This window comes from Novosphingobium resinovorum, assembly GCF_001742225.1.
GTDB classification, from domain to species: domain Bacteria; phylum Pseudomonadota; class Alphaproteobacteria; order Sphingomonadales; family Sphingomonadaceae; genus Novosphingobium; species Novosphingobium resinovorum_A.
The window spans coordinates 1,358,700-1,465,000 of the sequence record NZ_CP017076.1 but is presented as its reverse complement, the minus strand read 5'-3'; the positions used below and the strand labels follow the sequence as shown (position 1 = coordinate 1,465,000).

General features: G+C 67.7%; 84 protein-coding genes (2 of these 84 cut by a window edge). 43 read left to right on the top strand and 41 right to left on the bottom strand.

Annotation, left to right across the window (positions count from 1 at the left end):
* From BES08_RS23760 to BES08_RS23745, 4 genes are all read left to right on the top strand, one after another.
* Positions 1-970, top strand: partial view of an oligosaccharide flippase family protein gene (locus BES08_RS23760; RefSeq protein ID WP_051587179.1) — the 3' portion only. It extends 563 nt beyond the left edge of the window; 970 of the gene's 1,533 nt are visible here — the last part of the coding sequence; its start codon lies off the left edge, out of view; its stop codon occupies positions 968-970.
* Between the two features lie 97 nt (positions 971-1,067).
* On the top strand, positions 1,068-1,991 hold the full coding sequence (locus tag BES08_RS23755; RefSeq protein ID WP_036529838.1) for a retroviral-like aspartic protease family protein: 924 nt from the start codon (positions 1,068-1,070) through the stop codon (positions 1,989-1,991).
* A 76-nt stretch (positions 1,992-2,067) separates the two neighbouring features.
* Positions 2,068-3,888, top strand: coding sequence for an ABCB family ABC transporter ATP-binding protein/permease (locus BES08_RS23750; protein ID WP_036529836.1), 1,821 nt, complete (start codon positions 2,068-2,070; stop codon positions 3,886-3,888).
* 117 nt (positions 3,889-4,005) lie between these two features.
* Positions 4,006-4,191, top strand: coding sequence for a hypothetical protein (locus tag BES08_RS23745; protein ID WP_036529834.1), 186 nt, complete (start codon positions 4,006-4,008; stop codon positions 4,189-4,191).
* 3 nt (positions 4,192-4,194) lie between these two features.
* On the opposite strand, the gene BES08_RS23740 is transcribed toward BES08_RS23745, so the two are convergent.
* The 7 genes from BES08_RS23740 to BES08_RS23715 form a co-directional block, all read right to left on the bottom strand.
* On the bottom strand, positions 4,195-4,395 hold the full coding sequence (locus tag BES08_RS23740; RefSeq protein WP_008832059.1) for a DUF1737 domain-containing protein: 201 nt from the start codon (positions 4,393-4,395) through the stop codon (positions 4,195-4,197).
* Positions 4,396-4,419: 24 nt separating this feature from the next.
* Complete coding sequence (locus BES08_RS34165) at positions 4,420-4,740, bottom strand: phytanoyl-CoA dioxygenase family protein (protein ID WP_231958350.1); 321 nt, start codon at positions 4,738-4,740, stop codon at positions 4,420-4,422.
* Positions 4,709-5,095: a phytanoyl-CoA dioxygenase family protein gene (locus tag BES08_RS34160; protein WP_231958349.1), complete on the bottom strand. Its 387-nt coding sequence runs from the start codon at positions 5,093-5,095 to the stop codon at positions 4,709-4,711. Before BES08_RS34160 ends, BES08_RS34165 begins: the two co-directional genes overlap by 32 nt.
* The gene (locus BES08_RS23730; RefSeq protein WP_036529833.1) at positions 5,092-5,490 is read right to left on the bottom strand and encodes a GFA family protein; all 399 of its coding nucleotides are present in this window, start codon (positions 5,488-5,490) and stop codon (positions 5,092-5,094) included. The genes BES08_RS34160 and BES08_RS23730 overlap by 4 nt, the downstream gene beginning before the upstream one ends.
* A gap of 109 nt (positions 5,491-5,599) precedes the next feature.
* Complete coding sequence (gene hslU / locus BES08_RS23725) at positions 5,600-6,898, bottom strand: ATP-dependent protease ATPase subunit HslU (protein ID WP_036529831.1); 1,299 nt, start codon at positions 6,896-6,898, stop codon at positions 5,600-5,602.
* 107 nt (positions 6,899-7,005) lie between these two features.
* A complete protein-coding gene (hslV, locus tag BES08_RS23720) occupies positions 7,006-7,584 on the bottom strand; it encodes an ATP-dependent protease subunit HslV (protein ID WP_036529830.1) in 579 nt (192 codons plus the stop codon).
* A 44-nt stretch (positions 7,585-7,628) separates the two neighbouring features.
* The gene (locus BES08_RS23715; protein WP_008832064.1) at positions 7,629-8,117 is read right to left on the bottom strand and encodes an outer membrane protein assembly factor BamE; all 489 of its coding nucleotides are present in this window, start codon (positions 8,115-8,117) and stop codon (positions 7,629-7,631) included.
* 171 nt (positions 8,118-8,288) lie between these two features.
* Between BES08_RS23715 and BES08_RS23710 the strand changes: the two genes are divergently transcribed.
* The 3 genes from BES08_RS23710 to BES08_RS23700 all read left to right on the top strand — a co-directional run bounded on the left by BES08_RS23710 (position 8,289) and on the right by BES08_RS23700 (position 10,496).
* Positions 8,289-8,816, top strand: a complete 528-nt coding sequence (locus BES08_RS23710) for a ubiquinol-cytochrome C chaperone family protein (protein ID WP_008832065.1) — start codon at positions 8,289-8,291, stop codon at positions 8,814-8,816.
* Positions 8,813-9,340 (top strand): YceD family protein, encoded by a 528-nt coding sequence (locus BES08_RS23705; RefSeq protein ID WP_008832066.1) that lies wholly within the window; start codon positions 8,813-8,815, stop codon positions 9,338-9,340. The genes BES08_RS23710 and BES08_RS23705 overlap by 4 nt, the downstream gene beginning before the upstream one ends.
* Positions 9,341-9,512: 172 nt before the next feature.
* Complete coding sequence (locus BES08_RS23700) at positions 9,513-10,496, top strand: endonuclease/exonuclease/phosphatase family protein (protein WP_036529828.1); 984 nt, start codon at positions 9,513-9,515, stop codon at positions 10,494-10,496.
* Between the two features lie 34 nt (positions 10,497-10,530).
* On the opposite strand, the gene BES08_RS23695 is transcribed toward BES08_RS23700, so the two are convergent.
* The 13 genes from BES08_RS23695 to BES08_RS23635 all read right to left on the bottom strand — a co-directional run bounded on the left by BES08_RS23695 (position 10,531) and on the right by BES08_RS23635 (position 28,576).
* Positions 10,531-13,950 carry a glycosyl hydrolase gene (locus tag BES08_RS23695; RefSeq protein ID WP_036529826.1) on the bottom strand — a complete coding sequence of 1,140 codons (3,420 nt, stop codon included), beginning with the start codon at positions 13,948-13,950 and terminating at the stop codon, positions 10,531-10,533.
* 88 nt (positions 13,951-14,038) lie between these two features.
* Positions 14,039-15,355, bottom strand: a complete 1,317-nt coding sequence (locus BES08_RS23690; RefSeq protein ID WP_036529825.1) for a family 1 glycosylhydrolase — start codon at positions 15,353-15,355, stop codon at positions 14,039-14,041.
* A gap of 10 nt (positions 15,356-15,365) precedes the next feature.
* Positions 15,366-16,223 (bottom strand): alpha/beta hydrolase, encoded by an 858-nt coding sequence (locus tag BES08_RS23685; RefSeq protein WP_036529824.1) that lies wholly within the window; start codon positions 16,221-16,223, stop codon positions 15,366-15,368.
* Entirely contained in the window at positions 16,220-16,702 is a 483-nt protein-coding gene (locus BES08_RS23680) for a hypothetical protein (protein ID WP_051587178.1), read from the bottom strand. The genes BES08_RS23685 and BES08_RS23680 overlap by 4 nt, the downstream gene beginning before the upstream one ends.
* A 2-nt stretch (positions 16,703-16,704) precedes the next feature.
* Positions 16,705-18,978 (bottom strand): TonB-dependent receptor, encoded by a 2,274-nt coding sequence (locus tag BES08_RS23675; protein ID WP_036529823.1) that lies wholly within the window; start codon positions 18,976-18,978, stop codon positions 16,705-16,707.
* A 44-nt stretch (positions 18,979-19,022) separates the two neighbouring features.
* A complete protein-coding gene (locus tag BES08_RS23670; RefSeq protein WP_036529847.1) occupies positions 19,023-19,856 on the bottom strand; it encodes a fumarylacetoacetate hydrolase family protein in 834 nt (277 codons plus the stop codon).
* A 41-nt stretch (positions 19,857-19,897) separates the two neighbouring features.
* Positions 19,898-20,788, bottom strand: a complete 891-nt coding sequence (locus tag BES08_RS23665) for a VOC family protein (RefSeq protein WP_036529820.1) — start codon at positions 20,786-20,788, stop codon at positions 19,898-19,900.
* On the bottom strand, positions 20,785-21,216 hold the full coding sequence (locus BES08_RS23660; RefSeq protein WP_036529819.1) for a GlcG/HbpS family heme-binding protein: 432 nt from the start codon (positions 21,214-21,216) through the stop codon (positions 20,785-20,787). Before BES08_RS23660 ends, BES08_RS23665 begins: the two co-directional genes overlap by 4 nt.
* Positions 21,213-22,736, bottom strand: coding sequence for a bifunctional 3-(3-hydroxy-phenyl)propionate/3-hydroxycinnamic acid hydroxylase (locus tag BES08_RS23655; RefSeq protein WP_036529818.1), 1,524 nt, complete (start codon positions 22,734-22,736; stop codon positions 21,213-21,215). Before BES08_RS23655 ends, BES08_RS23660 begins: the two co-directional genes overlap by 4 nt.
* A gap of 21 nt (positions 22,737-22,757) precedes the next feature.
* Entirely contained in the window at positions 22,758-24,017 is a 1,260-nt protein-coding gene (locus BES08_RS23650) for an amidohydrolase family protein (protein WP_036529816.1), read from the bottom strand.
* Between the two features lie 94 nt (positions 24,018-24,111).
* Positions 24,112-25,032 (bottom strand): LysR family transcriptional regulator, encoded by a 921-nt coding sequence (locus BES08_RS23645; RefSeq protein WP_008832078.1) that lies wholly within the window; start codon positions 25,030-25,032, stop codon positions 24,112-24,114.
* Positions 25,033-25,130: 98 nt separating this feature from the next.
* Positions 25,131-26,423, bottom strand: a complete 1,293-nt coding sequence (locus BES08_RS23640) for a sugar isomerase (RefSeq protein WP_069709502.1) — start codon at positions 26,421-26,423, stop codon at positions 25,131-25,133.
* A 26-nt stretch (positions 26,424-26,449) separates the two neighbouring features.
* Positions 26,450-28,576, bottom strand: coding sequence for a bifunctional rhamnulose-1-phosphate aldolase/short-chain dehydrogenase (locus BES08_RS23635; RefSeq protein ID WP_036529815.1), 2,127 nt, complete (start codon positions 28,574-28,576; stop codon positions 26,450-26,452).
* A 122-nt stretch (positions 28,577-28,698) separates the two neighbouring features.
* Here BES08_RS23635 and BES08_RS23630 point away from each other — a divergent pair, with 122 nt between their 5' ends.
* From BES08_RS23630 to BES08_RS23615, 4 genes are all read left to right on the top strand, one after another.
* Positions 28,699-30,129 carry an FGGY-family carbohydrate kinase gene (locus BES08_RS23630; protein WP_036529813.1) on the top strand — a complete coding sequence of 477 codons (1,431 nt, stop codon included), beginning with the start codon at positions 28,699-28,701 and terminating at the stop codon, positions 30,127-30,129.
* Positions 30,126-31,274: an FMN-dependent L-lactate dehydrogenase LldD gene (gene lldD / locus BES08_RS23625; protein WP_069709501.1), complete on the top strand. Its 1,149-nt coding sequence runs from the start codon at positions 30,126-30,128 to the stop codon at positions 31,272-31,274. The genes BES08_RS23630 and lldD overlap by 4 nt, the downstream gene beginning before the upstream one ends.
* A gap of 28 nt (positions 31,275-31,302) precedes the next feature.
* Positions 31,303-32,370 (top strand): L-rhamnose/proton symporter RhaT, encoded by a 1,068-nt coding sequence (gene rhaT / locus BES08_RS23620; protein WP_036529809.1) that lies wholly within the window; start codon positions 31,303-31,305, stop codon positions 32,368-32,370.
* A 78-nt stretch (positions 32,371-32,448) separates the two neighbouring features.
* Positions 32,449-33,225 (top strand): DeoR/GlpR family DNA-binding transcription regulator, encoded by a 777-nt coding sequence (locus BES08_RS23615; protein WP_036529808.1) that lies wholly within the window; start codon positions 32,449-32,451, stop codon positions 33,223-33,225.
* Positions 33,226-33,337: 112 nt separating this feature from the next.
* Here the strand turns inward: BES08_RS23615 and BES08_RS23610 are convergent, their stop codons facing one another.
* The 3 genes from BES08_RS23610 to BES08_RS23600 all read right to left on the bottom strand — a co-directional run bounded on the left by BES08_RS23610 (position 33,338) and on the right by BES08_RS23600 (position 36,866).
* Entirely contained in the window at positions 33,338-33,967 is a 630-nt protein-coding gene (locus tag BES08_RS23610; RefSeq protein ID WP_036529807.1) for a hypothetical protein, read from the bottom strand.
* A gap of 86 nt (positions 33,968-34,053) precedes the next feature.
* A complete protein-coding gene (locus BES08_RS23605) occupies positions 34,054-35,040 on the bottom strand; it encodes a sterol desaturase family protein (RefSeq protein WP_036529806.1) in 987 nt (328 codons plus the stop codon).
* Positions 35,041-35,519: 479 nt separating this feature from the next.
* A complete protein-coding gene (locus BES08_RS23600) occupies positions 35,520-36,866 on the bottom strand; it encodes an LLM class flavin-dependent oxidoreductase (protein ID WP_008831686.1) in 1,347 nt (448 codons plus the stop codon).
* A gap of 498 nt (positions 36,867-37,364) precedes the next feature.
* Between BES08_RS23600 and BES08_RS23595 the strand changes: the two genes are divergently transcribed.
* Genes BES08_RS23595 through BES08_RS23510 form a run of 19 tightly spaced genes read left to right on the top strand, consistent with a single transcriptional unit; the run spans position 37,365 to position 67,731 of the window.
* A complete protein-coding gene (locus tag BES08_RS23595) occupies positions 37,365-39,353 on the top strand; it encodes a phage tail sheath family protein (protein ID WP_069709500.1) in 1,989 nt (662 codons plus the stop codon).
* A 22-nt stretch (positions 39,354-39,375) separates the two neighbouring features.
* Positions 39,376-39,900: a phage tail protein gene (locus BES08_RS23590; RefSeq protein ID WP_008831688.1), complete on the top strand. Its 525-nt coding sequence runs from the start codon at positions 39,376-39,378 to the stop codon at positions 39,898-39,900.
* A 4-nt stretch (positions 39,901-39,904) separates the two neighbouring features.
* Positions 39,905-40,612 (top strand): hypothetical protein, encoded by a 708-nt coding sequence (locus BES08_RS23585; protein WP_051587177.1) that lies wholly within the window; start codon positions 39,905-39,907, stop codon positions 40,610-40,612.
* A complete protein-coding gene (locus BES08_RS33090; protein WP_155986460.1) occupies positions 40,609-41,445 on the top strand; it encodes a hypothetical protein in 837 nt (278 codons plus the stop codon). The genes BES08_RS23585 and BES08_RS33090 overlap by 4 nt, the downstream gene beginning before the upstream one ends.
* Complete coding sequence (locus tag BES08_RS23580; RefSeq protein ID WP_008831690.1) at positions 41,442-42,746, top strand: Pvc16 family protein; 1,305 nt, start codon at positions 41,442-41,444, stop codon at positions 42,744-42,746. Before BES08_RS33090 ends, BES08_RS23580 begins: the two co-directional genes overlap by 4 nt.
* Complete coding sequence (locus BES08_RS23575) at positions 42,743-44,665, top strand: ATP-binding protein (protein WP_051587176.1); 1,923 nt, start codon at positions 42,743-42,745, stop codon at positions 44,663-44,665. The genes BES08_RS23580 and BES08_RS23575 overlap by 4 nt, the downstream gene beginning before the upstream one ends.
* On the top strand, positions 44,662-44,898 hold the full coding sequence (locus BES08_RS23570; protein ID WP_069709499.1) for a hypothetical protein: 237 nt from the start codon (positions 44,662-44,664) through the stop codon (positions 44,896-44,898). The genes BES08_RS23575 and BES08_RS23570 overlap by 4 nt, the downstream gene beginning before the upstream one ends.
* A complete protein-coding gene (locus BES08_RS23565) occupies positions 44,895-52,148 on the top strand; it encodes an eCIS core domain-containing protein (RefSeq protein ID WP_036529068.1) in 7,254 nt (2,417 codons plus the stop codon). The genes BES08_RS23570 and BES08_RS23565 overlap by 4 nt, the downstream gene beginning before the upstream one ends.
* The gene (locus BES08_RS23560) at positions 52,145-53,506 is read left to right on the top strand and encodes an eCIS core domain-containing protein (protein WP_051587118.1); all 1,362 of its coding nucleotides are present in this window, start codon (positions 52,145-52,147) and stop codon (positions 53,504-53,506) included. The genes BES08_RS23565 and BES08_RS23560 overlap by 4 nt, the downstream gene beginning before the upstream one ends.
* A gap of 16 nt (positions 53,507-53,522) precedes the next feature.
* Positions 53,523-54,179: a hypothetical protein gene (locus BES08_RS23555; RefSeq protein WP_036529070.1), complete on the top strand. Its 657-nt coding sequence runs from the start codon at positions 53,523-53,525 to the stop codon at positions 54,177-54,179.
* Entirely contained in the window at positions 54,176-54,544 is a 369-nt protein-coding gene (locus BES08_RS23550; protein WP_008831696.1) for a hypothetical protein, read from the top strand. Before BES08_RS23555 ends, BES08_RS23550 begins: the two co-directional genes overlap by 4 nt.
* A complete protein-coding gene (locus tag BES08_RS23545; protein WP_036529072.1) occupies positions 54,537-55,718 on the top strand; it encodes a hypothetical protein in 1,182 nt (393 codons plus the stop codon). The genes BES08_RS23550 and BES08_RS23545 overlap by 8 nt, the downstream gene beginning before the upstream one ends.
* Positions 55,715-56,230 carry a phage baseplate assembly protein V gene (locus BES08_RS23540; protein WP_008831698.1) on the top strand — a complete coding sequence of 172 codons (516 nt, stop codon included), beginning with the start codon at positions 55,715-55,717 and terminating at the stop codon, positions 56,228-56,230. Before BES08_RS23545 ends, BES08_RS23540 begins: the two co-directional genes overlap by 4 nt.
* The gene (locus tag BES08_RS23535) at positions 56,230-56,574 is read left to right on the top strand and encodes a PAAR domain-containing protein (RefSeq protein WP_008831699.1); all 345 of its coding nucleotides are present in this window, start codon (positions 56,230-56,232) and stop codon (positions 56,572-56,574) included. Before BES08_RS23540 ends, BES08_RS23535 begins: the two co-directional genes overlap by 1 nt.
* A complete protein-coding gene (locus tag BES08_RS23530) occupies positions 56,571-56,957 on the top strand; it encodes a GPW/gp25 family protein (RefSeq protein ID WP_008831700.1) in 387 nt (128 codons plus the stop codon). Before BES08_RS23535 ends, BES08_RS23530 begins: the two co-directional genes overlap by 4 nt.
* Positions 56,954-59,374: a baseplate J/gp47 family protein gene (locus BES08_RS23525; protein WP_069709498.1), complete on the top strand. Its 2,421-nt coding sequence runs from the start codon at positions 56,954-56,956 to the stop codon at positions 59,372-59,374. The genes BES08_RS23530 and BES08_RS23525 overlap by 4 nt, the downstream gene beginning before the upstream one ends.
* A complete protein-coding gene (locus BES08_RS23520) occupies positions 59,371-62,046 on the top strand; it encodes a baseplate J/gp47 family protein (RefSeq protein WP_069709497.1) in 2,676 nt (891 codons plus the stop codon). Before BES08_RS23525 ends, BES08_RS23520 begins: the two co-directional genes overlap by 4 nt.
* A gap of 5 nt (positions 62,047-62,051) precedes the next feature.
* Positions 62,052-64,232 (top strand): phage tail protein, encoded by a 2,181-nt coding sequence (locus BES08_RS23515; RefSeq protein ID WP_162177423.1) that lies wholly within the window; start codon positions 62,052-62,054, stop codon positions 64,230-64,232.
* Positions 64,233-64,251: 19 nt separating this feature from the next.
* Positions 64,252-67,731: a DUF6519 domain-containing protein gene (locus tag BES08_RS23510; protein ID WP_069709496.1), complete on the top strand. Its 3,480-nt coding sequence runs from the start codon at positions 64,252-64,254 to the stop codon at positions 67,729-67,731.
* A gap of 41 nt (positions 67,732-67,772) precedes the next feature.
* Here the strand turns inward: BES08_RS23510 and BES08_RS23505 are convergent, their stop codons facing one another.
* The 16 genes from BES08_RS23505 to BES08_RS23430 form a co-directional block, all read right to left on the bottom strand.
* Positions 67,773-68,177: a RidA family protein gene (locus BES08_RS23505; RefSeq protein ID WP_008831705.1), complete on the bottom strand. Its 405-nt coding sequence runs from the start codon at positions 68,175-68,177 to the stop codon at positions 67,773-67,775.
* 22 nt (positions 68,178-68,199) lie between these two features.
* A complete protein-coding gene (locus BES08_RS23500) occupies positions 68,200-68,691 on the bottom strand; it encodes a VOC family protein (protein WP_036529083.1) in 492 nt (163 codons plus the stop codon).
* A gap of 353 nt (positions 68,692-69,044) precedes the next feature.
* Positions 69,045-70,445, bottom strand: a complete 1,401-nt coding sequence (locus BES08_RS23495) for an FAD/NAD(P)-dependent oxidoreductase (RefSeq protein ID WP_051587120.1) — start codon at positions 70,443-70,445, stop codon at positions 69,045-69,047.
* Complete coding sequence (locus tag BES08_RS23490) at positions 70,442-70,735, bottom strand: (2Fe-2S)-binding protein (RefSeq protein WP_036529086.1); 294 nt, start codon at positions 70,733-70,735, stop codon at positions 70,442-70,444. Before BES08_RS23490 ends, BES08_RS23495 begins: the two co-directional genes overlap by 4 nt.
* Entirely contained in the window at positions 70,732-71,946 is a 1,215-nt protein-coding gene (locus BES08_RS23485) for an NAD(P)/FAD-dependent oxidoreductase (protein WP_231958347.1), read from the bottom strand. The genes BES08_RS23490 and BES08_RS23485 overlap by 4 nt, the downstream gene beginning before the upstream one ends.
* Before the next feature lie 2 nt (positions 71,947-71,948).
* Positions 71,949-72,875 (bottom strand): dihydrodipicolinate synthase family protein, encoded by a 927-nt coding sequence (locus BES08_RS23480; protein ID WP_036529128.1) that lies wholly within the window; start codon positions 72,873-72,875, stop codon positions 71,949-71,951.
* Between the two features lie 227 nt (positions 72,876-73,102).
* A complete protein-coding gene (locus BES08_RS23475) occupies positions 73,103-74,557 on the bottom strand; it encodes a sodium:solute symporter family protein (RefSeq protein ID WP_069709495.1) in 1,455 nt (484 codons plus the stop codon).
* On the bottom strand, positions 74,554-74,787 hold the full coding sequence (locus BES08_RS23470; protein ID WP_051587121.1) for a DUF3311 domain-containing protein: 234 nt from the start codon (positions 74,785-74,787) through the stop codon (positions 74,554-74,556). The genes BES08_RS23475 and BES08_RS23470 overlap by 4 nt, the downstream gene beginning before the upstream one ends.
* Before the next feature lie 220 nt (positions 74,788-75,007).
* Positions 75,008-75,925 carry a LysR family transcriptional regulator gene (locus tag BES08_RS23465; RefSeq protein WP_155986432.1) on the bottom strand — a complete coding sequence of 306 codons (918 nt, stop codon included), beginning with the start codon at positions 75,923-75,925 and terminating at the stop codon, positions 75,008-75,010.
* Positions 75,926-76,067: 142 nt separating this feature from the next.
* Positions 76,068-78,596: a glycoside hydrolase family 3 protein gene (locus tag BES08_RS23460; protein WP_051587122.1), complete on the bottom strand. Its 2,529-nt coding sequence runs from the start codon at positions 78,594-78,596 to the stop codon at positions 76,068-76,070.
* Positions 78,597-78,688: 92 nt separating this feature from the next.
* The gene (locus BES08_RS23455) at positions 78,689-80,917 is read right to left on the bottom strand and encodes a TonB-dependent receptor (protein WP_036529091.1); all 2,229 of its coding nucleotides are present in this window, start codon (positions 80,915-80,917) and stop codon (positions 78,689-78,691) included.
* A 291-nt stretch (positions 80,918-81,208) separates the two neighbouring features.
* The gene (locus BES08_RS23450) at positions 81,209-81,541 is read right to left on the bottom strand and encodes a DUF2322 family protein (protein WP_008831716.1); all 333 of its coding nucleotides are present in this window, start codon (positions 81,539-81,541) and stop codon (positions 81,209-81,211) included.
* Between the two features lie 175 nt (positions 81,542-81,716).
* Entirely contained in the window at positions 81,717-84,221 is a 2,505-nt protein-coding gene (locus tag BES08_RS23445; protein ID WP_069709494.1) for a TonB-dependent receptor, read from the bottom strand.
* Positions 84,222-84,316: 95 nt separating this feature from the next.
* Positions 84,317-85,906: a carboxylesterase/lipase family protein gene (locus BES08_RS23440; protein WP_051587123.1), complete on the bottom strand. Its 1,590-nt coding sequence runs from the start codon at positions 85,904-85,906 to the stop codon at positions 84,317-84,319.
* A gap of 370 nt (positions 85,907-86,276) precedes the next feature.
* On the bottom strand, positions 86,277-86,936 hold the full coding sequence (locus BES08_RS23435) for a TetR/AcrR family transcriptional regulator (RefSeq protein WP_051587124.1): 660 nt from the start codon (positions 86,934-86,936) through the stop codon (positions 86,277-86,279).
* 217 nt (positions 86,937-87,153) lie between these two features.
* A complete protein-coding gene (locus tag BES08_RS23430) occupies positions 87,154-89,283 on the bottom strand; it encodes a TonB-dependent receptor domain-containing protein (protein WP_036529099.1) in 2,130 nt (709 codons plus the stop codon).
* A gap of 178 nt (positions 89,284-89,461) precedes the next feature.
* Between BES08_RS23430 and BES08_RS33085 the strand changes: the two genes are divergently transcribed.
* From BES08_RS33085 to BES08_RS23385, 10 genes are all read left to right on the top strand, one after another.
* A complete protein-coding gene (locus BES08_RS33085; protein ID WP_155986433.1) occupies positions 89,462-89,635 on the top strand; it encodes a hypothetical protein in 174 nt (57 codons plus the stop codon).
* 101 nt (positions 89,636-89,736) lie between these two features.
* Entirely contained in the window at positions 89,737-90,435 is a 699-nt protein-coding gene (locus BES08_RS23425) for a GntR family transcriptional regulator (RefSeq protein ID WP_008831721.1), read from the top strand.
* 137 nt (positions 90,436-90,572) lie between these two features.
* Positions 90,573-92,198 (top strand): AMP-binding protein, encoded by a 1,626-nt coding sequence (locus BES08_RS23420; RefSeq protein ID WP_202902883.1) that lies wholly within the window; start codon positions 90,573-90,575, stop codon positions 92,196-92,198.
* Between the two features lie 5 nt (positions 92,199-92,203).
* Entirely contained in the window at positions 92,204-93,376 is a 1,173-nt protein-coding gene (locus BES08_RS23415; RefSeq protein ID WP_036529102.1) for a thiolase family protein, read from the top strand.
* Positions 93,373-93,708 (top strand): zinc ribbon domain-containing protein, encoded by a 336-nt coding sequence (locus BES08_RS23410; RefSeq protein WP_051587125.1) that lies wholly within the window; start codon positions 93,373-93,375, stop codon positions 93,706-93,708. The genes BES08_RS23415 and BES08_RS23410 overlap by 4 nt, the downstream gene beginning before the upstream one ends.
* Entirely contained in the window at positions 93,705-94,985 is a 1,281-nt protein-coding gene (locus BES08_RS23405) for an MFS transporter (protein WP_008831725.1), read from the top strand. Before BES08_RS23410 ends, BES08_RS23405 begins: the two co-directional genes overlap by 4 nt.
* 32 nt (positions 94,986-95,017) lie before the next feature.
* Entirely contained in the window at positions 95,018-95,989 is a 972-nt protein-coding gene (locus tag BES08_RS23400; RefSeq protein WP_008831726.1) for a sugar phosphate isomerase/epimerase family protein, read from the top strand.
* 267 nt (positions 95,990-96,256) lie between these two features.
* Positions 96,257-97,531, top strand: a complete 1,275-nt coding sequence (locus BES08_RS23395) for a M20/M25/M40 family metallo-hydrolase (protein ID WP_008831727.1) — start codon at positions 96,257-96,259, stop codon at positions 97,529-97,531.
* Positions 97,532-97,773: 242 nt separating this feature from the next.
* A complete protein-coding gene (locus tag BES08_RS23390; protein WP_008831728.1) occupies positions 97,774-100,071 on the top strand; it encodes a TonB-dependent receptor in 2,298 nt (765 codons plus the stop codon).
* Between the two features lie 145 nt (positions 100,072-100,216).
* Positions 100,217-101,509, top strand: a complete 1,293-nt coding sequence (locus BES08_RS23385) for a glutamate carboxypeptidase (RefSeq protein ID WP_051587126.1) — start codon at positions 100,217-100,219, stop codon at positions 101,507-101,509.
* A gap of 5 nt (positions 101,510-101,514) precedes the next feature.
* Here the strand turns inward: BES08_RS23385 and egtD are convergent, their stop codons facing one another.
* Complete coding sequence (gene egtD, locus BES08_RS23380; RefSeq protein WP_051587127.1) at positions 101,515-102,501, bottom strand: L-histidine N(alpha)-methyltransferase; 987 nt, start codon at positions 102,499-102,501, stop codon at positions 101,515-101,517.
* Between the two features lie 3 nt (positions 102,502-102,504).
* Complete coding sequence (gene egtB, locus BES08_RS23375) at positions 102,505-103,755, bottom strand: ergothioneine biosynthesis protein EgtB (protein ID WP_036529104.1); 1,251 nt, start codon at positions 103,753-103,755, stop codon at positions 102,505-102,507.
* A 247-nt stretch (positions 103,756-104,002) separates the two neighbouring features.
* Between egtB and BES08_RS23370 the strand changes: the two genes are divergently transcribed.
* From BES08_RS23370 to BES08_RS23360, 3 genes are all read left to right on the top strand, one after another.
* Entirely contained in the window at positions 104,003-104,560 is a 558-nt protein-coding gene (locus BES08_RS23370; protein WP_008831732.1) for a peroxiredoxin, read from the top strand.
* A gap of 46 nt (positions 104,561-104,606) precedes the next feature.
* A complete protein-coding gene (locus tag BES08_RS23365) occupies positions 104,607-105,857 on the top strand; it encodes a protein-disulfide reductase DsbD family protein (RefSeq protein ID WP_036529107.1) in 1,251 nt (416 codons plus the stop codon).
* A gap of 111 nt (positions 105,858-105,968) precedes the next feature.
* Positions 105,969-106,301: the 5' portion of an RNA polymerase sigma factor gene (locus BES08_RS23360; RefSeq protein WP_051587129.1), read on the top strand. It continues 192 nt past the right edge of the window; the window shows 333 of its 525 coding nt (coding positions 1-333); it begins with the start codon at positions 105,969-105,971; its stop codon lies beyond the right edge, outside the window.

The window sequence follows — 106,301 nt, the reverse complement described above, 5'->3', positions numbered from 1 at the left end:
CTCGCTGGCCTGGGCGATGATCGCACAGGCCGGCGCGCGAGCCGTCGCCGCTCAGCTCCAGCGCCCGACCCCGCCGAGCCTTCGCGTGCGGCGCGAGCGGGCGCGCGAGATCATCGGCTTCGGCTCCGGCAGCGCGCTGCTCTACCTCTCCGGAGGGATCGGCATGCGCACGCCCGACCTCATCGTCGGGCGGATGCAGGGGATGACGGCGGCGGGCCTGTTCAGCCGCGGTGTCGCGCTGGCCACGCAGCTCCATTACCTCGTCGCGGGAGCGGTAAGTTCGATCTATTATCCCACGTTCGCGCGGCTGCGGGACGAGGGCAAGGACCTTGGCCCCTACTACGAGCGCGTAGTCGCGGCACATGGCGCGATCGTCTGGCCCGCGATGGCGCTGCTCGCGGTCTTAAGCGAGCCGGTTATCCTTTTGCTCTATGGCCCGGGCTGGGCCGAGGCGGCGCCACTGCTCGCCCTGGTCGCGCTGGCCGAGTGCTGTTTCGTTGCCCTGCCGCTGCATATGGACCTGCCGATCCTGCTGGGACGCTTGAGGAGCCTGCTCTGGTTCAATCTGGCCGATACGGCGCTTTCGGTCGCCACCCTGGCGGCCGGTGCGGCGATCGGCGTGGAGGCCGCCGCCGCCTCGCGGCTCGTCTACGGGCTCGGGTGGTTCTTCCTCTACGCGTTCTGGCTGCAGAGGCTGATCGGCTTCCGGTGGCGTGCCACCCTGCGGGTCTATGTATCGAGCGCCCTCGTCGCGGTAGTGACGATGGCTCCAGCTATTTATGCCGTCACCGTATGGAGATCGCCGGCAACGCTCGGCTTCGTCGGCCTGGTGATCGCGGGCACGGCGTCGGTGCTCGCGTGGGCTGCCGCCATCGCGCTGGTGCGGCACCCCGCACGCGACGATATCGCGGGCATGGTCGGCCACGTGCTCGGACCAATCCGCGTGCGACTGCGACCGAGCCAAGGCTGAAACACATTGCTGTTTCACATAGAGTTCCACGCAACATCATGATAGGCTGATCGGCAAGCAAGGAAACGCGGAGCATGTACTCCGCGGGGAGGATGCGATGTCGGGAATGAGCATGGCGCTGGCGATGCTGATCGCCAATCCCGTTATCCTCGGGGCGACCCCTGCCCCGATCTCGCAGGCGGCGCAGCCCGGCGAGGCGCCGCAGGGCGACGTGGTGCAAGGCGATGCAGACGCCCACTTGCGCATGACGGTGGCGGTCGCCGTCCACGGGGTCGGCCCCTATCGCTTCCTCATCGACACCGGGTCTCAGCGCACGGTCGTTTCCACCACGTTGGCGGGAGCGCTTGGGCTGGTGCAGGGACCGCAAGTGCGCGTGGTCGGAATAGCCGGGGCGCACGACGTCGCCACAGCCCGGGTCGAGTCGATCACGGTCGGCCCCCGGGCCTTCTACGACCTGACCGTACCTCTGCTCGAGCGTGCAAACATGGGCGCCGACGGCATTCTCGGCACTGACAGCCTGCAGCACCAGCGTGTCCTGCTCGATTTCGCGCGCAACACCATCGCCATCGGCGACATGGCGGAGACCGGCGGCGCGCGCGGCTTCGAGATTGTCGTGCGCGCCAAGCAACGGTCCGGCCGCCTTATCCTCACCGATGCACTGGTCGATGGCGTCCGCACCGACGTCATCATCGACACCGGTGCCAGCGGAACGATCGGCAACCGCGCCTTGCAGGACGCGCTGACGAAAAAGCGGCGACAGGCGATGCTCAAGGGATCGGTATCGAGTGTTACCGGCCAGGACCTTGCCGTCGATCTCGGCGTGGCTGACAAGCTGGAACTGGGCGGGATCGGCGTCACCAACGTCGTGATCGCCTATGCCGACGCCCCCGCTTTCGGCGAACTGAAGCTCGGGCGCAAGCCGGCGATGTTCCTCGGAATGCGCGAGTTGCGGGCCTTCAAGCGGGTCGCCATCGACTTCACGAAGCGCAAGGTGTCGTTCGATCTGGTCGGGACGCCCTGATCCGCTCCCGCACTTTCAGCCAAGCCGCAGCGCATTGCCGGATTGTTTCATGCCATCGAACCCCTAAATAGCGCCCATGCCTCCCGATACCGCCGTCCGCGATTCCAATGCCCGCCACGATGGCTGGCGCACCCTCCTGCGCTTCATGCCGTACCTGTGGCCACGCGACAATCCGGCACTGCGCTGGCGGATCGTCTGGGCCTGTGTATTCATCGTGCTGTCCACGGCGACGCAGCTGGTGCTGCCTTACATGATGAAGTGGGCGGTCGACCTGATGGGCACGACCGGGCCAAAGCTGGTCCAACTGACCATGCTTATGGTGCTTGGCTATTCGGCCGGACGGCTGGCGCAGACCGGCTTCGACAACTTGCGCAACATCGTGTTCGAGAAGGTCGGGCAGGACGCGACGCGCGAACTGGCGGAGAACGTGTTCGGCCAGTTGCACCGCCTTTCGCTGCGCTTTCACCTCGCCCGTCGCACCGGCGAGGTGACCAAGACCATTGAGCGCGGGACCAAGAGCATCGACACGATGCTCTATTTCATGCTGTTCAACATTGCCCCCACGATCCTGCAATTGCTGGTGGTGGGCGTGATCTTCTGGGTCAATTTCGGCCCCGGCCTGGTCGCTGCGACGGCGCTCGCCATCGCCGCCTACATCTGGGTCACGCGCGTCATCACCGAGTGGCGGACAGCGCTGCGCGAGCAGATGAACCGGCTCGACGGACAGGCCCTCGCCCGCGCCGTCGATTCGCTGCTGAACTACGAGACGGTGAAGTACTTTTCCGCCGAGAAGCGCGAGGAGGAGCGCTACGCGCGGGCGACCCGGGCTTATGCCGTTGCTGCCGTGAAGAGCGAAAACTCGCTCGGCATGCTCAACATCGCGCAAGGCGTGGTGGTGAACCTGCTCATGGCGGGCGCTCTTGCGTGGACGGTCTACGGCTGGTGGCGCGGCAATTATACGGCGGGCCAGTTGGTCTTCGTGCAGACCTACCTTACGCAGCTGTTCCGGCCACTCGACATGCTCGGCATGGTCTATCGCACGATACGGCAGGGCCTGATCGACATGGCGGAGATGTTTCGCCTGCTCGACACCCCGGTCGAAGTGCCCGACGCTCCCGGAGCGCCCGCGCTGGTCATTCGCCGGCCTTCCATCGTTTTCGACGACGTCGTCTTCGGCTACGAACCGGATCGCACCATCCTGCATGGCCTGTCGTTCGAGGTGCCTGCGGGACAGGCGTTCGCCATCGTCGGCCCTTCCGGCGCGGGCAAATCGACGATCGCGCGGCTGCTCTATCGCTTCTACGATCCGCTTTCGGGCCGTATCCTGATCGACGGCCAGGATATCCGGCAAGTCGCACAGACCAGCTTGCGGGCCGCGATAGGCATCGTCCCGCAGGACTCGGTGCTGTTCAACGACACGATCGGCTACAACATCGGCTACGGTCGCGATGGTGCCGAGGCTCACGAAATCGAGACGGCAGCACGCGGCGCCGCGCTGATGGGCCTGATCGACCGGCTGCCGCAGGGTTTCGAAACCGAAGTCGGCGAACGCGGCCTCAAGCTCTCGGGCGGCGAGAAGCAGCGCGTCGCAATCGCGCGAACACTGGTCAAGAATCCGCCGATCCTGATTCTCGACGAGGCGACCAGTGCGCTCGACACCCGGACCGAGCAGGATATCCTCGCCACCTTGCACCGCGTGGCCGAGCATCGCACTTCGCTATCGATCGCGCACCGCCTCTCGACCATTGCGGACGCCGATCGCATCCTCGTCCTCAACGAAGGGAAGCTGGCCGAGAGCGGCACCCATTCCGAACTGCTGCGCCGCGACGGCCTCTACGCCGAAATGTGGACGCGCCAGGCCGCCGAGGCGGAGGCCATGAACGAAGCGGCCGAATGACCGCCGCCATCACAAAGGCACGCACAGCGAAAGTTGGTGGGCGGCGCTCGGCCGTTACGGAACCCTTTGAACCGTCAACAGTTCGTCAGGAAGAGTTGGTGCAGGAGACGTGGTTCGATGAGATCGCGTTTTGCGGGTATCGGCGTAATCGTCCTGGCGACAACGCCGCTCGCAGCGATTCCGCTTGCCCTGCCGTCCATGCCCGCCCGGGCGCAAGTCGAGCTAGCCACCAAGACTTACACCGCGACCGGGCAGGCAGCCCACATCGTCCACGCCGCCAGCGTCAGCCGGCCGACGCGCTGAACGTTACCTGACGACGTCGGCCTCGTGCCAGACGACGGCCTGGGCCGCCTTCATGCAATTTTCCGCCGTATCCCACGACAATGACGGCGAGCCGTAGAGCCGCCAGCCCTGCGCCAGCGCTTCCGACACGCGCTCACAGAAAGCGCGGTCGTCCGCTCCCGTGAGCAGGCGGTATACAGGACGATCTTCCGGGGTCTGGTACATGCTGGGCACTCTTGTGATCCGATATCAGATGCCTAGCCACTCCAGACCGGACGGCAAAGCCCCGATCGCATAATCGACCTGCAAAACCCTCCTCCTGCGGCCCGGACGTGCGGCATTCGAGGCATGCAGGATAGGCGTCCGATAGAACCAGACGTCTCCAGCATCCGCCAGACAGACATGCTTCTGCAGACCCTGCGCAATCTGCTCCACGGCTGGCGCGGGTATCCGCCCAAATCGATGTGAGCCCAGAGCGACAAGCAGAGGCGCGTTTTCATCGTCCACCGGGTCGATATGGATGCGCACAGTCAGCATTTCATCGATTACCGGAAAACGGCGGTTCGACATGGACTATGCCCTGTTTGACGGTCCAGGGGCCGAAGCCGGACACATCTATCCTCTGGCGCACCGTGATAGTTCGATCCTGATGCCAGCCAAGTACCCACCCCGCCGCATCGTTCTTATCGAACAGCACTACACGAACCGGCTGGACGCCGGCCCCCAATAGGGTCTTGGCCACCGCGCCGACCGGCCCGCCCTCACCGAGCATGAACCCAAGCTCCCGATCATCCGAAATGCGCAGCCCTGCCCGGCCGTCCGGCATTCGCGCGAGGATACGGTCCAAGTCCGCCAGCATCGGCGCAGCAAGCCCCGGATGGCACACCGCGCCATCGCGTTCCACCACAGCACAGGACGCGATCACCCCGGATAACGCTCGAACTCAGGCAGGCTTGCAGCATCCTTCATCCAACCGACGCGTTCGGCTACCTGAATCTGGGCTTGCGGCTGCAATGCCCCGGGATCGTCCAGTGTGACCACCTGAATATCCGCCAGTCCGGGCAGCACCGCTTCGTTGACGTAATAGAGCCCCGATCCGCACGTCGGGCAGAAGTGGCGGACTGCGTCACCGTTGGAGCTGTACGACGAAGGCTTTCCTGCAGTCACCGCGAACTCACCGGCCGCATAAGCCGCCCACGCGACGGTCGGCGCTCCGGAGGACTTCTGGCAATCGGCGCAGTGGCAAAGCGCGACATGCTGCGGCTGCCCCTCAACGCTGTAACGCACGGCGCCGCACTGGCATCCACCTTCGAGCTTCATGGCGATTCTCCTTCGCCGGACAAGCTACCCCTTTCGCCGGAACATTCAAGGAACAAAAAGGGCGCGGACATGCTGCCCGCGCCCTTTCAGGTCCGTTTCGGCGCTACCGTCAGAGAATGTACTTCGACAGATCCGCGTTGCCCGCGAGGCCGGACAGCTTGTCCTGCACGTAAGTGCGGTCGATCGTCACCGTCTCGCCCTTGCGGTCCTCGGCCTCGAAGCTGAGTTCCTCAAGCAGCTTTTCCATCACCGTCTGCAGACGGCGGGCGCCGATGTTCTCAACGCTCTCGTTCACTTGCGCGGCGATCTTGGCGATCTCGTCGATGGCGTCGGCAGTGACCTCGACCGTGACCTGCTCGGTGCCGAGCAGCGCCTTGTACTGCGCGATGAGGTTGGCACGCGTTTCCGACAGGATGCGCACGAAATCCGCCTCGGTCAGCGCCTTGAGTTCGACGCGGATCGGCAGGCGTCCCTGCAGTTCGGGCAGCATGTCGCTCGGCTTGGCGACGTGGAAGGCGCCGCTGGCGATGAACAGGACGTGGTCGGTCTTCATCGGGCCGTACTTGGTGGCGACCGTGGTGCCCTCGATCAGCGGCAGCAGGTCGCGCTGCACGCCTTCGCGGCTGACCGAACCGCCGCGCACGTCCGAGACGGCGATCTTGTCGATCTCGTCGAGGAAGACGATGCCGTTGTGCTCGGCATTGGCGAGCGCCACGCGGGCGACGTCATCCTGATCGAGCCGCTTTTCCGATTCCTCGTCGACCAGCTTGTCCCAGGCGTCGGGCACCTTCATCTTGCGGCGCTTCATGCGCTGGCCGCCCAGCTTGCCCATGATGTCGCCGAGATTGATCATGCCGACCGAGCCGCCCATGCCGGGAATTTCCATCGGGCCGGAGGGCGCATCCTCCACCTCGATCTCCACCTCGGTGTCGTTCATGGCGTTTTCGGTGATGCGCTGGTGGAAGGCGGCGCGCGTCGCCTCCGAGGCGCCATCGCCGACGAGGGCATTGAGCAGCCGGTCCATCGCCGCCTTGCTCGCCGCCTCGCGCACGGATTCGCGGCGGCGCTCCTTCTCGATGCGGATCGCTTCCTCGACGAGATCGCGGGCGATCTGCTCGACGTCGCGGCCGACGTAGCCGACCTCGGTGAACTTGGTGGCTTCCACCTTCACGAAGGGCGCTTCGGCCAGCTTGGCGAGACGGCGGCTGATCTCGGTCTTGCCGCAGCCCGTCGGGCCGATCATCAGGATGTTCTTGGGCGTCACCTCGTCCCGCAGGTCGGCGCCGAGGCGCTGGCGGCGCCAGCGGTTGCGCAGCGCGACGGCGACGGCTTTCTTGGCTTCGGTCTGGCCGACGATGTGCGCGTCGAGCGCGGCGACGATCGCCTTGGGGGTCAGGTTGTCGTTCATTTTCTTTCTCCCCCCTCCCGCTTGCGGGAGGGGTTGGGGGTGAGTTCATCCGGCGGTGGCAGACGGCCCACCCCCGGCCCCTCCCGAAAGCGGGAGGGGAGAAACGGTCAGATGGTCTCGACCGTCACGCGGTCGTTGGTGAAGACGCAGATGTCGGCGGCGACCTGCATGGCCTTGCGCGCAATCGTCTCGGCGTCGCTTTCATAGGCATCGATCGCACGGGCGGCGGCAAGCGCATAGTTGCCACCCGAGCCGATCGCGGTGATCTGGCTGTCGCCCCCGGCCGCGCCCTCGGGCTCCAGCACGTCGCCATTGCCGGTGAGCACCAGCAGGGTGTCGGCATCGGCGACGATCATCAGCGCCTCGAGGTTGCGCAGGTACTTGTCGGTGCGCCAGTCCTTGGCGAGTTCGACGGCCGCGCGCATCAGCTGGCCGCGATACTGCTCCAGCTTGCGTTCGAGGCGCTCGAAGAGAGTGAATGCGTCGGCAGTGGCGCCCGCGAAGCCGGCGATGACCTTGCCGCCTTCTCCGATGCGCCGGACCTTGCGGGCGTTCGGCTTCATCACCGTGTTGCCCATGGAAACCTGACCATCGCCAGCGATGACGGTCTTGCCGCCCTTGCGTACGCCGATGATGGTCGTTCCGTGCCACTGAATGAGGCCGTGGCTCGCCCCGTCGTTGTTCATGAGCGCGGATATATGCCGCGCTCCGGATGGTTCAAGACGGTAGATTAACTGCCGTTCGGGCCGGGGCCTTGCGGCGTCTGGCCCATGCCGCCCGCACCGACCGCGCCGATGTTGCCGAACAGGTCCTCGAACAGGTTGCGATGACGGCCGAGCGTGGGCGTGACGTGACCGTCCGGATCGATCCGCGCAACCTGCTCCGCGCCGCGCTTGTCGACGCCGACGACGTTATTCGCCGCATCGAAGCGCACCCGCAGCACCGTCTGGCTGTCGGTGCGCGGCTTGCGGAAAGGCGGGGTCTTCACTTGCTGCGACACATAGTACCAGTCCTTGCTCCCGAACTGGCTCTCGAAGGTCGGGCGGCCGAGCGTCTTTTCCACCGACATGCGGTTGTCGATGCCGGGCTGCACCGAATCGAGCAGCGACTGGTCGATCATGTAACCGCGATGGTCGCGGATCGACGTGCAGCCGCCGACCAGAGTGGCGACCGCCAGCGCAATGCCTGCCGCTGCCACCTTGAGACCCACCTTGCGCATTTCAACACTCCAAACCGCAGGAACGGAGACCACAGGCATTGCCAGCAGCGTCCATACCCATATATCGCCAGACGGCCTTAAGGCCCCACAAGCGCCCGCGCAATGGGCGTTGGGGCAGACCGGTTGAATTGCCCCTTAACGGATATCCTCGAAGAAAGGCCCGTAGCCATCGTGTCCCTGATCTCCCGCCTCCTCGGCAAAGGCCCCGATTCGCGCGAAGCCGTGCGGCCGCTGTGGCATCGCGTGGTCGAAATCGCGCGCGAAAAGGCATGGTATGCCGAGTGCGGCGTCGCCGACACAGTGCCCGGCCGCTTCGACGCGGTGACGCTGGTGATGGCGCTCGTCATGTTGCGGGCCGAGCGGGACAAGGAAACCGACGATACGCTGATCAACCCTTCAGTGCGGCTGACCGAGCTGTTCGTGGACGACATGGACGGCCAGCTGCGCCAGTCGGGTGTCGGCGATCTCGTCGTCGGCAAGCGCATGGGCAAGCTGATGAGCGTGCTGGGCGGCCGGATCGGCGCCCTGCGCGACGCGCTCCCACAGGACGACGCCGCGCTGGCCGCTGCGCTGGAGCGCAACGTCACGCTGGTGGAAGGCGCCGACACCGCGCGCCTCGCCGCCCGCGTTCGCGCGCTTCACGCGCAGATCGATGCCCTCTCCAACGAAGACCTGCTTGCTGCTAGGATCGCGCGATGACCCCTGAATTCTCCCGCCTGCTGGACGTGCGCCAGATCGAAGGCAAACACGTCCGCCTCTCGCCCAACGAAGCCGAGCGGGCCGCGCTCACCGAACGCTTTCTGCTTGTGCGGATCGACGAACTCGTCGCCGAACTCGACCTCTCGACTTCGGAGCGCGAAGGCGGCTTCCGCATCGAGGCGCGTGGCACCCTCAAGGCCGAGATCGTGCAGCCCTGCGCCGTCTCCGCCGAGGATATCCCCGTATCGATCGACGAGGCGCTGTTCTTCCGCTTCGTGCCGATGGCGACAGGTTATGCGCCCGACGAGGAAATCGAACTGACCGCCGACGAACTCGACGAAATCGAGTATGAAGGCGCCCACATCGACATCGGCGAGGCGGTTGCACAGAGCCTTGCCCTCGCCATAGATCCGTTCCTGACCGGACCGCAGGCCGACGCGGCACGCAAGGCGGCGGGCATCGGCACGCCCGAGGACAGCGGCCCTTTCGCAGCGCTCAAGGGCCTGAAGCTGGGCGGCGACTAGAACGCGACAGCCTCTGCTGCGGTCAATTCGTGATTACGATCGAGGGTCGCAGCGTCCCACTCTGAATCCCACCGTCACGCAGCCTTCACCGAACCGCAACGCCAGTTTCACACGGCGCGCCTAGTGGCGCCGTCAGGACCACGTTGCGAAAAGTTCGGGGGGAACGCGTCGCATGAAGAGCCTGACGAAGATGTCGCTTGCGACGGCCGCTGCGGTCGTCGTGCTCAACTTGTCTAAGCCGTCTCCGGCGGCGGCGCCCGAACGCCCATTCGCCAGCTCGGTGCGGGACGACGGAACGCTTTCGGTAATGACCTATAACGTGAAGGGCCTGCCCTTCCCGCTCGCCTATGGCCGGGCCGAGGCGCTCGGTGAAATCGGCAACCGGCTCCGCAAGCTGCGCCGCGAAGGACGCCAGCCGGACGTCATCCTGTTGCAGGAGGCCTTCATCCCGGAGGCCAAGGCCATCGCCCGGCGGGCGGGCTATGCCCATGTTCTGCTCGGCCCCGGCGTCAAGGATGCGCCCCGCGATGTCGCACAGCCCGATACCTTCGTGCAGAACGCTTCCTGGAGCCGGGGCGAGGCGGTCGGCCCGCAGGTCGATAGCGGGCTGGTCATCCTGTCCGACCATCCGATCGTGAAGGCCAGCCGCATGGTCTTCCCCGAGGCGATGTGCGCCGGGTTCGACTGCCTGGCCAGCAAAGGCGTCGTCATCGCGTGGATCGCGGTGCCAGGGCGCGCCGAGCCGGTCGCCGTCGCCGACACGCATCTCAATTCCCGCAAGGCATCCGGCGTGCCGGTCGCCCGCGCCAACGTTGCCTTCACGCGCCAGGTCGAAGCCATGCGCACCTTCCTGCGCAGGCAGGTGGATCCGCACGCGGACCTCATACTGGGCGGCGACTTCAACATCGGCGGCGATGCGGAGCGAATCGCCGCCACCCGCGAGCTGATCGCGGGCGGGCAGGACGCAGCGGAGACCGCCGACGGCCCGCCGGATCAGCAGCGCGACCTTGCCGCCATTCGCGAACGCAATAAGGACAAGCTCTATCATCGCGGACTGCTGCGCCTGCGCAGCCTGGAGGTCCCGCTGGGCGAGGGCACGGGCAAGGACGCGTTTTCCGACCACCTCGGCTACGTGGCGCACTACAAGCTCTCGTAAGCGCGTCACTGCGAAAGAAATGCATCCATACGCGTCATTTGCCGAGCAGGGTGACAGGTCCGATCAATCCCGAGCGTCGCAGCGGTGCATCGGGGCGGTACGTCGGCATTGCCGTCCAGGTGATCGGCTTCGCGCCGGGCTGCTGGTCGCCGATCAGGCGGTTGACCCACAAGTTCGCGACCTTGACCTCGATCGTGTTCGCACCTTTCCTGAGCGCACTGCCGACATCGATGCGGTAAGGCGCGTGCCACACCGACCCTACGTCGCGCCCATTGATGGTGACTTGCGCCAGATCGCCGACCTCCCCGAGGTCTAGTAGCAGCGGACGCCCCGGCCTGGCGCCCTTGGGCAGCACGAAGCTGCGCGTATAGGTCGCCTCGCCCGAGAAATACCGGATCGACGGATCGGCATTGCGGTCCAGCGGCGCGAGTGTCGCCAGTCGGATCGAGGCAGGTGCGCCGCGATCTTGCTGGAAGCGCACGGTCCATCCGTCGTCGAACGTGGCCAGCGTCGTCGCAGTAGTGGCCGGCACGTCCAGCGAGCGCGCGGTCGCATTCTCGTGAAACACCACGAAGACCGCATCGCCCGCCACCAACGAGAGCGGCACTACCGTCTCGCCGCCTTCGATGCGATAGCTGACGGCCTCGCTTTCGCCCGTTTCCGGGTGCCACAGGCGGGGGACCTTGCCGGTCACGCGGAAATGGGCCTCGACGGTTTGGGCGCTGTCCTGCGGGTTGCTGAGATAATAGATGTCACCGGTTCTATCCCGGCGGTGGACGAAGGGGATCTTCACGCCGGCTGCGGCTCCGGTGAACGTAAAGTCCGGCGCGGTGCCGATCGTCTGGAGCGCAGCTTCCACGTCGCTGCCGGGGATGACCCGCCCCTGCCCGACCCGCGCCGCGCCCGCGCCGGGCCACAACCTGGCGACGAGAGCGGACCACTCGGCATCGCTGCCCTGCCCCCGCCCGTCCATGCCCGGCGTCGCGACCGGTGCGTTGCCGATGACGGTTGCTCCGCCCTCGACGAGCGTCGCCAGTTTGCGCAGCGCGGCGAGGCTCATGCGCTGCGAGGAGCCGCCGAGGTAGATCGCCTTGTAACGCGCACCGCTGGGCGCGACGAGGTCGGCACCGTCGTTCTTCAGCAAGGTGTCAAGCGCATCGAAGCTGAGGAAGTCATAGGCATGGGCGACCGGGGCGTCGGCCACCGGCTTGTCGCCGTAAAGCCCCGTCAGCGGCGCTTCTTCGCCGTAGAAGTAGGCGATATCGGCGACGTTTCGCCCGGTCTGCAGCAGCAGCGAGGACCGCGCGATGTAGTCGACCCAGGGCTTGGCCATCTCGCCCCAACTTTCCATGCGGTTGAAGTACTGGCCGAAGATGAACAGCGAGAGGCCCGGCTTCTTGTCGTCGACCGGGACATGGACCGAGGTATGGACCACCGGCCGGTTAACGCCATTGACGAATTCCATGTCGATGAAGCGCTTCAGGTCCTTGGGCGCGAAGGCCCAGGGCGCCATCGAGGCGGTCATCGATTCCGCCGCGACAAGGTTCTGCCCATAGAGATGCGCCACCGATGCCGCGCCCTTCATGTCGGCGATCAGCGTCTGGCGCGGGCCGTCGTCCTTGCCGAAAGTCCACATCGCCGCCATCGGCACGTCGGTCGCCTTGCGCATGGTCATGTCGTCGCCCAGCATCGGGCGCTTGTCCTCCAGCGCCTCGCCGTAGACGATCAGGCCGTTCTCGTGGGCGGCCTTGGCGACGGTGCCGTAATGCTCGCTGGCGAGGAGATCGGCCAGGGTGCGGCGATAGTCGTAGAGGAACTTGTCCGACTGCGCACGCGTGCCCACCAGCGTGCCGGTGAGCGCGGGCAGCCAGGGACGCGGATCGTAGCCGCGCAGGTTCTGGAACTGCTCGATCATCCGGGGCGTCCAGTTCGCCTCGCCGACTTCGATGGAGTCCGTCAGCAGCGCCCGTACCCCGCGCTTGCCGACCATGTCGGCACCGGCGGCGTCCTTGTACATGCCGAGGTAGTGGTCGAGATACCGGCGCACCGCCGCGCCGTCGAACTTGTCCACCTCCAGCCCGGTTGCTTCAGGCGGGGCGGGATGATTGGTGGTGCCGAGCAGCGAATAGCCCATGCGCAGGACGCGCCAGTGCTGCCCCTTGGGGAGCGCCGGGGCCTGCCAGTCGAGGGAGCCGTCGGGCCGCAGCCTGCCGGTAAGGTCGACGATCCTGGCAGGCGCCACGCCGCTTGCCGCGTCGGCCGGTTCACCGAGCGCGTAGTAGTCGCGGCTCATTATGAAGCCGGACTTGGTCTCGAAGCGATCGACCTTGCTCCCGGCGCCCAGTGCGAAAGTGCCGACGACGAGCGGCTTCTTCGCCATCATCGCGCCGACGCCGTCGAACAGGCCTGCCATCGCCGTGCCTGGCGCAGGCGAGCCAAGCCCGCCATCAGGCTTGCGCGGATTGAGCACCACGCGGAAATGCGCGGCGGTGACAGCCGGGAAGCTCGCCGTGGTCGGCACCGCGCCGAGCGTCAACGTGGTGATCGGGGTCCAGACGGCGCCGTCCGTGCTGGCCTCGAGCGCGGCCGTGAAGGCCGCACCGGCAAAGGGCACGACCACATCGGGGATATAGAGCGTCGCCGAACGCACTTCGGTCGGCCGGGCGTAGTCCAGCCGCAGTTCGGGCACCGTGCCCTCCTTGCGCACCAGCGTGACGCCTGTGGCGATGTCCGCATCACCAAGGACCGCAGCATCCAGCGCATTGCCGAGCCCGTCCGAGGCGCGCGCCAGCGCAGGGGCAGCCGGCGTCGCCTCCGGGAATGCGAAGACGCCGACCTCGCCGTAGAACTTCGGGCCGGGAGGCGCGGGGTGGCCGGAGATCATCTCCTCGATCGACAGCGGCGGGGTCAGGTTCTGGTACGGCCCGGTCGTCTGCGGCGGCGCGGCCAGCTTGCCGGTGAAGCGCTTGCCCGGCGCTACGGACGTCTCCGACCAGACCAGCTTCTTCAGGCCATCGCGCGGCTGCACCCATGGCCCGCCGGTTTCCGACCAGCCGGGCGAGGAAGCGATGGCCAGTTCCAGCCCCTGCCGGTCCGCCTCATGCGCGGCGAAGCGGAAGGCGTCCTTCCATTCGGGCGTCATGTAGACGAGGCGATGGTCCACAACTTGCGGCGTCTGCAGGTTGGCGTCGAAAGTCTGGGCGCCGCCGATGCCGACGCGCTTCATCCATGCAAGGTCCTTGGCGATGCCGTCCTTGGTGATGTTGCCGTTCATCCAGTGCCACCAGACGCGCGGCCGGGCCGAGTTCGGCGGATCGCGGAACGCTTCGAGCAGCGGATCGCCTGCCTCGACCGCCGCGGCCACCTGCACCGGCGCTTCCTCCTTCGCCACCGCATGCGGTGCGGCCAGAGCCGAAGCGAGCATCAGCATCACGCGAAAACGGCGACCCGGCATTCCATACTCCCCATCTCTATCCTGGCGGAGCCGCATCGGGCCTCAGCAGGATCTATGCCTTGATTCGAATTTGTGAAGGCGGCCTGCGTTACAAGGCATTTCGCCGCGCGATCGCGCCGAGCACCGAAGCACTTGGCTTGGGCGTGCGGGCAAAGGTGGCGGGATCGACGCTGCACAGGCCGAAGCGAGGCTTGTAGCCGAAGATCCACTCGAAGTTATCGAGCAGCGACCAGTGCATGTAGCCCAGCACCGGCACTCCGTCGTCGATCGCCTGCTTGAGCCCCTCCAGCGCGGCGGGGATGAAGCGCGCGCGCAAGGTGTCGTCCCCTGTGCCGACGCCGTGCTCGGACACCAGCACCGGCACCCGCGTCGCCTCATGGACGTAGCGCACCGCACCCGCGAGCGAGGGCGCCCATACCTCGGTGCCCGACCAGTTGACGTCCGCACCATCGGGATGCGGCAACCGCCCCTTGTCGTTCCACACCGCGCGTTCGTAGTTCTGCACGCCGATGAAATCGTCGGCTTTAGCCACTTCCAGCCAGGCCCCGTAGGTTTCCGCGCGCACTTTGTCGCGGATCGAGTTGCGGCCCGCCGCCTGGTCGTCCAGCACCGAGAGAGTGAAGCCGACCGGCAGGTCCGAACGCACCGCCTTGATCGCCGCGCGCGCCGCCTTGTGTCCGGCCAGCAGCCCGGTCTGGATCGCGTCGAGGTCCTCGAGCGCGGCGACGTTGGCGCAGACGTACTTCTCCACGCCGAAGCGCTTGGCGGCGGCGGCAAGGGTCTGGCGCTGCATGTCCCATACCGGCGGGGGCAGCATCGGCTTGAGGATCAACAGCAGGTTGGGCTCGTTCAGTGTCATGGCCATGGCGATGTCGGCGCCGATCGCCCGCGCCACCTTGTCGCAGTAACGCGCGAAAAGCTGTGCCGATTCCGGGTTGGTCCAGCCGCCCTGCGCACTGAACCAGCGCGGCGCGGTGAAGTGGTTGAAGGTCACCAGCGGCTTCAGTCCGCGCGCGTGGCAACCCGCGACGATCGCCTTGTAGTGATCGAGCATCGCCTGCGAGAACAGGCCCTTCTCCGGCTCGATCCGCGCCCACTCCACGCCGAAGCGATAGGACGTGAGGCCGAGCGACTTCACGATGTCGAGGTCGCTGGCCCACAGTTCCAGGCTGTTGCAGGCATCGCCCGAAGGCTGGGCGAAGATCGTCGGCTGCTGGTTCTCCAGCGGCCACAGGTCGGAGGCGACATTGTTGCCCTCGATCTGGTGCGGCGCGGTGGCCGCCCCCCACAGAAAGCCTGCGGGAAATGCCGGGCTCGGGCGCTTCGCGGCGGCGCGCGACACGGCGGGAGCAGCCGCGATCATGGCGGCGGCGGCGAGCATGCTGCGGCGGTCTATCTGGGTCATCAGGATTTCCTCACGAATGCGCGGAGATGAAGGTCAGAATTTCGTCGGAAAGCCGCCGGTCGGCGGTGCCGAGGTGCATGGCCATCGAGTAATGGTTGTGGCCGCTGGCATAGTGCGTGCGCGGCAGGCAGCCGTGGCGGTCCAGCCGGGCCTGCAGAAGCCCGGCCCACTCGGCTTGGAAGCGCGGCGGATCGAACTCGGCGCAAGCGAGCAGCAAGGGGAGCGCAGTCTCGACCACTGCCTTGCGCGGCATACGTCCGGCGTAGGCGTCCTGCGGCCCGTAGTAGAGCATGTCGCGCTCATCGAGCGGGGTGAAGCCGTAGAGGCCCGAGAGCAGGACGGCTGCGCGCACCATCCCGGCATGGTCGCTCCGCAGCTTCAGGAACCCGGCGATGTGAACCGAACCGGCGGAGGTGCCCAGTAGCACGATCCGCTCGGGATCGCCGCCATGCTCGGCCGCGTGCTCCTGCAGCCATGTGACGGCGGCGGCGACATCCTCGGCCCCGGCGGGCCAGGTCTCGCCGGGCGCGAGGCGGTAGTTCATCACCGCGCCCAGCATCCCGTTCACGGCGGCCCAGCGGCCCAGATGGGCGTTGACCCAGCCCCCGTTGCCGTTCCCGTCACCGCCCTTGTCGCCGACAAGGAAGCCCCCGCCGTGGACGAACAGCAGCACCGGGCGCGGCCCCCCGCCTTCCCCCTCACGATAGAGGTCCAACCGGTTGCGCGGATGCGGGCCATAGGCGCAGTCGATCGCCACCGACGCAAGCGCGGCGGCGCGGGGCTCCTGCTCGGGCGCATAGAGCGCCCTCACCGCGCCCACAACATCGGGGCCGAGGCGGGTTCCGAGTTCGGCGATCGTATCGGTCACGCAGCCTGCTCCTTCAGCGTCCGGTCGAACAGGAAGGACACCGCCAGCCGCGTACAGGCAAGTCCCAACAGCGCGCCGTACACGACCTTGAAAGCCAGTGCCGGATGGCTGGGCACTTCGTGGAGCGGCCCGAACAGTGCCAGCCCCGCGAGGACGAGCGCGGAGGCGACGCCGCAAGCCACGCCGCGCAGGACGATCCCCGCAACGCTTGCGGGCGTCGCCAGCCCTATCCCGCGCAGCTTCGCCCGCACCAGCAGGGTCGGCACCAGCGAAGCCATGAGTGAAACCATCACCCCTTGCGGCACGAAATCGAGCGCGAAGCGATCCGGCGACGCCATCGTCAACGGCCTTGCGGAAAGACCGAAGACAATGGCGAAGAACACCGCGCTCAGCACCGCGTTGATGACCGCGCTGAGCCCCTGTTCGCGGCGACGCAGCGCCCGAAAGTCCAGACCTGACGGCCCTGACGGCACAGCCATCGTCAGAACTTCGCGTCCAGGCTGATGCCGACGTTGCGGAACGACTGCGGCCCGTAGATCGCGCCGATGTTGCCTTCGCTCGCCCCCGCAGTCGTCGTGCTGGTGTAGGGGAAGTCGCTTTGCATCAGCGAGGGTTCGTGCACGTTGAACAGGTTGCGCACGAACAGCGCAACCGAATAGCGCTGGTCCTGCGTGCGCAGGCCGACCCGCCCGCCGACCATCCAGTGGGCGCGGAAGGTCGTGTCCGCCACCGAGTTCGCTTCGTACCGCACGCGCGACTTCCAAACGGTGTCCACCGCCAGGAACCCGGCCAGGGTATCGCCGAAGTCCTGCTCGTACTCGCCCGAGAGCGTGAACTTGTAGCGCGGCGAATTAGCCAGCTGCGTGCCGCCGATGTCAGTCCCGTCTGTGCCGACGAAGCCGCCGGGATAAGTCGCCTTGGCGTAGATGAAGCCGGTGTTGAGCGATAGGTTGGGCGTCACCTTGCCGAAGAAGTTCAGCTCGGCGCCGCGCGTCTTCACGCCGTTGATGTTGGTCTGGACGCACGAGATGATGCCGTTGCCATCGACCGTGCACTGCTGCGCCTGGAAGTTGCGGATCTTCATGTAGAACACGCTGAGGTCGGCCACCCAGCCGCCGAACAGCGTGGCCTTGAGGCCCGCTTCGTAGGAAGTCGGGATCTCGGGCTGGACAACGGAGGGATCGCCCACCGCCGGAACCGCGATCTGACCGCCCTTGAACCCGCGCGATACGGTGGCGTAGCTCATCATCGTCGGCGTCAGATCGTACTGCGCGCCCGCACGCCAGGACCACTTGGCAACGTCGAGGAAGGTTTCGGTCTCGGACGTCGCGGTGTTCAGCGAAAGGCGATCGGTCGTGTAGCGCACGCCGCCGATCAGGCGGAAGCTGTCCGAAACGTGGCCGGTCGCCTGCCCGAAGAAGGCCAGCGATTCGTCCCGGATAGTCAGCGCGGGCGTGGTCGATGTGACGATCGGGATCACGACGCCCGGAACCGGGACCAGCGTGACCCGAACGATCTCGGGAATGCGGGTCTGCTTCTGGCTCGAATAGAACGCGCCGGCCGTATACTCGATAGGCGAGCCCGCGGCCGAGCTGACGCGGAACTCCTGCGTGAACAGGCCGAGGTCGCGGTCAACCGGGTCGTTGGCCACCTGCAGTTCCAGCGGCGAGCCACGGAAGACGTCGGACGCCGCGCCGTACCCGGTCTCGGTCGCCTTGCGCCAGGCGGTGATCGAGGTCAGTGTGAACGGATCCGCCGCATAGTCCACCTGCAGCGAACCGCCATAGCTGGTCGCCTTGCCGACCTGGTCGTTGTTGTTGCAGTAGTCAAGGTTGCCCTCCCGCACGGTCACGCCGCAACTGGCGAGGCGATCGGTGATGCCCACCGCGTCAAAGCCCGCACCACCGAGGAAAGAGCCGGGACCGCTGGTCTTGACGAAAGTGAAGAAATCGCCGCCGTTCTCGTAGCGGGTCTGCGAATAGTCGCCGATGAGGTTGACGGTGAGGCGGTCGGTCGGTTCCCACAGCAAGCGGCCGCGCACGCCGTAGCGGTCGTTGTTGTTAAAATCACCGGTCGTCGCGTTGCGGTTGACGCCCTGGCGCAAGTTGGCGACGCCCGAGACGCGCATCGCGGCATTGGATGCGAGCGGCACGTTGATGACGCCTTGCACGACCTGGTTGCCGTATTTGGCGCCGGCCGTCCCGGCGTTCGACAGCTCGGTCCGCACGCGGCCGGAGAACTCGCCGAATTCGGGCGCATTGGTGGTGATGTTGATGACGCCCGCAGAGGTCGTCAGGCCGAACAGCGTGCCTTGCGGGCCCTTCAGCACCTCGACGCGGGAGATGTCGAACAGGTCCGAGATATTGGCGTTGCCCTGGCTCACCTGATCGACCACGACGCCCACCGAGGCGACCGCACCGGGAGAGAACGTCAGGGTGCCGATGCCGCGGATCGATCCGCCGCCGCCGGTGTTCTGGCCCGGTGCCGACTGGATTTCGAGGCTCGGCGCGATGCGGGCGAGGTCGTTGACGGTGTTCACCTGCTGACGCTCGAGCTGGGCCGCGCTGGCGACGGTGATCGAGATCGGCACCTCGGTCACCTTCTCCGCGCGGCGCTGGGCGGTGACGATGATGTCGTTGCCCGAGGCGTCGGCGGTCGAAGTGGCGGCGGGCGCACCGGCGTCCTGCGCAAGGGCAGGAGCGCCGATGGTGCTCAGAGCGATGCCCGAAAGCAGCGCAATCTTGCGAATGGTCATGTCTGTCTCTCCCTTGAACTTGTTATCTGGTTGGTCGAAGCGGCTCAGGCTTCATCTATGACGGGGTTGGAAAGGGTGCCAATCACGCCGACCGAGACTTCGACGGTGTCTCCAGCCTTGAGGTAGAGCGGGGGCTTGCGCTTGTCGCCGACGCCGCCCGGGGTGCCGCTGGCGATGACGTCGCCGGGGTGCAGTTCGGTGAAGGTCGAGCAATAAGCGATGACCGTGGGAATATCCCAGATCATGTCGGAGACCGGCTGGTCCTGTACCAGTTCGCCGTTCACGCGGGTCTGTACGCGCTGCGCGGCAAGGTCCTCGACTTCACCCGCCGGGACCATGTGCGGACCGAAGGCGCCGGTGCCGGGCCAGGTCTTGCCGGGGGTGAACTGGATGTTGTGACGCTGCCAGTCGCGGATCGAGCCATCGTTGAACGGCGCGTAACCGGCCACGTGGTCCCACGCATCATCGGGCGCGATGCGGCGTCCGCCCTTGCCGATGATCACCGCAAGCTCGCCCTCGTAGTCGAAGCGTTCGCTTTCGAGCGGGCGGACCATGGCGTCGCCGTCGGCGATCAGGCTGTCGGCCCAGCGGGTGAAGATCGCCGGGTGCTCCTTCTGCTCGCGCCCGGTCTCGGCGACGTGGGTGGCGTAATTGAGCCCAACGCACAGGATCTTGCCGGGGTTCGGCACCACCGGCAGCAGCCTGACGGCGGCGCGGGCAAACTCGCCGGTAACGACAAGCACCGAGAGATCGCCCGCGAGCGCGTCCTTCAGCCACGCATCACCGCCGGGTGCGCCGAGATCGAGCACCGTCTCGCCATCGAGACGGCCAAAGCTGCTGGTGCCGTCGGGGCGCTGGAAACTGATATACTGGGTCATGTCCGTTTTCTCCTGACCTGCCGGAACTGCGGCAGCGGTGTTCATTGTCCTTGCGCTTCGTCCTGCCAGTCGCGGCGGAAGCGGAAGCGTTCCTCGGCGCGGCGCAGTCCGGCGAAATCCTTGTCCGAGATGCCCCACTGGTCGATGCGGTTCTCCGGCCAGGTCCAGTCCTCCGGCGCGCCGACACGGTAGTCGTCGGGCACTTTCTCGACGGCGGTGGAGAACTCGATCACCGGCCCGAACGGCGCGATGTAGTAGGCGTAGACGTTGGCCCCTGGCCCATGCCGCCCCGGCCCCCAGGCAGGCGCCAGCGCATGGTCGCGCAGCCTCCCAATGCCGCGCATCACCGCATCGAGGTCCTCCATTTCGAAGGCGATGTGATTAAGCGAACTGATCCCCGCCCGCGCGAAAGCGGTCGAGTGGTGGCTGTCGTTGCAGCGCACGAAGACCATGCCCTTGGTCCGGTCGGAAACGCGAAAGCCCAGCACTTCCTCCACCGCCAGCCCGGACGCCTCGGCATCGGCCGAGTTGAACACGACGTGGGTGAGCTTGACCGGCAGGTCGCGGCCCGCGATCGGCTCTACTTCGCCTGCATCGACGAGGAAGCGCAGCAGTTCGCCTTCGGGCAGTTCGACGAGCAGGCCGTGCCCGCCGCCGGGGTCCTCGCTGACCGTGGCGCGGTGCGGCCAGCCTGCGGCGGCGGCGCGGCCCGAGATACCGTCAAGCTCCTCCGCCGAGCACAGGAAGGTCGTGGAGCGGACGAACTCGTCCGCCGATTGCTCGAAGGCGACGAGGTAGGGGTAGGAACCGGAACCGCGCAGGTAATGGGTCGTGCCGATCACGTCGGCGGGCGCCATGCCCCACACATCGGTCATGAAGGCGGCAGCAGCGGCCGGATCGGGCAGCGCCAGTTCGATGCTTCGCAGTTTCATGCCTCGGTCTCCTCGACAAGTCCGGCCGCCCTGATCCCTGCGAGCGCACAGTCGGCATCGCACTCGCCCGTATCGCCGCTGACACCCACCGCGCCGATCAGGGCGCCGTTCGCATCACGGATCACCACGCCCCCGGGAGAGAAGGCGATGCCTCCCCCCACGGCCGCGCTGACGCTATGGAAGAACACCGGATTGCCCTTTGCACGCTCGGCGAGGACGGCGGTGTCGGCGTCCATGCCCACGGCCCCTTCGGCCTTGGCGCGGGCGATGTCGAAGCGGTAGAGACTCGCCCCGTCCTCACGCGCGAAGGCGACCGGGTGGGCTCCGGCGTCGAGCACGATCACCGCCAAAGCCTTCGCGCCCTGCGAACGCGCTTCGGCCAGCGTGGCGGTCACGATGGTCTGCGCCTGCAAGAGCGTCAGGGTCATGCGGTCAGTTCCTTGTGATCGAAAAGCTGGGCCGCGCGGGCGGCCAGCAGGTCCTCAGCGCTGTCCGCGGCGGTTCCGAAGACGTAGTGGTCCGGGCGCACCAGCACGGCATCGACGCCGTGCTGGTCAAGCCACGACGCGATCGCCTCATTGTCCGCCAGCGCCGCCGCGACGACGCGGGTGACGCCCCCGGCCTCGCCCGGCACGGTGTCGTCGCGGACGAAAAGGCGCCAGCCGTCGCCGGTGCACTCGTCCAGCTTGCTGCCGTCGGCGAGTACCGGCTGGACGAAGCGCGCGCCTGCACCCGAAGTGCCGGAAAGCACCAGCCCTTCGCGGATCGCGGGGATCAGGTCATGCGCGGTCTCACCCTGCTTGCCGCGTGCTTCCTCACGGATACGGGTATCGCGGGTGGCGGCAAGGTGGGGGTCGAGTTCGCAGATGTAGCGCCCGGCCGCCACCGCCGCGCCGATCACCGCGCGCACGTGCGGGTCGCGCTCGGGCTGGTAGGTATCGAGAATCGCAGGCGAGGCGCCCGCATTGATCACCGCGTCCATCTTCCAGGCCAGATTGGCGACGTCGCGCAGGCCATGGCACATGCCCTGCCCGAAGAACGGCGGCGTCTGATGTGCGGCGTCCCCCGCGAGGAAGACATTGCCGACCTGCCAGCGATGGGCGACGAGGCCGTGAAAGCGATAGGTCGCGGCGCGCACGATCTCGTGCGGTACGTCGGCCATCCACGCGCCGACCAGTTCGGCGACCTTGTCCGGCGCAGACATCGCCTTGTCGTCCTCGCCGGGGAGCAGCATGAATTCCCAGCGGCGATGATCGCGGCGGCCGGGCACCACGGTCGCGGGGCGCACCGGATCGCACATCATCACCGACAGCCGCTGCAGGTCTGCCCCTTCGGGCACGCCCGCGATCGGCGGGAAGCTGACCGGCCCCTGCACTTCGGCATCGACGACCAGCCAGGGCTCCTCGAAATCGAGATCGTCGAGGTCCACGCCCAGCGCCTTGCGCACGGTGCTCCGCGCGCCGTCGCAGGCGATCACCCAGCGGGCCGAGGCGGTCTGCCGTTCACCGCCCTCGTCGTGGGATACGGTAACGCCGCCTGCGTCCTGCTCCAGACCGGTGAACGTCGCGCCCAGCTTCAGCGTGACGTTCGCCATGCCGGCGAAGCCTTCGCGCAAGTGGGCCTCCAACTCGGGCTGGTAGAAGAAGTAGTCGTTCGCCCAGCCGAACGGGCGCGGCTTGCCCACCGTGCCCATATAGCGGATGACGCCGTGATCCGCGCCGACATGGAGGTGCCCGTCAGTGGCGATCATGTCGCCCTCGACCCGGTCGATCACCCCGGCCGACTGGAACAGGCGCATCATCTCATGGTCGAGATGGACCGCACGCGGCAGGGGATAGTGTTCCAGTTCCCGTTCGAGAACGAGGACTTGCAGCCCTTTCAGGCCGAGAAGGTTCGCGGCCAACGCGCCCACAGGGCCGCAGCCTACGACAACGACGTCGTACGACATGATTTTCGTCCCTGTTAAAACTCAGTTCGCGGCGGCGGCGACCCCTGCCCCGGCCCCGGCCCCAGCCAAGATGTCACTTGGAGCCTTGTGCAGCTTGCCGCCCTTCATGATCATCTTCAGGCGATCCTTGTCCTGCAGGATCGCAACGTCCTGCGTCGGGTCGCCGTCTACCAGCAGCAGATCGGCCAGCCAGCCCTCGCGGATCACGCCGGTCTCGATGCCCATAAGTTCGCCGCCATGCTGGGTCGCCGCCTGCAGCGCCTCGGCGGGAGTGAAGCCGAAGTAATCGACGAAGTGCTGCAGGTCGCGCGCGTTGCGGCCATGCGGGTTGAACGGGAAGCCATAGTCGCCGCCGACCAGCACGCGCACGCCGCGCGCCTTCAGTTGCGGGATCAGCTTCGCCTCAAGGTCCATGCGAACCTTTGCGCTCGCCTTCATGTGCGTCATGTCGACGTGTGGCGGCGGGTTCGCCTCCAGCGCGGCGACCGAGACACCGGGACCGGGGGCATAGAAGAACCTGTCCTTCTCCGCCGCCATCCGCTCCACCGTCGCTTCGTCGGCGAAGGAGCAGTGGTAGACGATTCGCGCGCCCGCATCGAGCGCGAGGCCGATCGCCTCGGGCGAATAAGTATGGCAGGCGATCCACATCCCGGCCTCGCGGGTGGCCTCCCCCGCCGCCAGCATTTCCTCGCGGGTATAGAGCACGTCCATCGCGCTGCCGGGCTTGAGCGCATCTTCGCCCGAGACCACGAGCTTGATCGACTTGACTCCCTCGTCCGCGCAATAAGCCACGAAACGGCGCATCGCATCCGGACCACGGCCGTTGAACACGTCACCGGTATCGTCGCCTTCGGGGCTGCGCTCCAGCGTCGAGGGGACGAGGCGCGGCCCGGGCGTATCGCCCTCCTCGATGGCGCGGGCGAGATCCGGCTCGATCATGTCGCCCAGGGCACCGGCCGAGTAGAGGCTGGTGAAACCGTGGTCTAGCAGCACCCGTGCATTGCGCCAGGCTGCGACCTTCAACTCGTCATGCGGCAGGATGAACTGGTGGTAGACCTTCTCCAGCGAGGAAGCCCAGGTCAGGTGCGTATGCGCATCGACCATACCGGGCATGAGGGTCAGCCCGCGCCCGTCGATCACCAGATCGGCGGCCTCATCGGCAAGTGCGTCCTCACCCGGCGCGACGCGGGCGATACGCTCGCCCTCGACCAGAACAGAGCCTGTCCGGAGCGCCGAGCCGGTGCCGTCGAAAATGGAAACCTGGCGGATCAGTGCCCGCATCCTGCTCTCCTGCGATCATCGTTATCGCTGGATTGTTAAGCTGCGCAGACCCACAAAGTAAAATAATGATTTTTTGCGATGCCATAGCAACAGACTATGGATTTTGCAGCGCCTCCATCATCGCCTGCGCCGGACGAGACAGCGGACGCCCCGCCAGCCACAGCACGCCGACGCTGCGTTCACGCACGGCTTCCTCGATCATCACGGCCCGGATGCTGTCGTCGGTGACCCCGTCGAGCGCCACGGTTCGCGGCAGTACCGTCACCCGGTCGCTCTCCCTTACGATGGCCCTCGTGGTGAGGAGGGAGTCGCAGCGGATCGTCGTGCGCGGCACCGCCACCCCCGCGGCGATGAACAGCGCATCGACCTGCCGCCGGAACGCCCCGCGCGCCTCGGGCAGCACCCAGGGGTAGCTCTCGACCTCGCGCAGCGACACGCGGCCCGGCAGCTTCTCGTGCCGGGGGCCGACGATCAGGACGAATGGGTCGCTGGCGCACGTGACTTCCTTCATGTCCGCCGGAACGCTTTCGATGCCGGTCGTCACGAAGGCCAGTTCGATCGCCCCTTTGCGCACCATCTCCAGCAGTTCCTCGTCGGGCCGCTCGATGGCGCTGAGCGCGAAGTCGCCGATCGCCTCCTCCACCCGCATGATCGCGCCGGGCAGGAGAGTGAGCAGGGCGCCCGGCGTGCCGCCGATGCGCAAGGGTCCGGCGATGCCGTGCCGCGTGTGCTCGATCTCGGTCACGGCATCGCCCAGCAGCGTAGCCATGGCCTCGGCCCGGCGCTGGAGCACTTCGCCTTCCGCCGTCAGCACGATGCCGCCACGCCCGCGTTCGAACAGCACGACGCCCAGCTTGCGCTCCAGCAGCGAGATCGTGTTCGACACCGAGGGCTGCGAGAGGTTGAGCGCCCGGGCGGCGGCGCTGATCGATCCGGTATCGCAGACCGCGCGGAACGTCAGCAGGGCGCGCGGGTCGATCGCCGAACTGCGCCGATATTCGCCTGCTTCCACCATTCCGGTATGCCTTCGCCTGCCTGGGCCTACCCCTGACGGAGATCACCCGCCGACGCAATCCGCGCCGACGGGTGAGTGCCAGTCCATCAGACGATGCCTTAGACGATGCCGGCGCCAAGTCCCACGGCGGCGCGTTCCTGCGCCTTGCGGTCGCGCCAGCGGCTTTCGCGGTAGACGCCCAGCACGTCCGCCGCGCCGTCCGCATCGATGCGGGCCTTCGCCAGGATCGGCGAGACGTCAACGTTGTAGGCCCGGCGCAGGGCCTGGAAGGCCATCATCGTGTCGTTCGCTTCCTGCGCCAGATGCAGCGCCTCGCGGTCGACCAGCAGCGCCTTGGCGTAGCACGATCCGATCGCCTCGGCCGAAGACAACATGGATTCGATCGGGTCGGTGACGTTGTGCGACTGGTCGATCATGTAGCTGGGATTGAAGCCATCGCGCGGGGCCAGTTCGGCCTCGACCAATTCGTTGAACACCAGGAACAGCTGGTGCGGATTGATCGAGCCGGAATCGAGGTCGTCGTCGCCGTACTTGCTGTCGTTGAAGTGGAAGCCGCCGAGCTTGCCGAACCGGTGCAGGCGCGCCACGATCTGCTCGATGTTGACGTTGGGCGCATGGTGGCCAAGATCGACGAGGCACTTGGCCTTGGGGCCAAGCTCCTGCGCGGCAAGGATCGAGGAACCCCAGTCGCTGATGACGGTGGAATAGAACGCGGGCTCGAACATCTTGTGCTCCAGCAACATCCGCCAGTCGTCCGGCAGCGCGGCGTAGACCTCGCTCGCAGCGTCGAGATAGCGGTCGAGGCTGCGGCCGAGGTCCTGCTGGCCGGGGAAGTTGGTGCCGTCGCCCACCCAGACCGTCAGGTCGGTGGAGCCGAGCTGGCGGCCGATCTCGATGCACTCGATGTTGTGCTCCACGGCCTGAGCCCGCGTCGCCTCGATGGTCGAGGAGAGCGAGCCGGTGGCATACGTCTGCGCCTGCCCCTTCTGGTCCTGAAAGGTGTTCGAGTTCACCGCATCGAAGCCGAGGCCGAGGCTCGCCGCCTCCTCGCGCAGACCCTTGTAGTCGCTGACCTTGTCCCACGGGAAATGCGGGCTGACGCGCGGGGTCAGGCGCGAGAGCTGGTTGATGACCGCGCAGTCCTCCAGCTTCTCGTGGATATTGGTGGGCTCGCCGGGGATGGGGAACTTGGCGAAACGGGTGCCGCCGCGCCCCGCGCCCCATGTCGGCACCGCCACGGAAAAGCCCGCAACCTTGTCCCTGATCGCATCGATGGCGATGCCGGAACGCTCCAGCTTGCGGCCCAGCGAGGCGTAGTCGTCTTCCAGCGCCTCGGCGGCCCGGGCATTGGCTTCCGCGATCAGTTCGGCGGAAATCGGCAGGTTCGTCATTGTCTCTTATCCTCTTCCCGTCGCGATCAGCGCGTGAACGCCTGGGCGTTGCCCGCATCGACGTTGATCATGTTGCCGGTGGACTTGGCGGACTGGTCGCCCGCCAGGAAGTACACCGCCTCGGCAATGTCGCCGGGCAGCACGTCGCGCTTGAGCATGGAGCGCTGGCGGTAATGTTCCTCCAGTTCCTTGCCGGTGTCGATACCATGGGCGCCCGCGCGCTCCTTGCGCCAGTCGCCGTCCCAGATACGGCTGCCCTTGATGACGGCATCGGGGTTGACGACGTTGACGCGGATGCCATGCGGCGCCCCCTCCAGCGCCAGACAGCGCGCAAGGTGGTTGGCCGCCGCCTTGGCCGAGGCATAGGCGCTGGCATTGGTGGCGGCGGCGACGCCGTTCTTCGAGCCGATGAACACGACGCTGGTGCCGCCCTGTTCCTTCATCGCCTTCAATAGCGGCCACGCGGCCCGGCTGGTCAGGAAATAGCCCTGCGCCAGAACGTCGTAGTTGCGGTTCCATAGCGCGATGGTGGTCTCCTCGATCGGCGCCGAGGAGGCGATGCCGGCATTGGCGACGAGGATGTCGAGGCCGCCGAACTCGCGCGCGGCGACGGCGAAGGCCTCGGCGACTTGCGCCTCATCCGTCACGTCGCACACCACCGAACGCACCACGTCCTTGCCGAACTGCCTGGCGAAACCGGCGCGCACGTCCTCGACGACGGCGCCGTCGCGGTCGGCGAGAACCACGCAGGCGCCCTCGGCCATCAGCCGCGCCGCGCTCGCCGCGCCGATGCCGCCCGCCCCGCCGGTCACCAGCGCGACGCGGCCGACCAAGGGCTTGGGCGCGGGCATGCGCTGCAGCTTGGCTTCCTCGAGCAGCCAGTACTCGATGTCGAAGGCTTCCTGTTCATCGAGCGCGATATAGTCGCCGATCGCCTCGGCCCCGCGCATGACATTGATGGCGTTGCCGTAGAACTCGCCGGCGAGGCGCGCGGTGGTCTTGTCGGTGGCGAACGTGATGCGCCCGATGCCCGGCACCAGCACCACGACCGGATTGGCATCGCGCATCGCGGGCGAGTTCGGACGCTTGCAGCGCTCGTAATAGGCAGCATAGAGGTCGCGGTAATCGGCGATCTTCTGCGCCAGGTAGGCGTCATCGTGCAACCGCGCCGGGTCGAGCGTCAATGGCGCGATCTTGGTACGCAGGAAGTGATCGGGGCACGAGGTGCCAAGGTCGGCGAGGCGCTGGAAGTCCGCCGAATTCACGAACTCGAGCGCTTCGGCATCGTCGGAATAGTGGCCGACCTTGCGCCGCGCTCCGGTCATCAGGCCGCGCAGGCGGGGCATGAGATCGGCCGCGATTGCCGCGCGGTCCCCGGCGGTTTCATAAGCCGCGCCGCCGAACGCGGGCTTCCCGGCAAGGCCCGCATTGAGGTAGGCGGCAGCGTCGGCGATCAGTTCGACGGTGTGTTCGTAGCAGGCCTTCGCGCTGTCCGCCCAGCAGATGATGCCGTGGCCCGCGAGCATTACGCCTTCGACGCCGGGGTTGGCCGCCACGAAGTCACGCAGTTGCACGCCCAGCGTATAGCCGGGGCGCTTCCACGCCAGCCAGCCGATCCGGCCGCCCCAGATCGCCTGCGTCGCCGCCTCCCCGCCGGAGCTGGCGGCAAGCGCGATGATCGCGTCCGGGTGGACGTGATCGACATGCGCGAAAGGCAGCAGCGAATGGAGCGGCGTGTCGATCGACGCCGCGCGGCCGTTCAGGTTGAAAGTGCAGTGCGGCAGGTAGCCGACCATCTTGTCGTCGTCGTCCGGGCCGCCGTAGTGCTGTTCGAGGCCAAGCAGCTTGTCCTGATAGAGCGTCGCGAATCCATCGAGCTTCATCGAGCCGATGTCGCCGCCCGAGCCCTTCACCCACAGGACTTCCACCGTCTCTCCGGTCAGCGGATCGACCTCTTCCAGCTTGGCGGAGGTGTTGCCGCCGCCGAAGTTGGTGACAGTCAGGTCGGAACCCAGCAGGTTGGAGCGGTAGAGCAGCAGTTGGGCAGGAGAAAGAGACGCCGCGACCGAGTCGTCCCACCGGCTGGTCGGCACGGCGAAAGTGAGCGCGGGGGCGGATTTCAACGGGGCGGCGGGGGCAGTGATTGTTTCCATGGACACCCTCTGACATTTCCTCTTTTCATGTTCAATCTGACTCGATAATAATCGCTCATAAGCAATCAATCAACACCATGTTCAGGCAGATCGCTGCCTGGTTGAAAATGGCGGCGGAGAGAATGGCAGGAACAGGCGCTTACATCGTCGTCGATATCGGCAAGACCCTCAGCAAGGTGTCGCTGTGGTGCCGTTATGGTACCCTTGTGTGCCGCCAGGTGCGCCCCAACCCGACCCATGAAATCGACGGGATTCGCCGCCTCGACGCCGAGGGAATCGGCGAATGGCTGCGCGCAACCTTGCGTGAATGGGCAGGCCATCCCGTCGAGGCGATCATCCCCGTGGCCCATGGCGCCGCCTTCGCCGCGATCGGAGAAGACGGGCTGCTTTTCGCCCCGCTCGACTACGAACAGCCGATCCCGAGCGACGTCATGGCCGCCTACCGGGCCGAGCGCGACGCGCTTGCCGTGACGGGCTCCCCCGCCCTGCCCGACGGCCTCAACATGGGCGCGCAGATCTGGTGGATGGCGCAGCGCCACCCCGAGGCGATGGCGCGGGCGACGCTGGTGCCCTGGGCGCAGTACTGGGCCTGGTTCCTCACCGGCCGGGCGGTCAGCGAAGTGACCAGCCTCGGCTGCCACTCGGACCTCTGGGCACCCGGCGAAGCGCGCTTCTCCCCGATGGCCGAGCGCCTCGGCTGGGCCGAACGCTTTGCCCCCGTGGTCGGCGCAGGCGAGGTCGTGGGCACCCTGCGCCCCGAACTCGCGGCCGAGACGGGCTTGCCCGCGAGTGCGCAAGTCCTTGCCGGACTTCACGATTCGAACGCCGCGCTGCTCGCTGCGCGCGGCTTCGCGCAGATCGCGCGGCAGGAGGCGACGATCCTTTCCACCGGCACATGGTTCATCGCCATGCGCCTTGCCGCCGAGCCTTTCGCCATCGCCTCGCTGCCCGAAGGGCGCGACACGCTGGTCAACGTCGATGCCTATGGCGCGCCCGTGCCCTCGGCCCGTTTCATGGGCGGGCGCGAGATCGAGACGGTCATCCAGCTCGACACCCGCCGCATCGACATCAAGCCCGACCAGCCCCGCCTGATGGCCGAAGTCCCGGCGCTGCTGCGCCGCCGCACGATGATGATGCCCACGCTCGCGCCCGGCTTCGGCCCCTATCCCGACGGCGAGGCGCGCTGGGTCAACGCGCCGGTCGAGTGGCAGGGAACCTGGTACGCCCGACGCGCGGCGATCTGCCTTTACGCCGCGCTGGTGGCGGATACCGCGCTCGACCTGATCGGTTCGAAGGACCGGCTGCTGATCGAGGGACGCTTTTCCGAGGCCGAGGTCTTCGTGCGCGCACTCGCCGCGCTGCGCCCGGAAACCCGCGTCTTCCTCGCCAATGCCCATAACGACGTCTCGTTCGGCGCGCTGCGCCTGATCGACCCGTCGCTGGAGGCGGGCGGCGAACTCATCCGCGTCGAACCGCTGGAAGGCGACCTCTTCGGCTACCGCGACGCCTGGCGCGAAGCCGTGGCAAAGGCCCCCGCAGGACTGACCGCATGATCACCGCCTCGATCCCCGACTTTCGCGAAGCCGCACGCCGCACGCTGCCGCGCTTCCTGTTCGAATACATCGACGGCGGCTCCTATGCCGAGGCGACGCTGCGTCGCAACGTCTCCGACCTTGCCGAACTCGCCCTGCGCCAGCGCGTGCTGCGCGACGTCTCGGCGCTGGACCTGTCGACGCAGCTGTTCGGCCAGAAGCTGGCCCTGCCCCTTGCATTGGCGCCGATCGGGCTGGCCGGCCTCTATGCCCGGCGCGGCGAGACGCAGGCGGTGCGGGCGGCGCAGAACGCCGGCGTTCCCTTCACGCTCTCCACGGTTGGTGCCTGCACCATCGGCGAAGTCGCCAGGGCTGCGGACCGCCCGTTCTGGTTCCAGCTCTACATGATCCGCGACCGCGCCTTCATGAAGGACCTGCTGGCGCAGGCGGTCGAGGCCGGCTGCTCCACCCTCGTCTTCACCGTCGACATGCCGGTCCCCGGCAGCCGCTATCGCGATTACCACACCGGCCTTGCCGGGTCCGGCGGCATCAAGGGCGCGCTATGGCGCTTCGCGCAGGCCGCCGCCCGGCCCGGCTGGGCATGGGACGTCGGCATCAACGGACGCCCGCACACGCTCGGCAACGTCGCCCCGGTGCTACAGGGCAGGACCGGGATCGAGGACTTCTTCGCCTGGATGCGAAACAACTTCGACCCCTCGATCAACTGGCGCGATCTCGATTTCATTCGCTGCGAATGGAAGGGGCCGCTGATCATCAAGGGTGTTCTCGACCCGGATGACGCGCGCGAAGCCGCAGAGCTGGGCGCGGACGGCATCGTCGTCTCCAACCACGGCGGGCGGCAGCTCGACGGCGTGCTTTCCAGCGCCCGCGCCCTGCCCCCGATCGTCGATGCGGTGGGAGACCGCCTGACCGTGCTGGCCGACGGCGGCATCCGCTCCGGTCTCGATGTGGTGCGGATGCTGGCGCTGGGCGCCAAGGGCGTCCTGCTGGGCCGCGCCTGGGCCTGGGCGCTCGCGGCCGGAGGGGAAGCAGGCGTCACGAAGATGCTCAAGCTGATCGAGGCCGAAATGCGCGTTGCCATGGCGCTCACCGGCACCACCCGCATCGACCAGATCGACCGCAACTGCCTGGCGGCCACCCGATAATATACATCAAGAGAGGATCACGAAAATCATGGGAGGCAATCCGCCGCTGGGCGTCCTGTTTCACTGGCTTGGGGGCTTCGCCTCCGCCAGCTTCTACGTCCCCTACAAGCGCATCAAGTTGTGGTCGTGGGAGATATTCTGGCTTGCGGGCGGCATCTTCTCCTGGGCCATCGCGCCCTGGCTCTTCGCCTCGCTGCGCACCGAGGACCTGCTCGGCGTATTGGCATCCACGCCTTCGCGGACCTTGCTGTGGTGCTGGTTCTGGGGCGCGATGTGGGGGGTCGGCGGCCTGACCTTCGGGCTGACGATGCGCTATCTCGGGCTCTCTCTGGGCATGGCCGTGGCGCTGGGACTGACCACGGTGATCGGCACGATGGGACCGCCGATCTTCCACGGCACCATCGGCGAGATCGCCTCACGCCCCAGCGGGCAACTGACGCTGCTGGGCATTCTGGTGACGCTGGCGGGGATCGTCGTCGTCGCGCGGGCGGGGAGCGCCAAGGACAAGGACCTGGGCGGCAAGATTTCCGAGGGCGTGGCCGAGTTCGACCTTCGCAAAGGCCTGCTGATCGCGGTGTTCTCGGGCGTCATGTCGGGCTGTTTCGCCTGGGGCCTCGATGCCGGACAGCCGATCCGCGACCTGACGCTGGCGGCCGGGACCGATCCGTTGAGCCAGGGGCTTCCGGTGCTGTGCGTGGTGCTTGCGGGCGGCCTCACCACCAATGCGATCTGGTGCGCGATCCTCATCCGCCGCAACCGCAGTTTCGGCCAGTTCCTCGGCCGAGTGCCGACCGGGGAAAAGCCTAGGCTTCTGGTCAATTACCTGCTGGCGGCTCTGGGCGGCACCTTGTGGTACTTCCAGTTCTTCTTCTACACGATGGGCGAGAGCCAGATGGGACGCTACGGCTTCTCCTCGTGGACGCTCCACATGGCTTCCATCATCCTGTTCTCGACGCTCTGGGGCTTTGCGCTGAAGGAGTGGAAGGGCGCCAGCCTTCGTACGCGCACGCTGGTCTGGACCGGGATCGGCCTGCTCGTCGGCTCGACGGTGATCATCGGGGCGGGCAACATGATCGAGGCGGGCATGAACCCGTGAGCAGAAATGATGGATCATGATCGAAAACTCGGCCATAGGGCCGTGCAAAGACCGACATAAACCGACATAAGGTAGCCAATGCACTCCACGCAGCGTGAACGCCTGATCCTCGAAGCGGTAGCCGCCACCGGTTTCGTGACGTATCGCGCGCTCGAGGCCCGGCTCGAGGCATCGCCCGCGACCATCCGGCGCGACCTGACGCGGCTGGAGGAAGAGGGCCTGATCGTCCGCGTGCACGGCGGCGCCAAGCTGGCGCAGGAGCAGAAGGAAGAGCGCGAGGACGGCCTTGCCGGGACGCCCTTCGCACAGTCGATCCTGCAGCACCTTCCGGCGAAGCAGGCGATCGGCCGGGCGGCTGCCGCGCTGTGCCGTCCGGGCGAGGGGATCATGATCGACGGCGGCACCACCACCCTGCAGATGTGCCCGCATCTGGCCGGACTGGACTGTCAGGTCCTCACCAATTCGCTGCATATCGTCGATGCCCTGTTGCCGCAGCAGGGCACGCGGGTGCTGCTGCCGTCAGGCACCGTGTTCCGGGAACAGAACATCGTGCTGGCCCCGGCGGGCGAGGAATCGATGCCGCGCTTTCACGCACCCAAGCTGTTCATGGGCGCCGCCGCCGTCGGCCCGCAGGGCGTGATGCAGCAGGACGTCATCCTCGTCGCCGCCGAGCGCCGGTTCATGGAGCGCGCGGAGGAAGTCATCCTCCTCGTCGACAGCAGCAAGTTCACCTCGTCCTCGGGCGCGATCGTGTGCGGGCTGGACGAGATCGGCACGATCGTCACCGACCCCGGCATCCCCCGCGACATGGCCGCCCGGTTGAACGACCTTGGCGTCAGGGTCGTCGTCGCCTGAAGCGGACGGAAGTGCGAAACTCCACATTGAAAGGCTCTTCGTCATCCCCGCGGAGGCGGGGCCCAACTGATGTCCGTGCGACGAGAACCGGCAGGAGACGGGCTCCCGTGCCCTAAGCGCCCGCGAGCTTCCTGCGGATCAGCGCCTTGATCTTCCGGTCCTCGAGAATCCGCCCACCGACGTAGAGCGCGGCGAAGATACCGGCGAAGACATAGGCGGAAGTGGGCGAGTGCTTGTCGTCCTTCTTCTCTTCCTTCTTGTCCTTGCCTTCTTTTTTTGGGCTGTCCTTCTTGGGCTTTTCCGGAGCCGGTGCGCCGAGGAACTTGTCGATCGGGTTCATCGCCGGCGCGGCCTTGTCCTTTTTCTCGTCCTTCTTTTCCGAGGCTTCGGCCGCGGGCTTTTCCAGTTTGCCGAGGGCGATCGTCAATTGCCCGAAGGCGAGGAACAGCAGCGGCGCCAGGAAGCAGAACAGCAAGGCCCGGCTGGTCATATGCCAGCGCAGTACCGACCCGCCCGCGCCGTTCTCGATCCGGAGCGTGCCGCCGTCGAAGACCGACATCCTGTCCTGCGCGGCCTGGTCGCGCTTGGTAAAGGTCAGCGTGTCGCCGCCGCGTTCGTGGCCGGTGCCGCTCTCGAAGAACAGGGGTGTGAGGCGGTCGAAGGCATCCTCGCGCGACTGTCCGGGCGCGAGCGGCAGGCTGCCCCTGACATGCCAGATCCAGTCGATGAAACGCGCGTTCATGGTATCCCTTTCGGCACGGCCACAAGGGCCGCCCAAGTCCGTGGACTGCATTTGCATGGGAGGAGAGCCGCGCCCGATGCGGGCGGTCACTCGGCCGGAACCGCAGTGGCGCGGGTGCCGCCGAAGCGTTCCTTCAGGGTCTTCCAGCCTTCGGTGAAGGGGAAGGTCATCTGCTCACGGATGCCCATGCGGCGGCCGCCTTCCATGCCCAGAAGCTCCGCCTCGCCGTCGACGCACGTACCGAAGATGCGGTCGATGAAGATGTAGGTGTTGGTGAAGTTGCTGCGGCTCGCCTCGAAGTCCTGCGAGTGGTGGAGGCTGTGATGCTCGGTCGTGTGGAACAGGAAGCGCCACCAGCGGGGCGAATTGAAGCGCACGTTGATGTGCTGGTAGCTGCCGACCGCCATGCCGATCGCCCCGGCCAGCAGGAACGCGCGCGGCAGGAAGTCGAAGAACCCGCCGACGCCCAGCCCGATCAGGAACAGCTCCACCGGGTTGCCGACCGCGCCCTTGTTGATGTTCAACTGGGTGATGTAGTGATGGACCGAGTGCGGCAGCCACAGCGGATACCAGTTGTGCATCCCGCGATGCATCCAGTACTGCCCGAAGTCGAAGATGAACGAGATCAGGAACGCCTGCAGCAGCAGCGGCAGTCCGGTGAACCAGGCGAACTTTTCCCAGTGGAACGCGCCCTGGATCGCCTCGATCATCACGCCGTCGCCGATGTAGCCGTCGATGATGCGCAGGATCGTATAGCCGAGGCCGACGTAGAACAGGTCGGTCGCCAGTTCCTTCCACGTGAGGTTCCAGCTTTCGTAGCGCGGGAAGGCCCATTCGAGGCCGAGGAGAAACAGACGGAAACCGATGCCGATGCCGATCGCTGTCGATGCCTTGGCGATGGAATTGGGGGCGTAGTACCAGAACGCGATCAGCGCGAAGAGCACCGTTGGCTGGAACCAGGTGAAGACGAACTGCTTCACCGGACCGCCTTCGACCCTGCCGATATTCTCCCAGCCGACAGTGACTGGTGCCTGTGTTCCGATCAATCTCTTACCTACGCGAACCCCGTCCATGCGCCTGCCCTCGTAATATTTGACCACCCATGTCAGTAATACTTATTTCAAACATGGTAATACGGGATAGCGGCGTCGTCTACGCCCTTTCTGCAATGCAGCACGAAATCTGCGCTACTGTCCGAAAAAGCGTCGGCCGGACCTTCCGCATGGTCAATTACTCCGGGTCCGCAATATAGCCTTGACCTTATCGGCCATCAAAGAGATTTCTCCGAGAAACAGGCAAATCCTGTATTCCCGAAGCAATTAGAGCAATCGAATAATGACTTGCGAGATCGGCACTCGTGTAATGTTCCGGCCTCTGGAGAACATGCGATCCGCCTCATCTCGTCGTTACGAACCACGTGCGGCACCGGGAAGCAGCATGGCGCCGCCTCCGGGTGACCGGCTCTTTCAACATGCCGATTCGCTGCCGGGCAGCCACTCGAGAGAGCCCCGGACCGGCACCACGGCGCCGAAACGCCAAGTGCGCGGCTGCGTCACTGCGCGGCCAGCATGTCCTCGCCCAGATCGAAGCGGTTGCCGGGATGCTCCAGTCCGAGGTGGTCCCGGAGGGTCGTACCCGCGTACTCGCTGCGAAACAGCCCGCGCCGCTGCAGTTCCGGCACGACGCCTGAAAGGAACCGCTCCGCCCCTCCCGGCATGTAGGGCGGCATGACGACGAAGCCGTCGGCGCCCTTCTCGCGAACCCATTGCTCCATCCTGTCCGCCACCGTCGCGGGCGAGCCGACGAACTTCGCGAAGGCGAGGCCCTTGGCATAGCTTCGACCGAGATCGCCCAGCGTCATGCCCTGCTCCATCGCGCTCTTGAGCACGACTTCGAAGCGGCCCTTGCTGCCACGTATGCGATCGCGGATATCGGGCACCGGCGCATCGGCCGGGTGGACGGACAAGTCGTAGTTCATGCTCCCCGACATGAAGCTGAGCCCTGCCTCGGGATGGATCAGCGCGTCGAGTTGGGCTTCGAGTTCGAACGCGTCCTCGTCGGTATCCGCGATGATCGGAACCACCCCCGGCAGCACCTTGACCGCATCGGGAGACCGGCCGGCGGCCACGACCTGGGCCTTGAAGTCGGCGTAGAACGCCTGCGCCTTGGCCAGCGTCGACTGCACCGGGAAGATCACTTCGGCATTGCGCGCGGCCAGAGACTGGAACGCCCCGGAGACACCGGCCTGGATCAGCACCGGATGCCCCTGCGGCGGCCGCACCGCGCCGAGCGGCCCCTTGACCTGGAACCACGTGCCGCGATGATCGGCGTAGTGGATCCGCGACGGATCGGCATAGCGCGCGCTCGCCTTGTCGGCGGTGATCGCGTCTTCCTGCCATGTGTCCCACAGCAGGCGCACGACGTCGATGAACTCGGCGGCGCGTTCGTAGCGCTCGGCGTGCCCCAGATGCTCCGCCCGACTGAAGTTGCGCGCCTCGCCGTCATTGACGGAGGTGACCGCGTTCCAGGCCGCGCGCCCCTTGCTGAAGTGGTCGATCGACGCGAACATGCGCGCAGCGTGATAAGGCTCGGAATAGCTGGTCGAGATCGTCGCCCCCAGCCCGATCCGGTCCGTTGTCATGGCCAGTGCCGAAAGCAGGGTCAGCGGCTCGACGTGGATCGCGGGCCGCAACCTGACGGCGGCCTCGAACGAACTGCCGTAGATGTCGTCGATCGACAGCTTGTCGGCCACGAACACCATGTCGAGCTTCGCCTGTTCCGCCGCCTGCGCGATCCGCGCGTAGTTGGCGACGTCGAAGGGATCGCCATGCTCGGCCAGCGGATGGCGCCAGCCGGCAAGATGTGAGCCCGAAAGCGAAAGGAACAGGGCGAGATGCACGGATCGACTCCTCAGATTGCCGGGATGACCTGCGGACCGAAGCCGCACGGGACAATCGAGTTGGTCGCCGCGACCTATGAGTTGTTCTGAACGGTGGCGCCGACGGGCAGGGAGCGGGTGACCTGCCGCTGCATCGTCATGGCAAGCGCAGCGACTCAATCCTGCGCGGAGTGACGCGGCAAAGCGCCACGCTTTACCGCATGCAAAACCCGCAACGACAGTCGAAATTCAGGGAAAGACAATCCAATCAAGTAGAAGCAATACTACATGATGTTAACCAATATCAGTTGATCTGCGTAATAAGTCATTTCGCCGCACAACGACAAACATACTCTAACATAGATCGTCATGTGCTCCGAACTTCCCCCGGTGCTATTGAGTCGCCGCAAGCAGATCCGGTCGCCAAGTAGCTATACGTAGCGATAATCATTCAAGGTCGATTTCCCATCAACATCGATCCACCATCCGCATGTGCGGACAAGGGGGAGGAGGGGCCTCATGCCTATCGTACCGACCTATCCCGGCGTCTACGTCGAGGAACTGGGCAGCGGCGTGCGTCCGCTGGCCGGCGTACCCACCGCGATCGCCGCCTTCGTCGGCTATACCGCGCGCGGGCTCGACAACCGGGCGACGACGATCTTCAGCTACGCCGACTACGAGCGCGAATTCGGCGGCCTCGCCGCCAACAGCGAGCTGAGCTATTCGGTCCAGCAGTTCTTCCAGAACGGCGGCGGCCAGGCGATCGTCGTGCGCGTGCCCAAGAGCGACGGGGTCGCCGCGCAGGTCAACCTCAAGGAAGGCGTCGCCAACGCCGCCAAGGTCAGCTTCACCCTCACCGCGACCAGCAAGGGCGACTGGGGCAACGGGATCGTCGCCGACGTCGATTACGACGGGGCATCGGCCAGCAACTTCAACCTCACCCTGACCGATCTCGGCAGCGGCGCCGTCGAGCGCTGGGCAGACCTCAGCGTATCGACCGCCTCGCCCCGCTTCGTGGAGGCGGTGCTCAACGACCCGGCCAACGGCTCGCGCCTCGCCACGGCGAAAGTCCCCGCCGCGAGCCCCGGCGCGCGCCCGGCCGAGAGCGGGATCGTCGGCACCGACTTCGCCGTCACCTCCACCGGGATCACCGGCCTCGCCAACGACAAGGCGTACAAGGTCCGGGTCACCGCCAACCGGCCCAGCGGCCCCGTCACCGCGCTCGAAGTCACGCTGATCAAGCAGGCCGAGACACTGCCCACCTCGGTCGTGGCGCTGGCCCGGCTGCTGGAGCGGCGCTTCAACCAGGCGCTGGCCGCCGCACTGCCCGGCGCGGCCGTCGCCGTCGGCGTCACCGGATCGGGCAAGGCCTTGCGCATCGCCCCGATGTTCGACCCGGCTTTGCTCCCCGCCGCCGTGGACACCACGCTTTCGCTGGCGGACAGCGCCCCGGCAGGCGCCCTCGCTATGCTCAAGCTGCCTGCGGCGAACTTCAACGTCGGTCGCTACCGCCTCGGCACCGGCACGGCCGAAGCCGCCCAGCGCAACCCCGTCCCCGGCGCCGACGGCACCCAGCTGCCGCAGAGCGCCGACGTGATCGGCAGTCCGTCCGCCTTCACCGGCATCCATGCGCTTGAAAAGGCGGACATCTTCAACATCCTCGTCCTGCCCGACGCCACGCGCGCCAGCCCCGGCGATCCCAACGCGCTCGATACCGGGCTGGACCCGAACGCCATCTATCAGGCCGCGCTCGACTATTGCACCAAGCGCCGCGCCTTCCTGCTGATCGACCCGCCGCCGACCGTGAACACCGTCGACCGCGCGTTCGAGTGGATTTCCTCGGGCCTGACCGTCAAGGGCGCCAACGCGGCCACGTATTTCCCGCGCGTCCGCATGGCCGATCCGCTGAACGACTTCCAGCTGCGCACCTTCGGCCCGTCCGGCGCGATCGCCGGGCTCTATGCCCGCACCGACGCCGAGCGCGGCGTGTGGAAGGCCCCCGCCGGAACCGATGCGCAGCTGCGCGGGGTGCGCGGGCTCGTCTACAAGCTGTCCGATTCCGAGAACGGGCTGCTCAACCCGCTGGGCCTCAACTGCATCCGCGCGCTGCCGGTCTACGGCACGCTCTCGTGGGGGACGCGCACCCGCGTCGGCTCCGATGTGGAAGCGAGCCAGTGGAAGTACGTACCCGTCCGGCGCCTTGCCCTCATGATCGAGGAAAGCCTGTTCCGGGGCACCCAGTGGGTCGTCTTCGAACCCAACGACGAACCGCTGTGGGCGCAGATCCGGCTGAACCTCACCACCTACATGCACGGCCTGTTCCGCCAGGGCGCGTTCCAGGGCCAGACCCCGCGCGACGCCTACCTCGTCAAGTGCGACAAGGAGACGACCACGCAGGCCGACATCGACCGGGGCATCGTCAACATCCTTGTCGGGTTCGCGCCGCTCAAGCCCGCGGAATTCGTCATGATCCGCATCCAGCAGCTGGCCGGTCAGGCCGCTTCGTAATCGGCAAGGGAGGAGTTGCCCGATGGCCCAGTTCAACGTCAACGCCCAGCGCTTCGACCCGTACAAGAACTTCAAGTTCCGGGTGAAGTGGGACGGCCGCTATGTCGCGGGCGTCAGCAAGGTCAGCGCGCTCAAGCGCACTACCGAGGTAGTCAAACACCGCGAGGGGGGCGATCCCTCCTCCAGCCGCAAGTCGCCCGGCCGCAGCGAGTTCGAGGCCGTCACCCTCGAACGCGGCGTCACCCATGACGTCGAGTTCGAGCGGTGGGCCAACAAGGTCTGGAACTTCGGTTCCGCCCTCGGCGCCGAAGTCTCGCTCGCCGACTTCCGCAAGGACATCACCATCGAACTCTACAACGAGGCAGGGCAACCCGCGATCGTCTATCGCCTGTTCCGCTGCTGGATCAGCGAGTTCCAGTCGATGCCCGACCTCGACGCCAACGCCAACGCGGTGGCCATCCAGCACATCAAGATCGAGAACGAAGGCTGGGAGCGCGACTACGCGGTAACCGAGCCTTCCGAACCGAGCTTCGTCGAACCGCAGTAAGGCCATGTCCACGAACCCGGTCGAGGGACTGCTCGCACTTTGGGAGGCGGGCACGAACCCGCTTGCCCTGCTTCGGGCCGCCGAGCCCGGTGCCGGGGATGATGGCCTTGCACGCCTTCCCGTCGGCGCGCGTGACGGGAAGCTGATCGCGCACCAGCGGCGGCTGTTCGGCCCAGCCATCGAGGCGACCGTGCCCTGCGCAGAGTGCGGCGAGACGGCGGAAGTCACCCTCGATGCCGACAGCCTGCTGGCGATGGCGCCGGAGGAGGTCGCGCCGATCGCGATAACGTCCGGCGCATGGCGGATCGAGGCCCGCCCCGCCGACAGCCACGACATGGCGGCGCTGGCGATGAAGGAGCCCGAAGCGGCCGAGCGCGCCCTCCTCGCCCGCGTGGTGACGCTCTGCACCCGCGATGGTGCGCCCGCCGATCCCGCGAACCTCCCGCCCGAAGTTGTCGCCGCGATCGAGGATGCGCTGGAAGCTGCCGATCCGCTGGCGGCGATCACGCTGCTCGTCGCCTGCCCCCATTGCGGCGCGAGCATTCCGGCGCTGCACGATCCCGCGCATCACTTCGCCCGTTCGGTCGCCGCCGAGGCGCGGCGGCTGCTGGCGGAAGTCGCCGCGCTCGCCCGTGCCTATGGCTGGCGAGAGGCGGACATCCTGGCGATGACCCCGCAGCGCCGCGCGGCCTATCTGGAGCTGGCAGCGTGAGCCGCTATCTCGCCACCCTCGCCGCCCGCGCCTCAGGCCGCGTGGCGCTGCTCTCCCCGCGCCCGCGCACGCTTTACGAGGGCGGCGGGGAAGATATGGCCTTCGAGGAACCGGCGCAGCCGATCGCCGGGAGCGTGCAGCCTATACCGCGCACGGTCATGGACGCGCCCTCCGCCCCAAGGGAAAGCACGGCGCCGCGCCCGGGCACCACGGCCCCCGCCGCCGCGCCGACAATCCGGCAGGGTTCGGTGGTGCAGGTTACGCAAGTGCTTACGTCCGCTGAGAATCCGGAACCGCGCTTCCGTTCTCAGGCCGTGCCGCCAATCCAGACGGCGATACCGAGTGGCGAACGTCCTGCGATACCGCAGCCCCCTGCCGATCCCGGCCATACGCCTGCGCTCACGCCCCCCCCGGCCCAAGCGCCTGACCGCCCGGCTCCCCGCCGCATGGCCAACTCGCCCTCCCCGAACCTCCAGATCTCCGAACGCACGGTGCTGCAGGAGATCATGCGCCACGTCGAAGTCCACGCACGCGCCGGCACAACGCCCGGCCCGGACGTTCAGGCACCCCCGCCGCGCCGCGCTGAACCCGCTCCTCGGCCGGTCGCGCATGCGATACCCCGGCCCACGCCCGCCGCTCCGCAACCTCGCCAACGCTCCGTTTCGGCGCCCCGAGGCGAGCCGCCGGTCGTCATCCGGATCGAGCGCATAGACGTCCATGCGGTGCCCCCGCCCCCCGTTCCGCCGCCCGCACGGCGCCAGCCCGCCTCGCCTGCGCCGTCGCCCGGCCCCTCGCTCGCAGAGTTCCTTTCGGGCGGGGAGCGCGCACGATGAGCACGCCTTTCGCCATCGCCGGAGTCACCGCCGTGCTGCGCCAGCTCGTGGTGGAGGGCCTTGCGCTCGACAAGGCAGGCGACGCGGTCGGCACCATCGGCGTCAGTGCCGGGCCGCCCGACCTCGTCGCCAAGCCCGGCCAGCCCGAGCCGACGCGGGTGAACCTCTATCTCCATCAGGTCACGCCCAACGCGGCCTGGCGCAATCTCGGGCTGCCTGGGCGCGACAGCGGCGGCGACCTCGTCTCCGCACCGCCGCTGGCGTTCACGCTGCACTACCTCGTCACGACCTTCGCGGCGGAGATGTTCGTCGCCGAAGTCCTGCTCGGCCACACCTTGCGCATCCTCGGCGAGAACGCGGTCCTGACGCGCGAGGCGGTACGCCGCGCACTGGTGCCCACGGCCGCGAGCCCGCTCGCCACGGCGCTGGAGAACTGCGGCCTCGCCGACCAGATCGAACTGGTCAAGCTGACCCCCACCGCCGTCGCGCTGGAGGACATGTCGCGGATCTGGTCGGCATTCCAAGCGCATTACCGCACCACCGTCGCCTACGAAGCGAGCGTCGTGCTCATCGATCCGCGCGCGAAGGGCCGCACCGCCCTGCCCGCCACTGCCCGCGCCGTCTTCGGCGAGACGCTGGCGCTGCCCGAGATCGCGCGGGTCGGCCTCGCCGATGATCCGAGCGCGGCGGTGACCACCGAGGACACGCTGGCGATCGCCGGCCTGCGCCTGCTCGCCGCCAGCGGCACCGTGGTCCGCATCGGCGCCACCGACCACGCGCCCGCCTCCGATTCCCGCGCCCACATCCTGAATGTGGACCTTGCCGCCGCCCCTCGCCCGCGCGCCGGAGTGCAGAGCGTCACCGTCATCCACCCGCGCCAGATGGGCGATCCGGCCACCGCGCACGAGGGTGTGTTCTCCAACGCTGCCGCGCTGATCCTGCGCCCGGTGGTGAACACCGTCTCCGCCGCCAATTCCGCGACGCGGACCATCGACGGCATCGTTTACGCCGACGGCACCCTGACGGTCACCGCCGCCCGCGCCATCGGCCGTGACCAGCGGGTCGAAGTGCTGCTCAACGAACGCGGCGCGCCCGCCTCGCGGCCTCCACGCGGCTATGCCATCGCCGCTCCCGCCGCCAATGGCCTAGCCGAAAGCGTGGACGAGGCTGCGCAGATCGCAATCCCCTATCGCGCCATCGCGCGCGGCGACTACCTCGTGCGCCTGCGCATCGACGGCGCCGAAAGCCTGCTCACCCCCGGCGGCGACGGCCGCTTCGCCACCCCGCTGGTGACGATATGAGCGCGCCGTCTCTCGCCGGCGAGATCGCCGTGATCGAAGCGCACCTCGCGCTTGCCGCCGCGCGAACAGGCGAGCAAATCGCGGCCGCCGAAGCGACATTGCACGCAGCGCAGGAGGCCGCCCAATCCGGTGGGCCGGCAAGGCGTCTCGCCGAGCGCCTTGGCCTCATCGCATTCGCCCGTGATTGCCTGCTGCTGGCAGCTCTGCCGCACTTGAGTGCACGCTCCGTAGCGCTCTGTGCCGCCGTGACCGGCGACCCGCAAGGCCGCATCACCGCCGCCCTCGCCATGGCGGTACTGCCGGAGGCGGCATGGTCGGCGCTGCGTCCCGACGCCCCGCTGCGCGCGTTGCGGTGCCTGCGCCTCGCCGATCCCGACCGACCGACCCTTTCCGAACTCCTGATCGACGAACGCATCCTCCTCGCGCTGCTGGGAGAGGACGCGCTTGACGAACGCCTCGCCCCGCTCGTCCGCCCGGTGGCGGCGGGCGCGGAAATCGGCCCCTCCGGCCGCGCCCAGGCGGAGCGGCTGGTCGAGCGCTGGTGGTCGATGCGCGCGGACGGAGAGGTACCCGCGATCCACCTGCATCACGGCGAGCCCGCCGACGCCCGGCTCATCGCCCAGACTGCGGCGACCCGGCTGGGGCGCCGCCTCCATGTTCTTGGCGCGGCGAACCTACCGCCCACTCCCGCCGAGCGCCACGGTTTCGCAGCCCTGTGGCGGCGAGAGGCGCTGCTGGGCGGCCTCGCGCTGCTGATCGAGCTGCCCGAAGACATCGCCCCCGAACAGGCGGCGCTCGCCGCCGATCTCGTTGATCGACTGGACGATTGCATCATCGTCAGCGGCGGCGCGGGGGCGCTGCCATGCCGCCGCCCCTTTGTCTCCGCGACACTGCAAGTGCCCGAAGCGCCCGAGCGCCATGCCCTCTGGACCCGGGCGCTGGGGCAGGCTCAGACCGCCAGGCTCAACGGCGCGAGCGAAGCCCTGGCCAGCCAGTTCGCCATCGGCCCGACCGCCATCGCGCGCCTCGGCCCGTTGGCCGAAGGACTGGACCGCGAAGCCGCGCGCGACCTGCTCCACCGCGAGGCCCGCGCCCATGCGCAGGCGCGTATCGCCGCCATCGCCGAAGTCATCCACCCCGTCGCCACGTGGGACGACCTCATCGTTCCCGCGGAACTCAAGACCGCGCTGCACGCCATCGCCGCGCAAGTGCGCCACCGCCGCCACGTCCACGAGGACTGGGGCTTCGGAGCGCGCGGCGGGCGCGGCCTTGGCATCGCGGCGCTGTTCGCGGGCTCCAGCGGCACCGGCAAGACGATGGCCGCCGAAGTCATCGCCGCCGACCTCGGCACCGACGTGGTTCGCGTCGATCTGGCGGGAGTCGTCAGCAAGTACATCGGCGAGACCGAGAAGAACCTCTCCCGCGTCTTCGCCGCCGCCGAGGGCAGCGGCGCGGTGCTGCTGTTCGACGAGGCCGACGCGCTGTTCGGCAAACGCAGCGAAGTCGGCAACGCGCACGACCGCTACGCCAACATCGAAGTCAGCTACCTCCTGCAGCGCATGGAGAGCTACACCGGCCTCGCCATCCTCACCACCAACCAGCGCGAATCGCTGGATGCCGCGTTCTTCCGCCGCCTGCGCTTCGTGGTGGCGTTCCCCTTCCCGGACGAAGCGCTGCGCCGGACCGTCTGGGAACGCGCCTTCCCGCAAGCCACGCCGACCGAGGGGCTGGACTTCGAGCGCCTCGCGCGCCTCAACGTCGCGCCCGGCAACATCCGCAGCATCGCCGTCAACGCCGCGTTCCTCGCCGCTGCGCAAGGGGGTGCCGTGGAGATGCGCCACCTGCACGAAGCCGCCGTGCTCGAATGCCGCAAGCTGGAGCGCCCGGTCACTTCGGCCGAACTGGGAGGCTGGCTGTGAGCCGCGTGGCGATCGAGGTCGGCCAGTTGGTCTTCCACGGTCTCGACGCCGATGAGGCAGGGCGCGCCGGGGCGGCCTTTTCCTCCGAGCTGGAGCGTCTCGTCGGCCAGCGCGGCCTGTCGCGCGCCGCAGCGCCGCCGCGTCTTCCCGCCCGGCCCCGCCCCGAGGACATCGGCCGCGCCGCCGCCGCCCGCGTCCATGCGGGGATCGCGGGCCAAGGCCGCGCGCCATGAGCGAACGCGCCGCCCCTTCCCCGACCGAGAGCGTGAGCGCCCCGCGCGAGGCCGCGCAAGACGCGCTCGCCTGCCTCGCCCCGGCTCTCGGCCTTGCGGCGAGCGAGGTTGATCTCCGGCTCGATCGCGAGGGCGACCGCCTGCTGGCCGATGCCGGGGCGCGGGGCGCGGCGCGGGGCAACGTGGTGTGGCTGCGCGGCTACGATCCGGCATCCGAGGCGAGCCGCCTGACGCTGGCGCACGAACTCGTCCATGTCGCGCAAGGCCGCCTGCATTCCGCGACACCGCCCTCGCCGCTTGCCGCCGAGCGCGAGGCCGAGCGCTTGGCCGCAACCCTGCTCGGCGGAGGCATGGCGCCGCGCCCGCGTGCGGCGACCGGCGGCGCGCTGCACTTCGACGGGGCCGAGCCGTCACCCGCACGCAGTCTGGAAGACGTTGTCGAGGCCAATTACCGGGACGAGCGCGAGGACATGGTTCGCCTGCTCGCGCAGGAAACCCCGTCCGCCGATGCCGTGACCCGCGTGCTGGACCTGCTCGCGCCGCTGCCTTTCGAGACGGCGCGGGTGCTGGCGGCGCAGCTGGGCACCGGGCCGCTCGCCGCGCTCGCGAACGGCCTTGGCGATGATCATGCACGCAGCCATCGGCGCGAGGTTCTGGCCGCAGCGGAATCGTTCACCACGGACATGCTGGACCGCGCCGACAACGGCCATCGCATCTTCCGGGCGATGCGGCTCGACCCCGGCTCGCTCAGTCCGGCCGAACATCACGCCGCCGTCACCACGCTGCGCCGCGTGCCGATAGGCCAGCTCACGCGCCTCGAAGGCGGCGATAACGGCGCGGACCTGCGCGCCTTGCGCACAACCGCCCTGCCCGAATACGACCGCGAGGAGGCCGGCCGCCGGGCCGCGCGCACCGAAGCGGGACGGCGTGCGGCCGCGCCCGACCTCACCCGGCGCGAAGAGGACTTGCGCCGCACGCTCTCCATCATGCTCACCGGCGCCAGCCGCGAGGACGCCCGTGAGGCGCTTCGGCTGCTGGCTGAAAACCCCGCACTCGCGGTGCCGGACCCGCGCTTCTCGGGCGCACCGACACCTGCACCGGACGCCGCCCTTCCCCCCTTGCCGGAAAGCAGCCTGCAGAGCGTCATCGCCCGGCTCGACGGCGCAGGCATCGTCGATCGCTGGATCGGCGCGCTCGAACCCGTCGACCGCCGGGGCGAGACACCCGAAGCGCGCGGCTTCGCGATGCTCGTCCGCACCCGGCGGCCGGACAGGACCATGGCCCGGATGCGTACCCTGCTGAGCCGCAGCTTCTTCGACTGGGCAGTGCGGGACTGGGAGGCCTCGCTCGCCTGGGACATGCTGCGCGCCATGCCGCCGGCCGAGCAGGCGCGCTTCCAGTCGCTCGACGAGGGCCGCCTCTACCTGCGGCTGATCGAGGAACTGCCGGACGACCTGCGCGCCGAAGCCGCCATGGCCGGGCTTATCGTGGTTCGCGGCGAAGACGGTTCCCTGTCCGACCTCACCGCAGAGGCGGGCGCGCTGCTGGAAGGACAGGCCGAACTGATCGCCGCCGCCCGCGCCTTCGACGACAGCGCCGAGGCGGCCTATCGCCTGTTCGTGCGACTGGCCGCGCTCGCCGTGCCGGCTCCTGCCCACGCGCCGCCGGAAGGAACCGCGCCCGCCTCCACGCGCCCGGCGCCCGGCTTGTCCGTCCTGCAGGCCGTCGTGCGAAGGCTTGACGTCCTGGGCCTGATGCGCCGCTTGTTCTCCGCCCTCTCCGACGGAGTAAAACAGGACCGACGCTACTGGAACGATCTCGCCACTGTCCTCGGCGCCCGCGATCCGGCGTTCAACCGCGAGGACCTGCGGCAGCTGCTCCACGTCAGCACCTTCCTGTGGATCATTACCATCGACGAGGTGACGTTCGAGGAGGCGCTGTTCGCCTTCCACATCCTGCGCGCCCTGCCCGAGGACCAGCGCCGCGCCTTCGAGCTTGAGGATCGCGGCGCCTATGCCGCCCGGATCGCCGGGGCACTGTCGCAGTCGATGCTCCACGAGGCAGGGCTGTCGTTCGCCTTCACCCGCCCTGACGAGCGCGGGGAAACCCCGCTGCGCCGCCAACTGGCCGACCCGGCGGCATGGGACGGGACGAACCCGGCCGATCTGGCGCTGCTGGTCCAGATGGGCATCACGGCGGGCGACTTCGACTGGATCTTCGAGCAGTCGCACCGCCAACGGGCCTGGACCCGCGAGCCGCTTGGGCCGCTGGTCGAACGTTTCGCGCTCTACGACCCGCGCGTGGGGCGCACGTTCCCGCGCCCGCACACGGTCAGCGCCGCGCGGAGCAGCCGCCACCTGCTGGCGATGCTGTTCGGCACCGGCGCCTACGAACTGGAGGAGTACACCCGCCCCGTCCACGGCACCGACCCCTTCACCGGGGAATCCGCGACGTATGCCGAGACCACCGGGCTCAGGGTGACCGTCGACCTCGAACAGCTGGAGGGCAACGCCGGGGCTCCGCTCTACACCGGCGCGGTGCTGGCGCGTTCGCCGGGCGAGCGGATTTCCATCGGCTCGGACAACCGCGAGGCGGCGCTCGCCCAGCCCAACGTCGTCGATATCGAGATCAACGGGCCCGCCGGTTTCATGCGCGTGCGGGCCAGCCGGATCGCGCTCACCCGGTTCGCCTCCGTCTCGACCGGATCGACGCTGCGCGCGGGCGCCGTCTCGCTCACCGACCTCGATTTCGCGCTCACCTTTGCGCCAGAGGACTTGCGGGCGCCGCGTGCCGGGCGCTTCCATGTGGACGATGTCTCGCTCGACGAGATCGTCCACACCCGCGCGGGGGACGCCGAACCGACCGGCCTGCGCCACCTCGGCATCGCCGGAGTCGATGCCAGCGCCAGCTTCCAGACCGCACCGCTGCCCGATTCCCCGGTCCTGGGCCATGTGCTCGGCCTGGTGTGGGACCTCGCGCTCAACCGCGACGCGCTGACCGAGCGGGCGGCGGCGAACACCTCGCTGGGCACCGCGACCATCTCGGTCGGGCGCATCGACGCGCAGGGCCTTCACATGGGCGACCTGCGCGTCGCCAGCCTCTCGGTCGAGGGCTTCACGGCGGCGGCAGGCGGCAACCGCGCGGCGGCGCTGCGCGCGCAGATCTTCGTCCTCGACGCGCGGATCGAACGGGCGCGCGCCGCCGCGCCCGAACAAGTCGCTGGGCTGGTCGCCGATCGCGAGGAGTTGCGGCCCCGGCTCGCCGCACTGGAGCCGCTGGAGGCGGAAATGCTGGGGCTCATGGCGCGGCTGCAGGCAGGGCATCGCCTGAGCGCCGCCGAGCAGGCACGGCTCGACACCTTGCAGGCCGAGACGGGCGTGGGCGGTGTCGGCGGCCTCTCCATCGCCATTGCGCGGGTCAGCGTCGACGGCGTGGACGGCCCGGTCCGCCTTGGCCATGCGGAACTGACCGGCATACGCGGCGGCGGCGACACTGCCGCGCTGGCCTTCCGCCAGATGACCAGCGAGGAGGCGATCCGCCGCTTCGTCAGCGCCGGTCCCCCTTCGCCCGCACGCCTCGGCACAGCGGCGAGCGGGCCGAGCGTGACCGCCGACGAATTCACCCTGCGCGACCTTGCCCTGCCCGCGACGATCCCCACGCTCGCCGCGATCGAGGCGCAGTTGCGCGCCGATCCGCCTCCTCTGCCCGCCGAGCGCGAGCACCTGCTGCACCTGCGCCCGCTGGTCGGTCGCTACGAGGAACTGCGGAGCCGTTCGCTCGGCATCGGCGTGCCGGAAGGATTGGCCCGCTCGCCGCAGGACCAACGCGAACTGCTGGAAGTGTCGCGCCAGCTGGGCGAACTGCTCGACATCCGCGTGCGCGAAGTCACCGTGACCGGACCGACCATCTCGGCAGGCGGCGGCGAGGCGTTTTCCGCGCGGATCGGGGCCAGTTCCGTGGCGGTGCGCGGCATCCACGGCGCGGGCATCACCGAGCGCGAGGGACAGGCCCTCGCCCTCTCGGGTGTCAGCGCCGGGTTGCGGGTGGCTACCGACGGGCTGCATGTCGAGGGGCTCCTGGTGCGCCAGCTCGACTTGCAGGCCCTCGACTACAACAACGGCACCCATCACATCTGGGCGGATGGCCTGAGCACCGCGCGCGACATCACCGCCGACATCCTGCTGCGCCGCCGCACCGGAGAGAACGGCGGCATCGATTTCCGCAACATCCACATCGAGACCTTCCGCATCGGCCGGATCGAAGGCAGCGGCCTCGGCTACGAGAAACTGGTTGCTGGCAGCAGTTCGTACCGGATCGAGATCACCTCCGGCGCCCTGCTCGGGCTGGCGCTGCGAGGATTCGACATCGACCTCGGCGGCGAGGAGACGCGGATGTCCGGCGCCATCGAGGTCGCCGGATTCGACCAGATGCGCTTCCGTTTCGCGATGGGCCGGATGCTGGAGGCCGGTGGCCAGCTCGATCGGCCGGAAGGGGCCGAGCGCGCGCCTCGCGCGGTCAGTGTCGACATGGCCAGCGACGGCACGATGACCGTCGCCCTCGATGCCCTCGTCGCCTCCGACACCGACGTCACCTATCGCGGCGCGGACGGACGCAGCGGCGGGGGCATGCATATCACGCGCGGCGACGTGTCCGGGCAGGTCGTCCTGGCGGGCGGCGACACGCGGATCAATGCGCTGCGGCTCGACAGCCTGACCTTCAGCCGCATCCGCTGGCACACCGCCGACGGCACCACGATCCGCGCCGACGGCCCGACGGTGGCCACCGGCGTGCGCTTCTCCGGCCGCTATTCCTCGCTGGCGGACGAGCGCAGCGAATTCGCGATCGACAGCCTCCATGTCGACCGCATCAGCGCCGCGCGGATCGTCGTCGATGCCGGTTCGCTGCACCTGGAACTGCCCGAGGCCGCACCGGGCGGGCGCTTCGTGCCGGGAGAGGCGGCGACGCTGTCCGACATCAACGTCCACAACCTGCTGATCGGCCTCGGCGGCGCGGCGACCACCATCGGGCCGACCGCCGGTGCAGCAAGGGCGCGCGGCTCGATCGGCTCGGTGGAGACCGACTTCCTCGTGCGCTACGGCGAACAATTGCGCGTGAGCGGCATGCTGAACGCGGGAAGGATCGACTTCGCCTTCGATCCCGGCGGTGCGATCGAGGGACGGGCTACGGGAATCTCGGGCGCGGGCACGGTCCACTATGGAGACGGCACCGGGCCGGGTGTCGATCTCGGCTATGGGTTCCGCAACTTCGACACCGGGCTGATCCGCTATTCCGGCAACGTCGTCTCGATCGGCGCGAACGGCAGCGCGCCGCTGCATCTGGACAGCCTGAACCTCTCCCAGCTGGAGCTTTCGGGACCGTCGATGCAGATCCTCGCCCCCGACACCAGCGAGATCACGGTCAGCGACATCACCGCGCGGCTCTCGGTGCACCTGCATCCCACGCCCGCGGCAGCGGCGGCTGCAGGCACGCCCTACGAACGCATCGTCATCGACGAATTGCGCCTTGGCCGGGTGGCCGCCTCGGGGATGCGTATCCACCTTGCGAGCCTCGACCTCTGGCTGGACCTGCCGGAGAGCGAGCCCTTCACGGTCGGCCCTGTCCTTGTCGGCCGCCCTGCCGATCCCGCCACCAACGAGCCGCTGGAGATCGTGCCCTCCGCCGGAGGCACCGCGATCACCGGGATCGTACGCGCCGAAGCACTTCACACCGAGCGGCTGCAGGCGCAGCTGGTCGGCTCGCTCAATGCCCGCATGGCCTTCGATGCCGACGTGCTTCAGGCGAACCTCGCGGGCGACGGGCCGATGAGCATCGACCTCCTCAACTGGTCCGCCACCCAGATCGTCGGCTACGTGATGGGCGATCCCGACCAGCGCATCCGCGTGCGCCGGGGAGCGGGCGGCACCCGGCACGACATGTTCGGCGAAGGCACCGGCATCGGCGGCGATCGACTGTCCTACAACGCGGCGGAAGGCGGCCACGTCACCCTCGCCGGCCTCAACGCACGCGGCCTGCGCTACGACGACGAGGGTGCGGGCATCCACCTCGACATCCGCCGCATCGAGTCCCCGCAAGTCGCGGTGGATCTCGGCGGCAACAACCAGGGCCGCCGCGTCATCGAGATTCCCTCGGCGACGATCACCGACGCGTGGTTCCGCATCGATCCGATCCCGTCAGGCGGGGGAAGCGGCAGCGGGGCAACAGCCTCGCGCTATCTGGCGGGAGATGCGGGCGCGGCATGGCTCGCCGCGAACCACGAGCTGTTCAGCCACGTCAACGGCAGCTTCACGCTCGCCGGCGCCTACGGGATCGACGGGGCGCTGGGCATCCCTTCGCTGGACTACACCTTCGGGGTGAACGTTCCGATCACCAACGGTTCGATCAATTACGCCGACCTCGAGGGCCAGATCCCCAACCTCGCCGATGCCCTGGTGGACTTCCACCTCGAAGGATCGACGCTTTTCATCGGGGCCGGCTTCCACTTCTACCCGCCGGGCGATCCCGAAGGCATGGGGCCCACGCCGGAGCCGATCCCGATCTATCACGACTTCTTCGAATGGAACCTCGAAGGCAATCACCTGCGCGAGGCGGAGGCGGGCCGGATCGACCTGGAAACCCTGCTGCGCGCACGCTCTCCCCGCGCACCGTCGGCATCCTCGGATTCCGGCGGCACGGACTACGCCGCTCCGCTCAGGATCGACCGGCTGGCGCTCGCGCTGGGGCTGGACAACGGTTCGGATCTCACCGTCTCGCTGGGATCGATAGGGACGGCGACACTCGCGCCGCACGCGCTCGGGGGCCTCACGGTCACGGGGGCGCTGCAACCGCTCGATCCGATCTTCAACGCCTACCCGAGCCTCCGCCGTCAGGGCATCACCAATCCCGAGCGCCTCGGCGCACTGGCGGTACGGCTCGATCATTTCGATCTCAGCGCGCTCGACTTGCGCTTCCCGACGCGCGGACGCGGATCGCGTGACGTTCGCACCGGCGCGGTGCACATCGGCCGTATCGCCGATGCCGAGATCGGCTTTGCCGGGCTGACCCCGCGTACGGCCGAAGGAACTTTGTCCGAGGCGAGCGTCACCAATCTGATCGTCACGCTCAATCCGGATCAGGTCTGCCCGGTGCCAGAGACACCCGCCCCGCGCCGCGCAGGGGCTCCCGCACTCGACACCGCCGGGGAATTCCGGAGCCTCGACGCGAACGGCAGGCCCCGGGAGGACCGTCCATGAACGCGCCCTCCCCCCGCGCTTCTCCCGAAGCGGCACGCCCCACGCTGGAGAACCGCGCGCACGATACCGCCGTGCGCGGGCTGGCCGCACCGGGGCTGCTCGGCGGGCTGCCCGCATCTCGCCGGGCAGCCCGGGACGAGGCCGGACTGCTCCCCCGCAGCGGCGGCTCCCTGCTGCCGGGCACGGTGCGGCGACAGGCCGAGGCACAGCTGGGCATCGACCTGGCCGGAGTACGCCTCCACACCGGGGCCGAAGCGCGGGAGCGCACGCACGTGCTGGGCGCCAATGCCTTCGCTCTGGGGGACGAGGTCGTGCTGGGCGCCGGAGCGGGCGCGCCGGTACTGCTTCACGAACTCGCCCATGTCGCGCAGGCCCGTACCGGAGCCGCGCCGCCGATCGCGCTCCACGACGATCCGCCCCGCCCGCGCGGCATCGGCTCGGCGCCCCCGCGCGATGCGTTCGAGCGCGGCGAAGGCGTGATGCCGGAGACCGGCCACGTCCTGTTCGAGCGCGACAGCGCCGACCTCGACCCCGGCGACGTCGCCACGATCGAGGGCCTGATGCGCGGGCGCAGCCGCAGGTTGTGGGTGGACGTCTACGGCTACGCTTCACTGGAGGGCGACGACGCCTACAACGCCAACTTGTCCGCCCATCGCGGCGTCGCCGTGCGCAGGGCGATCGAACCGCTGCTGCCGCCCGGTTCGCTGCTCGACGTCCACGCGCAAGGCGAAGTGCAGGACTTCGGCCCCGTGGAAGAGAACCGGCGCGTCGGCATCCGCCTGCGCGATGCGCCGGAGCTTTCCAGCATCGGCCTGCTCGGCGATTTTCGCCTGCAGCTCGATCCGAGCCCGCTTGTCGGGGGACGTCCGGATGTCGCACCGCCGCCTGCCGGGAGCGAGCCGGAGGCGTCCGCCCCCCTCCTCGATCCCCGCTTCGCGCCGCGCTACGGGGCGAGCCTGCTACCCTCGGATTACGCGCCACGCTTCGATGCCACGCTGGTGCCGCCACTGAGTAACGAGAGCCTCTTCCCATGGCGCGGCGAGGGTGTGGACTGGACCGCCCTTGCACGTTCCGCGGCGCTGCGCGGGCAGTCGGTGGACTTGCGGGACGCCGCCGCGGCAGAGTCTCTCTATCGCGGACTGCTACCGTTCTGGAGCGGCGTGTTCGGCGCGGACATCGGCGACTGGCTGGCCCGCCGCTCAATCTCCAGTGCTTACGAATCCTACCAGTACCGACAAAACCCGAACCAGTGGGACCGTTGGCAGCAGGAAGACGAGATCCGGGGCACCTCGGTGCGCGGGCTCTCGATCGACCTGCTCGATCCCCCCTGGGCCGAGAAGAAGAAAAAGAAACCCTGAAGCAAAAGGCGCGACGATGGCCAGTTCCCCCCTCACCCCCCGTCTGCTCAAGGCCGGTCTCGTGCGCGTCGAGGCGCAGACCGGCGTGCTGAGCGAGGTCGTGCCGCTGCAGTACAACCCCGACACCCTCTCCCGCACCCTGCAGCCGCGCGGCGCGTCCGACGGCGCCCCGGCGGAGGAGGCGACCCGCCTAACCGGCCCGCCGACCGAGACGATCTCGCTGGAAGCCGAACTCGACGCCACCGATGCGCTTGAGAATGCCGAGCCGACCGACGATGCCGCCACGCTAGGCCTCTGGCCCCAGCTCGCGATCCTCGAACGGATGCTCTACCCCGGCCTCGCGGCGATGCGCGCGGCCCACGCACAGGCGGCGCGCGGTGCGATCGAGGTGCTGCCCGCGCCGGAACCGCTGACCGTCTTCGTCTGGGGCCGTTCGCGGGTGATGCCGGTGCGCCTGACCGACATGAGCGTGACCGAGGACGCCTTCGACACCGCGCTCAATCCGATCCGCGCGAAAGTGAAGCTGTCGCTGCGGGTGCTCAATGCCAACGACCTCGGCTTCACCAGCTGGCCTGCCTCGCTCTACCTCGCCTATCAGGGGCGCAAGGAGAGCCTCGCCGGGCGCTTCGGCGGACGGGCCTTGTCCGATCTGGGGCTGGAGGCGCTGCAATGAGCACGTCGCAGCTTCCCGTCCTGCCCGGCCTTACCCCCGGCGCCGAGCCCGCATTCGGCGCGACCAGCCGCTATCAAGGCCTGCCGCTCGCCACCGTCACGCTGCCAGACGGCAGTGACGCGGCCTACGTCACCCGGCGGCTGATCCCGCCGCCCGAGGCGTTCTCCCCCGCCGGGGTCGCCGAAATCGGAGTAAGCGACCGCGCCGACCTCATCGCGGCGCGGGCCTACGGCCGGGCCGAACTGGACTGGCGCCTCGCCGACGCGGCCGGGCTGTCCGACATCGACGCGCTCGCCGCGACGCCCGGCTCGCGGGTCATGGTGCCCTTGCCCGGCCCCACGCATCAGGCGCAGGGCGATGCTTAGGGGCGCGCAGCTCTCGATCCGCACCGGGTTCATCACCCATGACCCGGTGCCGCCCGCGCTGATCGACGCGATCACCGAACTGCAGGTGACCCGCCAGTCTCCGCGCGGCGGTTTCCAGATGAAGCTGAACCTCGCCAAAGGCGGCGCGGTGGAGACCGAGATGCTCCCCGGCGGCATGTTCACGCCGGGCAAGCGGTTCATCTTCTCGCTCACCATCGACGGCTTGCGCACGGTGCTGCTCGACGGTTTCGTGGCCCGCTACGACGTCGCGCAGTCGAACGAGAGCGGCAAGGCCACCCTCAGCGTCACCGGCGGCGACGTGACACAACTGATGGACCAGTACGACGTCACCGGCCTGCCGATGCCGGGCATGCCGCCGATGGGCCAGGTCGCCTTCATCCTCGCCCGGTGGACGCCGCTGGGTGTGATCGCCGCGATCCTTCCCCCGCCGAGCTGGACGATCCCCAATCCGGTGAACGGCTGGCACGTCCAGCAAGGAACCGACTACGGCCACGTCAACCGTCTCGCCCGCGATTGCGGCTACGTCTTCATGGTCGAGCCGACCGAGGAGGAAGGCGTGACGACCGCCTACTGGGGACCGGACCTCGGCGGCCTGACGCCGGGCGGCAACTTCAACAGCCAGGGCTTCTCGATGCAGCCCGCGCTGACGGTGAACATGGATCAGGCATCCAACGTGCAGTCGCTGAACTTCACCTTCGACGGCACTCAGAAGTTGCTGCCCTACCTGCTCAGTCAGGAAGTGCGCGGCACCGGCCTCACCATCCCGATCCCCATTCCCGGAGAGGTCCTGAGCCCGCCGATGGGGCCGGGCTGGATACCTTATGCCCGCTTCTCCAAGCTCGCCGACCTCGGCCGCAATTCGGACCGGGAGACGCAGGCACGGCTCGACGTCCCCGAACTGGTCATGCGCGGGCTGGGAGAAGCCGCGCAGGCCAGCCGCGTGGTCGGTGCCTCGGGCACGCTCGACGTCGCGCGCTACGGCCGGGTGCTGGTGCCCGGGCGGCTGGTGCCGGTGCGCGGGGCCGGGCCGCATCACGACGGCGTCTACCTCGTCAAGTCGGTGACGACCTCGATCAAGCGTGGGGAACTCCGCCAGAACTTCCAGCTGACACGCAATGCGCACGGCTCATGGACGCAGGAGGTGGCCGCATGACCGAGACCCGCCGCTATTACGGAAAGTACCGAGGCACGGTGATCAACAACATCGACCCGATGCAGACTGGCCGCCTGATGGTGCAGGTTCCCGACGGTCCCGGCCTCGCCCCCTCGACATGGGCGGAACCGTGCTTTCCCGCCACCGGCAAGCAGATGGGCATGCACTGGCTGCCGCAGATCGGCGCGGGCGTGTGGGTGGAGTTCGAACAGGGCAACCTGAATTACCCGATCTGGACCGGGTGCTACTACCACAGCACCAGCGAAGTCCCGCCGCTGGCGATGGCGGGCACGCCCGGCCTGTCGAACTTCGTGATCCAGACCGCCGGGCAGAACACGCTGATGATCAGCGACACCCCCGGGCCGACCGGGGGCTTCCTGCTCAAAACCATGACCGGCGCGATGATCGCGATCAACGACGTCGGCATCACCATCACCAACGGCAAGGGCGCGACGATCATGCTCACGGGGCCAACCGTGACCGTGAACCAGGGCGCGCTGGTGGTGACCTGATGCCCGGCCCGATCCTCCACATCGGCGCGCTCGGCATGTGCCCCCACTCCGGGCAGATGAGCATCGCCCCCGGATCGCCGCGCGTCATGCTGGGCGGGATGCCCGCCGCGACCACGGCCGACATGGCGACGATCGCCGCCTGCCCGTTCCAGGTCCCGGTAGGCGCGGGCACCAAGCCCCAGCCCTGCGTCACCGTGCAGTGGCTGGTGCCCGCCACCCGCGTCACCGCCGGAGGGCAGCCGCTGATCCTCTCCACCTCGCCGGGCCTGTGCAAGAGCGCCGAGCAGATCCCGCAAGGCCCGCCCACTGTCACCACCGTGCAGACGAGAGTGATCGCGCAATGACCCAGCCAGCCACCTCGCAGGCGCCGCACATCGCCTTCCCCCTCGCCTTCGATTCCGGTGGTCGCACCGCCGCCATGGACGCCGAGGGCTATGTGCGGATGCTGATCGGCCAGCTCCTGCTGACCTCTCCCGGAGAGCGGGTGATGCGGCCCGACTTCGGCAGCGGCCTGCGGCAGATCCTGTTCGGCGGCAACGATCCCTCGATCGCCGTGGCCGTCGAACTCGGCCTGCAGGGCGCGCTCGGCCAGTGGCTCGGCGATCTGATCGAGGTCGGGCAGGTGGAAGTGACCATCGAGGAGGCCACCTTGCGCATCCGCGTCGCCTACGTCCTGCGCGCCAGCGGCGAAACGAAGCTGGCGACGATCGAAAGGCCGCTGCCATGACCGCCCGCTACCTCTGCCGCGAGGCGCGCCGCGTGGCGGCGGTGCGCGATACCCTGGGCGACCCGCAGCCCGACGCCATCAACGGCTTCGACTATCTGGAGATCGCCTCCCCGGATCAGACCCTGATCGACGTGTTCTTCGTCCATGCGCTGCCCGGCGAGACCGATGGCGTTCCCGCTTCGCCGCCGCTGGTCGCGGCCAACTTCAGCGTGACCGGCGGCGACCGCGTGACCGGGATCGGCGTGGAGGAACTGATCGAAACCGACGGTAACCGGATACGCCTGCGCGTCAATGCCGCCGGGGATTTCTCCACTTACGTCCTGCACCTCGTCAGTGCGAGCGGGGAGGAGGAACCACCGCAGCGCTTCGACCCGCGCCTTGCCGCCATCGACTTCCTGTTCAAGGCCGGTTGCCCCAGCGAATTCGACTGCGCCCCCGTGCACCGCTGCCCCCCGGTCGTGGCCGAGGAACCGCGCATCGACTATCTCGCGAAGGACTACGCCAGCTTCCGCCGCGTCATGCTCGACAGGCTGGCGGTGCTGATGCCCGGCTGGCGCGATCGGGGCGCGGCCGATCCCTACCTCGCGCTGGTGGAGACGCTGGCGTACCACGCCGACCGGCTCAGCTACGCACAGGACGCGGCGGGCACCGAAGCCTACCTCGGCACCGCGCGCAGCCGCATATCGCTGCGCCGCCACGCGCGGCTGGTCGACTACCGCGTGGACGAAGGCGCCAATGCCCGCACGCTCGTCCACTTCGGCGTCGCGGCGGGATCGGCGATGGACGGCCGGGTGCTGCCCGCCGGTCAGCTCGTCGCCGGGATGCAGCCCGGGCGCGAGGCGGTGCTGAAGACCGCCGCGCAGCGCGACGCGGCGCTACGCTCGGGCGCGGCGATCTTCGAGACGATGGCCGACGTGACCTTGTGGTCCGCCCACGACGCGATCCCCATCCACACCTGGTCCGATGCGGCCTGCTGCCTGCCGCCCGGCGCGCTCGGCGTCACTCTGGTGGACGAGCCCCGGCTGAACCTTGCCCCCGGCGACCTGCTGATGCTGCTCCAGAGCGCCGATCCCGATACCGGCGCGGCCACTGACGCCGACCCGCGCCTGCGCCATGCGGTGCGGCTGACCGCCGTGCGCCACGCCGTCGATCCGGTGGACGGCACCCCGGTCTGCGACGTCGCGTGGGACGAGGAGGACGCCCTGCCCTTCGCGCTGCCTCTCGACAGCCTGAGCCTTGCCGGTGAAGTGCGTCCCTGCGCCCTCGCCATGGCGAACCTTGCCCCTGCCGATGCGGGGCATTGGGAGCCGCAGGCCACGCTCCTGCCCGACACCGCCCGGGACACGGACCGGCCCTATCGTCCGCAACTGGCGCATGCAGGCGTCGTCTTCGCAGCGGACTTCGCTGCATCGGGGCCGGTCTCCGGCTTCCTTGCCCCGCCCGCCCAAGCGCCCACCCATGCCGCGATCCGGTTGAACGACGGAGCGCAGGCATGGGACATCCTGCCTGACCTGCTCGGCGCCGACCGCTTCGCTCGCGCCGCCGTCGCCGAAGTCGAGCACGGCGGCACCGTGAGCTTGCGCTTCGGCGACGACCGGCTGGGCGTGCGGCCTGCCTTGGGCACACGCCTCTCCGTCGCCTACCGGCTGGGCGGCGGCGCGGCCGGAAACGTCGGGCGCGACGTGCTGCGCCACGTCGCCCTGCCGCCGCACGAAGGTATCGTCGCCGTCACCAACCCGCTCCCGGCACAGGGCGGCCGCGACCGGGAGGATGCCGCGCACATCCGCCGCTTCGCCCCCGCCCGCGTCGCCCGGCAGGACCGCGCGGTGACCGAGGCCGACTATGCAGCCGCACTGGAGGAACTGCTCGGCGTCCAGCGCGCACAGGCGCGCATTCGCTGGACGGGAAGCTGGTACACCGTGTTCCTCATCGTCGACCGCATCGGCGGCTTGTCCGCGACGGACGACCCGGACTTCGCCGCAGACCTCTTCGCCCATCTGGAAGCGAAGCGCATGGCCGGTTTCGACCTCGAAGTCGCCGCCCCGGTCCACGTGCCGCTCGACATCGTGATGCACGTCTGCGTCGATCCCGACGCGATCCTCGCCGATGTGCGGCAGCGGCTGGAGCGCACTTTCAGCGCGGCCACCGCGCCGGACGGGACGCCGGGGTTCTTCCATCCCGACCGCCGCAGCTTCGGCGACCCGGTGCACGCCAGCGCGATCCTCGCCGCTGCCGTAGGCGTGGAAGGCGTGCGATCGGCGATGCTGACGCGCTTCGGCCGCGCCGGGGCGCCGCCGATAGACCCGGTCGCCGACGGCGTGATCGCACCGACTGGCCCGGAACTGCTGCGGCTCGACAACGACCCCGACCATCCCGACCGGGGCCGCATCCGCTTCGACATGGAGGGCGGACGATGACCACTGACCCCGAATGCGCCTGCTTCGGTGGCGCAGACACGCAGCCGGACACGCCCGCTGCGAACCTCGCCATGATCCCGTGGCGACTGGCCACGCACGCAGGCTTCAACGGCGCGATGCTGGACCGGCTGCACAAGGCGCCGGCGCTCGCCCGGCTGACCACGCGCGACCCCGCCGACCCGGCCATCGCCCTGCTCGACGGCTGGGCCACTGCGCTCGACATCCTCGCCTTCTACAATGAGCGCATCGGCAACGAAGGTTTCCTGCACCCCGCCACCGAGCGGCGTTCGGTGCTCGAACTGGCGCGGCTGATCGGCTATGCGCCCGCACCCGGCGTCTCCGCCTCGGCCTGGCTGGCGGTGACCTGCGACACCATTCCCGGCTCGCCGGAGATCGTCTCGCTCCCCGCCGGGTCCGGGATCATGAGCATCCCTGGCCCCGACGAGAAGCCGCAGATCTTCGAGACCGACGCCGCCATGGACGCCCGCCCGGACTGGCAGGACCTGCGCGCCGAAAGCGTCCGCTACGTCGCACCGAAGGCGGGGGACGACAGGCTCATGCTGCAGCCGCCCACGCAGCTGCGCACTGGCGACATGGTGCTAATCGTCGGCTCCGAGCGGGACACCGCGACCACCAGCCCCCGCTGGCAGGCCCGCCGCGTCGCGGGCGTGACCGACGTGCCTCCTGACACCGCCGACCAGATCCCGGCACGCAGCGAAGTCGTCCTCGAAGCACCGCTCGGCACCGCCGCTGCCATTCCGCAGCTGGCGCCCCGCGTCTTCGCTCTGCGCCAGCGCGCCAGCCTGTTCGGGCACAATGCGCCCGCGTGGGAGTCGTTGCCCCTCGCCCTGCGCGTCGGCGAATTCCTGCCGATCGCCGCAGCCGCGCTGGAGGCTAAGGCGATCAAGCGGGCCATCGTGGGCGGCATCGGCGACACCGCCGTAAGCGCGATCGGCTACGGCGGCATCCTGGACGACATCAGCGAGATCATCGAGTTCGACACCACCCGCAAGCTCGCGCCCGGCCTTTATGCGCGCAGGCGTTCCAGCTGGGCCGATGCGCCGTTCCCCGCCACCCGCGACTATGTCGATCTCGACCAGGTCTACGAACGCTTCGTGGCGGGAAGCTGGGTCGTGCTGCGCGCCGGGACGACTATGGAGACCTACAAGGTCACCGAAGCCAGCGAGATCAGCGTCAGCGATTTCGGCATGTCCGGCAAGGTCACCCGCCTGAAGCTGAGCGGCCCTGCGATGACGGCCTTCTCGCCGCGCTCGACCACCGTGCACGGCGTCAGCGAATTGCTCGGCTGGGCGATGACGCCGGTGACCGAAGCCGTCAGCGGCAAGAGCGTGACGCTGAGCCGCCGCGTCGCCGGGCTTTCGGTCGGCCAGCGCGTCGCCCTGACCGGCTCCGAGGCCGCGAGCGGCGCGGCGGCCGCGCGCATCCTCACCATCGCTCAGATCGGCACGGTCGCGGCGGGCGGCGACGCGCCGCAACTCGCCCCCCCGGCACGGGACGCCACCCGCCTGACCTTCACCGCCGAGATCGACCCGCCGCTCACCCCGCGCAGCCTGCGGATCAACGCCAACGTCGTCGCCGCCAGCCACGGCGAAACGCGCGAGGACGCCATCGGCAACGGCGATGCGACGCTCGCCTTCCAGGCCGTGGCGCTGCCTGGCAAGCCGCTGACCTGGGTATCGGCCCCCACGCCGCTCGGCCGCGCGAGCACGCTGGAACTGCGCATCGGACCCGCCCGCTGGCGCGAAGTCGCGGACTTCGTCAGCAAGGGCCCGCGCGACCGGGTGTTCACCACCCGCACCGCCGACGACGGCACCGTCACCATCCAGTTCGGCGACGGCGTGACCGGCGCGCGCCCGCCGAGCGGCAAGGGCAACCTGATCGCCCGCTACCGCATCGGCACCGGCCTTGTCGGGATGCTCAGGGCCGGGCAGCTGAGCCAGCCGCTGCAGCGGCCCGCCGGACTCTCCGGCGTGGTCAACCCGCTCCCTGCATCGGGCGCCGAAGACCCCGAGACCCTCGCCACCGCACGCGCCAATGCGCCGAGCACCGTGCGCACGATGGCCCGCATAGTCAGCCTCGCCGACGCGGCGGACTATGCGCGCACGTTCGCCGGGATCGGCAAGGCCGACGCCACCCTTGTACGCGACCGGACGCTGCGCGCCGTCGTCCTGACAATCGCCGACACGCGCGGCGGCGCCCCCCTGCCCGGCGACGCCCTGTTCGACAACCTGGAGCAGTCGATCGCCGCCGTGCGCAGCGGCGGGGACTATGCCGGGCAACGCCACGGCCTGCCGATCGCGCTCGCCCCCTATCGATCGCGCCGATTTGTCCTGCACGCCGGGCTGGTACTTGCCGCCGACGCGGTCGCCGCCGTGGTCATGGCCGCCGCGCGCGAGGCGCTGCTGGCCGTCTTCGGGTTCGCGGCGCGCGCCTTCGCCCATCCCGCCAGCCTCGCCGAAGTCTCCGCCGTGCTGCACGCGGTCGACGGCGTGACCGCCGCGCGGTTCACCCGCTTCCACCGGCAGGACCAGTCCGCCTCGGTTGCCCCCGTCCTTCCCGCGGCCACCGCCGCGCGCCTCGGCAACGGGTGGCAGGGCGCGGAGCTGCTGACGATCGATCCCGCCGCCCTCCAGCTGACGCAGGTGCAATGATGCGCATGGATGCAGATCGCCTATACGCCGCCTTGCCCGCCTATCTGCGCGAGGCCGACCTCAATGCCGGGGGAGCAGTCACCGCGCTGTTCGACATCATGGGCGGGGAGGCCGACCGCGTCGCCCGCGCCATCGAGGAACTGAGCGAGAGCTGGTTCATCGAGACCTGCCCCGAATGGGCGGTGCCCTACATCGCCGACCTCCTCGCCGTGCGGGCGCTGACCCCGACCGAGAACTTCTCCAAGCGTGCATGGGTGGCGCAGACCGTCGGCCTGCGGCGGCGCAAGGGCACGCTGGGGATCATCGGCACCCTGACCCGCGCGACGACGGGCTGGCCCGCCGTGCCGGCCGAGATGTTCCGCCGCCTCGCCACCACGCAGGCGCTGCGCCACTTGCGCCTCGACGCGCCCGCTACCGCCACGGTGCGCGAACCGGAGCGGATGCGGCGCCACGACACCGCCTTCGACGCGCTGCCGCACACGCTGGACGCGCGGCCCATCGCGCGCGGGCGGGGCCGCTACAACGTACCGAACATCGGCATCTTCGCGTGGCGCCAGCAGGTCTACCCGCTTGCCGCCGTGGAAGCCGCGCCTGCCGGACCGGGGCGCTTCCTTTGCGATCCTGCGGGGCGGGAACTGCCCTTGTGGAACCCGCCAAGCCCGCTTGCTGCCGACGTTCCGGCGGGCGAGGCCGACCTGCCCACTCTACTCGACCGGCGCAGGCTGTATCTCGAACTGGAAGCCATGCGCGCCGACATGGCGGCGGGACGCACGCCCACGCCGCTGTGGTTCGACGATCGCCCGCCGGTCCAACTCTGGGTGCAAGCCAGCACAAGCGATGCCTTCGTCGCGGTCCCCTCCGCCGAACTGGCCAGCGCGGACCTGCATGACGTGGCCGACGCGCGCGGATGGCGACGACCTCCTGCGACGCTCGACTACCTTGATGCCACGGGAAGCACCGTGACCCGGGCCATCACTGCCGCCTTCGACCCGGTGCGCGGCCGCATCGCCTTTCCCGAGGGCGTGGAGCCTGCGGGCGTCCACGTCAGGCACGCCCTCGCGGCGCCGGGCGACCTCGGCGGCGGCCCCTACGATCGCAGCACCGCAATCGCCACGCTGCTCGGCGGGCGCGAGATCACCTGGCAGGTCGGCGTCAGCCGTCGCCGCGCTCCGCTTCCGGGAATCATGCTCGCCAGCTTGACCGAGGCCGTGGCCTTGTGGAACGCGCAGCCTGCCGGGACAGTGGGCGCCATCGTCCTGCTCGACAACGACCGCTTCGACGAAGACCTGACCGGCCCCCGCACGATCGCCCTGCCCCGCGGCAGCCTGCTGCTCCTCGCCAGCGCCGACTGGCCGGAAACCCCGCGCGAGGGCGGCGGCAGCGACCTTCGTCCCGGCTCCCTCACCGCCCGCGACCGGCGCGCCTGCGTGACCGGCGACATCGCCGTCGCCGGGACCGCTCCGGCCGATGCGCTCGATCCCGGCGCGCTGGTGATCGACGGCCTGCTGGTCGGCGGCGCGCTCAGGGTGGCGGCGGACGGGTCCGCGAACCTCGGCGAACTGGTCGTGTCCAACAGCACCGTGCTCGGCGCGGACGGCCTCACCATCGCCGGGGACCACGACCGGCTGAACGTGACCCTGCGCCGCAGCGTCCTGCCCGCTCTTTCCGCGCCCGCGACGGTGCCGGGGCTGGACGTGACGGAAAGCGTGGTGCTCGGTCCTGCAACCATGCCCGGCGCGCGCGCGGTGCTCTCGGGAGCGACCGTTCTCGGCCAGACACAGGTGCGTTCGATCACCGCCAGCGACTGCATCTTCGCCCGCACGCTCGCGGCGACGCGGCGGCAGGTGGGATGCCTGCGCTACTCGCTGGTGCCTCCCGGCTCCACCGGCCCGCGCCAGTTCCGCTGCCAGCCCGACCTCGCCATTCGCGAAGCCGGCGCGGCCGCAGATCAGGCCGCCATCGCCGCGCGTCTGGGCCTCGCCTTCGAAACGCTGGAGCCGGGCGCTGCAGGTTTCGCGCGCCTCTCGTGGGGCAGCGATCCCGCGCTGACGCAAGGCGCGGCGAACGGCGGTTCGATGGGGGTCTGGCGCTTCCTCGAGGAGCCGCAGCGCCGCGCCAACCTTGCCATCGCGCTCGACGAATACCTGGGCCTCGGCCTCGAAGCCGGACTGCTGCCGGCCAGCTGATCATGCAGGAGAAGGACGAATGAAAGGCGATTTTTCCCGGCTGCGGTTCGATCCCGCCCGCCAGTACGAGGCCGTCCTGCTGCAACAGGGCCGCGTCGCGCTCGACGCCGACAGTAACGAGGCCAGCGCGATCCAGCTCCACCGCGACAGGCGCACCGCCGCAGACCTAATCGGCCCATCCGGCGCGCCGCAGGGCGATGCCGGGTTCGCGATCACCGTCGAGGCGGCAGGCAAGCTGGGGGTCGGCGCGGGCACGCTCTACGTCGACGGCGTGCGCTGCATGAACCCCGGCAAGTTCCTTCACGACGCGCAGCCCTTCCTGCCTGCCGGAGCGCCGGTCTTCGTCGCGGCGGACGGCAGCCGCTCGGCCAGCCCGCCGGACGGGCGCTACATCGCCTTCGTCGACGTCTGGCACCGCCACGTCACCGCGATCGAGGACGATGAACTCGTCGAGGAATCGCTGGGCGTGGATACCACGACGCGGCTGCAGGTGGTCGAGCAGGTCGGTTTCCTTCGGGCAGGCGATGCGGGCGACGGCGCGGTGACCTGCGACGCGGCGGTGCCGGGGTGGACCTCCTTCATCCAGCGCCCGAACGGCACGATCGCCGCGCGCGGCAAGCCCGCCGACACCGAGGCCAACCCTTGCGCCTTTCCCGAGACCGCAGGCTATCAGCGGCTCGAAAACCACCTCTACCGCGTCGAGATTCACAAGCCGGGTACGGCAGGCGGAGGGGCGACCTTCAAATGGTCGCGCGACAATGCCGCCTTCGCCACGCGCTGGTTGGAAAGCAATGGCGATACCCTGACCCTCGCCGAGACCGGCCGCGACGCGGTAAGCGGCCTGAGCCCCGGCCAGTGGATCGAACTGACCGACGACGACGCCGAACTTGCCGGCCGCCCCGGAACGCTGGTGCGCATCGTCAGCCTGACCGGCAACCGCGTCCGGCTCGACGCGCCGACTGCCGACGGGCCGATCGCGATCAGCTCCTTCGGTCGCAATCCCAAGGTCCGCGCGTGGGATTCGCCCGGTGCCGTTGCCATCACCGTGCCCGGCACCAACGACGGTTTCCTACCGTTGGAGAGCGGGCTGGAGGTCGCCTTCCTCGCCGGGGGCGCCTATCGCTCAGGCGACTGGTGGGTGATCCCTGCCCGCAGCGGCAGCGGGATCGACTGGCCCGAGAGCGGCGGCGCCCCCGCACAGCAGTCACCGCAAGGCATCGAACATGCCTATGCCCGCCTCGCCGTGCTCGACTGCACCGGCGGCGCGTGGACTTTCGTGGGCGACTGCCGCCCTCTGTTCCCGCCGCTCACCCGGATGCGGCAGTTGGCGCTACTCGGCGGCGACGGGCAAGAGGCGCTGCCCGATCCGACCCAGCCGATGCGCCTGTGTCCCCTCGCCGACCTGCTGCGCGTCGGCGTGTATCGCGGGACCATGCCGGTCCAGAATGCCCGCGTGCGCTTCACGGTGCTGTCGGGCAGCGGGGGGCTCAACGTCATCCCGCCCGCGAGCGGCTTCTCCAGCGTCATCGCCCTCACCGACGACAAGGGCGAGGCGACCGTCGCCTGGGCACTCGACGCCGCTACCGCGACCCAGCAGGTCCGTGCCGAACTCATCGATTCCACCGATGAGCGGGTGGGCCTTGCCGTCACCTTCGGGGCCAGCCTCTCCACCGCCGCGCGCGTGTCCTACGACCCGGCGGCCACGCCCAGCCTCGCCGGGATCGTCACCGTCCAGCGTGCGATCGAGGAACTGGCCAATCGCGTCGGCGGCGGCTGCGTGGAAGTCACGCTCTCGCCCGGCACCGACTGGGTGAAGACCCTGAGCGAACTGCCCAAGGGCGAGGACGTGACGATCTGCTTCCGGCAGGGCCGGTTCGAGACCAGGGAGCCGGTGATCCTGACCGGCCTCGGCCACGTCGTCATCCACGGCGGTGGAGCGGCCAGCCAAGTGCTGTGCAGCGAAGGGGAGAGCGTGCTGGAGTTCATCGACTGCGCCAGCCTCTCGATGCGCGAGCTGACCGTCGCCGCGACCGCCGATCTACTTGATCACAAGCCCCGCCGCCGGGGCGCGATCACCGCCATCGGGGTCGATACCGTGACGCTCGAGGACCTGACCGTCACGTGCGGCACCGCGCGCGGAAACGAGCGGACCTGCGTGACCGTGTCCGGCACGCAGCGCGACGGCAAGCCCGTTCCGGTCAGCTTCGTGCGGATCGTGGATTGCGCCTTCACCTGCGGCTTCGGGCAGGACGGCGTGCTGGTCACCGACGCCATCGACTCCGTTATCGAGGGCAACCGCCTGCGCGTCTCTCACTTGCCCGAGCGGTTCACGCTGGAGGAACTCGCCGCCGATCCGCGTCGCCACGGGATGCTGGCAAGGCACCTTGCCCGCGACTTCACCCCGGCCGAAACGCGCACGCCGGTGCCGGGCAATGCGGTCCTCGTCGGGCCATACGCGGTGAGCATGGCCTCGATGGTCGAGGCGCCCGAATGGCGCAAGCTGATCGCCGCCGAGCCGCCCGCCGCCGCCGACACGGCCAGCACCGACGCGGTGCAGGCCTATATGCGCCGCCTGACCGACAAGGCTCTGGCGGACACGTCCGCCACGTCCGCCTTCCGCGCGCCTGCCGACCGGGTGCGCAAGGTCATGGGGCGACAGACCGGCATCCAGCTATCGCCCGAACTGCTCGGCGACCTCATCCGCGGCGGCGAGATGACCGTGGCCGAGGCCCCGAAACCCGCTGCCACAGATGGCAAGGGCCTGATCACCATTCCTGCCGGGCAATGGCGCGTCGCCTTCGAATCCGAGATCGATCAGGAAACCTGGATTCGCATCGCCCGCGAATTCGCGCAGGAGATCACGGCCGAAACCGAGGAGCGCACCTGGGACGCTATTGCTGACCTGACCCGCCGCTTCGTCGCCGATCCCGACCTGCGCGCCAAGTTCCCCGCCGTCGCGGCGTGGTTCGAGCGACTGCGCAAAGGTCTCGGCGTGGTCGGCGGACAGGCGATCGTCGTCGCCGGTGGTCAAGGCCGGACAACCCGCATCGCCCGCAACGACATCGCCGCCTTCCTCGAAGGCGTCCATGTCGCGCTGGCCCGCGAGGGCGACGGCCCCGGGGACCACCGGGACTTCGCCAGCGTCGCCGTCATCGCCAACCGCATGGCGCTGCGCCTGCCGGTCGAGTACTTGTGGGGCGGTCACGGCATCTACGTGGGCAATGCCGCGCAGGTGCGGGTGAACGAGAACGAAATCGACTTCGCCCCCGGCAACGACCGCCGCTTCCACGAGGGCATCCGTATCTGGGGCTGGCTCGGGCGGTTCCTGCACGCCAATGCCAACGCCATCACGCTGGCGCGCATCGGCATCCGCGTGGTCTCCGAAGGCAAGCCTCAGGACGAGACGGTCCAGTGGCTCGCGGCGGACAATCTCGCCGTCGGCGCGGGGGTCTGTGTCGAGGCGCCGGGCTGGATGCGGCTGCGCGACAACGTGCCTTGATGATCGTCGTCCCGGATTTGCTCCGGGACGACGAGTGCGCCTTACTTCACCGTAGCGATGGCCTCTATCTCGATCAGGAACTCGGGCATCGCCAGCGCCGAGACACCGACCACGGTGTTCGAGGCGGGCACCACATCACCGTAGAACGCGCCCAATTCCGGCCCGATCGCGGCCAGCATCGAGACGTCGTAGTTCACGATGAAGGTACGCAGGCGCAGCACCGCTTCAGGGCCGACGCCCTGCGAAGCCAGCACGTCCTTGATGTTCGCCAGCGCCTGACGCGCCTGAAGGCCCACGTCCGATCCGCCGACCACGTTGTAGTCCTTGTCCCAGGCCACCTGGCCCGAGAGGTGCAGGGTGCCGGTCGCCTCGTCGAGCGTGGCGTGCGAGAAACCGTACTGGACGCTGGGATAGAGCGTCTCGGGATTGATGCGGGTGCTGGTCATGGCAGGCTCCTGTCAGGAAAGGTCAGTCGACGATCTCGAGCTGGTGGCCCCAGGGGTCGAGAATATAGAGGTTCTTCTTGCCCGCCAGCGGCCCCTCGGTGATGTCGATGGTCTCCATCGGCGTGCAGCCATGAGCGGCGAGATAGGCCTTGGCCTTCTCCACATCGTCCGCCTTGATGCCGAGGTGGTGGCCGCCCGCATCGCAGTTACGCGGCAGGGTCGTACCGCGATCGGCGGGCTTGTCGTACTGCACAAGCTGGAAGTTCAGGTTCGCCGTCAGCTTGAGCATGATCAGCGTCAGGCAGGCGCCCGGCACATTGACGTGGCTTTCCATCCAGTCGCGGCCGTCCTCGCCCACCGGGATCTGCGCGGCGTCGAGCGGGCCCATGCGGAACAGTTCGGTGGCGCCGAAGACGTCCTTGTACCACTGCGCGACGGCGTCGGCATCGGCCACGGTCCAGGATACGTGGTCGGCCTCGATGAAGATGGGGCGGTCGGACGCGGCGTCGGTCATGGGAATCTCCGGCTGGGAAGCGGCCAGCCTACGCCGCACGAGTGTTCCGGCAATGACGTGGACTGAGCGAAGATGTTGCGATGGACGCAACGTAAAGGCCCGCCGCTTCCCCATCCCCCGCTCAGCCTGAGCCTGTCGAAGGCCCGGGAATTAAAGCGTGATAGTGTTGCTCGAAACATCGGTCGTCATCCCCGCGAAGGCGGGGACCCATCTGATGCCCGTGCAACAGGCGGCGTCAGGAGATGGGTTCCCGCTTTCGCGGGAATGACGATGGATCGGCGGAAGTCGCGCTCCAGGCTCCAGGCGCCAGCCGCAGGGCCTTCGACAAGCTCAGGCTGAGCGGGAGGAGGGGGTTATTCTTGGGTATCCAGTAAGTCCGCCACCGACACCGCGCGTGCCGGGAAACGCGGGCGGAAGCCGGTCACCTCGGCTTCTCGGCAGCCCCGCGCCGAGGCGATGCGGCGCACCAGCGCGTGCTCGCAGGTCCGGCCCTGGCACAGCCCCATTCCCGCCCGGCAGCGCAGCTTGATCGCGCTCGCCCCGAACGAGGGACCGACTTCCAGCGCATCGGCAATCGCGCGATCGATGGTTCCGGCGGAAATGTCCTCGCACCGGCAGAGCAGGGTATCCGGTTCCGGCTCCGGCAGCCATGGGCGGGGATCGGCGACCCCGCGCAGAAGATCGATGAAGCCCTGCATCGCCTGTCGCTCGGCCTGAGGCTTGCGTATAGCCGCAGCCGCTTCCTCGGCCGACAGAGCGCCCGCGTCCTGCGCGATGGTCACCCCCGCCAACGCGCCCTCGGCCATCGCCGCATCGCTGCCCGCGACACCGGTAGTCTCGCCCGCGACGTAGAGGCCCGGCACGGTCGAACGCATGGCTTCGTCGTGGATGGCTTCCCAGCCTCCGGCGGGGTCGGACCAGCGTACCTCGGCGCCGATCTGGCGGATCAGGTCGGCTTGCGGCAGGAAGCCGTAGCACATCGCGGCGACGTCGCAGGCGATGCTTTCGCCGTTGCTGAAGACGATGCGCTCCACCGCGTCGGTGCCTTCGCAGCGCAACGCCTGCGCACCGTAGCGAACAGGCACCCCGGCCCGGCGTAGCGCCATGATCCCGGCTGCAGCGGCAAGCAGTGGCCCCGGCCTCGCCATGGCGCGCGGGAGGTGCGCCAGCGCCGTGCGCGCCATGGCGGCAAAGGGCTGCGCGAAGCAGACGGCGGCGAATTCACCGCCAGCCTCGACGATCTGCTGCGCGAGGACGATCATCAGCGGATGGGTGCCGAACAGGACCATCCCCTGGCCGGGCAGCACTTGTTGCGCCTTGATGAGCGTCTGCACCGCGCCCGCGCTCATGACGCCGGGTAGCGTCCAGCCCGGCAGCGCCACCGGCATGTCATAGCAACCACCTGCCACCAGCACGCGCCGCGCCTGCACCTGTTCGATACCGCCCGCCGTGCCCGAGAGCGTCAGCGCGAAACCCTCGCCATCAGGCATGATGCCCAGCACCGAGCGGCCACCCAGCCATTGCAGCCGCGCGTCGCCGCTCACCCGATCCAGCAACGCGCGGCCCTTGCGATAAGGCGCGCCGCTAAGCCAGCCGGGGACCGAGAACGTCGTGGGAGGCTGGCGCAGGATTTGGCCGCCGGGCCGCTGCTGCTCGTCGATCACGCATGTCGAGAGGCCCGCCGCCAGCGTCCGCTCCGCAGCGGCGAGGCCCGCCGGACCACCGCCGACGATGGCGACGTCGTAAGTGCTCATGCTTCCGGCCTTTCGGTGCGGATGCGCAGGCCCGGCTCTACGGGCACGAGACAGCCGCGCAGGCGGCGCCATGGCGCATCCCCGCGCGCGATCCAGACGGTGCATTCACTACAGGTGCCCATGTTGCAGAACATCCCCCGCGCCTGTCCCGAACGGTCGTCGCGAAAGCGCGGCGTGGCGGATAGCACGGCAACCGCCACCGTCTCGCCGGGATGTGCCATGACCGGCGCGCCGTCGAGTTCCACCGCGACCGGCGCGGGCCGGGTGACGCCCTGTTCGACGCGCTTCACGGCAACACCGCGAAGGCATCGAGGTGCGCGAAGCGGCGCGGCGTGAACATCGTCAGTTCTTCCGGCGTGGCCCCTTCCGCGATCGTGCGCGCGAGCAGCCGCGCCAGCACCGGGCCAAGCGTGAACAGCGATCCCCCCGCCGCGACGAACAGCCCCGGCGCGGCGGCGACCTCACCGACGATCGGAAGCTGATCGGCGGAAATGCAGGTGGTGCCGGTCCATGTCCGCAGCAGCGAGCGCTCGGCCAGCCCCGGCATGACTCGCGCGGCGACTTCCAGGTTGGCGCGCAAGTTGGCGAGCTCGACGATCGCGGGACGGTCGAGATCGGGGGTGCCGTCGGCGCGCTTCGCAAGGCGCGAGGGCCAGCCGCCGCCGATCAGCAGGTTGCCGTCCTCGGTCTGCTTCATCGACAGCCGCCGCCCGACGTGCTGGATGAGGTAAGGCAGCACCGGCTCGGTCCGATCGGTCACGCTCATCATCAGCGGCGCGGGATAGAGCGGCACGTTGAGCCCGAGCAGCCCGGCAAGGCGCGGCACCCAATGCCCCGCCGCCAACAGCACGCGCGGCGTGTTCGCCGTGACCTCGCCGTCAAGTCCTTGCAGCGTGGCGCGATAGGTCCGGTCGCGCTGCATCGAGAGTCCGGCGAGTGCGGTGCCCGTCTGCACCACCGCCCCCTGCCCGCGCGCGCCATCGGCGAAGGCATCGACGAGGATGCGCGGGTTGGCATGGCCTTCGTCCTCCAGCCAAGCGGCTCCGGCAAGGTTGGGGGACAGTGCGGGGGCCTTATGGTGCAGTTGGGTGCCGTTGAGTACCCTTGTGGGCAAGCCAAGTTCGTTCTCGCGGGCCACCTTGAAGGCAAGGAGGTCCATCTCCGCCTCGGTCTCGGCGACCATCAGTCCGCCGTGCATGGCGACATCGAGCGGCCGGCCGAGCATCTCCTCGATGCCCTTCCACTCCTCGATCGCGAGGCGGTTGAGCGAGACGATGCGCGCGCCGTCGGCGGCGGCCTTCTCGCCCTGTTCGAGGAAGCGCCGCTCGATCTGGAAGTGCAGCGAGCCCGCGTTCTGCCCGGAGGCACCCGAATTGAGGTGCCCCCGCTCGGCCAGCAACACCTTGAAACCCAAGCGGGAAAGGTGCCAGGCCGTAGCACAGCCGACGAGTCCGCCGCCGACGATCAGGATATCGCAGTGGGTCGTCGTCGGCATCCTCATGGTCAGATCATATCGAGCTTTCGCAGCGTCTCGGCAATGCTTTCGCGGTCCTTGCCGGTGACGTCGATCAGCGGCTTGCGCACCGGACCGCCGGGCAGGCCCATGGCATCGAGCGCGGCCTTGAGGATCGCCGGGCCGGAACCGAACCTGCCGACGAGGTCCGGCGTGTACCATTCCTCCATCAGCACCCGGTCCTTGCGCCCGCATTCGCGTGCGCCCTCGATATCACCGGCCCACAGCTTGTCGTAGAAGCCGGTCTGGTTGCGGCCGAGCACGCCGCCCGCGCCCATCGTGCCGTCGCCGCCGTGGACGCGCAGCATCGTCAGGCCCAGTTCGTCCATCGGATAGCCGAACACGCGGACCTGCTCGCCCAGCGCGAAAACGGTCTCGGCGAAGTGCGTGAAACGCGGGGTGGACTGCTTGATGGCGACGATCGCGTCGATGTCGGCAAGGCGGCGCAGCGTCTCCAGCGGCATGTCGATGCCGGTGCCCGGAGGCCAGTTGTAGACGCAGATCGGCAGGTCGATGGCGGCGCCGACTTCCTCGTAGAACGCCACGATCTCGTTCGGCAGCGGGCGCACGTAAGGCGGCGGGGTGATGAGCACGCCCTCGAAACCGGCCTCGGCGGCGGCCTGCGCATAAGCAATCGTCTCGCGCGCGGTGAAGCTGGAGCAGCCTGCGATGAGCGGCACCTTCTTCGCCATCTGGCTACCCGCCAGTTCGAACAGGCGCTTGCGCTCGTCCGGGCGCATGCTGGTCCATTCGCCGGTGGTGCCCGCCAGCACGAGGCCGTGCATGCCCTGATCGACGAGCCATTCCAGCAGCAGGCCGAGGCCCTTTTCGTCGAGGGTGTCCTCGTCGATGAAGGGGGTCGTGATCGCGGGGATATAGCCCTGCCAGTTCACCCGTGACCGCTTGCTGACCGTCATTGCTTCGTCCTTGTTCCTGACCTGCGGAAATTCCTGCTGCAGCGGCGCGATCTTTGTCCCGCTCTCTGCCTTCAGACGATCGATGCCAGCGGGGTTGTTTTCCAACAATGGCGCGCATCGGGCGAAAACGTTGCGCTGGCCGCAACGTCGGACATGGCTTGGACACGAAGACGCCGCGCCCGGTCGAAACCGGACGCGGCGTTGTCTTGCGCCTCAGTCGCCTGTCGTCAGGCGGGTTGGGCGACGAGCTCCTTGCGCGGGCTTGCCAGAGACAGGCCCACGGTTACCGCGGCATTGGCGATCAGCGCGACGAGGCCGATCTCCCAGTGCGGAAACCATGCGGCGGCAAGGCTCGACAACGTTGGCATCCAGAGCACTGCATAACCCGTCAGCAATCCGCCCAGGACGGCGGCGGCGCTAGTGCGGCGCAGCAGGAAGGCGCAGTAGACGCCCGGCGCCAGCATGCCGATCGCGGCATAGGCGGACAGGCCGATCTCGACCAGCGAGCCGCTCGCACCCAAAGTCAGGTAAAGCGCGATCGCGGCGAACACGACCATCGCGAGGCGCGAGACGAGCAGTTCGGTGCGGTCGTCTATGGTCGGAACCAGCGGGCGCACGATGTTGCGGCCGAAGATCGAGCCGCAGGTCAGCAGCAGCACCGAGCCGGGCACGAGCGCCAACAGCGAGGCCGTCCCCGCCAGCACGCCGAGCATCCAGGCCGGATAGCGCTGCTCCACGAAGGCCAGCAGCAGCGAATTGGGGTCGCCGCCGGGCGCCTTGGTCCCGGCCAGCAGCGCAGCGAAGCCGAGCAGGATGATGAAGAAATACGAGAGCGAGTAGATCGGCTGAAACACCGCGTTGCGCCGGATCGTCGTGCCGCTGTCGGCCGAGTAGCACAGCTGGAACATGTGCGGGAAGATGTACGTCCCCAGCGCCACGTTGATCGCCGAGGTCACCAGCCAGGTCACGTCGAGGCCGAGTTCGGGCTTGAGACCGGGGAAGCGGGTGGCCTGCGGGAAACGCTCGCCGACGGTGCGGAAGACGTCGAGCACCGAGGCCTCGCCCACCACGCTCGCGACGGTCCAGGCCAGCACGATCACCACGATCAGCATCACCACGTCCTTCACGCCCGCGGCGAAGGCGGCGGAGCGCAGGCCCGCGAGGAACACGAAGAGCAGCATCAGCACGACCGAAAAGCCCGCCGCCGCGCCCTGGCTCACCCACGGCCCTGCGGCGAGGCGCACCACCAGAGTCAGCGCGGTGACCTGGATCTGCACGTAGACCACCAGCGCGATCAGCCCCGCCGCCGCCACGCAGACGCCCAGCCAGCGCGCCTGATAGCGGTGCGCGAAGAAGTCCGCCTGCGTGACAAGGCCGTGGCGCCGCCCATAGGCATGGATCATCGGCGTCAGCCAATAGCCCAGCGCCGCCGACAGCGAGACCGAGCAGAACGCCAGATAGGCAGGCGCGCCGTAAGCCCAGGCAAAGCCCGAGATGCCGAGCACGGCGAACGTCGTGTATATCTCACCGGCGTTGAGGAACCAGAACACCAGCGTGCCCAGCTTGCGGCCACCGAGCGCCCATTCCTCCATGGTCTGCGCGCGCTTCTGCTTGCGGCGACCATAGAGCATCGACCCGGCGACAGTGCCGCACACGATCAGCAGGATGAGCGAAAGGATCATGCCCCGCCCTCCTTATTGCGCGCGTCCAGCATGAAGCGGAGGCCCAGAACGGCGGTAGCGAAGAGGATACCCGCCATCTGCCAGACCATACCGAACGGCAGGCCCAGCGGCGCCCACTCGACGCCGTTGGCCCATGGCGCGAAGCCCAGCTGCCACACGAACGGCAGCAACAGCAGCAGGTCGGCGCGCGACAGGCCGGTGTCTTCGGGGTTGTCGGTCGGGTCAGTCATCAGTGCTCTCGGATGTTGCAATGAGCAGCGTGGACGCCGTCAACGTTGCATTCAATGACGAATCAATGCTCGAAACGTTGCGAAAAACGAAACGCCGACCCGTATGATTACCTTCCACCCATCTCGTCATTGCGAGCGTAGCGAAGCAATCCAGGGCGACCTCATACTGCCCTGGATTGCTTCGCTACGCTCGCAATGACGATCCGAAGGTAACCTGACATCACCGTTCCCGCCCCACCGGCCGGTTCCACTGCCGCAACTGCGCCTCGATGCGCTTGAGCAGGCGCAGCGGCGCGCCTTCCAGCTGGCGGCCGGAGCGCAGGACGAGGCTGGTGGTGGTTTCCTCGATGCTGTCGTCGGCAATCGGCACGCTGACCATCGCGCCTTCGGTCAGTTCGGACCACACCGAAATCTGCGGCAGGATGGCAACGGCGATCCCCGCGCGCACCATGTCCTGCATGACGTGGATCGAGTTCGAGGTGATCGCGGGCTGGAAGTAGGTCTTTGAATTGGCCTCCGCCGCGCTCAGGATCTGGCGGATGCGGAAATGCGCGGGCGGCAGCACCAGCGGCACTTGCGCCAGCTGCGCGATGGTGACGCTCGGCTGTGCGGCCAGCGGGTTGTCAGGGAGCATGATCGCCATCAGCGGCTGCGCGATCACCGAACGGACGTGGATCTTCATGTCGTTCGGAGTCGAGAAGACGAGGCCGAAATGCGCCTCGTCATCCGCGATCATGCGCAGAATCTCGGTGGTGGAACCGGTGAGGATCTCCAGCCGGATCAGCGGGTTCGCTTGCGAGAACTGGCTGACGATCGAGGTGAAGCTCTGCCCCGCGAAGCCGTCGCCGATGGCTGCGGTCACTTGGCCCGTGCGGACCGAGCGCAGTTCCTCCAGCTTGGCACGCAGCGCCTCGCGGTCGGCCAGCTGGTTGCGGTAGTGGGCGATGACGATCTCGCCCGCGTGGGTCAGGCGCACGCCGCGCCGCCCCTTCTCGATCAGGGCGAGGCCGTACTGGCTTTCCAGCTGCGCGATCTGGCGGCTGATCGAGGACGGCGCGACGTTGAGCCGGTCCCCCGCCGCGCGCATCGATCCCGCGCTGAGCGCTTCCAGCAGGTATCGCATTCCGGCTTCGGACAAGGGGTGCTCCTTTTCGTCGCCCCGGACTTTATCCGGGACCGCTGGCCGTGACCGGCTACGTTCGCGTCAGGATACCCGCCGCGAGGTAGCACCTAAAGACCGCCCGCGGTCCCGGATCAAGTCCGGGACGACGAAGAACCGCTCACCTTGCCGGATCGAAGTCCTTGCCCAGCGGCAGATCGCGCGAGCTGGAACCGATCTGGACGCGGTAGCTGCCCTCGGCCAGTTGCCAGTCGTGCGCAGTCTCGTCCCAGTAGGACAGAGCGCGGCGGTCCAGCGGGAATTCGACCGTGGCCGACTTGCCCGGCTGCAGCGAGACGCGCGCAAAGCCCTTGAGCTGGCGCGGCGGCTCGTTCGCGGCGGCGGGCATTGAGACGTAGAGCTGCGCCACTTCGTCGCCAGAGACCTTGCCGGTATTGCGCACGGTGGCGCGCACCGACCAACCATCGCCCGACTTCGACAGCTTCAGGCCGCTGTAGGCGAAGCTCGTGTAGGACAGGCCGTGGCCGAAGGGATAGAGCGGCGCGATGCCCTTGGCGTCGTACCAGCGGTAGCCGACGAGAATGCCTTCGTCATAACGCGCGGTGGTGCCGATGCCGGGGTAGCGGGCGGGCTGGTCGGCGGGGCCATTGACCTCGTCCGCCGGGAACGTCACCGGCAACTTACCCGAGGGGTTGGCCTTGCCGGTCAGCAGCGCGGCGATGGAGTCCGCCGCCTGCTCTCCCGGATACCAGGCGGTGAGGATGCCCGCGACCTTGTCGCGCCACGGCATCAGCACCGGGCCGACGGTGTGGAGCACGACGACGGTGTTGGGGTTGGCCGCCGCGACGGCCTCGACCAGCGCGTCCTGATCGCCGGGGAGCTTGAGGTCGGTGCGATCCGCGCCTTCGGAAACGTGATCGGCGACGAAGACCACCGCCACTTCCGCTTTCTTCGCGGCGGCGACGGCCTCATCGATCAGCGCCCGATCCGGCGCCTGCCAGCCGAGCCGCAGCTCGTTGGCCGAGAGCGTCGGCGCGTTGGAATAGTCGAGCTGCAGCGCCACGCGCTTGCCCGCTTCCAGCCAGACGGTGCCGTGCGTGGCAAGGCGGAAGCTCTGCTTGGGCACGTAGACCACGCGCTTGCCGTCGATCAGCAGCGCGATCTCGCCGCCGCCGTTGAGCGAGAAGCGATAAGTGCCGGTCTTCGGCGGCACGAAGCCCGCCGTCCAGCGCGCCGACCACAGCGAGGGCAAGCCCTGCACGCCCGCCTTGGGACCAGCCTCGGCGTAGTCGATCGACGCTTCCTTGCGGGTGACGAGCGGCTCGCCCTTCCAGTCGGGCGAGGCGTAGTAGCGCGCCGTCAGGCCCTCGAAGGCCGAGGCCGGCATGGCGGGCAGCGGCGCGATGCCTAGGGTGCCGCGCGCATATGTCACGCTCGCCTTGTCGCCGAGCGCCGCCTTGATCGCATCGACCGGGGCCTTGAGCGTGCCGACGTCCTCGGTCTTCACGAAGCCGCCGTAGCGTTCGGACGTCTGGACGTTCGCGCCCGCATCGTCGCCGATCACGGCGATCGTCTTGGCCTTCAGGGGCAGAACGCCGCGCTCGTTGCGCAGGAGGACGGTGCCTTCCTCGGCGATCTTTTCCGACAGGACGAGGTGCGCCGGATCGCGCACGTTGGCATTGGCGTCGGCCGCCGCGATGGGATGATCGACGAGCCCGAGGCGGAACATCGGGGTGACGATGCGCTTCACCATGCCGTCGATGTCAGCTTGTGTGATGGCGCCTCTCGCGCGGGCGGCTTTCAGTTCCTTGACGCCGTAGAACTCGGCGAACCCGAAGGGGCTGACGCCGCCGGGCATGGAAATGTCCAGCCCCGCCTTCACCGAGGGCGCGGTGGAGCGGTGGGCGAAGTACCAGTCGGCAACGACGAACCCGTCGAAGCCCCAGCGCTTGAGATTGCCCAGCGTGCCGGGGTTCTCGCAGGCGTAGTGCCCGTTGACGCGGTTGTACGCGCACATGATCGAGCCGGCCTTGCCCTGCTTCACCACCGCCTCGAAGCCGGGGTAGTAGATCTCGCGCAGCGCGCGTTCGGGCACGATCGCGTCCACCGCCTCGTAGGCGGGACCGTCGCCCAGACGCAGCCATTCCTGATTGTTCGCCGCGAAGTGCTTGGGGGTGGCGATGAGGCCGAGCGACTGGATGCCGCCGGTGATCGCGGTGCCCAGCTGCGCGGTCAGGTAGGGGTCTTCGCTCAGCGTCTCGGCGAGGCGGCCCCACTTGGGGGTGCGGATGATGTTGATGGTGGGGGCGAGCACCACGTTGCGCCCCTTGCCCGCGTGCTCGGCGCCCAGCGCCTTGCCGTAGGCGGTCATCAGATCGCGGTCGAAGGTCGCCGCGCCCATGACGGGTGCGGGGAACTGCGTCACGCCCTTCATGCCGTTGCCGACGCCCGCCGGGCCATCGCCCATGCACAGGCGCGGCAGGCCGAGGCGGGCGATGCCGCTTATGTGGCCGACGCAGGCATTGACGCCGGTGCCGTTGGCATCAAGCTCGGTATCGCCCTGAAGCAGCTTCAGCTTCTCGTCGTCCGTCATCGCCGCGACCACCAGCTCCGCCCGCTGTTCGGGCGTGCGGGCGGCGTCCAGCCACGGCTTGTCAGCCGGGGCCGCGAAAGCGGGAGTGGTCGCCACGGCGCAAGACGCGATCCCGGAGAGCAAGGCTCTCCGGGATGCGTTTGCCACCTGGTGCGACCCGAGGACGAACTTGGAAGCAGCAGTCATGATCAGAACTTCACCATTCCCGACAGGCTGACCGTGCGCGGACGGTTCATGTAGTAGCCCAGCGGGTACACGCCCGGAACGATCTCATTGTAGTTGATCGTGGTCTGGTCGTTGAACAGGTTGGTGACGTTGAGGTTCACCTGCCATGGACCCTTGCTGATGCCGGCATGCATGCCGACCAGCCAGTAGGAGTCGAGCGGCTGGTAGTTGTCGATGGCCGGGTTGAACTTGGTGGCCATCGAACCCTGATAGCTCACGTCCGCACCGAAGGAAGCGTCCACGCCCAGTGCGTCCACGAAGGTCGTGTAGTTGACGCTGCCCGCGCCGGTGAATTCCGGCACGTAGGGGATGCGGTCGCCCTTGTTGCCGGTGCCGGCAACGGGGTTGTCCTGCGCCAGCTTGGCGGTGTTGTAGTTGCCCGACAGGTTGATCTGCAGGCCCGGGATCGGGCGCGCATCGAGCGTCATTTCGATGCCCTTGACCTCGGCCTTGCCGCCATTGCCGGTGTAGCCGAACGACACGGTGCCGTCGGTCGCCTGCTGCGAGACCTGGATATCCGACCAGTCGATGTAATAGACCGCGCCGTTCAGGAACAGCTTGCGATCAAGCAGCGTGGTCTTCACGCCCCACTCGTAGGACCACAGCGAGTCCGAACCGTAGCCGTCGGGTATGACGACATTGGCGATGGCAGCGGCGGTCTGGTCGTTGGTGCCGCCCGAGCGGTAGCCCTGTGCGACCTGCACGTAAGTGTTGACCTGATCGCTCAGCTTGTACGCAAGGTTGAAGCGGCCGATCAGGCCGTTGTCCTTGGTGTGCAGCTTCGGCCCTGCGCCCGCGCCGGTGCCGCCGCCGAAGGCGACGTTGGCGACCGACTGCTGCTCAAGCTTGAAGTCGAACAGGCGGCCGCCTGCGGTGAACGTCAGGTCCGGCAGGATCTCATAGCTGAGTTCGCCGAACAGCGCGCGTTCCTTGATGCGGGTGTCGACGGTGCGGTCGAGCAGCATGTCGGCATCGGCGGGCAGGTTGCCGTTGACGTCGGCCTTGGGCCACGAGCTGTTGAAGAAGCGGTTCTCGTTCTGGAAGAAGCCGCCGACGAGGATCTGGAACGGGCCGTCGAAGTCGGACGCGAAGCGCAGTTCGCCGCTGTCCACCCGGCGGTGCTTGTCCTGCTTCAGAGCGCTGCGGCCGGTGGTGTCGTGCGGCAGGCCGAGGAACGCCTGCGCCGCCAGCGAGGCATCGCGCACGAAGCTGGTGTCACGCACGAAGCGCGAGACGGTGCCGGTGAACGTGCCGAAGGGCTGCTTGTAGTTGACGGTCGCGTTGTAGATTTCGCTCTTGTCGCTGTAGGGCGCGCGCACTTCGTCGGCCTGATAGTTCGAGGGCAGCACGTTGCCGTCGTAATCCAGCTTGTTGTAGAAGTTCTTCGCGTCCTGATGGACGTCCTGGTACATCGCGGTGAGGTCTACGGTCAGGTCCGGGGTTGCCTGAAGGCGGGCGGTCAGGCGGCCGGCCTTGCTCTTTTCGGCGTTGGCGCCCTTCTGAAAGCGGTTGTCGATCCAGCCCGGCAGGTCGGCATAGAAGCCCGAGGCGCGCACGGCGAGGACGCCGGGGATGACCGGCAGGTTGACGGCGCCGTCGGTCTGCATGCCCAGCGATGCGCCCTTGGTGGCGCGCAGGGCCGACTGGACGTAGCCGTTCACGCCGCCGTCGGGATCGGCCTTCTTGGTGATGTAGCGGATCGTGCCCGCCATCGAGCTGGCGCCGAAGGTGGTGCCCTGCGGACCCTTGAGCACTTCGACGCGGTCGATGTCGAACAGCTTGATGTCGGGGGCCTGGCCGCCGCCGTCCTGCGCGTTCTCACCGGTGATGACGGTCTCGTCGAGGTACATGCCCACGGTGCTGGCACCGGCCGAGTTGACGCCGCGAATGACGTAGCGCTTGTCGCCGGGGCCTTCGTCCTGAACCGACAGGGCCGGAATCGCGTGGTAGAAGTCCGCGAAGTCGACCGCACCCTTGTCCTTCAGCGCGTCGCCGCCCAGCGCCTGCACGGCGATCGGGGTATCCTGAACGGTCGAGGACGTACGCTTGGAAGCGGTGACGACGATGTCGCCGCCGGTGCCCTCAGCGGCCGTCGCCGCGTCCTGCGCAAGTGCAGGCACGGCGCACAGCGCGGTGCCGGTCATCATGCCGGTTACGAAAAGCCTCAGCGCTGCGTTCGTCTCGATCTTCATGGAACCCCTTTCAACCCGATTGTGCTTTAACCGGCGCGACAGCAAGTGTCCCCGCATCGCCGGATGACAGAAACGTCACACGAGCGCGGTTGCCCTTCAATGCAGCCAATCCGTGAGGTTCGTTGCGATGAGCGCAACGCTATTCCAGGCAGATCTCCCGAATTCGGGTGGTTTCGCATGATATTACGCGAACATGGGGCAGCAGCTCCTCCGAGCTGCCACCCCATGTTCACAGCCGTATTTCAGGCATTTCGGCGGCCACCATGGCCGTTCGCCCAAGCGCCCTCAGCCTTACGACTGGGGAATGATCTCGATGGAGAGCGGGCTGCCACCGGCGGCAATGTCCAGCAGGCGGTCGATATTGGGATGGGCGCCGGGACGGTTGCGGGCATCGGCCGTGTGCTCGGCAAACACGCCCAGGCCATGCTCGGCCGCTGCGGCGTCAAGGGCGGGGAAGCACTGCTTCAGGTGCTGATACACGGCGAGCGACCCCTGCTTGCCGGGCTGGTTCTCGATGCTGGCAACTACCGTTCCATCGACCGCGACAAGGTCGATGCGCTCCAGCCCATCGATCGGCGGGAGCTTCTGCAGATTGTCCTTGAACGTCGCGCCGGGCTGAATCATCGAATTGAATTCCTGCTTTGATGGGGCGGCGGCCTCTAACACCATCCGTCCACACCCGCCATCGATGATGCCCCGACAACAAAGGCCGGCGACAAAAGGTGGTGGAGGCCGCACCGGCAACGGCAGCCTCCACCATGGCGCCGACGTCAGGGAGGGCCTGACGCCGACGTCATTTTCAGTAGCTGTAGCGGATACGCAGGCCAGCCGTGCGCAAGTCCGGCAGGCCGACGATCGCGGCCGTGTTGGTGCCGGTATAGCGGAAGTCGTTGGTGAACAGAGTGCCCAACGCAACACTGGTATAGGCGTGCGTATTGAACACGTTGTTCACGAAGACCTCGACGTTGACCTTGCCGGTCTCGATGCCCGTGCGCATGTTCACCAGGGTCAGGTCGGGCGACTTGAGCACGTTCGACGCATCCGAGTAGACGCCCGACTTGTAGCTGAGGTCACCGCGAATAAACGCCTTGGCACCGTCCGCCACGGGGATCGGATGGCTGTAGCTGACGCTGACCGCCGCCGAATACTTCGAGGTCAGCGGGTTCTCGTTGCCCCGGAAGTCGGTAATGCCGGTCAGCGCAGTCGAAGACGGCGCGGTCAGGCTGCGGATCGAGCTGGCGTTGATCGCGCCGCTGGCGGTGATGGACAGGTTGTCGGTCACGTCGGCGAAGACTTCAGCCTCGAACCCGGTCATGATGACCTTGCCCGCGTTACGCAATGCGGTGATCACCTGCGGCGTGTTGGTCTGCGCATCGAAGAACACCACGTCCGCCGAGTTGATCTGGTTCTTCCAGATCGCCCTGTAGGCCGCCAGCGTGTAGCGCACGCTGTTGCCCAGCAGGCGCCCCTTCAGCCCGATCTCGTAGTTGTCCAGCTTCTCCGGATCGACTTCGATGGCAAGGCCCGATGCCGCCGCCGTCTGCTGGACCGACGGCGTGCCGGTCAGGAACTGGGTGTTGAAGCCCGCCGGATTGATGCCCTTGGCGTAGGAGGCGTAGAACATCGTGTCGGGATCGAACTGGTACTGGACGATGCCGCGCGGGATGAAATTGCGGTAGTTCTTATGGGCCAGAGTCTGGCCCTCGGCATAGAAGCCGGCGGGGGCGAAAGCGTCGGTCGTGACGGTCAGGCCGCCCGGCGGAGCATAGGCATAGAGCTTGTCGATCTGGTAGCGCCCGTCGACGCTGATGGTCAGCTTGTCGGTCAGGTCGTAGCTGAGGCCGAAGAATGCGCCCAAGGTCTGGTTGCGCGACTGTCCGAAGACGGCCGAGAAGGTGGAGATGCCCAGCGCGTTGTTGCCGCCGCCATTGGCGTTCTGGTAGCGCGCGTCGAGGTAGCTGACGCCGACGGTGCCCTTGAAGCGGTCGGTGTCGTAGCGCGCCCGGAATTCCTGCGACCAGTCGCTCTGCCTGCGCTCCACCAGGAACGGGAAATCGAAGTAGCTGCGCGATCCGGCCGAGCCGAAGATGTTGGCCTGTCCGACGCTGTAGTAGTTGTCCAGGTCGGCCAGTTCGCTGTTGCGCTCCTTGTTCATGCCGGTCAGCGAGCTGAGCGTCACACCGTCGGCCACTTCCCAGTCCACCGAGGCATGCAGGTGGTAGAAGCGGCTGCGCAGACCATAGCCCTGCACGCCGTCTTCCGGCGAGATCAGGCGGCCTTTCGGATTGGCGAGGAAATTCTTGATGAAGGCGTCGTTGGTGGTGTTCGCCGAGGGCGAGTTCACCAGCTTGGGCGCCGTGCCGCAGATATAGCGGTTGGTGCGGGTGACCCCGCTGGAATTGGTGACGTTGAAGCTGCAGTTCGACTGGTCCTGCACGATCACCCGGCCATTGTCGTCGGTCGCCTGGTATGCGCCGATCAGACCCTGCGCGCTGGGGCCGTCGTCGTTGTAGGTGATCATGCCGAAGCCCTTGACCGTCAGGTTCGAGGCGGGCGTGAAAGTGAGGGCCAGGGTGCCGGTGCGGGTCTTCTGGTCGCCCAGCGTCTGTCCCGGGACCCCGGCGTTCTCGTAGGAACCGTCCTTGGCGTACTTGCGCACGGTGGCGCGGATGCCGAGCAGGTCATCGACCAGTGGGCCGCTCACTTCGCCCATGACGTCGTAGCTGTTGCGCGTGCCGATCATCGCATCGACGGTGCCGGTCCAGTGGTCGCTGGGTGCCTTGCTCACGACGTTGACCGCGCCGGCGAACGTCTGGCGACCGAAGTAGGCGGCCTGCGGTCCCTTGAGCACTTCGACGCGCTCGGGATTGGTGATGTTGTTGATCGCCGTGGCCGAACTGACCGGCACGCCGTCGATGAACACCGAGGCGGTCTGGGCGACGGCATTGGGCGGGGTGAAGCCGCGGATGATGATCTGCTGGAACGAACGGTCGTTGCGGCCCGCGCCGTTGTTCACGACCTTCATGCCCGGTGTATAGGCGGCGATGTCCTGCACCGAGACGATGCCGCGTGCGCGGATGTCCTCGCCGGTCAACGCGGAGACCGCGATCGGCGTCTCGAGAATGCTCTCGGCGCTCTTGCGCGCGGTGACGAAGATCTCGCCGCTCGCGGGTTCCTGCTGCGCGGGCGGACTCGCTGCTTCCTGCGCAAACGCGGGCGCCGACCCCGCGATGGCCCCCGAAACCGTCAATGCGACGATCGATACCCGCGCAGCGTCGTGCTTGATGAAATCCCTCAACTTCATGGTCGTTGTCCTCACTCTGGATTTGTCATGGACGAGCGCCACCCTCCCCCGAAGAGGTGCTCGCAACGTTGGCTTCTGCTTGTGTTATTCAGTAATCAGCGGCGCGGCGCGGGCGGCCCCGGCAGCGGCGGATCGATCGCCGCGTGAACCTTCATCAGCCCGTCGAACCGCGCCCGGTCCGGGTCTGGTACAGCCCCTGGATGCTCGGTAACCTGCATGCGCCTCGCCGCCTCCCCGGGGACATAGCGCGGCCAGTGTGCCGCCCCTTCGCCGCCCGGAGCGCCCGTGCTTATGAACGCCGCCCACCAGGCATTCATCTGCCGCGCGACGGCGCGATCGGCCTCGGCGATGCGCCAACCCTGCTGCGCCTCGAGCGTATCGAACACATAGGGTATCTCGGCACCGTGGTATGCGCCGGCAAGGCGCACGTCGAAACCGGTGCCGAAGGTTCCCTCCGGCACGGGCGGTGCGTGGTCGAACTCGTAAAGGTAGACCGGGCCGCGACCGAAACGCGCCGCGGCATAAGCCCAGAGCCAGGTTGGGTAGGCGATGTTGTGATGCCCTGCTGCCGCGACCAGAGCTGCCTGGTCGTCGCCGGGTGCATGCGGATAGAGGCGTGCGACTGCGCCCGCCTCGGCGCCGTAGGTCGCCTGCAGCATCTGCGCGAAGCTGCGCTTCGGACCAAGCAGCGTCAGCGAACCTTCATCCGCGTTCCAGCCCGCCAGCAGCGGCACGTCGTTGAATTTTCCCGAGGCGAAGATGCGCCAGGGGGCATCGGGTAGCAGGTGCCCGTCGACCACCGGCAGATTGTAGAACTGGCCGTTGGCGAGCCTTGCGGCGCTGGCAAGGACGCGCTCGGCAGGTACCCGGCGCAGCGCGGCAAGATCGCTCGCCCCCAAGTCCTGCATCAGCGCGGTGCCGCGCTTTTCCTCGAACGCCAGGGTCGTGGCGCCCATGCTGGCGGGCTCCGCGCGGCGCAGCGATGAGCCGCTTTCGCCGATTGCCTGCGCGAACAGCCCCTTCGCGAGCGGCGAAGCCATCATGACGCTGGTGGTCACCGAACCCGAGGACTCCCCGCCGATGGTGACCCGGCCCGGCTCGCCGCCGAAGCGGCCGATGTTGCGCCGGACCCACCCGAGCGCGGCGATCACGTCCATGAAGCCGTAGTTGCCCGAGGCATCGTAGCCACTCCGCGCGCTCAGTTCCGGAGTGGACAGGAAGCCCAGCGGCCCGAGGCGGTAGTTGATCGTCACCACGACGATCCCCTTGCGCGCGAAGGCGGAGCCATCGAACGTCGGCTGCGCCCCGGAACCGACCCGCGATCCGCCACCATGGATCCACACGAATACCGGGTGGCGCCCCGATTTGGCCGGCGCCCAGACATTGAGGAAAAGACAGTCTTCAGAGCGCGGCCGCTCGGCCGGGCTGTTCTCGTTCACCGCCTGCATGCAGTCGGCGCCGAACGTATCGGTGCTGCGCACGCCCTGCCATGGGACAACCGCAGCGGGAGGCTCCCAGCGCCGTTCGCCGATGGGCGCGGCGGCATAAGGGATGCCCTTGTAGACCCGGACACCATCGGCACGGGCCGGAGCCGGGGCGATGGCGCCGCCATCCACGCGCAGGCTGTCGGGCACAGTAGCGGCTTCCGGCGAAGGCACCGAAATGCCCACCAGTATGGGCACCATACAAAACGATAATATGCTTCGCCGCGACATGACGCACCCGTCCGATTCCGTGATGGAAATAAACTGCGTCAGTGATAAATAAATTAGCAGTCCCTTGAGGCGTGTATTCGTCTGGCGGATATATTTAGGAACGATTTTTACAAAATCATACTTTTGTAAAAATCCCAAAGATATTGTCGATTATCGCAAAAAACTAAGAAGAATTTTTCAACAAACTGGATTTTACGGAATACTATAAATAGACATGAAGACGGGTGCACCCTAGTGAAACAAGCCCATCGGTCGCCCTGTCATTAATTTTATGCAGTGTTAAAAATTTAAAACCTCGGCACAATTTTGTCATCGCGGCGACAGCCGGTCACAGTTTCGTTCAATGAATTTCGGCCGCAGCCGACTGATCGTGGCCGGGTCGCACGAGAAGTTGCCTCACGGCCCGATCAAGGTGCTCTGCGGCATCCACAGCCCCGCCGAGCAGCGCCTGAAACTGCAATCCGTCCGACAGGGCGATCAGCGACTGCGCAGCATAGTCAGCATCGACGTGCGGTGCGATGACACCTGCCTGCTGCCCTCGCTTGAGCGCATCGCACAGTTCGCGCCGGATGCCCTCGAACCGCGCCGTGAAGTAGGCATGGGCCGGGTGCCCCGGCTCCAGAGCGTCGGAAGCGAACTGGAAATAAAGGCGTACGACCCCTGGCGCGGTCAGGTTGCGGCGGACCGAGGCGACATAGCGGCTCAGAACCGCCAGCGCACCATCGCCGGGGACAGCGATGCCGGCCGCCTCCTCGTCCCACCGGTTGAGCACGCATTCGAGCAGGTGCTCGAACGTTCCGAAGTAATAGAGGACATGCGCCGCTTCGATGCCAAGCTCGCGGCTCAAGGCGCGAAGGCTGACCGGCGCCGCGGCATCCGAGCAGTAGCGCCGCACGGTATCCGCGAGAATCTTCTCCCGCATCGCCGAACCCTTGCCGTAGCGCCTGGCGGCAGTGTCCGCTCCGGGCTGGGCCGGATCGCCCGCTTTCGCATGTTTCATTCCGCTCTCTTTTTCAACGAGCAATGATGCTGGTCGCCGGGCGGAAGGCTTGCCCGCAAGCCCGCGAGAAATCCAGATGGATCACGGCGAAAGGCATGCGATTTGTCGGACCTGCCGGGCGCGCCTGACTGGCTTCACAGCCGGAACGTCCCGGCGCGTAAGCGCCCGAGCCATGTCGGCGACACGGCTCGGGCGCTTTACGAACGGATCCGCAGGATCAGAAGTCCACGGTCGCGGAAAGCCACAACCTGCGCCCCTCCTGGTTGATCGAATAAGCGGGTGTAAAGGCCGTGGCGGTGCCGCTGTCATACGGCACGTAGACCGCATAGTCGGTGTTCAGCACGTTATAGACCGTGGCGGCGAGGCGGAATGCGGGCGCGATCTGGTACGAGCCGCCAAGGTGGAACACTTCATAGCTGCGGAAGTCGCCCACCGCCGCCTGCTGCGCATTGCTGCCGCGATAACGGCTGGAACGAATCTCACCCCGCGCCCAGAGGCTGGCCACGTCGCTCACCTTCCAGCGCAAGTTGCCGTTGAGCATGTGCTTGGGCATGCCGACCAGCGGCAGGCCCTTTTCCGAACCGCTGAGCTGCTCGGTCTCGGTATAGGTGTAGTTCACCGTGAGCGAGACCGCCTGCGTGAACGCGAAGCGGCTCGCCACTTCGACGCCGCGGGTGCGGGCCTTGTCGATGTTGATCGACTGGCTGAAAAGATCGACATTCGGGAAGTTGCCGACGTCGAGGCAGCCCGGACGGTTCAGGTTGGTCGAGAAAGTACAGTTGGGAATGCCCGGCCCGGTGGCGATCTTGTCGTCGAAGTCGTTGTTGAACAGCGTGACGTTGCCGCTGAAGAAGCCCTTGTCGTCGAAGTAGATGCCTGCTTCGTAAGTCGTGCTCGTCTCCGGCGTCAGGCCCGGCGTGCCGATCAGCGGCACGCGGCCCTGGCTGCCGAAGCCAATGATGCCGCTGGCGATCTGCTCGACGCGCGGGGTCTTGAAGCCCCGGCTGACGCCGCCTTTGACGGTCAGCGCATCGGTGACGTTCCACACCGCGTAAGCGCGCGGCGACCACTTGTTCCCGAATGTCGAGTGGTCGTCATAACGCACGCCGCCAGTCACGTTGAAGCCATCGACGACGGTGAGGGTCGCCTCGGCAAAGCCCGCCCACTGGGTGAACTTGAACGGAGCGGGCGCGACGCCGTCGATCATCCGGGCCTTCCAGTACTGCCCCCCGACGGTGAAGGCGAGCGGTCCGGCGCGTCCGGCGAAGCGGCTGTCGATGATGTCGTTGCGCGCCTCGAGGTTGCGGGCGCTGCCCGGGGTGGCGCCGGGCGTGCCGTTGGGGATCAGGCGGCCGATCGTCTCGGTGTCGTTGCGGGTCAGGGTGGTGTCGAGCTGGCCGAAGTCGCCCATGCGCCAGCTATGCGCAACGACGTAATTGGTGCGGTTGAACTGCTGCCTTGGCGCATAGCCGCCCGAACCCAGCGTGCCGAGCTGGCCTTCGGTGTTGTCGTAAGTCTGCTCGTTGCGGTCGAATTCCACCCACAGATCGTGGTCGGCGTGCGGCGTGAAGCTCAGACGGCCGCCGTACGTGTAGATGTCCGAGCGCACCGGGTTGCGGCCCAGCGTCAGTGCCGGATCACCGGGAATCTCGATGCTCGATCCCTCGCGGTGGAACACACTGCCGCGCAGGGTCAGGCCGACCAGGTCCTTGACCACCGGCCCTTGCGCAAAGCCGTTGATCGACTGGATGTTGCCGAAGCGCTGGTCCTCCTGGATCGTCGTCTCGGCGGTGGCGGTGCCGACCCAGCGGTTGCCGACCTTGCGGGTGATGATGTTGACGACGCCGCCCATCGCGTCCGACCCGTAGAGCGTGGACATCGGCCCGCGCACCACTTCGATCCGGTCGATCGCGGAATAGGGCGGCAGGAAGCTGGTGGACGTCTCGCCGAAACCGTTGGGCGTCACGCCGCCCGGCGCGTTCTGGCGGCGGCCGTCGATCAGCACCAGCGTATAGTCGCTGGGCATGCCGCGGATGGAGATGTTGAGGCCGCCGGTCTTGCCCGCCTCGCCGCCGACATCGACGCCGGGAACGTCCTGCAGCGCTTCCGCCAGGCTGCCGAAGCGCTTGTCCTGCAGGTCAGCCCGGTCGATCACAGTGATACTGGCCGGAGCCTCGACGATGTCCTGCGCATAACCGGCGGCGGTGACGACGATCGGCGATCCGGCCTCGGCGCCCGCCTCGTCGGCATGGGCGGCCTGAGCGATAAGACATGAAACGATGGCGAGACTGGCCTGCGCCAAATGGCGGGCACGCTGGCTGGATCGGCGATGGACTGCTGCGGACATGTTGAAACCCCCGTATTGGTAATGCGACTGACTCGCATTTGCGGGGCGCTCGTCGAAGCAAATGTCGGAGGTGTCAATCTGGCGACCGATGTGGTGCCCCGCTGGCAATCAAAAATTACAGACGGGAATCCAATCGCTTGCATCCAAGAAAAAGACGCTGCGGGATAGTTTCCCAATCATGGCTGAATTGCTGGCGCAAGCTGCTTTGCCCCGCCAGTACCATCGCAAGCGCTATACGAACGTAGCTGACGTCCGGCGCTGCCCGGATCTTTATCCCGATGCCGGGATAATGGGATGGACCGAGGATGAACGCGCAGGTTCACGAAAAAACGGTATCTCTTCCACTTCCTGAAGCCGCTACCGCTTTCGCACGCCCCGCATCCATGACAACCAGTCCTTGCCACGAGACTTCAAAAGTGTATTCTGAATCTCGTTGTGGAGAATACGACGAAGATGAAACAGGAAGCACCCGCACAAACCGGCACACTGCTGAATAGCGCGGATTCGGAAGTATACACCACCGTGCTGGCGCGGATCAAAAGCGGTGCGATCGAGCCCGAAGAAAGAATCGTCGATTCCAAGCTCGCGGCCGAATTCAACCTGTCGCGCATGCCCGTGCGGCAAGCCCTGCTGCGCCTCGTCCACGAAGGCTACCTGGTGGGAACCACGCGCGGCTTCGTGCTGCCGCGGCTGACTTACGAGGATATCGAGGAAATCTTCGAGGTGCGCATGCTGCTGGAACCCCGCGCCGCAGCTTCAGCCTGCCGCACGCTCGCCCCGGAAGCCCTTGTCGCCTTGCGCGAGGCGCTCGCCGAAGCGCGGCGCGCCGTCGCGGAAGTCAGGCTCGGCAACATGATGATCGCGAATGACCGGTTCCGGCAGATCTGGCTCGACGCGGTTCCCAACCGCAGGCTTGCCACCTCGATCAGCCGCTTCGTCGACCATGTCCAGATCGTTCGCCGGGCAACGATCTTCGACGCCGCAACGCAGCACGTCGTACTCGACCTGCTGACCCGGATGCTCGACGGATTCGATCGCAAGGACGCCCTGCTGGTACAGGATGCGACGCTGCAGTTCGTGGTACGCGCACGCGAGGCATTCATCGCCGCGACGAGCATAGAATCCACGCAAGGTCGCGCCTTCATGGGATGACCGCATTAAAGCCAGGGCCGTTTGCCTACTAATTTTAAGTATGAAATGAATTCCATTTAGCAATGCTTGCAAAGCAATTGCTTCCGACATGGTCCGACATAGCGCCGCCAGACATCGCCAGAATCGCGAGACAACGAATGATCCAGATACCTGCACCGATGCAGATCGACACAAGCCCCGGCACACTCCATGCGGCCTTCGCACAGAGCGCGGACACCTGGGCCGGCCGCCCTTTCCTCCATGCTCCGGCCGAGGCAATGGCCGGTAATGCCGCAGTCTCGTTCACATACGCTGAGGCAATGGTGCGGGTCGCCGGCCTGCGGGACCGCTACGCCCGGGCGGGCCTGGGCCATGGCCACCGCGTCGGGCTGGCGCTCGACAACCATCCCGATTTCTTCCTGCACTTCCTTGCTCTCAATGCGCTGGGCTCCGGCATCGCGCCGATCAATTCGGGAATGAGCGACGGCGAACTCGCGCAAGTCCTGATGCTGGCCAAGCTCGACATGCTGGTGTGCCTGCCGCATCATCGAGATCGCCTCGCCGCTCTGGCGGCACAAACGGTGCCGGTCGTCGAGGCGGAGGAAGACACGCTGCCACCGCCAGGCCGCCCCGCCCTTCCCGGCCCGGCCGATGCCGGCAGCGAGGCGGCGATGATCTTCACCTCGGGCACTACCGGCACCCCCAAGGGTTGCGTGCTGTCGAACGCCTACTTCACCCGCATCGGCGCCTACTACACGCAACTGGGCGGTTATTGCACCTTTCGCCCGGGCGAGGAGCGTATCCTGACGCCGCTGCCGGTTACGCACATGAACGCGCTGGCGTGCTCGTTCATGGCGGCGATGACCAGCGGCGGCTGCCTGATCCAGCTCGACCGCTTCCACGCCTCGACCTGGTGGCGCACCGTGCGCGAAAGCGGCGCGACGATCGTGCATTACCTTGGCGTAATGCCCGCGATCCTGCTCCAGCGCGACGACGCGCCCGAGGCGTGGGCAGGCCACGCGATCCGCTTCGCCTTCGGCGCCGGTGTCGATCCGCGCCACCACGCGGTGTTCGAGGAGCGCTACGGCTTCCCGCTGATCGAAGCCTGGGCGATGAGCGAGACCGGCGCGGGGGCGTGGATCACCGCCAGCCACGAACCCCGTCACGTCGGCCAGCGCTGCTTCGGAAAGGCGGGTGACGACATCGAAGTGCGCCTCGTCGACGAGGAGGGGCAGGACGTTCCCGTAGGCACCCCCGGCGAACTGCTGGTGCGCGCACGCGGCGACGATCCGCGCCGCTGGTTCTTCACCCGCTACCACAACGATCCCGCCGCCACCGAGGCCGCATGGGAAGGTGGCTGGTTCCACACCGGCGACATCGTGCGCGCGGATGCGCAGGGCAGCCTGTTCTTCGTCGATCGCAGCAAGAACATCGTGCGCCGCTCGGGCGAGAACATCGCCTCGGTCGAAGTCGAGGGCGCGCTGATGCAACACCCGGCGGTCGCGCATTGCGCCGTCACCCCGGTCCCCGACGAGATCCGCGGCGAGGAGGTGCTGGCACTGATCGAAGGCGACGGCGACGAGTCGCTGGCGACGGAAATCGCCGGTTCGTGCCTGCAGACGCTGCAGTATTTCAAGATTCCGGGCTATCTGGCTTTCGTGGAATCGCTTCCCACCACCAGTTCGCAAAAGCTGCAGCGCGGCGAGATCCGCAAGCTCGGCCGTGCCATCGTCGATGAGGGCCGCGCCTTCGACTTGCGCGCGCTCAAGCGCAAGAAAGGCTGATCGACGTGGCCCCCATTGCATCCTATCAGGGCGTCGCCGTGGCTTGTCCGGTCACGGTGCCCTACCAGCGTTCCAGCGAACGCCAGGCGCACTGGTTCTTCGGCCGCGCGCTGGCCGCGCTGGTCGAAGCAAGCGGCATCGCCAAGGATGCGATCGACGGGCTCGCCTGTTCCTCCTTCACGCTGGGCTCGGATACCACGGTGGCGCTGACCGAGCACTTCGACATGTCGCCGCGCTGGATCGAATGGCTGCCGACCGGCGGCGCCAGCGGGGTCATGGCGCTGCGCCGCGCGGCGCGGGCGGTGCAGTGCGGCGATGCCTCGGTGGTCGCCTGCATCGCTGCCGACACCGCCAATGCGCAGACGTTCGCGAAGCTCGTCGGCGATTTCAGCCGCTTTTCGAACGGAGCCGTATTGCCGCAGGGCAAGGCCGGGCCGAACGGCGTCTTCGCGCTGATCACCGACAACTACATGCGCCGCTTTGGCGCGCATCGCGAGGACTTCGGCCGGATCGCACTGGCGCAGCGTGCCAATGCGGCGGGCAATCCCAATGCCCTGCTGGGCGGCAAGCCGCTCGACATGGCGGGCTACCTCGCCGCGCCGCCGATCGTCGCACCGATCCACATGTTCGACTGCGTGATGCCGTGTGCGGGCGCCGAGGCTTTCCTCGTCATGAGCGAGGCGCGCGCGCGCGACCTCGACCTCAGGGGCGCGCGGATCATGGGCGCGATCGAGCGGCACAATGCCTATTTTGCCGATCCCGTCGCCATTCGCGGCGGCTGGGCGATGGACGCCGATGCCCTGTGGGCGCAGGCGGGCATAGCGCCGGGCGACGTCGACTGCCTGCAGACCTACGACGACTACCCTGTGATTTCGGCCATGCAGATCGAGGACCTCGGCTTTTGCGCCAAGGGCGAGGCGCCTGCCTTCGTCGCCGCGCGGGACCTCACCGTGACCGGCGACTTCCCGCACAACACCTGCGGCGGCCAGCTTTCTTGCGGACAGGCTGGCGCGGCGGGGGGCTTCCTGCCGGTGGTCGAGGCGCTGCGGCAGGTCACCGGCCAGCCGCTCGGTGCGCAAGTGCCAGGTGCGCGGATCGCGCTGGCGAGCGGCTACGGCATGGTCACCTACGACCGCTGCCTCGCCACCGGCGCGGCGCTGCTGGAGGCATTGCCATGACCTTGCCGCTCCAGTTCTGCCGAACCTGCGGTGCCGCGCAGTACCCTTCGCGCGATGCCTGCCGTGTCTGCCTTTCCGATGCACTGGAAGTGCGCGACGAAACCGTCACCGGCACCGTCGTCAGCGAAGGCACGATCCACCGCTCGCTCGATCCGGCGCTCGTCGCCGGCGGGCCGCTGCGGATAGGGGCCGTCGCCAGCCCGCTCGGCGTCCGCATCATCGCCTTGCTCGCGCCCGGCGTGGCTGCGGGATCGTGCGTCATCCTCTCGCCCTGCCCGGACAGGCCGGGCGCCATCATCGCCCATCCGGCGCAGCAGGTCCAAGCATCATGACGGTGAATTCAGTTTCCGACCGCGCCGAACGCAAGCGCACCCTGACCCGCGCCATCGCCGCCTCGATCGTGGGCAACACGCTCGAATGGTACGACTTCTTCCTTTATGCGACGGCGGCAGCCCTGGTCTTTGGAGACCTGTTCTTCCCGGTCGGGCGCGATCCGCTGATCAACACGCTGGTCTCGTTCGGCGGCTATGCCGTGGGCTTCGCGGCACGCCCGCTGGGGGGCCTCGTGTTCGGCCATGTCGGCGACCGTTACGGGCGCAAGACCTCGCTGTTCTGGACGCTGGCGATCATGGGCCTCGCGACGTTTCTGATCGGCCTGCTGCCGACATATGCGCAGATCGGCATCTGGGCGCCGATCGCGCTCGTCGCATTGCGCGTGGCGCAGGGCATCGCGGCGGGCGGCGAGTGGGGCGGCGGCGTGCTGCTGATTACCGAGAACGCCCCGGCCGGGCGCGAGGGCATGTTCGGCGCGCTCAGCCAGAGCGGCGTCGGCCTCGGCTTCGTGCTGTCCACTTTCGCATTCTACCTTGCCGGGCTGCTGCCGCCGGAAGACTTCGCGAGCTGGGGCTGGCGCGTGCCGTTCCTCGTCAGCATCACGATCTTCGCGGTCGGCCTGTTCATCCGCTTCCGCGTCTCCGAGACGCCGGACTTCCAGGCCGCCGAGGCCGAAGGCCCGCAGCAAGCACCGCTTGCCGAAGTGCTGCGAAAGCACCCGCGCGAGATGGTCGTGGGCATCGGCGCGCGCCTTGCCGAGACTTGCGGCTCGCACTTGTTCATCACTTTCGCGCTGGCTTACGGCAAGGCAGTGGGCGCCGAAGTGGACACGCTGATGCTCGGGGTGACGCTCGGGATGCTGGCGGACAGCGTGATGATGCCGGTGTTCGGCGCACTGTCGGACCGCTTTGGGCGGCGGCCGGTCTACCTGTTCGGCGCGCTGGCGATGCTGGCCTTCGCCTATCCCTTCTTCGAGATGCTCGAGTCCGGCTCGACCACGCTGATCGTGCTGGCCTTCGTCATCGGCAACGGCGTGTGCCATGCGGCGATGATCGGCGTGCAGCCTGCGATGTACAGCGAGATGTTCAGTGCCCGCGTACGCTATTCGGGTCTCGCCATGGCGCACGAGGTGTCCTCGCTGATCGTCGGCTTCTCGCCCCTGATCGCCACCGCGCTATACGCCCATTACCGCAGCCCGACCCCGGTGGCGCTGTTCCTCGGCGCGATCTGCGTGGTGTCGGCGTCCTCGCTGCTGCTCTGGCGCCCAAAGCGCTGAAACCCCTTTCCCGCTTACCTCAGGAGACTGTCATGGACCTTAGCCGCCGCTCCCTTCTGACCGCCGTCGCTACCGGCATGGCCGCCGCATCGATGCCCGCCTTCGCGCGCGCCGCTGGCGGCCGCGTGCGCATCGGCGTGCAGACCTACAGCCTGCGCGACCTGCTGCCGACGCCGGGCGACATGGTCGACAAGATGATCCGCGAATGCCGCGACCTGAAGGTCGACATGATCGAGCTGTTCGAGCCGACCGTACAGCCCCCTGCCCTTTCCGCCAACGCGCCCTGGGCGTTCACCGGCGGCAAGCCGACCGAAGCCTCGCTCTACGGCCGCCCGCCCGAAGGCCCGCGCCCGGCCGAAGTGCTGCAGAACCGCGAGGACATCCGCCAGTGGCGCCTCGCCACCCCGGTCAGCCATTTCCGCGAGATCGGCCGCCGCTTCCGCGCCGCCGGGATCGAGATCCAGGCATTCAACTTCGGCCTCAAAGACGATTGCACCGACGCCGAAGTGGAGTGGGGCTTCGCGGTCACGAAGGCGCTCGGCATCAACCTGATGACCGCTTCCACCACGCTGTCGATGGCGAAGCGCACCGTGCCGTTCGCGGCCAGGCACCGCACGATGCTGGGCCTGCACGGGCACTCGAACTTGCGCGATCCCAACCAGCTGGCCACACCCGAGAGCTTCGAGCAGGGGCTGGCGATGTCGCCGTGGTATCGCCTGAACTTCGACATCGGCCACTTCGCCGCCGCCGGGTTCGACACCCTGGGCTTCCTGCACAAGCACCACGAGCGGGTCTGCAGCGTCCACCTCAAGGACCGCAAGGCGAACTTCGGCATGAACATGCCCTTCGGCGAAGGCGATACGCCGATCGCGGGCGTGGTGCGCACGATCTCCGAGAACCGCTGGAACATTCCGCTGATCCTTGAATACGAATATGCCGGCGGCTCCTCCGAAAGCGAGCTGCGCCGCGCGATCGACTACGTCGAGCACTACGTCGCCCGCTGATCGCGCGCCCTCCCGCGCGATCCCAGGCGCGGCTGCGGCCGGAAACCCTCCTCTTTCCGGCCGCAGAAACCGATACGTCAATTGGGATTTTGTGAATTCACTTTTGGCTTGAAACGATATCCACATTGCAATACAAGAAATCGTCACACAGTAGAATCGTACGAGAAATACGCCGAATCGGGTAACATCCCGGATCATCAATGCGTCAAACTCTCGCGATTTCGTACAAATCATGTGACCTGATTGCTCATCAGGAGAATTCAGATAATGCCCTTCGCCATGGCCATTCTGGCAGCAGCCGCCGCAGCGCCTGCCCCTGCCAAGCCAGCCACCCCGCCGGTGGTGGAGCGCGTTATCGCGACGTCGTCTTTCAAGGCCGCCGCGCAGTCCCTGCGCGCCGATCACGAGCGCTTCGTCGATGAGATCATCCGGATCACCCAGACCCCGTCCCCGCCCTTCGGCGAGGCGGAGCGCGGCAGGCTCGTGGCGCAGATGATGCGTGACAGCGGCTTCCGCTCGGTCTCCATCGACGAAGTCGGCAACGTCATCGGCCTGCGTCCCGGCCGCGATGCCAGGCTGCCGCCGCTGGTGGTCGCCGCGCACCTCGACACGGTTTTCCCAAAGGGCACCGACGTCACCGTGAAGCGCGAGGGCACGAAGCTGCGGGCACCGGGCATCGGCGACGATTCGCGCGGCGTCGCCACCTTGCTGGTGCTCGCCCGCGCGATGGACAAGGCGGGCATACAGACCGACCGCGACGTGCTGTTCGTCGGCAACGTCGGCGAGGAAGGCCCCGGCGACTTGCGCGGCATGCGCCACCTGTTCTCCACGAACGCGCGCGCCAGGGCAGCCGCCGGCTTCATCAGCATCGACAGTTCGGGCTCGGGCGGGATCGTCACGCGCGGGGTCGGTTCGAACCGCTACCACATCGTCTTCTCCGGCCCCGGTGGCCACAGCTACGACAAGTTCGGCATCGTCAATCCGATGGTGCCGCTGGCGAAGACGGTGACCGGGCTTTACCAGATCGCGGTGCCCGCCACTCCGAAGGTGACGTACTCGGCCAGCGTCGTGGGCGGCGGCACCTCGGTGAACACGATCCCGCCGCAGGTCTTCCTCGACGTCGACATGCGCTCGATCTCACCGGAGGAAGTCGCACGCGTCGATGCCGAACTGCGTGCCATCGCGCAAAAGGCGGTGGACGAGGAGAACGCCGCGCGCTCAACCGCGCGCGGCAAGGTCAGCGTCGATTTCCAGGTCATCGGCAAGCGTCCTGCGGGCCATACCGACGAAACGAAGGGCATCGCCGCCATCGCTTTCGGCACGGCCGAGGCATTCGGTTACGAGGGCCGCTTCATCGAGGTCTCCACCGATGCCAACGTTCCGATGAGCCTGGGCATCCCGGCGATCACCATAGGCTCTGGCGGCACCGGCGGCGCCGAACATTCGCCCGACGAATGGATCGACGTGGCGCTCGAACCCAGCGTCAAGGGCCTGACCGTCGATCTGGCCACGATCATCGCGGCGGCCGGCGCGAAACCGTAACGACCAGACAATGCCGCATCGTGCCGCACGAGCACGAGGCTCACGAACGAGAGGGCGAGGACACACAAGACAAGCAGGCAGGAGCGAACCGGCAGCCCGCAACGGGCGTCGCACCGAAATACCATGAACCTTCAAATCTAAAATATCCATCTTCCGCGACCAGCCTCACCCCATCGGTGACGGACAATCGAACAGGCGGGGGATGCGACAATCGGGGAATGAACATGAGCGTGGGATCCTTTATGTCGAGAACGTCCGTCTTCGCGGTTTGCGCGGCGGCCTGTTCGATCAGCCTGCCTGCCTTCGCGCAGGAAGCCGCCAGCACCGAGGGCGGCCTCAGCGAGATCGTCGTCACCGCCGAGAAGCGCCCGAGCACCGAGCAGAAGACGCCGCTCTCGCTGACCGTGCTGAGCGCCGAGACGCTCCAGCGCAACAGCGTCGGCAACGTCGATGACATCAGCCGCATCGCGCCTTCGGTCTCGATCACCAATTCAGGCGCGGCACCGATCATCGCGGTGCGCGGCGTCTCCAGCCGTGACGTCACCGAGATCGGCGACCCCGCCGTCTCGATCAGCATCGACGGCTTCAACCTCCAGCGCGCGACCAGCCTGCAGGCCGGTTTCTTCGACCTCGAGCGCATCGAAGTGCTGCGCGGTCCGCAAGGCACCCTGCTCGGCCGCAACGCCACCGGCGGCGCGATCCAGGTGATCACCGCCAAGCCCTCGCTCGACGGTTTCAAGGCACAGCTCGGCGGCGAGATCGGCAACTACGATCTCTACTCGACCAAGGGCATGGTGAACCTGCCGCTTACCGACGACCTCGCCATCCGCGCCTCGTTCCAGACTCGCGACCGCAACGGCTTCCGCGACACGCCGGGCAAGGACGGCGACGACGAGCACAGCAAGGCCGCACGCCTGCACGTGCTGTGGAAGCCGACCTCTCGCCTCAACGTGCTGCTGACCGGCGAATACGCGCACAACAACGGCGTCGGCACCGTGATCAACGGCTTCCCGCTGCAGACCTACACCGCCGCCAACGTTCCCAGCGGCTTCAACGTCGGCGACCTCATCCTGACCGCACCCGACAAGGGCAACGGCAAGAGCTTCTACAGCCCGGACGGCGGCTTCATGCGCTACACCGTATGGAACGTGCGCTCGCAGATCGACTACGACCTCGATTTCGCGACGCTGACCTACCAGGGCGGCTATCGCCACTTCGAATACGGCCGCAAGTATGCCTTCGGCGGCAATCCCGGCACCAACCGCCAGACCATCTCGTTCGAGCAGTACGAAGACGTCGGCACCTGGAACCACGAAGTACGCCTGTCGTCGAATTCGACCGGCCCGTTCAAGTGGCAGTTCGGCGCCTACTACTTCCGCGAGACCAACGACTTCGTCGGCCTGTTCACCGATTACCCCGATCAGGACAGCATGCATGGCGACTACTTCCTCATCCAGCGCTTCACCTATCCCGACATCACCGCCGAGGCCAAGGCGCTGTTCGGTCAGGCTTCCTACGAGATCGTGCCGGGCCTGACGGCATCGCTGGGCGCGCGCTACTCGAAGGATAAGAAGGATCGCCACACCAACATCCTGACGACCAACTACAACACGTACATCAGCACCCGCTGCGACCTGACCGACAGTTGCGCCTACAGCACGGCCACGGGCTACCAGGTCGCCAAGTCGAGCAAGACGACGTTCCACGCAGGGCTGGACTACCAGGTCACGCCGCAGAACATGGTCTATGCCAAGTTCGACACCGGCTACAAGGCAGGCGGCTTCACCGACCTCGGTGTCTACGATCCCGAGACCGTGAAATCCTACGAGATCGGCGCCAAGAACCGGTTCTTCGGCAATACGCTGCAGGTCAATCTCTCGGCCTACCTGTACGACTACTCCAACCAGCAGGTCAGCCAGTCGGTCATCAACTCGGCGGGCGGTGTCTCGGTGCAGATCCTGAACGCCGGCAAGTCGCGCTACAAGGGCATCGAACTGGACACCATCTGGCAGCCAACGCCGGACGACCAGTTCTCGGTCTACATCGCCTACTCGCATGCCCGCTACGTCGATTTCGCCACCGGCACCAGCGGCGTGCTGCTGCGCTATGCGCAAGCCGACGGCCGCGCCGAGCCGGTCTACGGCAGCGACGGCAGCACCGTGGTCGGCTACAACTACCAGCTGTCTGGCAAGCGTCCGCCACAGTCGCCCGACTGGTCGATCAACCTGGGCTACCAGCACGACTTCCACGTGCTGGGCGGCACCCTGACGCCGCGCGCACAGACGCATATCGAATCGAAGAGCTACTTCCAGATCTACAACTTCGATACCGACAGGCAGAAGGGCTATACCCGTTCCGACCTGATGGTGACCTACACCCCGGACGCGGCGAACTGGACGCTGACCGCCTACGTGCGCAACCTCGAAGATCGCCTGATCCTCGCCAACGGCGCCCTGCCGACGAGCACGACCTACCAGTCGTATCGCTACCAGTACCAGGCGCCGCGCACTTTCGGTGCGTCGCTGACCTTCAACTGGTAAGCAGCGGGTTCGGCCCAATGGACTGTGGGGGCGGCGCTGCGAAGCGTCGCCCTTGTCCGTTTGGCAGGCGCCGCTTCTGAACCACAGCCCAACACCGAAGTGAATCCTGAATTGCGCATCGGCGAACATCCAAGGAGCCCCTATCATGTCGCACCCCGCCCCATCCCTGTTTTCCGGCAGGCTGAAACGCCCCAGCCGGGTGCTCCGTAGCCTGCTGGTGTCGCTAGGGGCTATTTGGGTGCCGTTGGGTGCCGCCGCGGCCACCCCGTCGCAAGCAGCACTGAAAGCCGAGGTGGAGCGGCAGGTTCCGGCCTCGATCCGGCAGCTCGGCGAGATGGTCTCGATCGATTCCGGCTCGTCCGACGCGCCCGGCCTCAAGGCGATGGCGAACTATCTCGACGCGCGCCTGACCGCCCTTGGCGCCAGCGTGGAGCGCAAGCCGGTGCCGCCCGCCGCAGGCGACATGCTGGTAGCCACGCTACACGGCAAGCGTGCGAACAACGGCGGCCCACGCTTCCTCCTGCTCGCTCACATGGACACCGTCTACCAGTCCGGCACGGCCGCGAAATGGCCTTTCGCGATCAAGGGCGACATCGCCACCGGCCCCGGCGTCAGCGACGACAAGGGCGGCATTGCCGTGGTGCTGGGAACGCTGGAAATGCTGCGGAAGCTGGGCTTCGGCGACTACGGGACGATCACGATCGCGTTCAATCCGGACGAGGAGATCGGCTCCCCCGGATCGCGGCACTTGATCGAGCAACTGGGCGCCGAGCACGATTACGTCCTCTCCTGCGAGCCTGGCGGCAAGCAGCGCATCCTCGCCACCAGCGGCATCGCCACGCTTTCCCTCAAAGTGGAAGGCAAGGCCTCCCACGCCGGCGTCGCTCCGCAGGATGGCCGCAACGCACTGGTCGAGGCGGCCGACATCATCGGCCGCACCGCCGCCCTCTCCGATCCGGCCAAAGGGTTCAAGTTCAACTGGACGATCGCGCAGTCGGGCTCGAAGCACAACATCATCCCCGACCTTGCCGAAGCCACCGCCGACATCCGTTACATCGACGAGGCCGACGTCACCGCCACGATGGCGCACCTGCGGCAACTCGCGGCCGCCCCGGCGGTGGAGGGCACGCGCGTGAGCTTTACTCTGGGTCGCAACCGCCCGCCGATGGTCCCCACCGACAAGGCCCGCGAAATGGCCAAGGTCGCCGCCGGGGCCGGGCGCGAGTTCGGCTATCCGATCACGATCCTCGACAAGCCTTTCGGCGGCGGCAGCGACGCGGCCTATGCGGCGGTTTCGGGCAAGTCGGGCGTGGTCGAGAGCTTCGGCCTCGGCGGCGAGCACGCCCACACCTTAGGCGAGGAAACCGCAGACCTCGGCTCCATGCCTTCCTCCCTCTACGTGATGGCGCGCACGATCGTGCTGCTATCGGGACGGTAGCGGCATCACGCGGTCAATTCGTCGCCAATCGCGCGGGCCAGGATCACCATGAACTTGTCATCGGCATCGCCAAAGCCCTGCAGCGGCTCCCAGCCGCCAGCCAGCAGCAGGGTATCGGCGCTGCGCGGGTCGTACTTGTGGCTGTTCTCCGTGTGGATCGTCTCGCCGGCCGCCATGGCGAAGGCGCGGCCGCAGACCTCGAAGTCGATGTCGCGCGTCGCGGCGATGTGCATCTCAATCCGCGCACGTTCGTCGTTCCAGACCGCGCGGTGAGCGATGCCGTCGCGAGGAATCGTACCGCCAAGTTCCCGGTTGATCCTGTCGGCGAGATTGAGGTTGAACGCCGCCGTCACGCCTTGCGCATCGTCGTAGGCGCAAACCAGTTCCGTCTCGCTCTTGATCCGGTCGAAGCCTATCAGCAGCAGGCTGCCCGCGCCCAGCGTGCGGCGCATCGAGCGCAGCAGGTCGGCGGCGGCCATCGGTTCCATGTTGCCGATCGTGGAGCCGGGGAAGAAGCCCAGACGCGGGTGCTGCCCCACTTCGGCGGGCAACGTGGCGGGCTGGCTGAAGTCCGCCTCGACCGGGTAGATCGGAAGGTCCGGGTAACGCGCCGCCAGCGCTTCGCAGGACTCGCTCAGGAATTCGCCCGAGATGTCGATCGGCACGTAGGCGGCGGGCCAGATCGCGCCGAGCAGCAGCGGCGTCTTGGTTGCGCTGCCCGCACCGAATTCGACGACGACGTGGTGCTTCGATCCCACCATGCGCCCGATCCGCGTGGCATGGGCCATGAGAATGCCGGTCTCGACACGTGTAGGGTAATATTCGGGGAGGCGCGTGATCTCCTCGAACAACTGGCTGCCGCGATGGTCGTAGAACCAGCGGGCGGGGATCGCCTTGCGTTGCTGCGAAAGGCCGGTCAGCACGTCGCGGCGGAATTGGGCGCGCAAGGCATCGCGGGAGGTGTCGATCAATTCGCGGACGGCGGTGGCCATGATCTACAGGTCCTTAGCTAGACGCACGCCGGTGAACTGCCAGCGCTTCTCGGGGGGAAAGAAGTTCCGATACGTAGCGCGCGAATGCCCGCGCGGGGTCGCGCAACTGGCGCCCTTGAGTACGCACTGGCCGGACATGAACTTGCCGTTGTACTCCCCCACTGCGCCGGCCGCCGGGCGGAAGCGCGGATAGGGAAGATAGGCGGAACGGGTCCATTGCCAGCAGTCCCCGAAAAGGCCGGGCGAGCCTTGGGGATGGATGCCGACAGCCTCGTCAAGCTGGGCGCCGCCGGCCGGATCATGGCTGGCTGCGGCGACTTCCCACTCGAACTCGGTGGGCAGGCGGTGCCCGGCCCAGGTGGCAAAGGCGTCTGCTTCGTAGAACGAGACATGCGTTACGGGCGCCTCGGGCCGGATCGGCTGGAGGCCCGACAGCGTGAAGGCCGCCTCGCCGCGCCAATAGAGCGGTGCCGCGATGCCCTCGGCATTTATCCACGCCCAGCCGTCCGAGAGCCATAAGGCCGGGTTACGATAGCCGCCATCGGCGATAAATTCCGCCCACTCGCGGTTGGTCACGAGACGACGTGCGAGGGCGAAAGGCTCCAGCAGCACGTCATGCGCCGGACTTTCGTTGTCGAAGGCGAAACCGCCCGGTCTCCGGCCACCTTCATGGCCGATGCGATAGCGTCCACCCTCCTGGCTTTGCCATTCCATCGGTGCCACTGGCGAAGCGCCGCGCTCCAGCAAAGGCGCATAGGCAGGAGCCAGCGGGTTCAGGGAAAGCGCATGCTTCACATCCGTAAGCATCAGTTCCTGGTGCTGTTGCTCGTGGTTCAGTCCCAGTTCGATCAGCGCGGCAAGTTCGGGGCGATCCAGAAGCAGTTCCACATGCGCATCGACATGGGCGCGGTAAGCCAGCACCTCGTCCAGCGAGGGGCGCGAGAGCATTCCACGCTGCGGGCGCGCATGGCGCGGCCCTTCCGCCTCGTAGTAGGAATTGAAAAGGAACGGCCATGTCTCGTCGAACAGACGGTAGCCCTCAAGATGATCGCGCAGCACGAAAGTCTCGAAGAACCACGTCGTATGCGCCAGATGCCACTTCGCCGGAGAGGCGTCCGCCATGGACTGGATCGTGGCATCCGCATCGGACAAAGGCGCGGCCAGCGCTTCCGTGAGGCAGCGGACAACGGCGAAACGCACGGCCTGCGGTGCGGGGCAGGCCACCAGGGGCGAGCGGTCGGTCGTGGTGGCCATGCCGCTCTAACGGCCGATGCCGCTGCGGGATGCATGACGGAATCAATATTGCGACGAATTGCGCCCAGCCGCATTCGCTCCGGGACGAGTAGTCCATCCGCAAGCGAAGTCTCCCGGATCCGCCCTCCGGCAGAAAAATGCGGCGAGTGATTTTCGGACCGCAACTTTTTGCCGCGCTCCAGCGAACAGCCATGGGAAGGCCCCCGATCGGAGCGCCTTCGCCATGATACCCGTTGGAGCAGAGCCGATGAAAATCCGAAAGAATTTCGCCTTGTCGCTGGCCGTTGGACTATTCGCGGCCGCCGTGCCGAGCCAGAGCTTCGCCGCCCTGCCTCAAGGCGCCAAGGCCCCTGACTTCACGCTGCACGCCGCGCTGGGCGGCAAGCCCTTCGACCTCTCTCTGGCAAAGGCGCTGAAGAAGGGGCCGGTCGTGCTTTACTTCTTCCCCGCCGCCTTCACTTCCGGCTGCACGGTAGAGGCGCACCTGTTCGCCGAAGCCACCGGCGATTTCAAGAAGCTGGGCGCCAGCGTGATCGGCGTGACCGCAGGCAATGTCGAGCGTGTCGCGGAATTCTCGAAGTCCGAATGCCGCAACCAGTTCGCCGTCGCCGCCGATCCGAACGCCAAGGTCGCCGCCAGGTTCGACGCAACGATGCAGGGCGGCAAGCAGACGATCTCCAACCGCACTTCGTTCGTGATCGCCCCTAACGGCACGATCCTGCTCAGTTACACGGACATGAACCCGCAGGCCCACATCGAGAAGACGATGGCCGCGGTGCGTGCGTGGAAAGCGAAGCACGGCTGACCTTTTCCTCCACGATCGATCCTTCCTGTCGCCAAGAGGCCCCGTCATGCTTGTTGCCCTGTTGTCCGCCTTCCTGGGCGGGCTGATCCTGAACCTAATGCCTTGCGTCTTCCCGATCATCTCGCTCAAGGCGTTCGGGCTTGCGCGGCAAGGCGGCGACCCACGACAAATGCGACGAGAAGGGCTGGCGTTCCTCGGCGGAACCCTGCTGGCGATGCTGGCGCTGGCCGGCACGTTGATCGCCTTGCGCGCCGGCGGCCAGGCGGTGGGCTGGGGCTTCCAGCTCCAGTCCCCGCTCGTCGTCGCACTGCTGGTGCTGGTGCTGCTTGGCTCTGCACTCAACCTTGCCGGTCTCTTCGAGTTCGGACTGGGGCTGCAGCGCATGGGCCAGACGATGGACGGGAAGGATGGCCTGCTTGGCGCAGCGCTCACCGGCGCTCTGGCGGTGGTCGTGGCGACGCCCTGCGCCGGTCCGTTCATGGCCAGCGCCATCGGCTTTGCGCTCGTCCAGCCGCCGCTGGCCGCGCTCGCCATCTTTGCGGCGCTGGGCGCGGGCGTGGCGGCACCGTTCACGGCGCTGTCCTTCAGCCCGGCGCTGGCGCGGCGTCTGCCGAAACCCGGTGCCTGGATGACGACGCTGAAGCACGCGCTGGCCTTTCCGATGCTCGCCGCCGCCGCATGGCTGCTGTGGGTGCTGGCGCAGCAGACGGGCAGCGCGGGGCTGGCGCTGATGCTCGGTTGCGCCTTGCTGCTGGCGTTCTCTTGCTGGATCTATGGCATGGCGCAAAGGCGCACGATGTCCGGCCGTCCCGCGCGTGCGCTGCACAGCGTTGCGGCCTTGGGTGCCGTGGCGATCGCCGCGCTTTTCGCCATGCCGGGCGGCGCTTTGCAGGCCCCCGCCGCGCTTGCACCGACGCAGGCATCCGCCGCGCCGGTGAGCGACAAGCCCGTGCCCTGGTCACCCGAAGCCGTCGCGAAGGCGCAGGCCGCCGGTCACGCGGTCTTCGTCGATTTCTCGGCCGAGTGGTGCCTGACCTGCAAGGTCAACGAGAAGGCCGTGCTTTCCACTGCCGCGTTCAAGTCCGCCATTGCCGACACCGGCACGACGTACATGATGGCGGACTCGACCAACTATGATGCGCGGATCGAGCAGGCTATGATGCAACTCGGCCGATCCGGGCTGCCGCTCTACCTGGTCTATCCGGCCAAGGGCGGCGATCCGGTGATACTGCCGCAAGTTCTGGACACGAAGACCGCCACCGATGCCTTGCGAAAGGCGTCTGGCAAGAAGGTTTGACGAGACGATGAATGCAACCCCGACCGACCATGCCGGAGGCTGCGTGGCCCCCGCGTGACGGACGAACTGCCGCTCGAGGATGCGCCGCGAGAGGAGGCATGGCCCGCCCTGATGCAGCGGGCGCAGGATGGCGACCAGCGCGCCTACCGGCTGGTCCTGCGCGCGCTGGTGCCGGTCGTCCGGGTTCGGGTACGGCGGCGCATCTTCGATGACGTGCTGGCGGAGGACGTGGTTCAGGAGGTGCTGATGACGCTTCATCGCCTGCGTCACACTTACGATCCCGCGCTGCCGCTGATGCCCTGGGTTTCGGCCATCGTCTCGGCAAGGTCCGTGGATGCGCTACGCCGACAGGGCCGATCCCGCGGCCGGGAGATCAATCGGGAAGAAACCCTGGACGGCGCCATCGACCCCGTCGCGGCGGCGGCCTTCGAAGCGATCGGCGCC

What these genes read in the sequence shown, in the direction of transcription:
- BES08_RS23475 (WP_069709495.1), bottom strand. Translation starts at nt 74,557, where the DNA reads ATGATCCTTTCGCTCATCCTGCTGATCGTGTGCGGCACTGTCGCCGGG.
- BES08_RS23605 (WP_036529806.1), bottom strand. Translation starts at nt 35,040, where the DNA reads ATGGACGGGGTTCGCGTAGGTAAGAGATTGATCGGAACACAGGCACCA.
- BES08_RS23550 (WP_008831696.1), top strand. Translation starts at nt 54,176, where the DNA reads ATGAGCACGTCGCAGCTTCCCGTCCTGCCCGGCCTTACCCCCGGCGCC.
- BES08_RS23755 (WP_036529838.1), top strand. Translation starts at nt 1,068, where the DNA reads ATGTCGGGAATGAGCATGGCGCTGGCGATGCTGATCGCCAATCCCGTT.
- BES08_RS33085 (WP_155986433.1), top strand. Translation starts at nt 89,462, where the DNA reads ATGGCTGAATTGCTGGCGCAAGCTGCTTTGCCCCGCCAGTACCATCGC.
- BES08_RS23680 (WP_051587178.1), bottom strand. Translation starts at nt 16,702, where the DNA reads ATGGCTGTGCCGTCAGGGCCGTCAGGTCTGGACTTTCGGGCGCTGCGT.
- BES08_RS23520 (WP_069709497.1), top strand. Translation starts at nt 59,371, where the DNA reads ATGACCACTGACCCCGAATGCGCCTGCTTCGGTGGCGCAGACACGCAG.
- BES08_RS23400 (WP_008831726.1), top strand. Translation starts at nt 95,018, where the DNA reads ATGGACCTTAGCCGCCGCTCCCTTCTGACCGCCGTCGCTACCGGCATG.
- BES08_RS23740 (WP_008832059.1), bottom strand. Translation starts at nt 4,395, where the DNA reads ATGTACCAGACCCCGGAAGATCGTCCTGTATACCGCCTGCTCACGGGA.
- BES08_RS23365 (WP_036529107.1), top strand. Translation starts at nt 104,607, where the DNA reads ATGCTTGTTGCCCTGTTGTCCGCCTTCCTGGGCGGGCTGATCCTGAAC.
- BES08_RS23695 (WP_036529826.1), bottom strand. Translation starts at nt 13,950, where the DNA reads ATGCCGGGTCGCCGTTTTCGCGTGATGCTGATGCTCGCTTCGGCTCTG.
- BES08_RS23450 (WP_008831716.1), bottom strand. Translation starts at nt 81,541, where the DNA reads ATGATTCAGCCCGGCGCGACGTTCAAGGACAATCTGCAGAAGCTCCCG.
- BES08_RS23435 (WP_051587124.1), bottom strand. Translation starts at nt 86,936, where the DNA reads ATGAAACATGCGAAAGCGGGCGATCCGGCCCAGCCCGGAGCGGACACT.
- lldD (WP_069709501.1), top strand. Translation starts at nt 30,126, where the DNA reads ATGATCACCGCCTCGATCCCCGACTTTCGCGAAGCCGCACGCCGCACG.
- BES08_RS23410 (WP_051587125.1), top strand. Translation starts at nt 93,373, where the DNA reads ATGACCTTGCCGCTCCAGTTCTGCCGAACCTGCGGTGCCGCGCAGTAC.
- BES08_RS23405 (WP_008831725.1), top strand. Translation starts at nt 93,705, where the DNA reads ATGACGGTGAATTCAGTTTCCGACCGCGCCGAACGCAAGCGCACCCTG.
- egtB (WP_036529104.1), bottom strand. Translation starts at nt 103,755, where the DNA reads ATGGCCACCACGACCGACCGCTCGCCCCTGGTGGCCTGCCCCGCACCG.
- BES08_RS23690 (WP_036529825.1), bottom strand. Translation starts at nt 15,355, where the DNA reads ATGACCCAGATAGACCGCCGCAGCATGCTCGCCGCCGCCGCCATGATC.
- BES08_RS23370 (WP_008831732.1), top strand. Translation starts at nt 104,003, where the DNA reads ATGAAAATCCGAAAGAATTTCGCCTTGTCGCTGGCCGTTGGACTATTC.
- BES08_RS23420 (WP_202902883.1), top strand. Translation starts at nt 90,573, where the DNA reads ATGATCCAGATACCTGCACCGATGCAGATCGACACAAGCCCCGGCACA.
- BES08_RS23645 (WP_008832078.1), bottom strand. Translation starts at nt 25,032, where the DNA reads ATGGTGGAAGCAGGCGAATATCGGCGCAGTTCGGCGATCGACCCGCGC.
- BES08_RS23455 (WP_036529091.1), bottom strand. Translation starts at nt 80,917, where the DNA reads ATGAAGATCGAGACGAACGCAGCGCTGAGGCTTTTCGTAACCGGCATG.
- BES08_RS23395 (WP_008831727.1), top strand. Translation starts at nt 96,257, where the DNA reads ATGCCCTTCGCCATGGCCATTCTGGCAGCAGCCGCCGCAGCGCCTGCC.
- BES08_RS23665 (WP_036529820.1), bottom strand. Translation starts at nt 20,788, where the DNA reads ATGAAACTGCGAAGCATCGAACTGGCGCTGCCCGATCCGGCCGCTGCT.
- BES08_RS23525 (WP_069709498.1), top strand. Translation starts at nt 56,954, where the DNA reads ATGACCGCCCGCTACCTCTGCCGCGAGGCGCGCCGCGTGGCGGCGGTG.
- BES08_RS23700 (WP_036529828.1), top strand. Translation starts at nt 9,513, where the DNA reads ATGAAGAGCCTGACGAAGATGTCGCTTGCGACGGCCGCTGCGGTCGTC.
- BES08_RS23660 (WP_036529819.1), bottom strand. Translation starts at nt 21,216, where the DNA reads ATGACCCTGACGCTCTTGCAGGCGCAGACCATCGTGACCGCCACGCTG.
- BES08_RS23430 (WP_036529099.1), bottom strand. Translation starts at nt 89,283, where the DNA reads ATGTCCGCAGCAGTCCATCGCCGATCCAGCCAGCGTGCCCGCCATTTG.
- BES08_RS23390 (WP_008831728.1), top strand. Translation starts at nt 97,774, where the DNA reads ATGTCGAGAACGTCCGTCTTCGCGGTTTGCGCGGCGGCCTGTTCGATC.
- BES08_RS23500 (WP_036529083.1), bottom strand. Translation starts at nt 68,691, where the DNA reads ATGACCGACGCCGCGTCCGACCGCCCCATCTTCATCGAGGCCGACCAC.
- BES08_RS23495 (WP_051587120.1), bottom strand. Translation starts at nt 70,445, where the DNA reads ATGAGCACTTACGACGTCGCCATCGTCGGCGGTGGTCCGGCGGGCCTC.
- BES08_RS23595 (WP_069709500.1), top strand. Translation starts at nt 37,365, where the DNA reads ATGCCTATCGTACCGACCTATCCCGGCGTCTACGTCGAGGAACTGGGC.
- BES08_RS23445 (WP_069709494.1), bottom strand. Translation starts at nt 84,221, where the DNA reads ATGAAGTTGAGGGATTTCATCAAGCACGACGCTGCGCGGGTATCGATC.
- BES08_RS23425 (WP_008831721.1), top strand. Translation starts at nt 89,737, where the DNA reads ATGAAACAGGAAGCACCCGCACAAACCGGCACACTGCTGAATAGCGCG.
- BES08_RS23615 (WP_036529808.1), top strand. Translation starts at nt 32,449, where the DNA reads ATGCACTCCACGCAGCGTGAACGCCTGATCCTCGAAGCGGTAGCCGCC.
- BES08_RS23575 (WP_051587176.1), top strand. Translation starts at nt 42,743, where the DNA reads ATGAGCGCGCCGTCTCTCGCCGGCGAGATCGCCGTGATCGAAGCGCAC.
- BES08_RS23560 (WP_051587118.1), top strand. Translation starts at nt 52,145, where the DNA reads ATGAACGCGCCCTCCCCCCGCGCTTCTCCCGAAGCGGCACGCCCCACG.
- BES08_RS23565 (WP_036529068.1), top strand. Translation starts at nt 44,895, where the DNA reads ATGAGCGAACGCGCCGCCCCTTCCCCGACCGAGAGCGTGAGCGCCCCG.
- BES08_RS23670 (WP_036529847.1), bottom strand. Translation starts at nt 19,856, where the DNA reads ATGACCCAGTATATCAGTTTCCAGCGCCCCGACGGCACCAGCAGCTTT.
- BES08_RS23590 (WP_008831688.1), top strand. Translation starts at nt 39,376, where the DNA reads ATGGCCCAGTTCAACGTCAACGCCCAGCGCTTCGACCCGTACAAGAAC.
- egtD (WP_051587127.1), bottom strand. Translation starts at nt 102,501, where the DNA reads ATGGCCACCGCCGTCCGCGAATTGATCGACACCTCCCGCGATGCCTTG.
- BES08_RS23640 (WP_069709502.1), bottom strand. Translation starts at nt 26,423, where the DNA reads ATGACGAACCTGCCGATTTCCGCCGAACTGATCGCGGAAGCCAATGCC.
- BES08_RS23745 (WP_036529834.1), top strand. Translation starts at nt 4,006, where the DNA reads ATGAGATCGCGTTTTGCGGGTATCGGCGTAATCGTCCTGGCGACAACG.
- BES08_RS23585 (WP_051587177.1), top strand. Translation starts at nt 39,905, where the DNA reads ATGTCCACGAACCCGGTCGAGGGACTGCTCGCACTTTGGGAGGCGGGC.
- BES08_RS23540 (WP_008831698.1), top strand. Translation starts at nt 55,715, where the DNA reads ATGACCGAGACCCGCCGCTATTACGGAAAGTACCGAGGCACGGTGATC.
- BES08_RS23750 (WP_036529836.1), top strand. Translation starts at nt 2,068, where the DNA reads ATGCCTCCCGATACCGCCGTCCGCGATTCCAATGCCCGCCACGATGGC.
- BES08_RS23730 (WP_036529833.1), bottom strand. Translation starts at nt 5,490, where the DNA reads ATGAAGCTCGAAGGTGGATGCCAGTGCGGCGCCGTGCGTTACAGCGTT.
- BES08_RS23555 (WP_036529070.1), top strand. Translation starts at nt 53,523, where the DNA reads ATGGCCAGTTCCCCCCTCACCCCCCGTCTGCTCAAGGCCGGTCTCGTG.
- BES08_RS23470 (WP_051587121.1), bottom strand. Translation starts at nt 74,787, where the DNA reads ATGACTGACCCGACCGACAACCCCGAAGACACCGGCCTGTCGCGCGCC.
- BES08_RS23715 (WP_008832064.1), bottom strand. Translation starts at nt 8,117, where the DNA reads ATGCGCAAGGTGGGTCTCAAGGTGGCAGCGGCAGGCATTGCGCTGGCG.
- rhaT (WP_036529809.1), top strand. Translation starts at nt 31,303, where the DNA reads ATGGGAGGCAATCCGCCGCTGGGCGTCCTGTTTCACTGGCTTGGGGGC.
- BES08_RS23480 (WP_036529128.1), bottom strand. Translation starts at nt 72,875, where the DNA reads ATGACGGTCAGCAAGCGGTCACGGGTGAACTGGCAGGGCTATATCCCC.
- BES08_RS23530 (WP_008831700.1), top strand. Translation starts at nt 56,571, where the DNA reads ATGACCCAGCCAGCCACCTCGCAGGCGCCGCACATCGCCTTCCCCCTC.
- BES08_RS23650 (WP_036529816.1), bottom strand. Translation starts at nt 24,017, where the DNA reads ATGCGGGCACTGATCCGCCAGGTTTCCATTTTCGACGGCACCGGCTCG.
- BES08_RS23675 (WP_036529823.1), bottom strand. Translation starts at nt 18,978, where the DNA reads ATGACCATTCGCAAGATTGCGCTGCTTTCGGGCATCGCTCTGAGCACC.
- BES08_RS23440 (WP_051587123.1), bottom strand. Translation starts at nt 85,906, where the DNA reads ATGGTGCCCATACTGGTGGGCATTTCGGTGCCTTCGCCGGAAGCCGCT.
- BES08_RS23580 (WP_008831690.1), top strand. Translation starts at nt 41,442, where the DNA reads ATGAGCACGCCTTTCGCCATCGCCGGAGTCACCGCCGTGCTGCGCCAG.
- BES08_RS23515 (WP_162177423.1), top strand. Translation starts at nt 62,052, where the DNA reads ATGGATGCAGATCGCCTATACGCCGCCTTGCCCGCCTATCTGCGCGAG.
- hslU (WP_036529831.1), bottom strand. Translation starts at nt 6,898, where the DNA reads ATGAACGACAACCTGACCCCCAAGGCGATCGTCGCCGCGCTCGACGCG.
- BES08_RS23655 (WP_036529818.1), bottom strand. Translation starts at nt 22,736, where the DNA reads ATGTCGTACGACGTCGTTGTCGTAGGCTGCGGCCCTGTGGGCGCGTTG.
- BES08_RS23545 (WP_036529072.1), top strand. Translation starts at nt 54,537, where the DNA reads ATGCTTAGGGGCGCGCAGCTCTCGATCCGCACCGGGTTCATCACCCAT.
- BES08_RS23505 (WP_008831705.1), bottom strand. Translation starts at nt 68,177, where the DNA reads ATGACCAGCACCCGCATCAATCCCGAGACGCTCTATCCCAGCGTCCAG.
- BES08_RS23705 (WP_008832066.1), top strand. Translation starts at nt 8,813, where the DNA reads ATGACCCCTGAATTCTCCCGCCTGCTGGACGTGCGCCAGATCGAAGGC.
- BES08_RS23385 (WP_051587126.1), top strand. Translation starts at nt 100,217, where the DNA reads ATGTCGCACCCCGCCCCATCCCTGTTTTCCGGCAGGCTGAAACGCCCC.
- BES08_RS23510 (WP_069709496.1), top strand. Translation starts at nt 64,252, where the DNA reads ATGAAAGGCGATTTTTCCCGGCTGCGGTTCGATCCCGCCCGCCAGTAC.
- BES08_RS23635 (WP_036529815.1), bottom strand. Translation starts at nt 28,576, where the DNA reads ATGGAAACAATCACTGCCCCCGCCGCCCCGTTGAAATCCGCCCCCGCG.
- hslV (WP_036529830.1), bottom strand. Translation starts at nt 7,584, where the DNA reads ATGAACAACGACGGGGCGAGCCACGGCCTCATTCAGTGGCACGGAACG.
- BES08_RS23485 (WP_231958347.1), bottom strand. Translation starts at nt 71,946, where the DNA reads ATGAGGATGCCGACGACGACCCACTGCGATATCCTGATCGTCGGCGGC.
- BES08_RS23535 (WP_008831699.1), top strand. Translation starts at nt 56,230, where the DNA reads ATGCCCGGCCCGATCCTCCACATCGGCGCGCTCGGCATGTGCCCCCAC.
- BES08_RS23630 (WP_036529813.1), top strand. Translation starts at nt 28,699, where the DNA reads ATGGCAGGAACAGGCGCTTACATCGTCGTCGATATCGGCAAGACCCTC.
- BES08_RS23610 (WP_036529807.1), bottom strand. Translation starts at nt 33,967, where the DNA reads ATGAACGCGCGTTTCATCGACTGGATCTGGCATGTCAGGGGCAGCCTG.
- BES08_RS34165 (WP_231958350.1), bottom strand. Translation starts at nt 4,740, where the DNA reads ATGTCGAACCGCCGTTTTCCGGTAATCGATGAAATGCTGACTGTGCGC.